At 48.3% G+C, this 115,343-nt stretch carries 108 protein-coding genes, 1 pseudogene and 2 riboswitches (1 of these 111 running past the window's edge); of the genes and pseudogenes, 86 read left to right on the top strand and 23 right to left on the bottom strand.

Going from position 1 to position 115,343, the window contains the following annotated elements; all coding sequences use genetic code 11:
• Positions 1–952 carry the 5' portion of a glycine-rich domain-containing protein gene (locus tag KJS63_RS20445; RefSeq protein ID WP_213620816.1) on the bottom strand. Its footprint begins 86 nt before the window's first position, so 952 of the gene's 1,038 nt are visible here — the first part of the coding sequence; the start codon lies at positions 950–952; its stop codon lies off the left edge, out of view.
• A 238-nt stretch (positions 953–1,190) separates the two neighbouring features.
• Between KJS63_RS20445 and KJS63_RS20440 the strand changes: the two genes are divergently transcribed.
• The 8 genes from KJS63_RS20440 to rbsB all read left to right on the top strand — a co-directional run bounded on the left by KJS63_RS20440 (position 1,191) and on the right by rbsB (position 7,896).
• Positions 1,191–1,391 carry a DUF4177 domain-containing protein gene (locus tag KJS63_RS20440; protein ID WP_068622320.1) on the top strand — a complete coding sequence of 67 codons (201 nt, stop codon included), beginning with the start codon at positions 1,191–1,193 and terminating at the stop codon, positions 1,389–1,391.
• Positions 1,392–1,581: 190 nt separating this feature from the next.
• The gene (locus tag KJS63_RS20435) at positions 1,582–1,863 is read left to right on the top strand and encodes a hypothetical protein (protein WP_213620815.1); all 282 of its coding nucleotides are present in this window, start codon (positions 1,582–1,584) and stop codon (positions 1,861–1,863) included.
• Between the two features lie 369 nt (positions 1,864–2,232).
• Positions 2,233–3,213 (top strand): LacI family DNA-binding transcriptional regulator, encoded by a 981-nt coding sequence (locus KJS63_RS20430; RefSeq protein WP_213620814.1) that lies wholly within the window; start codon positions 2,233–2,235, stop codon positions 3,211–3,213.
• A 2-nt stretch (positions 3,214–3,215) separates the two neighbouring features.
• The gene (gene rbsK / locus KJS63_RS20425; RefSeq protein ID WP_213620813.1) at positions 3,216–4,094 is read left to right on the top strand and encodes a ribokinase; all 879 of its coding nucleotides are present in this window, start codon (positions 3,216–3,218) and stop codon (positions 4,092–4,094) included.
• Between the two features lie 2 nt (positions 4,095–4,096).
• Complete coding sequence (gene rbsD / locus KJS63_RS20420; protein ID WP_213620812.1) at positions 4,097–4,495, top strand: D-ribose pyranase; 399 nt, start codon at positions 4,097–4,099, stop codon at positions 4,493–4,495.
• Between the two features lie 13 nt (positions 4,496–4,508).
• Entirely contained in the window at positions 4,509–5,990 is a 1,482-nt protein-coding gene (locus KJS63_RS20415; protein WP_213620811.1) for a sugar ABC transporter ATP-binding protein, read from the top strand.
• A gap of 1 nt (position 5,991) precedes the next feature.
• Entirely contained in the window at positions 5,992–6,966 is a 975-nt protein-coding gene (rbsC, locus tag KJS63_RS20410; RefSeq protein ID WP_374706302.1) for a ribose ABC transporter permease RbsC, read from the top strand.
• Between the two features lie 15 nt (positions 6,967–6,981).
• Positions 6,982–7,896 carry a ribose ABC transporter substrate-binding protein RbsB gene (gene rbsB / locus KJS63_RS20405; RefSeq protein WP_068618641.1) on the top strand — a complete coding sequence of 305 codons (915 nt, stop codon included), beginning with the start codon at positions 6,982–6,984 and terminating at the stop codon, positions 7,894–7,896.
• A gap of 237 nt (positions 7,897–8,133) precedes the next feature.
• Here rbsB and KJS63_RS20400 read toward each other — a convergent pair whose 3' ends face one another.
• Positions 8,134–8,364, bottom strand: coding sequence for a hypothetical protein (locus KJS63_RS20400; RefSeq protein ID WP_068618639.1), 231 nt, complete (start codon positions 8,362–8,364; stop codon positions 8,134–8,136).
• 290 nt (positions 8,365–8,654) lie between these two features.
• Between KJS63_RS20400 and KJS63_RS20395 the strand changes: the two genes are divergently transcribed.
• Complete coding sequence (locus tag KJS63_RS20395; RefSeq protein WP_213620810.1) at positions 8,655–9,551, top strand: copper amine oxidase N-terminal domain-containing protein; 897 nt, start codon at positions 8,655–8,657, stop codon at positions 9,549–9,551.
• A gap of 114 nt (positions 9,552–9,665) precedes the next feature.
• Here the strand turns inward: KJS63_RS20395 and KJS63_RS20390 are convergent, their stop codons facing one another.
• Both KJS63_RS20390 and KJS63_RS20385 read right to left on the bottom strand, forming a co-directional pair.
• Complete coding sequence (locus KJS63_RS20390) at positions 9,666–10,016, bottom strand: ArsR/SmtB family transcription factor (RefSeq protein ID WP_374706301.1); 351 nt, start codon at positions 10,014–10,016, stop codon at positions 9,666–9,668.
• Positions 10,003–10,404 (bottom strand): SRPBCC family protein, encoded by a 402-nt coding sequence (locus KJS63_RS20385; protein ID WP_213620809.1) that lies wholly within the window; start codon positions 10,402–10,404, stop codon positions 10,003–10,005. The genes KJS63_RS20390 and KJS63_RS20385 overlap by 14 nt, the downstream gene beginning before the upstream one ends.
• A gap of 356 nt (positions 10,405–10,760) precedes the next feature.
• Between KJS63_RS20385 and KJS63_RS20380 the strand changes: the two genes are divergently transcribed.
• The 16 genes and pseudogenes from KJS63_RS20380 to KJS63_RS20305 all read left to right on the top strand — a co-directional run bounded on the left by KJS63_RS20380 (position 10,761) and on the right by KJS63_RS20305 (position 24,639).
• On the top strand, positions 10,761–10,904 hold the full coding sequence (locus KJS63_RS20380) for a hypothetical protein (RefSeq protein ID WP_213620808.1): 144 nt from the start codon (positions 10,761–10,763) through the stop codon (positions 10,902–10,904).
• Between the two features lie 333 nt (positions 10,905–11,237).
• Positions 11,238–12,137, top strand: coding sequence for a copper amine oxidase N-terminal domain-containing protein (locus KJS63_RS20375; protein WP_213620807.1), 900 nt, complete (start codon positions 11,238–11,240; stop codon positions 12,135–12,137).
• Between the two features lie 203 nt (positions 12,138–12,340).
• Positions 12,341–12,760, top strand: a complete 420-nt coding sequence (locus tag KJS63_RS20370) for a hypothetical protein (RefSeq protein ID WP_213620806.1) — start codon at positions 12,341–12,343, stop codon at positions 12,758–12,760.
• Positions 12,750–14,039 (top strand): ammonium transporter, encoded by a 1,290-nt coding sequence (locus tag KJS63_RS20365; RefSeq protein ID WP_213620805.1) that lies wholly within the window; start codon positions 12,750–12,752, stop codon positions 14,037–14,039. The genes KJS63_RS20370 and KJS63_RS20365 overlap by 11 nt, the downstream gene beginning before the upstream one ends.
• Positions 14,040–14,231: 192 nt before the next feature.
• Positions 14,232–15,149: a hypothetical protein gene (locus KJS63_RS20360; RefSeq protein ID WP_213620804.1), complete on the top strand. Its 918-nt coding sequence runs from the start codon at positions 14,232–14,234 to the stop codon at positions 15,147–15,149.
• Between the two features lie 77 nt (positions 15,150–15,226).
• Entirely contained in the window at positions 15,227–15,970 is a 744-nt protein-coding gene (locus tag KJS63_RS20355; protein WP_213620803.1) for an ABC transporter ATP-binding protein, read from the top strand.
• On the top strand, positions 15,963–16,709 hold the full coding sequence (locus KJS63_RS20350) for an ABC transporter permease subunit (protein WP_213620802.1): 747 nt from the start codon (positions 15,963–15,965) through the stop codon (positions 16,707–16,709). Before KJS63_RS20355 ends, KJS63_RS20350 begins: the two co-directional genes overlap by 8 nt.
• Before the next feature lie 17 nt (positions 16,710–16,726).
• Positions 16,727–18,205, top strand: coding sequence for a sensor histidine kinase (locus KJS63_RS20345; protein WP_213620801.1), 1,479 nt, complete (start codon positions 16,727–16,729; stop codon positions 18,203–18,205).
• Positions 18,202–18,890: pseudogene (locus tag KJS63_RS20340) on the top strand (response regulator transcription factor). Before KJS63_RS20345 ends, KJS63_RS20340 begins: the two are co-directional and overlap by 4 nt.
• 303 nt (positions 18,891–19,193) lie before the next feature.
• The gene (locus tag KJS63_RS20335; RefSeq protein WP_213620800.1) at positions 19,194–20,087 is read left to right on the top strand and encodes a hypothetical protein; all 894 of its coding nucleotides are present in this window, start codon (positions 19,194–19,196) and stop codon (positions 20,085–20,087) included.
• A gap of 119 nt (positions 20,088–20,206) precedes the next feature.
• Complete coding sequence (locus tag KJS63_RS20330) at positions 20,207–20,632, top strand: VOC family protein (protein ID WP_306432920.1); 426 nt, start codon at positions 20,207–20,209, stop codon at positions 20,630–20,632.
• Between the two features lie 138 nt (positions 20,633–20,770).
• The gene (locus tag KJS63_RS20325; RefSeq protein ID WP_213620799.1) at positions 20,771–22,057 is read left to right on the top strand and encodes an MFS transporter; all 1,287 of its coding nucleotides are present in this window, start codon (positions 20,771–20,773) and stop codon (positions 22,055–22,057) included.
• Between the two features lie 5 nt (positions 22,058–22,062).
• Positions 22,063–22,974: a polysaccharide deacetylase family protein gene (locus KJS63_RS20320; protein ID WP_213620798.1), complete on the top strand. Its 912-nt coding sequence runs from the start codon at positions 22,063–22,065 to the stop codon at positions 22,972–22,974.
• 179 nt (positions 22,975–23,153) lie between these two features.
• Entirely contained in the window at positions 23,154–23,465 is a 312-nt protein-coding gene (locus tag KJS63_RS20315) for a hypothetical protein (protein WP_213620797.1), read from the top strand.
• A gap of 64 nt (positions 23,466–23,529) precedes the next feature.
• Positions 23,530–24,156 (top strand): SGNH/GDSL hydrolase family protein, encoded by a 627-nt coding sequence (locus KJS63_RS20310; protein WP_213620796.1) that lies wholly within the window; start codon positions 23,530–23,532, stop codon positions 24,154–24,156.
• A 180-nt stretch (positions 24,157–24,336) separates the two neighbouring features.
• Complete coding sequence (locus KJS63_RS20305) at positions 24,337–24,639, top strand: four-helix bundle copper-binding protein (RefSeq protein WP_244862703.1); 303 nt, start codon at positions 24,337–24,339, stop codon at positions 24,637–24,639.
• A gap of 87 nt (positions 24,640–24,726) precedes the next feature.
• Here KJS63_RS20305 and KJS63_RS20300 read toward each other — a convergent pair whose 3' ends face one another.
• Positions 24,727–25,329, bottom strand: a complete 603-nt coding sequence (locus KJS63_RS20300) for a hypothetical protein (protein WP_213620795.1) — start codon at positions 25,327–25,329, stop codon at positions 24,727–24,729.
• Between the two features lie 474 nt (positions 25,330–25,803).
• On the opposite strand from KJS63_RS20300, the gene KJS63_RS20295 reads away from it, so the two are divergent.
• Together KJS63_RS20295 and KJS63_RS20290 are read left to right on the top strand one after the other, a co-directional pair.
• The gene (locus tag KJS63_RS20295) at positions 25,804–26,601 is read left to right on the top strand and encodes a helix-turn-helix domain-containing protein (RefSeq protein WP_213620794.1); all 798 of its coding nucleotides are present in this window, start codon (positions 25,804–25,806) and stop codon (positions 26,599–26,601) included.
• A gap of 95 nt (positions 26,602–26,696) precedes the next feature.
• Positions 26,697–27,263, top strand: coding sequence for a dihydrofolate reductase family protein (locus KJS63_RS20290; RefSeq protein ID WP_213620793.1), 567 nt, complete (start codon positions 26,697–26,699; stop codon positions 27,261–27,263).
• A 78-nt stretch (positions 27,264–27,341) separates the two neighbouring features.
• Here the strand turns inward: KJS63_RS20290 and KJS63_RS20285 are convergent, their stop codons facing one another.
• The gene (locus KJS63_RS20285) at positions 27,342–29,360 is read right to left on the bottom strand and encodes an S-layer homology domain-containing protein (protein ID WP_213620792.1); all 2,019 of its coding nucleotides are present in this window, start codon (positions 29,358–29,360) and stop codon (positions 27,342–27,344) included.
• A 223-nt stretch (positions 29,361–29,583) separates the two neighbouring features.
• Between KJS63_RS20285 and KJS63_RS20280 the strand changes: the two genes are divergently transcribed.
• From KJS63_RS20280 to aspA, 3 genes are all read left to right on the top strand, one after another.
• Positions 29,584–30,186 (top strand): TetR/AcrR family transcriptional regulator, encoded by a 603-nt coding sequence (locus KJS63_RS20280; protein ID WP_213620791.1) that lies wholly within the window; start codon positions 29,584–29,586, stop codon positions 30,184–30,186.
• A gap of 1 nt (position 30,187) precedes the next feature.
• Positions 30,188–31,225: a flavin-containing monooxygenase gene (locus tag KJS63_RS20275; protein WP_213620790.1), complete on the top strand. Its 1,038-nt coding sequence runs from the start codon at positions 30,188–30,190 to the stop codon at positions 31,223–31,225.
• Positions 31,226–31,545: 320 nt separating this feature from the next.
• Entirely contained in the window at positions 31,546–32,982 is a 1,437-nt protein-coding gene (aspA, locus tag KJS63_RS20270) for an aspartate ammonia-lyase (RefSeq protein ID WP_213620789.1), read from the top strand.
• Positions 32,983–33,115: 133 nt separating this feature from the next.
• Here aspA and KJS63_RS20265 read toward each other — a convergent pair whose 3' ends face one another.
• Positions 33,116–33,805, bottom strand: a complete 690-nt coding sequence (locus KJS63_RS20265) for a CAP domain-containing protein (protein ID WP_244862702.1) — start codon at positions 33,803–33,805, stop codon at positions 33,116–33,118.
• 6 nt (positions 33,806–33,811) lie between these two features.
• Positions 33,812–33,948, bottom strand: a riboswitch (cyclic di-AMP (ydaO/yuaA leader).
• A gap of 201 nt (positions 33,949–34,149) precedes the next feature.
• Here KJS63_RS20265 and KJS63_RS20260 point away from each other — a divergent pair.
• The 3 genes from KJS63_RS20260 to KJS63_RS20250 all read left to right on the top strand — a co-directional run bounded on the left by KJS63_RS20260 (position 34,150) and on the right by KJS63_RS20250 (position 37,889).
• A complete protein-coding gene (locus KJS63_RS20260; protein WP_213620788.1) occupies positions 34,150–35,160 on the top strand; it encodes a BMP family lipoprotein in 1,011 nt (336 codons plus the stop codon).
• Between the two features lie 29 nt (positions 35,161–35,189).
• The gene (locus KJS63_RS20255) at positions 35,190–36,848 is read left to right on the top strand and encodes a methyl-accepting chemotaxis protein (RefSeq protein WP_213620787.1); all 1,659 of its coding nucleotides are present in this window, start codon (positions 35,190–35,192) and stop codon (positions 36,846–36,848) included.
• Between the two features lie 138 nt (positions 36,849–36,986).
• Entirely contained in the window at positions 36,987–37,889 is a 903-nt protein-coding gene (locus KJS63_RS20250) for a DMT family transporter (protein WP_213620786.1), read from the top strand.
• A gap of 236 nt (positions 37,890–38,125) precedes the next feature.
• Here the strand turns inward: KJS63_RS20250 and KJS63_RS20245 are convergent, their stop codons facing one another.
• The 5 genes from KJS63_RS20245 to KJS63_RS20225 form a co-directional block, all read right to left on the bottom strand.
• On the bottom strand, positions 38,126–38,911 hold the full coding sequence (locus tag KJS63_RS20245; RefSeq protein WP_068618585.1) for a glucose-1-dehydrogenase: 786 nt from the start codon (positions 38,909–38,911) through the stop codon (positions 38,126–38,128).
• 20 nt (positions 38,912–38,931) lie between these two features.
• On the bottom strand, positions 38,932–39,789 hold the full coding sequence (locus KJS63_RS20240) for a GRP family sugar transporter (protein WP_213620785.1): 858 nt from the start codon (positions 39,787–39,789) through the stop codon (positions 38,932–38,934).
• Between the two features lie 201 nt (positions 39,790–39,990).
• Entirely contained in the window at positions 39,991–41,004 is a 1,014-nt protein-coding gene (locus KJS63_RS20235; protein ID WP_213620784.1) for a FecCD family ABC transporter permease, read from the bottom strand.
• Positions 41,001–42,011 carry a FecCD family ABC transporter permease gene (locus KJS63_RS20230; RefSeq protein ID WP_213620783.1) on the bottom strand — a complete coding sequence of 337 codons (1,011 nt, stop codon included), beginning with the start codon at positions 42,009–42,011 and terminating at the stop codon, positions 41,001–41,003. Before KJS63_RS20230 ends, KJS63_RS20235 begins: the two co-directional genes overlap by 4 nt.
• A gap of 6 nt (positions 42,012–42,017) precedes the next feature.
• Complete coding sequence (locus KJS63_RS20225) at positions 42,018–42,941, bottom strand: iron-hydroxamate ABC transporter substrate-binding protein (RefSeq protein WP_213620938.1); 924 nt, start codon at positions 42,939–42,941, stop codon at positions 42,018–42,020.
• A gap of 252 nt (positions 42,942–43,193) precedes the next feature.
• On the opposite strand from KJS63_RS20225, the gene KJS63_RS20220 reads away from it, so the two are divergent.
• From KJS63_RS20220 to ypfJ, 3 genes are all read left to right on the top strand, one after another.
• Positions 43,194–44,414 (top strand): MFS transporter, encoded by a 1,221-nt coding sequence (locus KJS63_RS20220; protein ID WP_068618576.1) that lies wholly within the window; start codon positions 43,194–43,196, stop codon positions 44,412–44,414.
• A 109-nt stretch (positions 44,415–44,523) separates the two neighbouring features.
• Positions 44,524–45,120 carry a TetR/AcrR family transcriptional regulator gene (locus KJS63_RS20215; RefSeq protein WP_068618574.1) on the top strand — a complete coding sequence of 199 codons (597 nt, stop codon included), beginning with the start codon at positions 44,524–44,526 and terminating at the stop codon, positions 45,118–45,120.
• A gap of 183 nt (positions 45,121–45,303) precedes the next feature.
• Positions 45,304–46,146: a KPN_02809 family neutral zinc metallopeptidase gene (gene ypfJ / locus KJS63_RS20210; protein ID WP_213620782.1), complete on the top strand. Its 843-nt coding sequence runs from the start codon at positions 45,304–45,306 to the stop codon at positions 46,144–46,146.
• A 148-nt stretch (positions 46,147–46,294) separates the two neighbouring features.
• Here ypfJ and KJS63_RS20205 read toward each other — a convergent pair whose 3' ends face one another.
• Both KJS63_RS20205 and KJS63_RS20200 read right to left on the bottom strand, forming a co-directional pair.
• On the bottom strand, positions 46,295–47,005 hold the full coding sequence (locus KJS63_RS20205) for an MBL fold metallo-hydrolase (protein ID WP_244862701.1): 711 nt from the start codon (positions 47,003–47,005) through the stop codon (positions 46,295–46,297).
• Positions 47,006–47,361: 356 nt separating this feature from the next.
• Positions 47,362–47,529, bottom strand: coding sequence for a hypothetical protein (locus KJS63_RS20200; protein WP_213620780.1), 168 nt, complete (start codon positions 47,527–47,529; stop codon positions 47,362–47,364).
• A 100-nt stretch (positions 47,530–47,629) separates the two neighbouring features.
• On the opposite strand from KJS63_RS20200, the gene KJS63_RS20195 reads away from it, so the two are divergent.
• The 6 genes from KJS63_RS20195 (at position 47,630) to KJS63_RS20170 (ending at position 52,486) form a co-directional block, all read left to right on the top strand.
• On the top strand, positions 47,630–48,439 hold the full coding sequence (locus KJS63_RS20195; protein ID WP_244862700.1) for a sulfite exporter TauE/SafE family protein: 810 nt from the start codon (positions 47,630–47,632) through the stop codon (positions 48,437–48,439).
• Positions 48,440–48,546: 107 nt separating this feature from the next.
• Positions 48,547–48,858 (top strand): rhodanese-like domain-containing protein, encoded by a 312-nt coding sequence (locus KJS63_RS20190; protein WP_213620779.1) that lies wholly within the window; start codon positions 48,547–48,549, stop codon positions 48,856–48,858.
• A gap of 35 nt (positions 48,859–48,893) precedes the next feature.
• Entirely contained in the window at positions 48,894–49,259 is a 366-nt protein-coding gene (locus KJS63_RS20185) for a rhodanese-like domain-containing protein (RefSeq protein ID WP_213620778.1), read from the top strand.
• Positions 49,260–49,379: 120 nt separating this feature from the next.
• Complete coding sequence (locus KJS63_RS20180) at positions 49,380–49,943, top strand: TetR/AcrR family transcriptional regulator (RefSeq protein WP_213620777.1); 564 nt, start codon at positions 49,380–49,382, stop codon at positions 49,941–49,943.
• Between the two features lie 13 nt (positions 49,944–49,956).
• Positions 49,957–51,024, top strand: coding sequence for a DUF418 domain-containing protein (locus tag KJS63_RS20175; protein ID WP_213620776.1), 1,068 nt, complete (start codon positions 49,957–49,959; stop codon positions 51,022–51,024).
• Between the two features lie 193 nt (positions 51,025–51,217).
• The gene (locus KJS63_RS20170) at positions 51,218–52,486 is read left to right on the top strand and encodes an erythromycin esterase family protein (RefSeq protein ID WP_213620775.1); all 1,269 of its coding nucleotides are present in this window, start codon (positions 51,218–51,220) and stop codon (positions 52,484–52,486) included.
• A 95-nt stretch (positions 52,487–52,581) separates the two neighbouring features.
• On the opposite strand, the gene KJS63_RS20165 is transcribed toward KJS63_RS20170, so the two are convergent.
• The gene (locus tag KJS63_RS20165) at positions 52,582–53,322 is read right to left on the bottom strand and encodes a spermidine synthase (RefSeq protein ID WP_244862699.1); all 741 of its coding nucleotides are present in this window, start codon (positions 53,320–53,322) and stop codon (positions 52,582–52,584) included.
• A 95-nt stretch (positions 53,323–53,417) separates the two neighbouring features.
• On the bottom strand, positions 53,418–54,437 hold the full coding sequence (locus tag KJS63_RS20160; RefSeq protein ID WP_213620774.1) for an ABC transporter substrate-binding protein: 1,020 nt from the start codon (positions 54,435–54,437) through the stop codon (positions 53,418–53,420).
• A gap of 204 nt (positions 54,438–54,641) precedes the next feature.
• Between KJS63_RS20160 and KJS63_RS20155 the strand changes: the two genes are divergently transcribed.
• The 6 genes from KJS63_RS20155 to KJS63_RS20130 all read left to right on the top strand — a co-directional run bounded on the left by KJS63_RS20155 (position 54,642) and on the right by KJS63_RS20130 (position 60,441).
• A complete protein-coding gene (locus KJS63_RS20155; protein WP_213620773.1) occupies positions 54,642–55,622 on the top strand; it encodes a FecCD family ABC transporter permease in 981 nt (326 codons plus the stop codon).
• Positions 55,622–56,668 carry a FecCD family ABC transporter permease gene (locus tag KJS63_RS20150; RefSeq protein ID WP_213620935.1) on the top strand — a complete coding sequence of 349 codons (1,047 nt, stop codon included), beginning with the start codon at positions 55,622–55,624 and terminating at the stop codon, positions 56,666–56,668. Before KJS63_RS20155 ends, KJS63_RS20150 begins: the two co-directional genes overlap by 1 nt.
• 16 nt (positions 56,669–56,684) lie before the next feature.
• Positions 56,685–57,539, top strand: a complete 855-nt coding sequence (locus KJS63_RS20145) for an ABC transporter ATP-binding protein (RefSeq protein ID WP_213620772.1) — start codon at positions 56,685–56,687, stop codon at positions 57,537–57,539.
• A gap of 497 nt (positions 57,540–58,036) precedes the next feature.
• Positions 58,037–59,026 carry a cation diffusion facilitator family transporter gene (locus KJS63_RS20140; protein WP_213620771.1) on the top strand — a complete coding sequence of 330 codons (990 nt, stop codon included), beginning with the start codon at positions 58,037–58,039 and terminating at the stop codon, positions 59,024–59,026.
• Between the two features lie 157 nt (positions 59,027–59,183).
• A complete protein-coding gene (locus KJS63_RS20135; protein WP_213620770.1) occupies positions 59,184–59,930 on the top strand; it encodes a MerR family transcriptional regulator in 747 nt (248 codons plus the stop codon).
• Positions 59,931–59,982: 52 nt separating this feature from the next.
• Positions 59,983–60,441: a 2-thiouracil desulfurase family protein gene (locus KJS63_RS20130; protein ID WP_213620934.1), complete on the top strand. Its 459-nt coding sequence runs from the start codon at positions 59,983–59,985 to the stop codon at positions 60,439–60,441.
• A gap of 53 nt (positions 60,442–60,494) precedes the next feature.
• Here the strand turns inward: KJS63_RS20130 and KJS63_RS20125 are convergent, their stop codons facing one another.
• Positions 60,495–61,835 carry an amino acid permease gene (locus KJS63_RS20125; protein ID WP_213620769.1) on the bottom strand — a complete coding sequence of 447 codons (1,341 nt, stop codon included), beginning with the start codon at positions 61,833–61,835 and terminating at the stop codon, positions 60,495–60,497.
• Between the two features lie 201 nt (positions 61,836–62,036).
• On the opposite strand from KJS63_RS20125, the gene KJS63_RS20120 reads away from it, so the two are divergent.
• From KJS63_RS20120 to KJS63_RS20090, 7 genes are all read left to right on the top strand, one after another.
• Positions 62,037–63,005 carry an SIS domain-containing protein gene (locus tag KJS63_RS20120; RefSeq protein ID WP_213620768.1) on the top strand — a complete coding sequence of 323 codons (969 nt, stop codon included), beginning with the start codon at positions 62,037–62,039 and terminating at the stop codon, positions 63,003–63,005.
• A gap of 17 nt (positions 63,006–63,022) precedes the next feature.
• A complete protein-coding gene (locus KJS63_RS20115) occupies positions 63,023–63,838 on the top strand; it encodes a fructoselysine 6-kinase (RefSeq protein ID WP_213620767.1) in 816 nt (271 codons plus the stop codon).
• A 108-nt stretch (positions 63,839–63,946) separates the two neighbouring features.
• On the top strand, positions 63,947–64,660 hold the full coding sequence (locus KJS63_RS20110; protein WP_213620766.1) for a GntR family transcriptional regulator: 714 nt from the start codon (positions 63,947–63,949) through the stop codon (positions 64,658–64,660).
• A 377-nt stretch (positions 64,661–65,037) separates the two neighbouring features.
• Positions 65,038–66,606 (top strand): amidohydrolase, encoded by a 1,569-nt coding sequence (locus KJS63_RS20105; protein ID WP_213620765.1) that lies wholly within the window; start codon positions 65,038–65,040, stop codon positions 66,604–66,606.
• A gap of 85 nt (positions 66,607–66,691) precedes the next feature.
• Positions 66,692–68,122, top strand: a complete 1,431-nt coding sequence (locus tag KJS63_RS20100; protein ID WP_213620764.1) for a YfcC family protein — start codon at positions 66,692–66,694, stop codon at positions 68,120–68,122.
• Between the two features lie 226 nt (positions 68,123–68,348).
• A complete protein-coding gene (locus KJS63_RS20095) occupies positions 68,349–68,921 on the top strand; it encodes a DNA-3-methyladenine glycosylase family protein (protein ID WP_213620933.1) in 573 nt (190 codons plus the stop codon).
• A 24-nt stretch (positions 68,922–68,945) separates the two neighbouring features.
• Positions 68,946–69,350 (top strand): VOC family protein, encoded by a 405-nt coding sequence (locus tag KJS63_RS20090; RefSeq protein ID WP_213620763.1) that lies wholly within the window; start codon positions 68,946–68,948, stop codon positions 69,348–69,350.
• A gap of 68 nt (positions 69,351–69,418) precedes the next feature.
• Here the strand turns inward: KJS63_RS20090 and KJS63_RS20085 are convergent, their stop codons facing one another.
• Genes KJS63_RS20085 through KJS63_RS20070 form a run of 4 tightly spaced genes read right to left on the bottom strand, consistent with a single transcriptional unit; the run spans position 69,419 to position 73,389 of the window.
• Positions 69,419–70,513 carry a GerAB/ArcD/ProY family transporter gene (locus KJS63_RS20085; protein ID WP_213620762.1) on the bottom strand — a complete coding sequence of 365 codons (1,095 nt, stop codon included), beginning with the start codon at positions 70,511–70,513 and terminating at the stop codon, positions 69,419–69,421.
• Positions 70,514–70,555: 42 nt separating this feature from the next.
• The gene (locus KJS63_RS20080; RefSeq protein WP_213620761.1) at positions 70,556–70,744 is read right to left on the bottom strand and encodes a hypothetical protein; all 189 of its coding nucleotides are present in this window, start codon (positions 70,742–70,744) and stop codon (positions 70,556–70,558) included.
• A 42-nt stretch (positions 70,745–70,786) separates the two neighbouring features.
• Positions 70,787–71,938 carry a Ger(x)C family spore germination protein gene (locus KJS63_RS20075; RefSeq protein WP_213620760.1) on the bottom strand — a complete coding sequence of 384 codons (1,152 nt, stop codon included), beginning with the start codon at positions 71,936–71,938 and terminating at the stop codon, positions 70,787–70,789.
• The gene (locus tag KJS63_RS20070) at positions 71,935–73,389 is read right to left on the bottom strand and encodes a spore germination protein (RefSeq protein WP_213620759.1); all 1,455 of its coding nucleotides are present in this window, start codon (positions 73,387–73,389) and stop codon (positions 71,935–71,937) included. Before KJS63_RS20070 ends, KJS63_RS20075 begins: the two co-directional genes overlap by 4 nt.
• A 228-nt stretch (positions 73,390–73,617) precedes the next feature.
• On the opposite strand from KJS63_RS20070, the gene KJS63_RS20065 reads away from it, so the two are divergent.
• The 18 genes from KJS63_RS20065 to KJS63_RS19980 all read left to right on the top strand — a co-directional run bounded on the left by KJS63_RS20065 (position 73,618) and on the right by KJS63_RS19980 (position 98,833).
• Entirely contained in the window at positions 73,618–74,145 is a 528-nt protein-coding gene (locus KJS63_RS20065) for a CHASE3 domain-containing protein (RefSeq protein WP_213620758.1), read from the top strand.
• A 3-nt stretch (positions 74,146–74,148) separates the two neighbouring features.
• The gene (locus tag KJS63_RS20060; RefSeq protein ID WP_213620757.1) at positions 74,149–77,214 is read left to right on the top strand and encodes a response regulator; all 3,066 of its coding nucleotides are present in this window, start codon (positions 74,149–74,151) and stop codon (positions 77,212–77,214) included.
• A gap of 280 nt (positions 77,215–77,494) precedes the next feature.
• Positions 77,495–79,333: an assimilatory sulfite reductase (NADPH) flavoprotein subunit gene (locus tag KJS63_RS20055; protein WP_213620756.1), complete on the top strand. Its 1,839-nt coding sequence runs from the start codon at positions 77,495–77,497 to the stop codon at positions 79,331–79,333.
• A 41-nt stretch (positions 79,334–79,374) separates the two neighbouring features.
• Positions 79,375–81,096 carry an assimilatory sulfite reductase (NADPH) hemoprotein subunit gene (gene cysI / locus KJS63_RS20050; protein WP_213620755.1) on the top strand — a complete coding sequence of 574 codons (1,722 nt, stop codon included), beginning with the start codon at positions 79,375–79,377 and terminating at the stop codon, positions 81,094–81,096.
• 164 nt (positions 81,097–81,260) lie between these two features.
• A riboswitch (cyclic di-GMP riboswitch) is annotated at positions 81,261–81,341 on the top strand.
• Positions 81,342–81,355: 14 nt separating this feature from the next.
• Positions 81,356–82,165 (top strand): transglutaminase-like domain-containing protein, encoded by an 810-nt coding sequence (locus tag KJS63_RS20045; protein WP_213620754.1) that lies wholly within the window; start codon positions 81,356–81,358, stop codon positions 82,163–82,165.
• A 108-nt stretch (positions 82,166–82,273) separates the two neighbouring features.
• A complete protein-coding gene (locus KJS63_RS20040) occupies positions 82,274–83,416 on the top strand; it encodes a response regulator (protein ID WP_213620753.1) in 1,143 nt (380 codons plus the stop codon).
• A 130-nt stretch (positions 83,417–83,546) separates the two neighbouring features.
• Positions 83,547–84,035, top strand: coding sequence for a hypothetical protein (locus tag KJS63_RS20035; RefSeq protein ID WP_213620752.1), 489 nt, complete (start codon positions 83,547–83,549; stop codon positions 84,033–84,035).
• A 165-nt stretch (positions 84,036–84,200) separates the two neighbouring features.
• Positions 84,201–87,740 (top strand): LPXTG cell wall anchor domain-containing protein, encoded by a 3,540-nt coding sequence (locus KJS63_RS20030; RefSeq protein ID WP_213620751.1) that lies wholly within the window; start codon positions 84,201–84,203, stop codon positions 87,738–87,740.
• Between the two features lie 228 nt (positions 87,741–87,968).
• Complete coding sequence (locus KJS63_RS20025) at positions 87,969–88,634, top strand: class D sortase (RefSeq protein WP_213620750.1); 666 nt, start codon at positions 87,969–87,971, stop codon at positions 88,632–88,634.
• A gap of 188 nt (positions 88,635–88,822) precedes the next feature.
• On the top strand, positions 88,823–90,658 hold the full coding sequence (locus KJS63_RS20020; protein ID WP_213620749.1) for a sensor histidine kinase: 1,836 nt from the start codon (positions 88,823–88,825) through the stop codon (positions 90,656–90,658).
• Between the two features lie 52 nt (positions 90,659–90,710).
• Positions 90,711–93,761 carry a response regulator gene (locus KJS63_RS20015; RefSeq protein WP_244862698.1) on the top strand — a complete coding sequence of 1,017 codons (3,051 nt, stop codon included), beginning with the start codon at positions 90,711–90,713 and terminating at the stop codon, positions 93,759–93,761.
• A 66-nt stretch (positions 93,762–93,827) separates the two neighbouring features.
• Complete coding sequence (locus KJS63_RS20010) at positions 93,828–94,028, top strand: hypothetical protein (protein WP_213620748.1); 201 nt, start codon at positions 93,828–93,830, stop codon at positions 94,026–94,028.
• Between the two features lie 26 nt (positions 94,029–94,054).
• Positions 94,055–95,029, top strand: coding sequence for an ABC transporter permease (locus KJS63_RS20005; protein ID WP_213620747.1), 975 nt, complete (start codon positions 94,055–94,057; stop codon positions 95,027–95,029).
• Positions 95,030–95,191: 162 nt separating this feature from the next.
• On the top strand, positions 95,192–95,950 hold the full coding sequence (locus KJS63_RS20000) for a TrmB family transcriptional regulator (RefSeq protein ID WP_213620746.1): 759 nt from the start codon (positions 95,192–95,194) through the stop codon (positions 95,948–95,950).
• A gap of 177 nt (positions 95,951–96,127) precedes the next feature.
• Positions 96,128–97,321 carry an MFS transporter gene (locus KJS63_RS19995; RefSeq protein WP_213620745.1) on the top strand — a complete coding sequence of 398 codons (1,194 nt, stop codon included), beginning with the start codon at positions 96,128–96,130 and terminating at the stop codon, positions 97,319–97,321.
• Between the two features lie 45 nt (positions 97,322–97,366).
• On the top strand, positions 97,367–97,777 hold the full coding sequence (locus tag KJS63_RS19990; protein WP_213620744.1) for a hypothetical protein: 411 nt from the start codon (positions 97,367–97,369) through the stop codon (positions 97,775–97,777).
• A 125-nt stretch (positions 97,778–97,902) separates the two neighbouring features.
• Positions 97,903–98,358, top strand: coding sequence for a MarR family winged helix-turn-helix transcriptional regulator (locus KJS63_RS19985; protein ID WP_213620743.1), 456 nt, complete (start codon positions 97,903–97,905; stop codon positions 98,356–98,358).
• A 76-nt stretch (positions 98,359–98,434) separates the two neighbouring features.
• On the top strand, positions 98,435–98,833 hold the full coding sequence (locus KJS63_RS19980) for a DoxX family protein (protein ID WP_213620742.1): 399 nt from the start codon (positions 98,435–98,437) through the stop codon (positions 98,831–98,833).
• A 138-nt stretch (positions 98,834–98,971) separates the two neighbouring features.
• Here KJS63_RS19980 and KJS63_RS19975 read toward each other — a convergent pair whose 3' ends face one another.
• Positions 98,972–100,051, bottom strand: coding sequence for a permease (locus KJS63_RS19975; RefSeq protein ID WP_213620741.1), 1,080 nt, complete (start codon positions 100,049–100,051; stop codon positions 98,972–98,974).
• Positions 100,052–100,238: 187 nt separating this feature from the next.
• On the opposite strand from KJS63_RS19975, the gene selD reads away from it, so the two are divergent.
• The 8 genes from selD (at position 100,239) to KJS63_RS19935 (ending at position 108,134) form a co-directional block, all read left to right on the top strand.
• On the top strand, positions 100,239–101,288 hold the full coding sequence (gene selD / locus KJS63_RS19970; RefSeq protein WP_213620740.1) for a selenide, water dikinase SelD: 1,050 nt from the start codon (positions 100,239–100,241) through the stop codon (positions 101,286–101,288).
• 68 nt (positions 101,289–101,356) lie between these two features.
• Positions 101,357–102,418 (top strand): tRNA 2-selenouridine(34) synthase MnmH, encoded by a 1,062-nt coding sequence (gene mnmH / locus KJS63_RS19965; protein WP_213620739.1) that lies wholly within the window; start codon positions 101,357–101,359, stop codon positions 102,416–102,418.
• 241 nt (positions 102,419–102,659) lie between these two features.
• On the top strand, positions 102,660–102,911 hold the full coding sequence (locus KJS63_RS19960; protein WP_213620738.1) for a DUF2164 domain-containing protein: 252 nt from the start codon (positions 102,660–102,662) through the stop codon (positions 102,909–102,911).
• 96 nt (positions 102,912–103,007) lie between these two features.
• Positions 103,008–103,391, top strand: coding sequence for a nuclear transport factor 2 family protein (locus KJS63_RS19955; RefSeq protein ID WP_213620737.1), 384 nt, complete (start codon positions 103,008–103,010; stop codon positions 103,389–103,391).
• A 237-nt stretch (positions 103,392–103,628) separates the two neighbouring features.
• A complete protein-coding gene (locus tag KJS63_RS19950) occupies positions 103,629–104,327 on the top strand; it encodes a Crp/Fnr family transcriptional regulator (protein WP_213620736.1) in 699 nt (232 codons plus the stop codon).
• A gap of 43 nt (positions 104,328–104,370) precedes the next feature.
• Positions 104,371–104,772 (top strand): NUDIX hydrolase, encoded by a 402-nt coding sequence (locus tag KJS63_RS19945; protein WP_213620735.1) that lies wholly within the window; start codon positions 104,371–104,373, stop codon positions 104,770–104,772.
• A 125-nt stretch (positions 104,773–104,897) separates the two neighbouring features.
• Positions 104,898–106,175: an ArnT family glycosyltransferase gene (locus tag KJS63_RS19940; protein WP_213620734.1), complete on the top strand. Its 1,278-nt coding sequence runs from the start codon at positions 104,898–104,900 to the stop codon at positions 106,173–106,175.
• Between the two features lie 435 nt (positions 106,176–106,610).
• The gene (locus KJS63_RS19935; RefSeq protein ID WP_213620733.1) at positions 106,611–108,134 is read left to right on the top strand and encodes a polysaccharide lyase 6 family protein; all 1,524 of its coding nucleotides are present in this window, start codon (positions 106,611–106,613) and stop codon (positions 108,132–108,134) included.
• A 128-nt stretch (positions 108,135–108,262) separates the two neighbouring features.
• On the opposite strand, the gene KJS63_RS19930 is transcribed toward KJS63_RS19935, so the two are convergent.
• Complete coding sequence (locus KJS63_RS19930; protein WP_213620931.1) at positions 108,263–109,474, bottom strand: MFS transporter; 1,212 nt, start codon at positions 109,472–109,474, stop codon at positions 108,263–108,265.
• 289 nt (positions 109,475–109,763) lie between these two features.
• Between KJS63_RS19930 and KJS63_RS19925 the strand changes: the two genes are divergently transcribed.
• From KJS63_RS19925 to KJS63_RS19905, 5 genes are all read left to right on the top strand, one after another.
• Positions 109,764–110,345, top strand: coding sequence for a TetR/AcrR family transcriptional regulator (locus KJS63_RS19925; RefSeq protein WP_213620732.1), 582 nt, complete (start codon positions 109,764–109,766; stop codon positions 110,343–110,345).
• A gap of 127 nt (positions 110,346–110,472) precedes the next feature.
• Positions 110,473–111,726: a nitric oxide synthase oxygenase gene (locus KJS63_RS19920; protein WP_213620731.1), complete on the top strand. Its 1,254-nt coding sequence runs from the start codon at positions 110,473–110,475 to the stop codon at positions 111,724–111,726.
• A gap of 261 nt (positions 111,727–111,987) precedes the next feature.
• The gene (locus KJS63_RS19915) at positions 111,988–113,043 is read left to right on the top strand and encodes a FecCD family ABC transporter permease (RefSeq protein ID WP_213620730.1); all 1,056 of its coding nucleotides are present in this window, start codon (positions 111,988–111,990) and stop codon (positions 113,041–113,043) included.
• Positions 113,043–114,074, top strand: coding sequence for a FecCD family ABC transporter permease (locus KJS63_RS19910; RefSeq protein ID WP_213620729.1), 1,032 nt, complete (start codon positions 113,043–113,045; stop codon positions 114,072–114,074). Before KJS63_RS19915 ends, KJS63_RS19910 begins: the two co-directional genes overlap by 1 nt.
• Positions 114,075–114,167: 93 nt before the next feature.
• On the top strand, positions 114,168–115,208 hold the full coding sequence (locus KJS63_RS19905) for an NAD(P)/FAD-dependent oxidoreductase (protein ID WP_213620728.1): 1,041 nt from the start codon (positions 114,168–114,170) through the stop codon (positions 115,206–115,208).
• Positions 115,209–115,343 lie beyond the last annotated feature (135 nt).

The raw sequence follows: 115,343 nt of genomic DNA, 5'->3' as shown, positions 1-115,343 counted from the left end.
AGGATGACCCGCTGCTGCAGTTGCTTCCGGAGCAGCCGGAGTTGTTCGAATCATCTCCGCCTGAGCCGCAGGCAGAAGCAGAGGAACACCCGGAGCTATCTTTGCGGTGAGGATCTTCCTGCGGGACCATATGATCCACGAAATTATCCGGATCGTTCATGGAGAAGAATACCGCCGAGGCCAGCAGCAGATCGGTATTCTGGAAGTCCATGCGGTGGTCCGCCGCGAGCTTATCCCCAGCCATTCCAACACGGAAGCGGAGGCCATCCAACACGGCATCAATCGCTTTGCGTGCAGCCTCTGAATGCTCATAAGCCCAAGTGTTGAACCGGCTGTCCGAAGTTAAACTGGAGGCCGGGTCCCTGTAGTGTTCCAGTTCATCCTTTGGCAGGGGATTTCGGAAGAAAGGTCCCCAGATTAATGCGCTGTGAGGATTCCAGCCAAACAGCTCCACATAGATAAGATCGAACCAGGCCCGTTCCGCTGGCATGGGTTTTGAAGGTTCACCGTTTGGCATATGATGCAGCATTTGACCGAGAAAGCGGGTCGAGAACTGCTGGTACTCATAGGTATACATCAGCATCTCGTGCCATACCTCATCCACCGCATTGCTGAACATGGGAACCTGCTTGAGTACGGAGCACATCATGAAGAAGCGGCGGAGTTCCATCCATCGCCATTCATACTCGTGTTCCGTCATATTAGGATATTCCTTCAGAACCCTGTCCTTAAGAGACGAGGCCCAGGATTCGGGAATGGCTTCATTCAGCGTCAAGAACAAATCATAGGCAGGGCTCTCCGGCTCAGCAACAGGTGGGGCGGGCGGGGCCTTGCGGAGCTTTCTGGAGAGGGGTGAGAACTTCCGGTTATCCCTGTTCTTGACAATAAATCCGAAGAGAAATAACAAAATCGCAGTTAATAAGATAAGAACGATAATTGAATTTTGGCTCATTAGCATGCTCCCTCCAACAGAAGATATTCCCATTATCCCAGAAATAACAGATTATGCCTATAAATATATATGTATGAGCAGAAGAAACAGAGCAGGCAAGATCAGCATTTGGAAGGGCGGCCTCTATGAAACGGTTTCTTGTTCTACTTGGAAGCAGATTGGATTTAGAGTAGCAGCATCCGCTATAATTCAATGTAAGGATCTGCCAAATTCAGATAGATTGGAAGGAATGATTGTTTTGGAACAGTGGGAATATAGAACACTCAAATTCAAAACAGGCGGCTTTCTCGGCGGCAAAATCGACGAGGAAGAATTTGAATATGCCCTGAATACATACGGCCAAGAGGGCTGGGAACTGGTATCCTGCTTTGACACGAGCCAGTCACAAGGAGCCTCGCGGGATATTATCGTTGTTTTTAAGAGAAGGAGACAAGTGTAACTGAGCTATGGAATAGGGTTGGAGCTGTACGACGTATGGGACATCATTGATTGTGAGCTGGTTTATTAAGCCTTATCAGGTTCGTTAAGTTTTATGATTTAGGTAAGAATTCCGGAACGTTGTGCCGAGCTAAGCAGTTAGTGGCTTGGTGGTCACATCGGGATAATCAATCGGTTAAAGGAGCCTTGCCGTGTTCATTTTGAAGAGAATCACAACCTGGTGCCTGATCGGTTCTATCGCAATTTGTGTGCATCATAGTCTAGGTTACGATAGCAAAAGCCTGCTGTTATTTCTGACCTGCCCTGTTCTGCCAGGATTAAACGGATGGATAACCGACCTGAATATGAATCCGGCCTCGACTAGCTATGTGAAGCCGTTAGAGTATGTGATTCATATCAGTTTCTGGCTCGTGGCAGGGGTTTTGCTGGATATGGCTTTAACCAGATTTATGAAGGCTGTGCGCAGCAAATGAGAGTGCGGTGTGTCGGCACAATAAGCAGAATTGCAGGAACCTGTATGATTGCAGCTCATGACGGGCGTGGTGCAGCGCTTGTCCCTTTTTCAAATAAGCAGATTTGCAGAAACCTGTATGATTGCAGCTGTGAGTGTCGAGCCTGGCTCCCAAGGGAGGCCAAGCTCTTGTGCTCGTGAATCATCAGAAGCTTGCTCCGAATGGTAACGGGCAGGCTATAACAGAAACTCGACCGGGAATTCGCCAGAGGCTCAAATAGGTTATGGTTAAAATTACCTTGTAAGCGGTTAATTAAATCTGTTGTCAAAATGAAAAGCATGTGTTATCTTGAATGAGTAACCGGTTACACACATTAGAGGTGAACAGGAAATGAGCACAATTAAAGATGTTGCTGCCCATGCGGGAGTCTCGGTTGCCACTGTCTCCAGAGTCATTAACGAGACTGGTTATGTACATGAGAGCACCAGGCAGAAGGTGGAGCAAGCCATTAAACAATTAAACTACTCGCCCAATGAAGTGGCGCGTTCGTTATTTAAACGGAAATCGAAATTGATCGGGCTTCTGCTGCCTGATATTACGAACCCCTTCTTCCCGGAGCTTGCCCGTGGGGTAGAGGACCGGATGCAGGAGAGCGGGTACCGGTTGATTTTTGGAAATAGTGATGAAGATGAACATAAAGAGCAGGATTATATACAGACGTTTACGCAGAATAATGTGGTTGGAGTGATTTCCTCCACCAACGATCACACTGCGGATACTTACAGCAAGCTGAAGTTCCCTGTTGTGTTCCTGGACCGTACATCGGGAGACAAACCCTCCGTGTATGCGGACGGCAGAGAAGGCGGACGCATGGCTGCCCAGGAGATAATTTCCAGAGGGAGCCGGAACATAACGGTTCAGCAAGGTCCTAAGCATGTTAGACCCGCACAGGACCGGTTCGAAGGCGCAGTGGAGGTTCTGGAGAAGTCGGGGACAGCCTTTCAGGTTCAACTGACTGCTTCATTCTCATATGAAGAAGCCGGCTTGAAGGCCAAGGAGCTGTTTGCGGAGTATCCACGGACCGACGGCGTTATAGCCAGCAATGATATCGCCGCCGCTGCGGTGCTTCATGAAGCGCTGAGGCACGGGAGGAAGGTGCCGGAGGAGCTGCAAATTATCGGCTTCGACGATATCCCCGTAAGCAATCTGGTGTATCCTTCGTTATCCACGATTCACCAGCCGGCTTACGAGATGGGAAGAGCAGCCGCCGAGCTGCTAATTGAACTTGTAGAGCATGGACATGCTCATCAACATATTATTCAACTGCCCGTCAGCTTTGTTGAACGGGGCACGACAAGAAAGGCGGATTAAATATGGCGAAGATAGGTGTAATCGGAAGCTGTTCAATGGACTTGGTTGTTACCTCCAGCAAGCGGCCTGGCGCAGGCGAGACTGTGCTGGGGGAGAGCTTTAAGACAGTACCTGGCGGCAAGGGAGCGAATCAGGCTGTGGCGGCAGCCCGTCTTGGCGCTGAGGTGACGATGATTGGCCGGGTGGGTAACGATGGCTTTGGCCAAGAGATTTTAAATAATTTCAGAGTAAATGGTGTATCTGTAAGCAATGTGGAACCGGTTACAGATGCGGAAAGCGGTACGGCTCACATTGTATTGGCCGAAGGTGATAACAGCATTGTGGTTGTAAAGGGAGCGAATGACCGGGTGACTCCTGAATATGTGCAGATGAAGTCGGAGGTGCTGCGGGGGTTGGATATGGTGCTGATTCAGCAGGAAATTCCTGAAGAGACTGTGGTTCTTGTAAGTCAACTGTGCAGCAAATTCGGGGTTCCCCTGATGTTGAACCCGGCACCGGCCCGGGCTGTTCCATCGGAAGTCATTGAGAAGGCCGCCTATCTGACACCGAACCAGCATGAGGCTTCACTGCTGTTCCCGGATATGAGCATTCAGGAAGCGCTTCGCACGTATCCGAACAAACTGTTTATTACGGAAGGCTCACAAGGTGTCCGGTACTACGATGGGGAGAAAGAAGTGCTGGTTCCGACATATAAAGTGGAAGCCGTGGATACTACAGGTGCGGGAGATACCTTTAATGCAGCCTTTGCGGTAGCGCTGGCGGAAGGCAAGCCAGTATATGAAAGTGTTCAATTCGCGAACCGGGCTGCTTCGCTGTCGGTAACCAAATTCGGCGCACAAGGCGGAATGCCAACCCGCACGGAAGTGGAGGCGAGTCTTTAGTTATGAAGAAGCAAGGGATACTGAACAGTCACATTGCCAAAATCCTGGCAGATCTCGGACATACGGACCAAATTGTAATTGCGGATGTCGGTCTTCCGGTGCCGGAAGGGGTGCCCAAGATTGATCTGGCTCTTGCCTTCGGTCTTCCTGAATTCCAGCAGGTGGTTGATCTCATTGCCGAGGATATGGTCATTGAGAAGGTCATCATAGCAGAAGAGATATACAAGGATAATCGTAAGCAAGCCGAATATATAGAGAACAAATTTATGGACTGTGAGATTGAAGCTCACACGCATGACGAGTTCAAAAATCGGACGCGGCAGGCAAAAGTCGTGATTCGCACAGGAGAAGCGACACCATACGCCAACTGTATTCTGCAAGCGGGTGTTCATTTCGGTTAAGGAGGAAGTCATCATGCATATTCAAATGAACCATATTCATAAATCCTTCGGTACCAACCGGGTATTGACCGGCGTTGATTTCGAGCTCAGGGAGGGCGAAGTGCATGCCCTGATGGGGGAGAACGGAGCCGGGAAGTCCACGCTGATGAATATCCTTATTGGTCTTCATCAGCGTGATGAGGGCACGATTGTCATCGACGGGCAGGAGAAGTATTTCTCCTCGCCTAAAGAGGCGGAGGAATATGGAATCGCTTTTATTCACCAGGAGCTCAATGTTTGGCCGGATATGACAGTGCTTGAAAATTTGTTCATAGGCAAGGAAATCAGGAACAAAGCCGGATTTTTGAATACCAAACAAATGAAAACGCTCGCATTGAAGCAGTTCCGTAAACTATCGGTAACGATCCCTCTGCATCAGGAGGTTGGCGAGCTGTCCGTCGGTCAGCAGCAGATGATTGAGATCAGCAAGGCGCTGATGACAAACGCCAAGGTCATCGTCATGGACGAGCCGACAGCGGCTCTGACTGAACGGGAGATCCAGAAGCTGTTTGAAATTATCGCTTCATTAAAAAGCCAAGGTGTCTCCGTGGTCTACATCTCTCACCGGATGGAAGAAATCTTCGCCATCTGTGACCGGATTACGGTGATGCGGGACGGCAAGACCGTCGATACGAAGGAGATTCCGCACACCGATTTTGATGAAGTAGTCAAGAAAATGGTCGGCAGGGAATTGACCGAACGTTATCCCGCAAGAGAACCGAAGCCGGGTGAAGTTATTCTGGAGGTTAAACAGGCGGGAAGCAAGGGACGGTTCGAGAATGTCAGCTTTCAGGTAAGAGCCGGAGAAATCGTGGGTTTCTCAGGACTGATGGGAGCCGGCAGAACCGAGATTATGCGGGCCATCTTCGGCCTGGATTCGCTGGACAGCGGAGAGATTTGGGTGCGCGGACACAAAGTCAACATACGCAAGCCTGAAGATGCCGTGAAGCTGGGCATTGGCTTCATTACAGAAGACCGTAAGGATGAGGGTCTTGTGCTGGATTTCTCAATTCGCAAGAACATGGCCCTGCCAAGCTTGACGAGTTTTGCCTCCAAAGGCTTCATTTCCACCTCCAAGGAGCAGGAGTTCGTTGATATGCTGATCAAACGTTTGCAGATCAAGACCCAGTCTGGCGAGACTCCAGCCCGCAGCCTGTCCGGCGGTAATCAACAGAAGGTCGTTATTGCCAAGTGGCTGGGAATTGGGCCGCGACTGCTTATTCTCGATGAGCCGACACGTGGGGTTGATGTTGGGGCTAAGCGTGAAATTTACCAACTGATGAACGAACTGACGGACAGAGGGGTTGCCATCATCATGGTATCCTCGGAGCTTCCCGAGGTCCTTGGTATGAGTGACCGGATTATGGTCATCCACGAAGGTAAATTAAGCGGAGAATTGTCCCGTGAAGAAGCCACACAGGAAAAAATCATGACACTAGCAACGGGAGGCAAATAAAATGACAACTCTTAACGATGTCAACACAAACACCACCAAGAAATTCTCGCTGTCTCAAATGACGCAAAAGCTGGGCCCGCTGCTTGGACTAATCATCCTCATCTTGATTGTATCGGTGCTGAATCCTAGCTTTCTGGAGCCTTTGAATATACTCAATCTGCTCCGCCAGGTTTCAATTAATGCCTTGATTGCATTCGGCATGACGTTTGTTATTCTGACCGGAGGCATCGACTTGTCGGTCGGTTCAATTCTGGCGCTCTCGAGTGCGTTTGTCGCCAATATGATGGTATCCGGTTTTGACCCAATCATTGCGATAATTATCGGCTGTCTGGCTGGTGGAGTAATGGGTGCGGTTAACGGCCTGATGATTACTAAAGGTAAAATGGCACCGTTCATTGCCACGCTGGCTACGATGACAGTATTCAGAGGTCTGACCTTGGTGTATACGGATGGTAATCCGATCACAGGCCTTGGCAACAGCCTGGTATTCCAATTGTTTGGCCGTGGCTACCAGTTTGGCATTCCAGTTCCGGCAATCACGATGATTCTTACCTTTGCCGCGCTGTGGGCAATTCTGCACAAGACTCCATTTGGCCGCAAGACGTATGCGATCGGCGGTAATGAGAAAGCTTCTATTGTATCCGGTATCAAAGTGGATAAAGTAAAAATCATGATCTATTCCCTTGCAGGGCTGCTGTCAGCTCTGGCTGGCGCAATTCTTACCTCCCGTCTGAACTCGGCACAGCCAACTGCGGGAACCTCTTATGAGCTTGACGCCATTGCGGCTGTTGTTCTGGGTGGAACCAGCTTGTCCGGTGGACGCGGAAGAATTGTGGGAACGCTGATCGGTGCGCTGATCATCGGGACCTTGAATAACGGACTGAACCTGCTGGGCGTATCTTCCTTTTACCAAATGGTCGTTAAAGGGATTGTCATTGTCATCGCTGTGCTCATTGACCGTAAGAAATCCGCTTAGAAGGAGACGACTATTATGAAAAAAGTTACGTTAGTGCTGATATCTCTGATGCTTGTGTTGATGACAGGCTGTTCGCTGGAGCCTCCGGGCTGGGCCAAGCCCAAGGCAGTCAGTGACTTGAAGGAAGCTAAGATTGGCCTGTCGATTTCAACATTGAACAATCCGTTCTTCGTATCCCTGAAGGATGGGGTAGTGGCTGAAGCGGCAAAACTGGGGCTTAAAGTGATTGTGGTGGATGCGCAGAACGACTCCGCCAAGCAGAGTAATGATGTGGATGATCTGATCCAGCAAGGTGTTAATGCACTGCTGATTAACCCTACGGACTCGGCGTCGATCTCGACCGTGGTCCAATCGGCCAACAACCTTGGAATTCCGGTGATCACGCTGGACCGTTCAGCTGATAAGGGCGATGTGAAAGCCCTAGTAGCCTCGGACAATATTAAAGGCGGGCAGATGGCCGCCCAGTATATTGTGGATCAGCTTGGCAAGGATGCCAAGGTGATTGAGCTTGAAGGTGTTCCAGGTGCATCTGCAACCCGTGAACGGGGCAAAGGATTCCATGAAATTGCCGACAAGCAGTTGAAAGTTATTGCGAAGCAGGCCGCTGATTTTGACCGAACAAAAGGCCTGAACGTCATGGAGAACCTGCTGCAGGGGAACCCGGATGTGCAGGCGGTGTTCGCTCACAATGATGAGATGGCGCTTGGCGCGATTGAAGCGATCCAAAGCTCCGGCAAGAACATTCCGGTCATCGGCTTTGACGGCAATAAGGATGCGCTGGATTCCATCAAAGCTGGCAAACTTACAGCTACAATTGCCCAGCAGCCGGAGCTGATTGGACAGCTTGCGGTGAAGGCAGCGAAGGACGTTCTTCAAGGCAAGCAGGTTCAGAAGTCGATCCCGGCTCCGCTGAAGCTCGTAACGAAATAATGAAATAACGAAATAACGAAATTGCAGCAGGATGAGAAGTCGAACAAAAGGTCCGGGCTGAAATCAAAATACGGCTTAAATTTAGAACTGGTAGGTACGTAAAACACTATCGCCAAGCTTCTCAAGAAATCCATGTTTATTAAAAGAACCTCCAACCCGCTAATGCGGAGCTGGAGGTTCTTTGTGTGTGAACTCGTGCGGGTAACACGATAAACCTGAATAAGCATGCAGATCTGCTTATGATGCGCAGCCTGCACACTCGATGTAATTATCACCGACCGCCTTGCTAATGCTCAGAAGATCGCCCATTTGAATGTCGTCTTCTGTTGTGAACTCATAATCGTAGGCGGTTTCCAGCGCAAGCTTGGCCGCTTGCTCCTTGCTGTCCGCCAAGACGCTGATCTGCTCTTCCTTGCCGGTGGAGATCACAGTGTAGGCAAAGGTATAACGCAGGTTTTCTTGTTCCATTGCAGCACCTCCTAAGAAGACAGTATGGATTGCTCACTTCTCAAAAAGAAGCGTATGGACATTATACACTAACCTTTAGTTACTTGCATACTATAATAAATTAATAAACGGTTAGCCGTTTCTTTAACATGCACTCTACATCGTTAGGGAAAATTCACGTGATGAAATTGACACACTTGAATTAATGTAAAATTAAGAAACAATTGGAAGACCCTCTGCGTCTGATAATATGATCCGCCTAGAAATATAGTCGGTTAAGGAAGTTTGTAAGATGGGGGGGATGATGTGGAATGAAAAAATGGATGCCAATCATCATCACTGCAGCTCTGATGGCAGGCGTGGCTAGTCTGGGAAGCGCTATCCAGGCCAAGGCAGCTTCAAGTTCACGGGAACAGATATACATCAACGGTGCATTTCAAAAAGATGCGCTTATACAGAATGGAAGGGCGCTGGTCCCGCTTAGATCGCTTAACGACCCGGGTTGGCTGACTTACAGCTATGAACCCAAGATTCGTGAAGTGACTGTCAAGAGCAAAGACGGAGGAAAAGTGATCAAGCTGAAAGCCGGCTCGAAAACCGCTTTGGTGAATGGTAAATCAGTTAAACTGGACCAAAGTATTGTAAATCACAAGGGCAGAACCTACTTGCCTCTTCGCTTCGTAAGTGAAGCGCTGGGCGGGATCGCCTATTATAACGCTAAGGACAATAGGGCAATTGTTCGGACTCCAGCAGGACAAACCGATTATGAGACGCTGATGAAAGGCGATCTTACAGCAGCAAGAAATGTTGCGATTAATCTTCAGCGGGTTTATGATCCCGGATTATGGTATCCGCAGGGATATGGATATTATACCTATATTGTGTTTCCTGAAGGTCAAGCTCTGCAATTCTCAAGAAAGCACAGATCACTTACCGATTACCTAAAGGTAAATCGTGATGGTCTTTTGGAAGTAGTGTACGAGGAAAATGACATAGGTGGAACGAAGCCCAAAACGAGGGGGATTAAGCCCAAACGCAAAGGAAGTTTTGTTTATTTTTACTATGATTTAATGGGTGGTGGTCTTGATTATGGTAAGGGTAAATTTAATAGTGAAGAAACGAAGCTGGGCTTTATTGAAGACTCTAACGATCCGGGAAACAAATATCCAAGGGCGGTGCCCGTCGAAGGTGAGGTACGAACAGATTAAGGTACGGCAGTAATCCAATTAATCCCGGTTATTTATGTACAAGAGGGTGTCCAAAAGTCATCATGAATGACAGAGGGACACCCTCTTGTATGTACGAACAGGCGAAAAAAGTATTCAATTCTGCTCGGGATGATCCGACTCTACAAGATGCTTAAGCATCGAAAGCTTGTTTTCCCAGAATCGTTCATAGTAATTCAGCCAGCTTCTTACCTCGGACAGCGGCCCGGGATCCAGCCGGTAGCGGGTTTCGCGGCCGACTTTTCTTTCCTTTACGAGGCCGGCATCGGCAAGAATACGCAGATGCTTGGAGACCGCTGTCCTGCTGATCGGAAAATGCCCACTGATGACATTAACCGGCATCTCCTCTTCCACCAGCAGTTTCAGGAGCTTCCGCCGGGTAGGATCAGCAATAGCCTGGAACACATCATGCCTGGCTGAACTGCTGTTCAGATCAGGCCTCGACATATTTGCCGAGGCGTTGTCCGATTTCTCCCCAGCCGCGGCTCATATTCGTGTGAGGTCCTTTATCAGCCGCATCCCAGCCTGCATGGGTAAGGGTGAACTCCGTAGAGCCTCCAAGATCCCGCAATTCAAAGGTGATAACCCAGCTCTTGGCCCATTTGAAAGATAGGCGGTTCGGGGGATCAAGCTCGATCACTTTGCACAGATTCTTCCCCCATGGACCCGCATCCAGGTAGAATTCCGCACCTTCGACAGGCTGGAAATCGTTAGGCATGAACCAGGCTTCCATGCCTTCGGAAGTCGCGACTGCGTCCCAAACCTTTTGAATCGGGGCATTAAAAGTAAACGTATGACGAATGTCGGGCAGAGAGTTAGGTGTAGTTTGATCCATGTTGAAGTCCTCCAGTTAGTTAAAGTGTATTAAGATTTATTAGGCTGCATGCTCCTGATAGCTCGGGGCCCTACTTTCTCCACTATTATATGCAAAAAAACAGGCTTTTCATCGAGCCATATAAGTTGAACTAAAGAATTACCTATAGGCGAGTTGTGAAAACACTTCACGCGGCTGCTTTCCTAATTAATCACCTAGTCCAACTTAATCAGCAAGCATATGAAACCAAAAGGTTTCGCTTTTGCATTATATGACACCTAAAGGTTTCGCGTCAATCCCCCAACTTTGATCTAGGTACCCAGATATTGCATGAAATCTCCATAACAAGCTCATGTTAAAGCTTGGAGGTGATCGTGATGACGGGCAGAAATAATAAGCCTAAGAATGTGGGGCCATCCGCCACACCTTCCCGGCTGGACCAGTATGGACAGGAGATGGCTGAGGATATGGTTACGAAGGTAACCATTAAGCGGAATGGCTCCAAACGTGAAGAAAAGTAAAGCTGCAGCGGCCCAGAAGATTTATTCTGTGGTCGCTGTTTCTTTTTATTTCGATCTACAGCCGCCTTTTTGTAATGCTGGAACCTCAGGCTGACGCTGATTTTCCAGTTATCTCGCGCTTCGTAAATGATGGGTAACAATTGGGATAATTGGGGCAACAGAGGTTGGAGGAAATCTTCGTTTCGCAGCGTTCTTATAAAGGACTGTGGATTTCTTTACATAATTTCAATTTTCAAGAAAAATTTTGAAACTAAATAGGTGAAACTTACATCTAATTATATAGCTCAAAAAATAAGAGAACTAAGCCATAATAGCGTGAAAGGAAGATGTACAATGAAAAAGTGGATTCCATCCGCCATTGCAGCAGTTCTACTCACAGGTACAGTCGGTCTTGGAAACGTGGCTGCTGCCAAGTCATCTCCAAGTATCAAAGAACAGATATTTATTAACGGGGTAGTCCAAAGTGACGCCCTCGTCGAAAAAGGAAGAGCACTCATTCCTCTCAGATCCTTGAACGATCCGAACTGGCTGACTTACAATTATGATGCCAAGACCCATATGGTAACGGCCAAGAGCAAAGACGGCAGCAAGGTGATCCAGCTGAAAGCTGGTTCAAAAACCGCTTCGGTCAATGGCAAACAAGTCGCGCTCGACCTCAGTGTTATGAATAAAAGCGGTCGCACTTATGTGCCTCTTCGTTTTGTGAGCGAAGCGCTGGGTGGGACTGCCTACTATAATGCCAAAGATAAGCGGGCGATTGTCCGGACCCCAGCGGGACAGGCAGCGTTTAATACATTGATGAAAGGGAAGCTGGAGGATGCCCGTAAAGTGGCGCTTAAACTTACAATTGTGGAGGGACCGGACGCTTGGACTCCTCATGGGGAAGGCTTTACCACGACCTACCGATTCCCTGAAGGCCAAGCATTGCAATATTCCCAAACTTATAAGCTCCTGACCAATTACATCAAGATCAACAACGATGGAATTGCCGAAGTGATCGGCCAATTGGATGAGAATGAAGGAAAGTCGAAAACAAGAGGTATCAAGCCTGACTACAAAGACGGGTATGTCTATTTTTCTGACAACTGGATGGGTGATACCCTCCACTATGGAAAAGTAGATTCAGCCGGGAAAGACACAGAGCTGGGACAATTCAATTACACTCAGAATCCGGAATATAAGAACAGTTCAATTGTTCCTATTGAAGGGGAGACTCGGAAAGACGCAAAGTAAGTGATTCAAAGCTATAATTGTTCAACATATATAATTTATAAAGCGATTCAAAATAAGAGAGGCTGCCTGACTCCGTGCTCATTGCACGGGATCGTGGCAGCCTCTTACTTATAACACAGAATATCACATGTAATAATTGTTGACACTAAAGCGAAATGAAAATACAATCAGATAAAGTAACTTTGTGTGTGAGGAGAACTGACATGGATGTCTTAGATGATTTATACCACCGGACAGCTTTTCATATTTCCGCTGAGAAATTAATTCTTATCATACAATCATTGACCGCTAAAAAACAAGATGAGATTGAGTATTTTAAGGATAAAATCGCGAGGTATGAGCAAAAGCGCAGAAAGGAGGAGGCGGCATATCAGTCATTATCGCCTCTGCGCAGATTATTTATCGGTCGTCCTCCCAGCCATCATCAGGCGGTCGAATATATGGTTTATGTCAAGGAACCTTTCAAGAAGATTGAAAAAGTAAAGAGAGAGATCCAGGACTTGAAGCGGGTTCTTGAAAGAATTCAACAGAATCCGGCATCCCGGGAAATTGTCCTGTCCCATCGTCTGATTGATGAACTGGCTTCTTGGGTGGAAAGCGAGGAAATATCTAATGAATATTGAGACTTTACACACGGGACTTGACACCGTATGGGTCGTGCTTACAGCAGCCATGATTCTGCTCATGGAAGGCGGCTTCGCTTTGGTTGAGGCCGGCTTTGTCAGGTATAAGAACAATGTGAACATTATTATGAAGGTATTTGCTGATATAACGTTAGGAACGTTATGCTATTATGTTCTTGGTTTTGCGCTTATGTATGGCAAGGATGTGATGGGCCTCATCGGTTCCAGTGGATTTCTGCTGGGAGGCGACTTGTCCCATTTGAAATTCTCTATATCGATAGACACGTATTGGCTGTTTCAAGCAGCTTTCGCTATTGCCGTAATTTCTATAGTCTCAGGCGCTGTGGCTGAACGGATTAACTTCAGGGTATACCTTTTGTATATTGTGCTAATGACCGCGCTGATCTATCCGATTGCAGGCCACTGGGTATGGGGGAGCGGCTGGCTTGGCGCGCTGGGGATGCGCGACTTTGCAGGTTCGGCCGTCATTCATGCGCTTGGCGGCTTCTCCGCGCTGGCTGCTGCCATCGTCATTGGCCCGCGCAAAGGAAAGTTCACGGCCAAGGGCGCTAGTACAATAGCTCTGCCCAGCAACCTTCCGCTTGCTTCGGTCGGTGCGTTCCTGCTGTGGTTCGGCTGGTTCGGCTTCAATGCGGGAAGCACGCTTACGGCAACCGATGTTAGGATTGGCCATATTGCCATAGTCACGATGCTTTCCGCTGCGGCAGGGGGAGCCACCACTATGGTGTATACCTTAATCCGCTATAACCGCTCGGATGCGCCTTCCGTGATTAACGGATCGTTAGCTGGCCTGGTTGGAATTACAGCGGGCTGTGCATTTGTCAGCGATGGGGCAGCTATTGTGATTGGGGTGGTATCAGGACTGCTCATGATGGCCGCCACAAATTGGCTGGAGACAAGGAGGATCGATGATCCGGTCGGTGCCTTTCCCGTACATGCAGTGTCAGGGATGTGGGGGACTATTGCCACAGGATTATTTGCCCGAGATGAAGGATTATTCTATGGCTATGGATGGCATCTGCTTGGAATTCAAATTGTCGGTCTTCTCGTTCTGTGTGCTTGGGGCTTCCTGCTGACCTGGGCTGGACTCAAGTTGATCAACCGCTGGGTTCCCGTCCGCTCCACGGAAGAAGAGGAGGAGATTGGACTGGATATCAGCTATCATGGGATTATGGCGGCCCATCAGGCTCATGATTTCATTGATGATGAAGACCGGTATTTGAAGGATTTTATGAGGGGCAGAGATGACCGGGATTGACCTGGAAAACTCACGCTATGTTATGCCTCTCGGTAGAATTCATATAGAAAGAAGGAGTGCATCGGAGAATGCGCTCCTTTTCTTTTTTAATTAATAGGTTTTAAGAAAATTTTAATAATTGGTTCACGGCATGTTTACTATTTCTTTCTATCCTTAGTCATGTAGTTCAATACAATCTCTAAGGAGGACAATATGAACAAGAAATGGTTAACTATCGGAGGCGCGGTTGGACTAAGTGTTGCAGTGATGGCTGCTACCGGAATGAGCGCCATGGCAGGAGCTTCGGGCTATGAGGCTTACAAATCCGCACTGAAGAGCACGCACAGCATCCAGTCCGCAACGGTTCAGAGCGCCGCATACATTCAGGACAACGGCAGCGATCTTGCCAGCTTAAAAGGACAATTCCAGATTGATTTTACTAACGGGAATTCGAGCGGGAATGTAGAATTCAGTTCAGGCGGAACTCAGAAGAATCTCGGTGTCTACCGGCAGGATGGTCAGACTATCCTTAAACCGGCTGAGAGAGATACTTACTATGTGGCAGAGGGAGGCAAACATAAACACGCACCAAGACCTCACACGGCTGATCCTGAAACAGCAAAACAGGTCGAGTCGGTGATCGATACGCTTGTCGGGAATATGAAGGATTATGTGAATCTTGAGCCGAACTCAGACGGTTCGAAGCAAATTACAGTTCAACTGGATCATGCACAAATTCCATCCGTTGTTAACACGATCGCCCCGCTGGCCATCAAAGAGGCAAGCAAACACAGGGAAGATACCGGAAATTCCAAGCCGGGTACAGAACTGCCTCTAGCTGAGCTTAACCTTAAAAACTCCCTTCCCGAGCTGACCACTCAGATTCAAATTGAACAGGTAGTAGTGAAAGCTACAATTGATTCTTCGAATCATATCAAGCATCAGGAAGCCGATCTGGTGATATCTGGGGCGGATAATACCGGAGCCGGACATAAATTGAAGATTCATCTGCAGGCGGATCTCTCAGGCCTCAATAGCACCACCCCCAATAAAGTTGATCTGAGTGGTAAGAAGGTACAAAAGCTGAAGCAGGTAAGACATGGTGAGTCTGCCTTGACGGAGCAGCGTTAATTTCCAAGAACGAAGAGACAGACAGGTGCTTGCCCGCAAGGCCTGTCTGTCTTAAATCGCAATCTTAGGAGGATATTATGGGGAGTATTCTAAAGACAACCGAGCTTAGCAGGCAGTATGGTAAGGATAAGGGGATTCACGGGATTGACCTTGAGTTATATGAAGGTGATATCTATGGGCTGTTGGGTCCAAATGGGGCCGGGAAAACCACGTTTTTGAAGCTGATTACAGGATTGATTAAGGCGGACCGGGGGGAGATCAGCTTATTCGGGGTTCCAGGTGCAGATGGCCTGCAGAAAGGGATGCATCAGCTAGGGTGTATGATTGACTCCGCAGATTTTCATGATTATTTGACTGCGAGGCAGTACCTTTCTACTGTCGCGAGGTTCTATCCCCATGTAACGGGCATGCAGATCGACGGAATTCTGGAGAGAGTAGGCCTGCTGAATGTCAGGAATGTCAAGATCAAGAACTTTTCGACGGGTATGAAAATGAAGCTTGCCCTGGCAGCGGCCGTGCTGCCTTCGCCCCGGTTTGTCGTTCTGGATGAGCCGACTAACGGACTGGACGTTGAGGGAATCGTGATGTTTCGGGAGTTAATTCAAAGTATGAACAAGGAAATGCATAGCACCTTCCTGGTATCGAGTCATATGATCCATGAGCTTGAGCAGCTCTGCAACCGGGTGGGGATTGTACAGAAGGGGAGAATCGTGATGGAGGGGGAAGTGAAGGAGCTTCTTGGATCGGGGCAGACGTTAGAGTCCTTTTATCTGGGAGTCCTTCAGGGGAGTTCCAGGAACGTGGAGGTGCAGGATGTCTAATTGGAAATCAGCCTATGTCAATGAGTTGGTCTTGATGATGTACCGGAAAAAGGTGATTATCATCGCGGTGTTCTCCGGTATTCTGCCGGTGTTGGCCGCACTCCTGATGCGAAGTCTTCAGCCGCTCCTTGGTTTATTTGCGGTAAGCTCGTCGTTTCCGGTTGAAATGCTGGGCCTCTTTACAAGTGTTTGGCTGCCGCTAGTTATGTTAACCTTAACTGCAGATCTGTTCCCTCAGGAAGTGTCCGGGCGCACGCTTAAGCTGATCTTGATTCGTCCGGTGACCCGTTTGCAAGTATTTCTTGGCAAGGCTGCTGCTCTGGCTACAGTTATTGGTGCGCTCCTTGTGATTTCAGGTTTAGTCTCGTACTTATGCATGGCTGCGGCAGGAACCTCAGCCGGATTCAGCGAAGTTCTATTAACAGCGAAGGCATATCTGGCAGCGTATGGGGCCATGCTGGCCATACTGACCCTGTTTGTGTTCGTAGCCCAGTTTTTCAAAAGTGTCAGCGGGTATATCCTTGTCATGATCAGTTTGTATGCCGCGATCAAGCTGGCGCCCTTTTTGAACAGCTCGATTGCCGCTTTTTCTCCAGCTTCTTATACCGGATGGCACCTATTGTGGTTGAGTCCTTATGTCAGCGGGAGCAGACTCTTGACGGGGGCATTATTTCTGACAGCCAGCTGTGTGCTGTTCCTTAGCCTGGGTTATTACAAGTTCGATCGCAAAGATCTCTGAAGAGAAGGAAGATGCGTATGTCCATCCGGTTAAAATTAATCCTGTCCTATGCGGCGATGCTGGTCATTCCGCTGTTTATGATGATCTTTACAGCCATTCTGCTGACCTTAGTCTTCAGAGGAGACTTGCAGAACATTAAAGATCAATATGGCACACCAGATAGCAGTTATGAAGTCCATAATATTGACCGCATGCTGAAGGAGGTCCGGAGAACTGCGCAGAATAGTCCGTTATTATTTAAGGATTCGGCATATTTGAATGAAGTACAGATGGAGCTTAAATCGAACAGTGCGGATATACTTGTTCGAACCAAGGAAGAGTTAACTTATATTCCGTCCACTTTTCAATATAGAGACTTCTTGCGTCAGCTGCCGGGATTTAAGTGGACCGGTTATTCCGTTAAACGTGAACCGATACAGCTGGGCGCCAAGGCTGCTGAGCTGTCCCAGTATGATTTTTCATTTCCGGATGGACAGCAGGGAAGTGTATTTGTGATCACCAAGGTGAACCCCATTGTTAATTTTGCCCAAAAGTTCTTTCCGACGCTGTTTATTTCACTTATCCTTGTCCTGATACTCACACATACGCTGCTTACTTACTTTGTATCCCGCAGCATTATCAGGCCGCTGCGCGAGCTTAAGGATGCAACCAAACGGATTAAAGATGGAGACCTTGATTTCAACTTGAAGATTGCGAACAAAGATGAAATCGGCGAACTTAGCCAGGCCTTTGAGCAAATGCGTGTAAAACTAAGAGAGTCCATTCAGACTCAGCTGCAGTACGAGGAGAACCGTAAAGAACTGATATCTAATATTTCTCATGATTTGAGAACGCCGCTTACGGCGATCCGTGGATATATAGACGGAATTGGAGACGGTATCGCAGATACGCCTGACAAGGTGCAGAAGTATCTGGATATTATCTCATTGAAGGCCGGAGAGATGGATCAGATGATCGATGAGCTGTTTCTGTATTCCAAGCTGGATTTGAACCATCTGCCGTTTCACTATGAGAAGATCAATCTACTTTCATTTTTAACGGATTGGTCCGAAGAGCTGGAATTTGAATTGAATAAAAATGGAGTTAACTATGACGCTTATATTCGAATTGATCCCGGTACGGAGATTTCAATTGACCGTGACAAGCTCCGGCGTGTATTCTCGAATATTATCAGCAACTCCTTGAAATATATGACTAAAGATGAGAAAAGAATCACTCTGAACGCGAATGTAGCAGGCGGGGAGTTTGTCATGAAATTACATGATAATGGACAGGGGATTGACGCTGAGGCTCTACCGTTTATATTTGAAAGGTTCTACAGAGCTGACCCTTCCCGGAACAGTCACACAGGGGGGAGTGGACTTGGTCTTGCCATCTCCAAACAAATCATAGAGGGTCATGGAGGATCGATCAAGGCGGAAAGCATCAAAGGGGAGGGTACAGGCATCACGATTACACTTCCCCTTATTCCTAGTGAAACGGGTGAGCAGGCTTGAAGAATATTCTGATTGTTGAAGACGAACAGCTAATTGCCGAGCTGCAGAGAGATTATCTGGAGGTAAGCGGCGGATTTAGTGTGGATCTTCCGCAGACGGTGAGCGGGGTCTGAACCTGGCTCTAAGCGGACAGTATGACCTGATCATTCTGGATCTCATGCTTCCGGTGCTGAATGGCTTTGAGGTCTGCCGAAGAATCCGCAATGAGATGAACGTACCTATTCTTATGGTTACTGCCAAGAAGGAAGATATTGATGTAATCCGGGGACTTGGACTTGGCGCTGACGATTATATTACGAAGCCCTTTAAGCCCGGGGAGCTGGTGGCCCGGGTGAAGGCTCATCTGGCGAGGTACGACCGGCTCACAGGGAACAAGACAGGTTCCCCAGAAATACGTATACGCGATTTAATGATTGAACCGGACTCCAGGCGGGTGTATCTTCAAGGTCATGAGATTAGTCTGACAACCAAAGAGTTCGATCTGCTGCATTTCCTTGCAGTCAATCCGAACCGCGTATTCAGCAAGAACCACCTGTTTGACCGGGTATGGGGCATGGATGCCCTTGGCGATGCTCAAACGGTGACCGTTCATATCCGAAAGCTGAGGGAGAAGATAGAGACCAGTCCGTCCAAATCGGAATATATCGAGACCGTATGGGGAGCGGGGTACCGGTTCCGGTTATGAAGAAAGTCTGAGTAATCAGATGCCGAATGAGCACAGTCCCGGACTCACGGATTTGAACCGTTAATTAATGTGGTTGTTTGATGCAAATTGAATTGAAATTCTGAATTGAATCTTTGTAAAGACCTAGACCTTGCCAAGCAGGGTCTTTTTGCGCTGCTATTTTTCATGGGAAGAACGGCTGCTTTCAAGGGGAGAAAATGAACAGGAAAATTCTGCTTGTCAACAATCGAATTAAAACTTGTTAAGGTTATATAGATACCTGCACGACAATCAAGATAATACTTCAAGAGGTGATGAACGAAGATGGCTAGAAAGCAATGTCTGTTCTGTGACGGGATTGTTTCGATTGTAACGGAGGGGGAGTATGACCGGTTTGTCAGTTGTCACTGCTCTCCGACTGGAGATTACCTGTTGGAGCGGGGCAGCTATAATTCCATCCAGGCATTACCCTATCAGGACAAGAGACAGATTCTTCATGTGGTGTCCGCCTACATCAGGGAGATGTCCGGTGCCGGTAAAAAAGTGAGGATAACAGCGGAGGGCTTAAATGACATTATGAATTCGCCGGAAATCCCAGTCACGATTGAGGACAAGGCTGGCCGGCTGCTGTTGTATTTATACAAGAATTCTGGAGCCCCTGATGATCCGGTCGTGATCCGGCCCCTATCCCACAGCTTTAATCTGACCTACTCGCCCAATCTGCAGGAACTGGTGTTTATTATCGACCGGCTTGTCAGTGAAGGTTCCATTTCCAGGGAAGGGGGAACCTTCAAGTTAACCGCCAAAGGTTGGAAGGAAGCCGAAGCCAGGGCAGGCGGCAGGAAGCTGAAAAGCTGCTCCGTTATCATGCCTGAAGGCGGCCTTACGGTGGATTGGCAGGAGAAAGTGCTGCCCCGGCTGGAGCAGTGTGGCTACCAACCGCATATTTGGCGTGAGGAAGTAGACGCGAGTTTGGACATTTCCCCTGTTGAACTGATTCATGAGCGGCAGCTTGTCGTTGCCGATGTGACCAAGCCTTCACCTGACGTATATTATGCCGCAGGGATTGCGGCAGGAAGCAAGGTGCCGGTTATTTGGACAGCCAGACAATCAGAGTACGAGCCATTGCCGGCGCATGCGAACCATATTCGGCCGCTGGTTTACCAGTCTGCGGAAGATCTGGCTGAGAAGCTGCAGCAGAAGCTGTTATCCCTGTAATTTAATTCGGATTAAAGTCTCTCCATGATATTGAAATAACTATGACAAGAATTGTCGCTATTACAAGCTAGAATGAATTATGACAACAGATTGTCTATCCAATATTAAAGGAGAGGGATATGATGAATTTCCAATTAACCCCGTATCTTATGCTTAATGGTACAGCCAAGGAGGCCGTTCAATTCTATCAGAAGGTGTTGGGGGCCGAGGTCGTGTTCATTCAAACGTTCGGGGAAGGTCCAGAGGAGTTCGTAAACGGTCTGTCTTCCGAAGAAAAGGGGCGGATTGCCCACTCCGTTCTGAAGATTGGTGACTCCGCGCTCTATGTTGGTGATGTGGAGACTGGCATGGCCCCTGTAAGAGGTGGCCAGATTATGCTCTGCATAACTACGCGGGATGTTAAAGAATCACAGCGGCTTTATGAACTGCTCCAGAAGGATGGAGGGGTTGTGAATCAGCCGCTCCAGTCCACCTATTTCAGCCCATCCTACGGGGTAGTTACCGACCGTTTCGGCGTGACCTTTCAAGTGTTCACAAGAAAATAAGATAACGGTTCACCATCGTGGCTCTGATGTACAGGCTTCCTGTGCATCAGAGCCATTCTTTCTTTTAAGCCTCAATTCTCATAGAGAAGGGAGGAGGCACATATATTGTAGGAAAACTGGCTGAAGGGGCTGGGTTCTATGAAATCAAAGCTTCTAAATTCACCGTTCACCTATGCGCTCGGTATGCTGGCTATGATGATCCCGGTCCAGGCATTCAGTGCATATTACAGTTATTATTATGTAGAGAAGCTCGGCCTTGCAGTAGGTCTTGCCACTTTGGCGAGGACGATCTTCCTGATATGGGACGCGGTAGACCAGCCCATATTCGGCTATTTGTCTGACCGGACGCGAAGCCGCCTTGGAAGAAGGAGGCCGTGGCTGATCGCGGCCACACCGCTGTTTGTGATCAGCTTTGTGATGATTTTCGCAGTTCCTCAAGGGACAACCGGAATGGGGCTGTTCATCTGGTTTCTATCCGCGTTAATATTTTATGAAACCGTCTCCACGGTCTTATGGGTCAATTATGGGGCGTTGTTTCCGGAATTATTTCAAGGAGACCGTATTAGGGCCAAGGCATCTGCGGTCCAGCAGGTGTTTCAGATTGCCGCTCTGCTGATTGCCTCAGGCTTGACGTCCGTGCTGATCTCTCTTTATGGTTTTCCAGGGATGAGCATGGTGTTTGCACTAGTATTTGCTTGCTTAATGGCCTTATGCATCATTACGATCCGCGAGCGGACAGACGATGTGGCACAGGAGCCGTTGAAATTCAAAGAGGCGTTTCGTCTGACGCTCCGCAATAAGCCCTTTTGGATATTCAACATCGCTAATTCGTTCGCCCAGACGGTGAACGGCCTGCTTAGCTCGATTATCCCTTTTTACGCCAAATATGTGCTGCACATTCCTGAAGACCAGGTATCGCTGCTGCTGGCTTCTATCTTCGTATCCGTCATCCCACTTGTCGCCGTGTGGTACTGGCTTATCCGCAAGCTTGGAGGCACCGCCGGCTGGCGGCTGTCGCTGGCTTGTTACGCGCTGTCGGTTATTCCGCTCTGGTTCGCTTTTGACCTTGGCAGCGGGATTGGCGCCGGAATTGCGGCAGGCTTTGGACTCTCCGGCTTTCTGGTGACACCAGCCGTGATCAGCGGCCAGATTATTGACCAGGACGCAGAGGAGACGGGAGAGAGAAGAGAAGGCATCTATACGGCGGTGGCCGGCTTCATTACCCGTTCCAGCGGTCTGCTCTCCGCGCTGGCCTTCTGGATCGTGGGGGCTCTATTTGGGTATGTGAGCGGGGATCAACCGGGCTCTCACCCGGAAGCAGCTTTCAAGATCCTGGTCAGCGGTGTTCCCTTTCTTCTGCTGGTTATTGCTTTTCTGATCTCGCTTGGCTTTAAGCTTTCAAATACTGAACGGAAAGGGGACTAACGCTTGTGAGCAAATATTTAATCATCAATTGTGATGATTTCGGCCAAAGCAAGGCAGCGAATGAAGCGATAATCCAGCTGCTCGAAGAGGGGGTGGTCTCCTCGGCGACCATCATGCCGCCCGCCCCAGCCTTTGAGGAGGCGGCGGATTGGAGCCGGCGACACGGCAGAGGCAGGATCGGCCTTCATCTTACTTTTACCAGTGAATTTGCGGGTTATCGTTGGGGCAGCTTGACGGGAAGTGCTTCCCTTCGGGACGGGGAAGGATATCTGCCACTGACCGTTCATGAATTTGAAATTCAGGCTGCGCCGAAGGATGTCAAAGCGGAGATGCTGGCCCAGTTCACGGCTGTCCGCCGGGCTGGGATTGAAATCTCCCATGCGGATAACCATATGGGCAGTCTGTATGGGCTGGAGACGGGCCGGAGTTATCTGCCCATGGTGCTGTGGCAGTGCTCCCGCCGCAGAATTCCTTTTCGGCTGTGCCGCAACATATACGACAAAGACACGCTGCTCTCCGGTATACCTGGAGTGGAGGCAACGCTGGCCAAGATCGTACGGGTAGCAGATTTGATGGGGGTTCCCATCCCCGATTACCTGTTATCCCATCCGTATACCCTGCAGGAGGGCGAGACCTATGATACTTTCAAATCGAGCCTGATCCAAAAGCTGTATGAGCTTCCCTATGGGGTCAGTGAGACGTACATTCATCCGGCGGTTCACGATCCGCAAATGCTAAAGCTGATCCCTTCCTGGGAGAAGCGGGTGTGGGAGTACAGATTGATGCTGGACGGGGATTTCAGCCATGCGCTCAAGGATGCGCGGGTGGAGCTGACCGATTACCATTACGTGAAGACGAAGCTTAGAAGGTCTAGAGCGGTGGGCCTTAGCCGGTTTATTTTTCCCCGGTCGACTTGACGTGATATGATGGATTTATCGTAGTTGGTGAGAAAGGGACAGCTAAAACCTTGTCAGGCTTTCAAGCTCGGGTGATGAACTTAAAAGCGGGAGCAGTGTGTGCCGCAGCGGGTATTATATGTTTATAATCATGATATCCTATCCAGAGCCCGTATTTTTAATGAAAGGATGATAACGATATGCTGTCTACACAACAAAGACTCAGCTTGCTTGAAGAAAGGCTAACCAGCGACCATCACCGTGATCTGTATTTGCAGACCAAGCATCTCATGGACAGTCTGGATGCTTACGAAGAGAAGCACCGCAGGATCGTTAATATTCAGGCGATAGAGGGAGGGATCAAGCCGCAGCACGAGGTGGAGCAGGTTTTCTATTCCACGATCCGCGACTTCCGGGAACAGCTGCTTAGAACGTTGGAGAAGACTGCAGAGGACCTTGAGCACAAATATGATAAAAGCTATCATAAGCATTACCAGGACGGCGTTGATTAATATGCATCAGCTGTGAAGCTGTGTCTTTTCATGGGAGTCTAATCGGATAAGGGGATAGGGTCAAATGACATTCATTGGGGATAACGATATCGTTCTATTTCAAGGCGACAGTATTACGGACGCTGGACGTGATTATTATGATGAGCGCTCGCTCGGCACAGGTTACGCTTTAATGACCGCAGCTGAATTTGGGCGCAGATACCCACGGAAGCAGGTTCAATTCTTAAACCGGGGAATCAGCGGGAACCGTGTGGTGGATCTGCAGGGCCGATGGAGAGAGGACTGCCTGAAGCTTCGGCCTACATGGGTCTCCATTTATATTGGCATCAATGATACCTGGCGCAAATATGATTCGAATGATCCGACCACGGCCGAGTCGTTCTACAGAGGTTACCGTGATTTGATTGTTCAGACCAAAGAGGAGCTGAATGCGAATCTGATTCTGATGGAGCCGTTTGTTCTGCCTGTTCCAAAGGACCGGTCCGGATGGCGGGAGGATCTCGATCCCAAGATCCAAGCAGTGAGGGAACTGTCCAGGGAATTCAAGACGTTTTATGTTCCGCTGGACGGGTTGTTTAATGCCGCCAGTAGTCAGGTTTCTCCCGCATACTGGGCGGAAGACGGGGTTCACCCCACTCCCGCAGGCCATGCGTTAATCAGTCAAGCCTGGCTTCAAGCCGTGCAAGCTTGATTCGACAGTTTAGTCTTAACAATAAGCCAAAGCCAATCTGCTGCAGATTGGCTTTTTTATGTCTTTTTTGGGGAGGATCATAACTTTGCACTCATTCCGGGTAAATATAGATTGACGGTAACAACCAGGTCAATACGGAAAGGAGATATCCATATGACACATGAGCAAATGGAATAATGCATGGAGGAATGCATCCGCTGTATGGCAGCCTGCAACCAGTGTTACACTGCTTGTCTTCAGGAAGAGGATACGGGCATGATGAAGGAGTGCATACGCCTGGACCGCGAATGTGCGGACCTGTGTTCCTTTACGGCAAATGTGCTGTCGCTGGGCGGTTCCTATGCCAAGCAGCTGTGTGAAGTGTGCGCGCAGGTATGCGAGGCATGTGGTAACGAGTGCAAAAAGCACAAGGCAGAGCACTGCCAGCGCTGTGCTGAAGCGTGCTTCCGTTGTGCCGAGGCATGCAAGGCGATGGCTGCATGATGTGGGTTCAGGATAACCTCTTGCCTGATTAAAAGGAAAGGGGTTATTTTTCGTGGCAATAAAAAAGTGGATTTCGAATCGCTTAATTCATTTCTCAGTAATTTTTTTAAGCTCAAAAATAGATGCCTCAGATAACAAGATAAGCCTATCGTTATTAACAACAAAAAAGCTTACACTTACAGGTATGCTAAGCTTTGTAGAAGGGTCACTTATATCTATTGCTTTTACAACATCATTTATATTTAAATCTGGTATATCTATTTTGTATAATCTATAAAAAGAGTCAGAGTTATAGCATGTCGTTGTAATTTCATAAAATGGATTTTGTAGTTCATATTGATAATCATAATAGTTTTTAAGTCCTTTTGATGAAAAAAAGTCTTTTTTGATTATAATTTCATCTCCAATAAATTTTTGCCCTGTTGGATGTTCAGAAGCATCATTATATGAGTTTGCAAATCCTAAAAGCTTCTCAACTTTCCAAGTTCCATAGAAATATTTTTCAGTTTCACTATCCAAACTCATACGTTTTACAAGACACGATTCGGATTTGTTTTTTGGAATAATAGACTTATCCGTTTCAGGTTTAGACTCACTAGAAGTATTTGGATTTGATGTCATTTCAGCATTTTTACAAGCCGATGCTAACATCAACATTAGCATAATACAAACCAATATTATTTTTTTCAATCTGATTTCCCCTTTCATCTACCTGGCAGAAATTATATCAGAGCAATTGAAGCGATGAATGACATGAAATTAACAATATTTATGAATAAGATTAAGTTTATGTTATCTGAATCAGGAAACATATCTATTTGGGTCATCGTGGAAGAAGAAACAAACGGATCCAGGTAACGCAGAGCGGACATGATGTCTCCAGGTTTCCATTGATATAGCCTAGATCTTACTTTAATTTTGGCTCTATTAATGATAAAATATAAGAACGTTAGTTCTTATTCTGGGGAGTTGGTTGTAAAAAACACGGGTTCATTTCCCTTTATTAAGTAGGACGAACTCTCTTCACAAACAGTTGGATGGGGACATTGGTAACAAAGGCTAAAATATAAGCTAAGAATACAGAAGGTAATCCAAACAATTATCTTCCATAATATGGGTGATCATTAGCCTGAACTTTGCATGGGAAAGGGGAACAGTCTTAGCATGATCACAGACAGATATGCCGAGATCGATCATGTCCTGCACTATATCAGACAAAACCTTCATGAACCGGTGCATCTCTCCAAGCTTGCCAGCCACGCAGGCTACAGTCCATATCATTTCACCAGGGTATTTAAAGAAAGAACGGGGCTATCCCCGCTCTATTACGTCTCTTCGCTTAGGCTTCAGAAAGCCAAGGACCTGCTGCTTCACACCCATTTGAGCATTAGAGATATCGCTCTTGAAATAGGGCAGCAAAGTCTTGGCACGTTCACTTCGAGATTCACGAGCCGGGTTGGCTTAACCCCATCGCAATTCCGGAATTCTACAATAGATGCTGACTTGCATCTGAGATCCTTGCAGCAGGTTAGGGAATCGAGTCAAACCTTAACCCTCTCCACAGCGAATGGGGTAGTTGAAGGGACCGTTGTTACTGATCATCCTTTCCAAGGAATCATTCTGCTCGGATTGTTTGCGAAGCCTATTCCGGAAGGAGTTCCGCTGCATGGGACTCTTCTATTCTCACTCGGCCGATTCCGGTTAACCGGTGTCAGACCAGGCACTTATTATCTTATGGCGACCTCGGTATCCTGGGGGACGAAGGCCGTAGATGTGCTTCTGCCGCACCATACGCTCCGCACAAGATCCAGGGAGCCGGTTGTTGTCCGTCCCTATGAGCCGGTCCCTGAGCAGAAGGTCACCCTGTACCCGCCAAGATTTGATGATCCGCCCATTCTCATCTCACTTCCCCTATTGATGCAAAATTATTTGAGCAAGTCTATGAATTACAGCAATCGGTAAGAAATACAAAGTTTCTTCCTGTGCTAAACTAACAGAATCTTCCCTAGCCAACTATATCAAGATTGGCTGTTTATGCCGCGAAAGGAGGAGCTTTGATGGTTAAAATGATTTTGGATATGAGCATGTCGCTGGATGGATATATTTCCGGCCTGAGCGGGCAAAGCAGCGGCCTTCATGATTGGTTCTACCACCGTAACGATCTAAGAAACGCTCAGATTATAGATGAAATGGTGCTAGGTACCGGAGCGATCGTGATGGGAAGGAGAACCTATGAGCTTGGGGATCACATGGACGGGTTTGTACACAATCCCTTTAGAGTTCCTCACTTCGTACTGACCCACAGCACGCCGGAGCGCCCAGCCAAGGGAAATACCCGGTTTGTTTTTGTCACGGATGGCACCCATAGTGCTGCTGTACAGGCCAAGGAAGCCGCGGGTGGCAGGTCGGTCATCATCATGGGTGGAGCACATACAGCCCGGCAGTATATCGAAGCAGGGCTGATTGATGAGATTCACATACATATTGTTCCTGTACTGCTTGGAGGAGGAGTCCGCTTGTTTGAGTCCAACATAGGAGGAGATGGCGGATCTTATCCGCTCGAGGTGATTCAGGTAGTAGAGGCCCCCGGGGTTACCCATGTGAAGTACCGCGTAGTGAAGTAGAGCGGCACAAGAGTTAAGGGACTTATAAGGACACCAATCACCGCCAGGTCCAGGGACTGGCGGTGATTGATGTTTGTATTATTTTGCCGGGTCTTCAGGGAACTTGGCCGGGTCAAAATATTCATAAGCGAGGATAACTCCGTCCTTGTCCGTTTCAATAACGGTAAGTTTTTTTTCTGTAGCTTGGATTTCCGTACCGGAAGTTAACGCCCAAGCGTCAGCCCATTCAAAGCTTTCGCTTTTTTTCTTGCCGATCTCGGCATTCTTCATAGTATTTAAATAATAGTACACATGGCCTTCGGGTAATGATTCAAAACTCACTTTGTACATCCCAGGATGCTGTTGATTGTCAGAGAGTTCAATAGTTATCTCTTTCGAAAGGCCCTTTGAGCGCACGACTTGATCCTCACTAATCTTGAAGCTCTGATATCCGATGACTTCCTTGGTTGCTGTATTATAACTGATCACTGTGATGACATTACGGGAGTTCACAATAGAGATCGGATTGGCCTCGCTTAATATGTCTCCTTCCTCACCGGAATTCCATCCTAATGTACCGTTCTCATCCGAGTTGTAAGCCAGTCCTATTATAGCGGAAACGGGCTCGGCAGCGACCTGATATTTAAAGGCAGTCCCCTCAGGGTGCTCGCCAATTTTGGGCTGCGTCTTATTCCAGTTTCCTTCCTCGACACTCGGCTTTACAAAGCTGACGGTACTGTTCAGCCCCGGATTCTCCACCTCAACCTTCCGTACGATGGGGGAGATAACGTTGCCGGCAAGGTCGGTGACTCCGCTAACCTGAATTCCCGCATCTCCTGTAAAGAAGCTTGGCACAGAATACAGTCTGTTACCAATTGAGAATGTTTGTGGGAAGGTTAAAGTGACCTGCTTCTTATCGCCTGACAGAACAGCTGTAGATGCTTCTGGCAGGTTAGTGGAGCTAGCGGAATCCTTAACAAGCTTATAGGAAGACAGGTTAATGGCTGAAGTGTCACTTAGAGCTTCGGAAAAGCTTAAAAGTACGATGCTCTCACTACCTTTACGCTTAATTGAGAGCAGCTGGGGAGCCGTGGTGTCTGATGGTGGCGTATACCCGCCTCCACTGCTTGGGGGAGTATAGGTGCTTCCGGTACTTCCGGTATTGGAAGGAGGAACGACGGGCGGAGCCGGGAGCAGATTTCCTTTTTCAATAGTCACCGGTTTGTCGGTCTTCAATGTCTTCCCTGTTAAGGACTGCAGTCCATCTATAGAGACCGCGGGTTGATTGAGCAAATCCTGGCTGAGAGGCCCGTCGAAAATAATCGTAAGAACCTTCCCGTTTGTGGATAACCTGAACTGAGCCTTAATTTTATCGAGCGGTTTGCCGTTAATAAGGATCTTAGACAGGTCTACTTGGGAGGGCTGAAGGGAAGCGCTGAAGGTAAGGTTAAGCTCATGCTGTTCGGTTACAGAGGCGCTGAGAAGCTGGAGCGGATCGAGTTGAGTCTTGGTTTCATAACTTGACAGCACAAGATCATTACGATTGGCAGTTCCTGTCCAATTCATATTCGCCTGTTGTTTTAAAAGTTCCAGTCGCACTGCTAAGCCTACATAGCCTGCTGCCCAGTCACTAACCGTCCCTTTTATACTCAAATGTTCATTCTTAACGTCTAAGCCGAGGACGCGCACCAGGAATGCCGCAAGCTGCTCTTTGGTTACTGGGCCGCCCGGATTGAATGTATCAGCTTTGCCATCCCCATTCGTAATCCCCGCTTGCTTGAGCGCTTCGATATAGGGAAGAGCGTAGCCACTAGCAAAATCATCTGGCTTAACATCTTTAAAGCTGGAATTTTTAAGAGAAGTATCCACCTTCAAATTAAGGATAAGGGCTGCAACTTTGGCAAATTGCGCCCGGGTCATTGCATCGTTTAAGCCAAATCTGCTGTCCCCTAGCCCATCAAATATACCTGAACTGATCAAGGCATCAAATTTGGCTTTGGTCGCAGCATCCAGGTCTTTTAGATCCACGAAGTCCGCACTGGTCTTCGCATGAGTAAGCGAAGGGACTGACAAAGTAAGCAGAAGAGCAGCTGCTGCGGAATAGACAATCTTTTTCATTCAATCAACCTTTCTGTAAGTGATATTTCGTAATATTATAGTGGAATTTAAAAAAAAGTGGTATATGCCTTGTGATAAAAGTTATAGCACTAATCGATGGAATCATGTATATTGCCTCATTTCCTAGTTGTAACAATGGGTTGGATGTTGTATATTTAATGCAACTAATGCAAGCGAGCACTTGCTTGCATTAGTTATTTTTTCAGCATGGAGGTCGGTATTAATGGGTACACAACATATTCAAGGAGAACCGCGTGAGCGGATATTAAACGCAGCAGCTGAGCTGATTAGGCTCAGAGGTTTTAAAGCGGTAACAACTAAAGACTTGGCGAATTCAGCGCGGGTAAATGAAAGTACCATATTCCGCCAGTTTGGGAGCAAGATGAATGTGCTCAGCGCGTTAATCGAACGATTCTCTTATTATTCAGGGATGAAAGATGTCTACGAGCATCATATAACATGGAATTTGCGGGAAGACCTGTCCCGGTTCGCTACTGCTTACCAGCAGTTCATGCGGGAGAACAGCGCACTAGTTCTAATTGGCCTAAAAGAAGCAGGGGTGTTCCCTGAGTTGGATGAACGGATTGCCGGGGTTCCGAAGCAGACCAAAGAAATTCTTGCGTCATACTTAAACCAGATGTATGAGAAGGGCTATACTAAGCGGCTGGACTTTGAAGCGGTAGCCATGAGTTTTATTTGGTTGAATCTGGGGCATTTTCTTTCAAAATCTCTCTATGGAGATACAATCAGCCTGGTAACCGACGAGCAGTTTATTGGCTCCGGGGTGTGTGTTTTTGCGGATGGCCTGCAAAAGGGGGGAGAGTAACATGAAAATTGTTGACGTGATTATTGTCGGAGGTGGCCAGGCAGGCTTGGCTCTGGCCTATTACTTAAAGAAGAAAAACTTAAATTTTATCGTTCTGGAGGCCAATCCGGCTATTGGGGACAGCTGGAGAGACAGATACGACTCTCTGCGCTTGTTCACGCCAAGGAAATTCAGCAGTCTGCCGGGCCTAACCTTTCCAGGATCTCCTGGCGGCTGTCCAACCAAGGATGAGGCGGCCCGTTACCTAACGGATTATGCTGAATACTGGAACCTGCCAGTGAGAACTGGGATTAAGGTAGTGAAGATAGTGAAGGATAGTGAGGGATTTACCGTACATACCGATTCGGGGGATTTCTATTCACGTAATGTGGTAGCAGCAACTGGGCCGTTTCAGCAGCCCTATACACCAGCGTTCTCCAGCTGTCTTGATTCTGATGTTGTGCAGATCCATTCCTCCGGGTATAAGAATGAGACACAGCTTAAGCCGGGGAAAGTATTGATTGTGGGGGCTGGTAACTCGGGGGCACAGATCGCCGTGGAGTTGGCGGGAAGCCGGGAGGTCTATCTTTCTTATGGGGATAAGCTTTACTTCAAGCCATTGACCATCTTTCGCAAAAGCATATTCTGGTATTTTGACAAGCTTGGGTTAATTAAGGCCGGATTGAACACGAGAGTGGGCCGCTGGATGAAGAACCAGCCTGAAATTATATACGGGACTGAACTCAAATCACTGCTGCAGCAGAACAGGATTGTGTCAAAGGCGAGAGCAACAGAAGCCACAGGAACCACGATCGTATTCCAGGACAACAGCCAGCTTCAACCCGAAAATGTAATATGGGCAACCGGCTTTCGACTCAGCTATCCATGGCTGCAAATTCCAGGCGCTTTGGACGATCGGGGTTATCCGCTTCATGATCAGGGGATAAGCCCGGTCCCAGGACTTTATTTCCTCGGTCTTCCATGGCAGTCTTCCCGCGGTTCGGCGTTGATGGGCTGGGTTGGACGGGATGCCGCATATATTGCCAATCAGCTGTCCTAATGATTCGTGCTTGCAAGGATTAAGGGCTCTAGTCTGATTCTTGAGAAAGCGGTTTCTTTCTTATGTGAAGTATGTTATAAGAATAGCGTATGGACTTTTTTATAGAAATTCTAATCACACACAAATTTTTAACATCACTTTAGAGGAGATCAGGAAGTATTTCGAGACAAGCTGGAATACTATAAAGGATGAGGTGTGCACAGCTGCTGATATCAAATGGATTGTGAAGAGCGAGTCGTCCGCTGACAAACATGGACACCTATGCATGAGCATTTAAGCAAGCAGGAATTAACCACAATAGCACTCTGGGGGAATAAGCCATGTCAGAAATGAAATTTCGTACAGAGAAAGATTTTCTGGGAAGTAAAGAGGTTGAAATTCATGCCTACTATGGCATTCAAACACTGCGTGCAGTCGAGAATTTCCCGATTACCGGCTACGCGGTTCATCATGAGTTAATTAAGGCCATGGCCATTGTTAAGAAAGCAGCCGCTTTGGCCAACATGAAGATTGGCCGCTTGTATAAAGGCCATGGAGAGGTCATTGTTCAGGCTGCGGAGGAGATTATTCAAGGACAGTGGCTCGACCAGTTCATCGTTGATCCGATCCAAGGCGGGGCAGGGACTTCCCTGAACATGAATACAAACGAAGTGATTGCGAACCGGGCCCTGGAGTTGCTCGGCAGGGAGAAAGGGGATTATGCTTACCTAAGCCCCAATTCCCATGTGAACATGGCTCAGTCAACCAATGATGCTTTTCCAACCGCGATTCATATTGCGGTGCTGTCCTTGATGGAACAGCTTCTTGTGACAATGCGCAATATGCATCAGGTGTTCGTCAGCAAAGCCAATGAATTCGATCATGTGATTAAGATGGGACGGACCCATCTTCAGGATGCGGTACCTATCCGTCTCGGACAGGAATTTGAAGCTTATTACCGGGTACTGGAGCGCGATATTCTGCGGATTGAGAATTCAAGACAGCACCTGTATGAGGTGAACATGGGAGCCACGGCAGTCGGCACAGGTCTTAATGCTGATCCGAAGTACATCGAGCTGGTGGTTGAATATTTGGCTGACATTAGCGGATTTCCGCTTCAAACCGCGGTCCACCTGGTGGACGCGACACAGAATACGGACGCTTACACAGAGGTCTCCGCTGCCCTTAAGGTGTGCATGATGAATATGTCCAAAATCGCAAACGATCTGCGTCTGATGGCTTCGGGGCCGCGCGTCGGGTTCAACGAGATCTCCCTGCCTGCGAGGCAGCCTGGCTCCTCTATTATGCCAGGCAAGGTCAATCCAGTCATGGCCGAGGTCATTAACCAGGTTGCCTTCCAGGTTATCGGCAATGATCATACGATTTGTTTGGCTTCCTCTGCAGGGCAGCTTGAGCTTAACGTGATGGAGCCGGTACTGGTCTTTAATTTGATCCAATCCATCAGTATAATGAACAACTCCTTCCGCGTGTTCACCGAGTATTGCCTTGCTGGAATTGAGGCTAACAAGGAGAAGATGGCGGAGGATGTGGAGCGAAGCGTTGGCATTATCACCGCAGTGAACCCGCATCTGGGTTATGAGGTAGTATCGCGTATAGCGCGTGAGGCCATCCTTACCGGAGAATCTGTCCGGGCGCTGTGCATCAAATACAACGTGCTGACCGAGGAAGAATTGAATTTGATTCTTGATCCGTATGAGATGACCCATCCGGGAATCGCGGGCGCGGAAGTATTTTACCGGGATGAGCCGAGGAAATGACCACTAATGCTGTCGTGACAATATAAAGATTAAAGCAAAGAGACCCTTTATGCGGAATTCCGCATCAAAGGGTCTCTTTATTCGTTCCGGTTAAGTCCTTCGTGGTGTCATAAGCCGGAATTGCTGCTGCTGATTAATTAGCGATAAATTCCTGAACCCACTCACCGTTATAATAAGCCACACCAATCTTGGTATAGTTAGGGCTTAGAATATTCTGTTTGTGGCCCGGGCTGTTCATCCAGGCATTCATAACCTCTTGAGGTGTTTTTTGACCTTTTGCGATATTCTCGCCTGCATACGTATACTGGATTCCATACTGCTTCATCATATCGAACGGTGAGCCATAAGTAGGTGAAGTATGATCGAAGTAGCCTTTATTATACATGTCTTTCGCTTTATCCAGGGCCATGGAAGACAAAGCTTTATCCGCGGCAAGCGGCTTCACTCCGGCTTTGGCACGCTCTTGGTTGACCAGTGTGATGACCTGATTGGCATAAGCAGATTGGGAAGTTCCGCTGCTGGCCTGTCCGCTGGATGTATTTGTATTTGTCGTATTAGATGTGCCAGTTCCCGCTTGGCCAGACGTAGTTTTATTTGCTGAACCGCTATTAGTCTGATCTTTTGTGCCAGTGCCTGCTTGGTACTGTCTTGCCCACTGCTGAAGCAGGGCCTGCAGGGAGGCGTTCTGCTGAGTGCTGAACGTCCAGTACGTGGTGTTCTTGGTTGTGCCTGTGTCAGCGGCAGCTGATGCGGATGCTGCTCCAGCTCCCACAACCATGCTGAGTGCTAGTACTCCAGTGATCAGTTTTTTTCTAAAATGCATTCGTAAATCTCTCCTTTTCATAGCCTGCGAGGTTAGCTGTCGGATTAGGGTCAAAGAGGTAATCACCCTGCCAAAGAATAGTGGCTTCACCCCGGTAAATGGGTCCCCCGTGCTTGGTGTACAAGCTTCGGCTTAGTTAGATAGGGTCCATAATCCAGGCCATTAGGGCCTGCTATGAACCAGGTTCGATGAAATTGTAACATATTTGTTACTTTCGGTTCATTGCGCAAATGTTTCCACCTTATAATGAGCTATTTAATAAATTACATAAGATATTTCTAAATAAAATTTATCTTTCAACCGATATATTTTTGTTCGACAAATTTGAAAAAGGATGTAGAGAAATGAAACAAACCGTGCAGACCGTCTGGTTGCGGTGGCTAACGGCAATATCAGCCGTGATATTGCTGAACGCATGCTCATCGCAGCCGACACATCAGGCAGAACAAGATTTAAAGAAAACAAAAGTGGGGATCATGCTCTCGGATGTTGGGCTTGGGGATCAGAGCTTTAGTGATGCCGGATTCAATGGACTGGCCAAGGCCAGGGACGAGAAACGGATCATATTTGATTACAGGGAGCTTCAGGATACGAAGACTTATGAGGCCGGACTGGAGCAGCTCGTGCAAGAAGACAGCCAGCTTGTGATCGGGCTGGGATTTGCCATGAAGGAAAGCATGGAAAAAGTCGCAAAGAAGCACCCTGACCGCCAATTCCTTCTCGTTGACGAGAAGTCGGAGCTGCCGAACGTGGCATCCATGACCTTTAAAGAAGAAGAAGGAAGCTACCTCGCCGGAGTAGTTGCCGGACTTACCACACATACCGGAAATATCGGCTTTCTTGGTGGGGTGGACAATGCGCTTATACATAAATTTGAAGCCGGATTCCGTCAGGGGATTAAGGCGGTTAATCCGGAAGCTAACTTGACCACAACTTATGCCGGGGACTTCGGTAAGGCAGATCTAGGCATGAAGCTTGCGGATGAGATGATCGATAAGCATGATGTCGACATGATCTATACCGCCGCCGGATTTACCGGAGTTGGTGCGCTGCAGGAAGCGGAGAAGCGGAAGATTCACGGGATTGGGGTGGATACGGATCAGTTTTTTGTTGCGGAGAAAGCGGTGGTTACTTCCATGGTGAAGAACGTGGATGTGGCGCTGAACACAGCTGTGAAAGCTTTCGTGGACAATCAAGGTCATTTCAAAACAAAGGATATGGTGTTTGGCATCCAAGAGGGCGGTGTTGGCCTTGCCCAAATCAGGGCAATCCAGCTCAGTTCCGGGCAGATGGCAGCGATTGAAGAACAAAAACAGAAGCTGATCAAAGGCAGTATATCCGTCAAAACCAACTAAATTTGCGCACAGAAGGGGATTTACAGCATATGAAACTCCAAGGTAAATTGGTGCGCAATGCGATGATTTCACTTATCGCATCACTTGCACTAGTTGCTTATATTATTGTACAACTTCTCCGCATCAATGATCAGAATCAGGACCTTGTTCCCGCGATGCTGAATGTGGAGACTCTGAACGGGTATATGATCCAGGCAGGACAGGCAATTAACAACTATTCCACCTCCATGTCGGAGAGCAATAAGTCGGACGCGGTTAACCAGCTGAATCAGACAGCTAAGCTGCTGGCCACCCTTAATGCGGACATGTTGAAATCCGAAGAGGAGCAAGCGGTCTTGCATCGCATCAATGATAAATTCTCGAAGCTGAAGAAGGCTGCGGAGACGGCGATGAATACGAAGAACAGTGCCGATTCCAAGCGGGAATCGTTCCGGATTAAAGGGATTCAGAACGATGTGTATATGCTCAATCTTCAGACGAAGGCGAACTATGCCGCATATACCGACCAGTTAAGCCGGAGCATAAGACTAACCTGGCAGCTAGCCCTGGCTGGTGGTATTGTGCTGCTTATCGGTGTCGGGTTGTTCAATACAGTTGCGGCACGGCGGCTTGTTAAGCGGATTCGGGAGCTGAATGAAGCGGCAGGGCATATGGCTGAGGGCAATCTGACCATTAAGCTGCCAGAGAGCCAGGGCAAGGACGAGCTTAGTGAGCTGAATGCCTCCTTCCGGTTGATGATTGATAACCTTCGTTCTATTGTTATCTCTGTAGAGCGGGCTGGTGGGCAGGTTGTCCGGATGTCGAGGGATCTGGAGCAGAACAACCAGGTTATGCAGGAAGTGGTGGACCAGGTTGCCGTGTCAACCGAGGAGCTGGCCATAGGCAGTCAAAAAGTGGCCGAAGATCTCAGCGTAACCGTGTCGCTTGTGGATGAGATGCAAAGCAAATTCGAAGCAAATCTTGCTGATACGGCGCTCTCTGTTACGGACAGTCAAGAAGCGCTTGAAGTGATTGAGCAGGGAGGCAGCATCATGAAACAGCAGCTTCAGGTTGTTGCGGATAATCGTGCTGCTATTGCAAGGGTAGAGCATACCGTACAGGATCTTGAACAGCATACAGCGGAAATTACAAAGATGACCCACCTGGTATCGGAAATTTCAGCTCAGACAACATTATTGTCGCTTAACGCCTCCATTGAGGCAGCTAGGGCCGGCGAAGCTGGAAGAGGCTTCGCTGTAGTTGCTGGCGAGGTTAAGAAGCTGGCCGAGCAATCCGGTCAGGCCGTGCAGCAGATTTTCGCAGCTGTACAAGGAATTTCCTCCGCGATGGACAAGGTGAAAGATTCGGTCAGTCAGAGTCTCGAACTATCCAAGGACCAAGAATCTGCTGCTTCCCTAACTGGAGCTTCGTTCGAGGAGATAAGTGCTAAGGTCCAGCATATCGCTGCCCGGATAACAATTCTTGCCGAGGAGATGAATGCCTCACAGAAGATTACCGTGCAGGTACAGGACGCGACCCAGAACATCAGCGCCATTACAGAACAAGCGGCCGCGGGCAGTGAGGAAATTACGGCCTCAACGGTCGAACAGAAGCGTTCCTTCGAGCAGGCAGGAGAACAAGTCAGAAGAATGAGAGAGATTGGTGAAGAGCTTCAGGAGGAACTCAAAAAATTCAAAGTGGAGGCCTAAGCAGCGTCTGACTTCTTCCTACTGTAAGCAGAGGGATTCAGCCTCAGGTAACTGTACAGCGACCGGAAGAACAAGTAACATAAAGGGATGTCCGCTCCGGTGTCTTCAATATGAATGTTCAGAAAGAAGGTTGTTCCTTTGGCAAGGTCTTTATATTTTGCACTTATCCTGTTAAGCCTGATTTGGGGAGGTTCGTTCTTCTTCATTAAAAATCTGCTGAATGACTTCGGCCCTTGGGGAATCGCTTTTCTTCGATCCTCCTTCGGGTTCTTGCTCATTACAGCCGTGATGCTGATCATGCGGAAGCCTTTCGGCTTCCGCGATATCAGATGGCTGCCCACCTTTGCGGTGGCGATGGTCAATATGGCCGCCCCATGGACTCTCATTGGCTTCAGTGAGACCAGACTGGCGAGCAGTATGGCATCGGTCCTTAATGCAACAACTCCAATCTGGACGATGTTGGTCGGGCTCTTGTTCTTCGGGGCTGTCTTCCGGCGTATTCAATGGGCGGGCATGGGGGTAGCACTCGTTGGATTGATCATCCTGCTGGGTATCCGTCCCGGATCATTCATCAGCGTAGACCCTCTTGGGTTCGCCACCATGATTGCCGCAACCCTGTGTTATGCAGTTGGCACACAGCTGTCCAAGCGCTATCTTGGCGGACTAAGTATGTACCAGCTCACGTTTGGTACACTTCTTGGCGCTATGACTGGCAGCGGCATTCTGGCCTTTTCATTCGAAGGGGTGAACCTGGCCAGGGTCGCTGAGCCCGCGAACCTGTTCGGTCTATTGGGACTAGGCGTTTTCGGATCAGGTGTAGCTTATATTCTGTTCAACTATATGGTGCTCCGGGGCAGTCCAGAATTTGCAACATCGGTTACCTATCTGGTTCCCGCCACGGCAATGATTTGGGGCTACACGCTGCTTCATGAACCGATCGGCTGGAACCTGATCGCCGGGCTCGTGCTGATTCTGGCCGGAGTGTTCATTGCCAGCCGGAAGCCAGGCAGCCTGGGAAAACAGCTTCGTTCAGCGGAGTAAGGTTAACAAAAAAAGGGTAATCCAGGTCAGCTTCTCGATGCCTGGGTTACCCTTTTTTGTTCGTCCGATCATTTATCACAAATCAGTCAAATCCCGGATTGCCGATAGTCTAGTCTGCACGGATAGGCAAATTCATGATGGTGCTCAATCCTTGCTGAATTAGTCATTAATCTGACATTCAAGAATCGACGCTTCAATAGGAATTCCCTAACTGGGACATCCGTGATCTTCCCGGTTTACCCCCGTCCGCCCATGAAGCTCGGATATTTCGTCATGCCCCCATCGGCGAAGAGCGTTATCCCCGTTACATAGCTGGCTTCTTTAGACGCCAGCCAAGCGGCCACAGCTGCAATTTCCTCCGGCGCACCGATGTAGCCCATAGGAATCATGGAGACCACATCAGCCTTGGCTTTTGGGTCCGCAAATTTAGCGGCGTTAATGGGGGTGTTGATTGCGCCCGGACCGATCCCATTTACCCGGATTCCTTTGGGAGCGAACTCAAGGGCTAGCGTCTCGGTAAGCATTTTGATTCCACCTTTGCTTGCAGCGTAATGGACAAAATGCGGCCATGGAATTTGCTCATGGACACTGGACATGTTGATAATGGACCCTTTGATCCCTTTATCCAGCATGTAATGGATCGCTTCTCGGCTGCCTAGAAAGGCCCCCGTCAAGTTCACATTAATCACCTTGTTCCAGTCGTGAAGAGAGAGCTCGTCCGAGTCCACCTCGTTCTCCACACCGGCATTGTTTATATAGACGTCCAGGCTGCCAAATGATTTGTCAGCTGCCGCGACCAGCGCCTTCACATCCTCTTCCCGGGTAACGTCCCCTTGCACGGCGATGGCCTTGCCTCCGGCAGACTCAATATCTTGGACCAGTTGTTCCAAAGTCTTGTCTTCCCTGATGTAGTTAATGACCACATTGGCTTTCTCCTGGCCAAACCGAAGAGCCATAGCTTTGCCTATGCCTGTTGATGCGCCAGTGATGACTACCGTTTTTCCCTGAAGATCTGTGTACATGAATTATGCATCTCCTTCGGTTAACGTTTGGTGAAGCCCATCATAACTCCGCCTGCGATAATCAGGCAGCATCCTACAATTACAAACACCATCTGCCGCCTGGATTTCTTCTCCCCCAAGAAGAAGATCCCTCCAAGTGTTGAGATGATGATACCGGTCTGTGACAGGGAGAAGCTTGTTGCTTGTCCAATATGGGGAAGCGACAGCAGCAAGCCTAAATTGCCGATTCCCCACCATAGTCCCGTAATGATATTCCGCACCATATACTTATTAAACGGGCGATGCCTGTAAGTTAAGAGCAGGGTTCCTGCTGTAATTCCGATCCCTTGAGGGAGAACGGCTGACCAGCCGTTGATATCGTACCAACGAATGAGGCTCACGTAGACCAGATAGCCCAGCGTGGATAACAATAGTATTCCGGTACCATGGCCCATTGCGGCTTTCTTGTCGTTGCCCGGATTATCCTTATCACGAACAACGGTGAATACCGCACCGGCAATAATACAGATAATTGCGGCAGAGCCCAGTATAATGGTGAACATGGAGCTCCATTCATGGAATACCAGAACCCCAATTAACGCAGTGGCTACCAGCTGCATTCCCGTTGATAGAGGAACCGTCCGTGAGACGCCCAGATACTGAACGGCACGGAGCTGGTTGCTCTGACCTACCGACCAGAACAGACCGGAAACAATGCCTACAGTCCAGATTAAGGGGGACATGGGAGGACTCTTAAATACATAAAGAAGGACAGAGAAGATCAGTGCTCCGAAGCCGGTTCCCAGAACCTGGCTGTAAGCGTCTCCCCCGAGTTTGGAATTGAAAAAAACAATACTTCCCCAGCACACGGCCGGCAAAAGAGCCAGTAGCAAATACATGACCGGTTTCCTTTCTTCTAGGCAGGGTTTCAGTACAGAACTAATGTGTTACATCTCTTTGGAACTTATACCCTTAAATGAAGCGAATTTAACATTTGTAGTTATTTAGAACAAAATCACTTCCGAAATAACACCATTAACCACAAAAAAAAGCAGCACGCCGTGTACTATAGACACAGCGCGCTGCTTCAACAAATGATTCTACCGCTTTTTGATTAGCAAATACATAAAGTATGGGGCGCCAATCAGGGCTGCCATTATTCCTGCCGGAACCCCATCCGGGTCCGCTAGATTCCGGCCGATCGTATCCGCCATCACAAGCAGCCAGCCCCCGCTCAAGACCGCAACCGGGATGGACAATTGGTTGCGTGGGCCGACCAAAGCTCTGGCGATATGCGGAGCCATTAATCCGATGAAGGCAATCCCTCCGGTTACAGCCACTGCGGAAGAAGCTAAGGCAACAGCGGCTATCAGCAGAAGGATACGTTCCCTCTCTACAGGCACCCCTACACTGATGGATACTGGCTCGTCCAGGTTGAGGAGGTTAAGCTGGCCTGCTTTATACAGGGTGAAAGGCAGGAGGACAAGCAGCCATGGCAGCAAAGCCCAGATGAAAGGCCAGTCTGCCCCCCAAATGTTTCCTGCCAGCCATTTGGATATAAAGTCCACTTTCTGACGGTCGGCTGAGGAAATAATGACGATCATAACTCCAGAGAGGGCCATGGAGAAGCCGACACCGGTAAGCACCAGCCGGACAGGCTGAAGACCGGCGGATCTCCGGTAAGCCAGCCAGTAGATTAATGTGGCGGCTGCCAGGCCGCCGAGAAAGGCTGCAAAGGGAAGTACATAGGCCAGAGAGCCAACCTCTGTGGAAAAGAACAAAAAGAATACGGAAATCGCCACACCGGCGCCTGAATTAATTCCCACGATGCCGGGGTCTGCAAGATCATTGCGTGTAACTCCTTGGAGAATGGCTCCCGACAGGGCCAGTGCCATACCGGACAACAGGCAGATTATAATCCGGGGCAGGCGGACAGAGAACAACACAAAATCCTCAGCAAAAGTGCCCTGCCCAAACAGTGTGGGCAGAAGCCGGCTGAAGGAGAGGGAGGAGTAGCCAATTCCCATACCCGCAATGATGGTGGCTATAATCAGCACAAGCAGTCCGCCGATGACTTTAGCCTGTTTTTTATGTAGGTTTAGATTGGGATTCATTTCAGCACTTTGCCTCCTTTACGCACGATAATCAGGAAAAATGGCAGTCCCAGTATGGCTATAATGGCCGCCACCGGGGTTTCGTAAGGGGGGTGAAGCGTACGTCCGATCGTGTCTGCGGCGAGCATGAATGCCGCCCCCAGTATGGCGGATACCGGAATGATATGCCGGTAGTCCCTGCCAACAATAGACCGCACGATATGCGGAATCATCAGTCCTACAAAAGCCAGGTTGCCTACCAGAGCAACCGAGGCTCCAGCCAGGAGGATGATGATCACAAAGAGGATTCCCTTGATATAAACGGTTCTTTGTCCCAGCCCTGCGGCTACCTCCTCATTCAAGCTTAGAACGGTAAGCTGCTTGGATAGAACCATGGAAGCCAGTGTTCCGGCAAGAATAACGGGGGCAATCGCACCAACCTGCTCCCAAGTGGTCCCCATCAGCCCGCCGGCTGTCCACATGGAGACGTCCTTGGATATTTTGAACAGAAGGGCAACCCCTTCGCCAAGGGCGTATAGAAAGGCGGTGACCGCGGCTCCGGCAAGCACGATCCGCAATGGGGAGAAGCCTCCTTTCTGGGTGGCGGCAATCCCGAACACCATCAGGGCACCCGCCGCGGCTCCAATGAAACAAGCCGCCATAATGCCAAGATAGCCGGCCGAGGGCAAGAAAGCCAAGGTAAAGGCCAGAGCCGCATTTGCCCCTGTCGTCAGGCCGAGCAGACTCGGGTCGGCCAGCGGATTTCGGGTGATTCCCTGCATGATGGCTCCGGACACCGCGAGCGCAGCGCCGACCAGCATCCCGGCGACCTCGCGGGGCAGCCGAATCTCCCGGATCATCGAGAGTGTTTCAGTGACCTCTCTGGAGGTAAGCGCCATCCATACATCCTTCAAGGAGGTATCGGCAGCCCCTAACACGATAGCCAGAATAAACATACAGACAAAGATGGCAATGGAGCACAGAAGCTTTATGACGAATAATAGCGAACGTTTTTTCGAATGATTCATCTGCTGTTATCTCCCGAGAAATTTCGAGATGAAGAAGTTAAGCTGATAGTCCAGCGTCATTGCATCATTGAAATAAAATTGTTTGGCATTGGCTTCAAAGACCCGGTTATTTTTGACAGCAGGAATATTCTTGTAGGTGTTTGTATTCTGGAAGGAGGTATCTCCATCCGTGTTTTTGCTGAAAATAACATAGTCACCGGCATACTGCGGAAGCACCTCGGCAGAGAGCGCATAATAACCGTCCTTTAAAGCCATCTCCTTCACTTTGTCAGGCATCTTCAGCTTCATAGCCTGGTATATAATCTCAGTGCCGCGTCCCCAGTTGTCGCCAAAAACATACAGCTGCTTATCAAAATTCTCGATAACGGATACCGTTGAGTTCTCGCCAATCTTAGCCTTAATTTCTTTACCCGCCTCTTCGGCACGTTTCTTGAAGTCTTCCACCCAAGCCGCCGCTTCTTTCTCCTTGTTTAGGAGCTTGCCGATCTCGATGTATTGGGTAAGGTAGTCAACTTTACCGTAAGTATACGTAACGGTAGGCGCGATCTGCTTAAGCTTGTCTAGATTCTTACTGGTGGAGCTGCCGATAATCAGATCGGGCTTCAGCTCGATAATCTTCTCGAGGCTTTCATCCGAAACTTCCGGCACGTCCTTAAGTTTGTCAGCGAAGAGGGGATTCTGTTTGGACCAGGAATCCACACCGACCATGTTCACATTTAGAGTAAGCAGATCCCCGGTATAGGCAGTCAGAACCACAACACGCTGAGGATTTGCAGGCACCTGCACAGGACCGTTTTCGGATTGGTATGTAATAGTGGAAGCGGTGGCTTCCTTAGAGGTATCAGGAGTCTGAGCAGATCCGGACGTATTATTGCAAGCACTTATCACCAGCAGAACAATCAATAGAAGAGGGGCCGACCATTTTTTCATCATAAGAGTCTCCTTTAAAATAAAGTAATTGATATTCATTTAATGATAATGATTATCAGTATCAACAAATGATACTTTAAATCGATCTATGAGCAAAGTCAATATTTTTTTGCGGAAGCAGCTTAAGAAAAATGTTCTACTAAGCACTTGTCTGCTCGTTGTGCAAACACCATGGGTCGTGCTATAATACAGACCGAACGTTCAGTATTATTGTGAACTCTCTATTCTGATACTTGCTGGAGGCTTTTTAACATGTCATTGTTTACCAAAAACCGGGGTGCGCTGCTGCTGTTGATGCTTAATATTTTTCTTGTCTTTACCGGAATAGGCCTCGTTATTCCGATTATGCCTACGTATATGAACGAGCTGCATATAAACGGCAGCATGGTTGGACTGCTGGTGGCCGCTTTCTCGGCGACTCAGCTTATCTTCTCACCGCTTGCGGGCAGACTTTCGGATTCCTTGGGCCGGAAGAAAATGATCGTATCCGGAATGGTTATATTTGCTTGCTCCGAGCTGCTGTTTGGTGTGGTGAGTACATCACCGCTGCTGTTCCTGTCAAGGATGCTGGGAGGTATAGGTGCCGCATTTATCATGCCTGCTGTCATGGCTTATACGGCAGATATGACAACCTCAGAAGAACGTGCCAAGGGTATGGGCTTTATTAACGCGGCAATCACTACCGGATTCATTATAGGACCAGGAATCGGGGGTTTTATTGCGGAGTATGGGATTAGAGTACCGTTCTATGCCGCATTTGCGGCAGCAGGAATCGCTGCAGTGATCACACAGCTTGTGCTTCCTGAGTCTTTAACTTCCCAGATGAGAGAGGATGCCAAGGCTAAGAGCCTGGGCGTCAAGCAGAATTTGCTCGCACAGCTGGTTCAATCCGTACGGGAGCCCTACTTTTTGAGTCTGGTTATTGTGTTCGTCATGTCATTTGGACTCGCTAATTATGAAACGGTATTTGGTCTCTTTGTTGACCATAAATTTGGATTCACACCAAGTGATATCGCATTTATCATAACTTTCGGTTCCATCTCGGGCGCGGTGGTTCAGGCAACGGTCTTCGGCTGGATTCTCAATCGTTTCGGGGAAAAGCTTGTAATTTCAACCTGTTTGGTAACCTCATCTTTGTTCGTACTATTGACTTTATGGGTTCAGAGCTATTGGATGATTGTCGTTGTTACGTTTATTGTGTTCCTGTCCATTGATATTCTTCGTCCTGCTATCGGTACCCAAATGTCCAAGCTGGCTGAAGAGCAGCAGGGCTTTGTGGCCGGATTGAATTCGGCCTACACCAGTCTTGGCAACATTATAGGCCCGGTGGTCGCGGGTTATCTGTTTGATAAAGACATTAATTTTCCGTACATCTCGGCGGCATTGGTCCTTGCATTAAGCTTTGTTCTGTCTCTTCTTGCCGGCAGAGGCAAGAGATCGGCTGCTCATACTTCAACTTCATATTCCGATTAAGGAGAATTTATGGTTTAATTTAATCAAGTGTTAAAGAACTAAAGTTTAGACCCTTTGGATTGAATTTAACTGTATATGAGCTGACTACAAGTAATCGGAGATGAAGTTATTGAACAAGAAACAGCTGCAAAGTGAGAGTACCAAGAAGAAGGTCGCGGATTGCGCCCGGGCTCTGTTTGTCCGCAAAGGATATGCGGGAACATCCATTGAGGATATTGTATCCGAGACAGGCAGCAGTAAAGGAAATATTTATTATCACTTCAAGAGCAAGGAAGGGCTCTTTCTGTATCTGATTGATGAATGGGAAAGGGACTGGGATCAGAAGTGGCGGGAGAAAGAGGTTCATTACCACTCGATCAAGGAGAAGATGTACGGCTTCGCTGAGCACATGGTCCTTGAAGATTTGAACCACCCTTTAACCAAGGCGGCTCAGGAGTTTTTCAACAACGATCAGATGGAGCATGATATTGAAGAGCGCATTTCCAAGCTGCTTTCATGCCATGTTGAATTCAACAAGCAGCTGATTAAGGAAGTGCTCGGAGACACGCATCTAAGTGAAGATCAGATACATGGCCTTTCCGTAATTTTTGAAGGGTTGTTCATCGGCCTCAATCAGATGTCCAGGAAACTGAACGTGGATGAGGCACTGGCTCTTTATAAGCAGTCTATAGATGTCTTTCTTTATGGCATTGAGAACAGCAAATAAATGGAATGACACATTAGAGTCCTTGATGGCCGGATCGGCCTCCAAGGGCTTTTTTTGGCGTGAACAAATGATGGCGGGTGGCGGACCCAGTTAATGGAATGTGTGAAGCTCATTATGGAGGGTAATTGACTTATAAAGTTAAGTGCTAGTGTTTGGAGAGATGGTTATAGGGGAGGAAAACAAATGCAGTGGAAAGGGAGAAGAGAAAGCTCGAATGTTGAAGACCGCAGGGGGATGAGCGGCAAGACCATGCTGGGAGGCGGCATCGGCGGCATTATTATTGTACTTCTGGTTACGCTGCTTGGAGGGAATTCCGGAGATCTGCTGAATCAAATCACGGGGACGGTTACTGGAACGAATGCACCCTACGAAGCCACCCAGGAAGAGCAGGAGCTTAAGGAATTTGTATCCGTGGTCCTGGCAGACACCGAGGATGTATGGTCGGACATCTTTAAGCAAAGAGGCATGACATATGAAAATCCGACTCTTGTGATTTATAGCGGCAGCGTGCAGTCCGCTTGCGGAACAGCTGGTTCTTCCGTGGGTCCCTTCTACTGCCCGGGTGACCGCAAGCTGTATATTGATCTTAGCTTCTATGACGAGCTTAAGCAGAAATTTAAGGCACCGGGCGACTTCGCCATGGCCTATGTGGTTGCTCACGAAGTGGGTCATCATGTGCAGACTTTGCTGGGAACATCGGATAAAGTTATGCCGCAGAGGGAGAAAGTGAGTGAAGCGGAATACAACAAATATTCAGTCAGATTTGAGCTTCAAGCGGATTATTATGCGGGAGTATGGGCCAAGCACGATCAGGGTAAGGGCGTGCTTGAAGAGGGAGACATTGAAGAAGCACTGACAGCGGCAAGCGCGGTTGGGGACGATACACTGCAGAAGCAGGCCCAGGGCTATGTGGTGCCCGAGAGCTTCACCCACGGAACCTCAGAGCAGAGGAAGCGCTGGTTCTATAAAGGATATCAGAACGGAACTATTGAAGGCGGAGATACCTTCCATGCAGCGCAATTGTGATTGATGAACCAAGGGACTCATGGAGTCAAGTGTACAGAAGCCTGGTTGCGGTAATGAAATAGAGCCAAGGAACGGCCTGTGTTAATCAGGGCGGATTCCTTGGCTCTACTTTGCTAACTGTAAACAGCCTTGTTTACGAACGAAGAGTCTAATGGGAAGTTAGTTTCTTGATTTGCTTCTCGGCATTTGAGTCCAGAAGTCCCCCATGGTAACAAATCACTTTGCGCACGGGCAGCTCTGCGAATTTGCTTAGGGATTCCGTAGCCAGCTTCAAATCCGGTGTCATCTTCGGATTAGGGCCGTGCAGCTCCCCGTCTTGAAGAATCATGGCATCACCGGCAATGAGTGTCTGGCTTGGCTCATGGTACAGGCTGAGATGACCCGGGGTATGCCCGGGAGTATGAATAACCAGAAGCCCGCCTCCATAAGGGAGACGCTCGTTATCCTTAATCATTCTGCTAATCTTCGGACGGGTACTTGGCGAGAAAACCTGCTCAAATTGAATACGGTCTTCCTCGGTCAATGAGCTGAGCAGCGTTGCACGGCGTTCGGAGCTCACCTTAATCAGCGGCTTGATCCCTTCAATATATGGGGCATCCTCTTCATGGGCTAGGATCTCCAGATTTCCGGCAGAACCGATAAACTGCGGAAGACTGCCAATGTGATCAATATCCTGGTGAGTTAATATAATCGTGTCCAGGGCGTGTACATCGATTCCCTCGCTTGTCATCTGCTTAAGAATCATATCCCGGCTTCCAGGCATTCCCGTGTCAATCAGAACGGTGTGTTCACGGTCATAAATAACTACCGGGTGAATGGTCATGGTCGTGTCCCCTGCCGGGTAGACCAGATCCAGCATAGCAATACCTTCAGAAATTCTCATTATACACCAAGACTGGAAACAGCCTTGACTCACCTCCCTAATGCTTAAAATCCCTGCTGTTAGAAAAACGTGTGTTCATTATATGACTCCTGGGTTTTCGGTGTCAATTTTACCAAGTTGGCAGGGATTTGCCAAAGACGAAGTAGGGCTTGGCCAGAATAACGGGTCATCAGCCTACTGGCGTCAGGCGAAGAGCAAATGGAGATGGAGACAGGGCCTAACCGCTGCGCGGTGCATGATAACTAATTTAATCCAAAGCACTAATGAAATTATTTCAATTTTTACGTAGGGTAACTATAATAAATAAGCGAGCACGCTTCAGACGTGTTCGCTTATTTTGCCGGGTCATGTATAATTCTTACGCCCAAAGCAGCGTGGATCTCTTCCTTATAACTGCATGCCGGGCACGATTTACTGCTGCTTATGGAATCATAGGATGCGGTTAACGTTCCGCCGCACTTCGGACATTTATGTTCGAACAAAGATTTAAGTTTATTCAACAGGATTACCACCTATTTCTGATGAAATTACTTGGTTTTAATTATAACTTATTTTTTGTTTTTCGTACAGCAGAAAAATACAAAAGGAGGGAGGGTTACTGTGGATTTCTTTTTGAATTTGACCATGATTGGATTAGGGTTTTTTGGCTCCTTCTTCTCTGGTCTACTCGGGATTGGGGGAGCCATAATCAATTACCCTCTGCTCTTATTTATACCTGCCGGATTAGGGCTCGCACATTTTAACGCACAGGAAGTTTCTTCGATCAGCATGTTTCAGGTGTTCTTTGCTTCCCTTGCGGGTGTGATTACTTATTATGTGGGGAACAAGCTTGGCAGTAGAACTCAAGAAGCTAAGGTGCATACCGGGCTTGTGCTTTATATGGGAATCAGCATACTCATTGGCAGTCTTGCCGGCGCAGCCATCTCCAAGTATTTGAGCAGTGAATCCATTAACCTGATCTATGGGATACTAGCGGTCGTAGCCGTGGTTCTCATGCTTATTCCTGCTAGAGGCGTACCGGAATTATCAGAGGCGGGAACAATTCAATTCAACAAAATTATTGCGGCGTCCTCAGCACTTATCGTGGGCATTGTATCCGGAATCGTCGGAGCGGGTGGAGCTTTTATGCTCATCCCCATTATGCTCACAGTGCTTCGCATCCCAACCAAAACTACGATTGCTACTTCACTTGCGATTGTGCTCATCTCCGCGATCGGGGGGGTGGCAGGGAAGATCACAGCGGGGCATATTCTCCTATGGCCCACATTATTCACGATTGTGGGAAGCTTGATGGGGGCCCCTTTGGGTACAAGGGTAAGTGCAAGAATCAATGGCGCTTACCTCCGTTATGTATTGGTAGTGCTTATCTCTGCAACGGCAATTAAAATTTGGAGCTCTATTATCTTGTAATGACTATACGCATGTCAAATGTGCTTGCCGGCAAGCGGGATGTCTTTGTATAATACCTATACGGGTATTATGTATGATGATGTATTTTTACGAGGAGGAAATGATCCATGGGATTTAAAATTGATAAAGAAATATCGGCACAGGAACTATGGGAACGGTTGAAGAGGGGAGAAAAGCCTGTCATTGTAGATGTTCGTGAGCCAGCGGAGTGGGACGGGGGACATATCGAAGCAGCCAAGCATATTCCGCTTGGCGAACTGCTTGAGCGCACGGGTGAGCTTGATCCGAAACAGGAGACGATTCTGGTATGCCGAAGCGGCAACCGCAGTGGTCTGGCATATGAGATGCTGAAGGAAAAGGGCTTCAAGGTGGTTAATATGACCGGCGGCATGAACGCTTGGAATGGGGATCTGGCTTAAATAAAGTGAACCCATAGCTTGGAGGGAGGCTGGAGATGCTTGTTCTGATTATACTTGCTGCGGCTTCTACACTCTGGTATATCCGAGGCATATGGCCTGTTAAAGGGTTGTCTTATATCGATCCGGATACACTGCGCCAGGCAGATAGCAAAGGGGATCAGAAGCTGGTGGATGTGCGGGATGCCTATGATTTTCAGAAGTGCCACCTGCAGGGGGCTATTAATATTTCGATTGGTCGGCTGCCTTTTGTATGGAGGAAAGAGATTTCTTCCGGGGATTCGGTTGTCATTCTGGCTGATAGCCTTCGGAAGAGCAGGAAAGCAGCGAGAATCCTGAGAAAGAACGGGTTTGAAAATCTCAAAGCTCTGCGGGGCAGTTTATGTGATAATAGAACACCTTGAATTACACGTTAAAGCCGGTCCTTTAGGGACTGGCTTTTGTTGATTAATCAGGCTTGCGAAGCTGGATAGACATGGAATATAATTTACTTACCGGTCGGTAAGTGAAAAAGGAGTGGAAATATGCATACTTATGAGCAAATTTTACAAACAGCTTATATGCTTTTTGCGCGCAATGGTTACGAGAAAACGAGTTTGTCCATGATTGCCAAGGAAGTTGGAATATCCAAGCCGGCGATTTATTATCATTTTCCATCGAAGGAAGCGTTATTTACGGTTTTGCTTGATGCCGTTTGTGAGGAAATCCGGTTTGAGAAATATTTTAACCCGGCCGAGTTCACGGCGGATAACTTCACTGAGAAGCTGATCAGCTGTGGATTGAAGATGATTCAGGATCAGCGGGAGAACACAGAATACTCGCTTTTGATGAAGGAATTCATGATTCAGAGCACGCGGGATCATCAGATCCTGATCACGGTACAGGGTGTCATTGAATCCTACCTGAAGGGATTTGAGAATCTGCTGCGGTGGGGGGGGGCATTGGGTGTTCTAAGCGAAGAGGGAATTAGGACGAAGGCCGAAATGCTCACGCTTGCCATTGATCAGATGGATAACTACATGACATTGGGCATTCAGCTGGATTACGAGGCACTATGGCGACATTTGGTGAGTCAGATTAACCGCTAAGGAGAATGAACGAATGGGTGCTGAGAGAATTACAGGCCTGGATTTGGCCAGGGCACTGTCCATTTTCGGAATGATTATTGTGAATTTTAAGATTTCTATGATGGCGGATCAAGGGGGACCGAACTGGCTAATCGGTCTGGCAGGGCTATTCGAAGGAAGGGCATCTGCTGTGTTTGTTGTATTGGCTGGCTTCGGCTTCACCTTAATGACTCGAAGAGCAAGGGCAGGCGAGCAGAAGGAGCTGTCCGGCATTCGGCGTGTAATATGGAAGAGGTCGGTTTATCTTGCTCTGCTGGGCAGCCTGCTGCTGTGGTTTGGCTGGACTGCGGATATTCTGCACTACTATGCTGTGTTTTTGTTTATGGCTTCCTTTCTGATCCGGGCACAAAACTGGTTACTCGCGATGCTGGCAGGGGGGCTTGTGGTTGGCGGACAGCTGCTTCAATTCATGATGGATTACACCAGAGGGTGGGATGGAGTGTTTCATACGTATACGGAATTGTGGACGCTGCCAGGGTTTCTCCGTAATCTTGGATTTAATGGCTTTCACCCGGTGGTTCCATGGTTTGCTTTCTTCCTTATGGGGATGCTGCTTGGCCGCAGCCGCCTCTCCAATATGAAGATTAGGAGAACCTGGATGCTGGGATCTCTCGCTGCCCTGTGCGCAGTGGAAACTCTGTCTATATTCGCGATGAAGATAGGTGAAGGGTACATTGGCAGGGAAGCGGTGGTGTATTTGTTCCAGACGAAGCCGATGCCGCCTAATTTTTGTTATATGATCTCGTCGATGAGTTCGGCAATTGTCTTTATTCTGTTCTGTATGGCTGTAACTGAATTCAGCCCGGCCCGCCGCTTGGTTGGAGTTTTGATCCGCACGGGGCAGATGGCTCTGACCCATTATGTTATGCATATCATTATCGGACTGGGTATCCTTGAGTTATTGGGGATTCTCGAGAACGGATCACTTTCGTTTGCGGTCATTTATTCAGTAGGATATTTTATTGTGGTGGTCTTCCTCTCCGTATTCTGGGGAGCACGGTTCACTCGTGGGCCGCTTGAAGCTGTCATGAGAAAGTTATAAGCCCAATTCTCTCGAATTGGGTCAAGACGAGATTCAAGATCTGTTAAAGCCTGTGTTACCCGGCAAACGGATTAGAACTGCTCAATTGCTTTCCGGGAAACCAAGCAATGAATGCATAACTAAGTCCGCGCATGATTGGCCGTCCAATCGCACACACTTTGGTTGATACTACATGTGAGGAGTGTGCCTATCTATGACGAAGGATCAGGAGATACTGCAAAGTATACGTAAACTGGCCAAGCCTCTTCATAGCGGGGATTCGGTGAAGGGGCTCGTGGAGCGGGCTGGAAGGGCATCATTTGTGCTTCTGGGAGAAGCTTCTCACGGAACTTCCGAGTTCTATACCCAGCGTGCAGAGCTCACCAAGAAGCTGATTCAGGAGAAAGGTTTCCGGTTCATAGCAGTTGAGGGGGATTGGCCCGCCTGCTATACCTTAAATCGGTATGTGAAGGGGTATGTTGGTACCGAGACAGATATAGGGGAAGGGTTAAAGGACTTTAACCGTTGGCCCAGCTGGATGTGGGCGAACCGGGAGATCAGGGAGCTGGCCGGATGGCTGCGCGATTACAATCAGAACAAGGCGGACGAGGATAAGGTCGGTTTTTATGGAATTGATGTGTACAGCTTATGGGAATCTATGGATGAGATCCTGAGGTATTTGAGTGGGCGGGATTCCGCCGATCTGGAGGCGGCTAAAAAGGCTTTTGCCTGCTTTGAGCCCTTCAGCAGAGATGAACAGTCTTACGGCGTATCGGCATCTCTATATGGGGAGGGATGTGAGGACGAAGTCGTAGCGCTTCTTGGTAGACTTCAGGACCGATGGAAGGCTGCTCATCCCGAAGACCGTGAGAGTGCGCTGAGTTTAGAGCTTAACGCCATGGCGGTTAAGGGGGCGGAGGACTACTACCGGACCATGATCCGGCATGATTCGGAGTCTTGGAACATCCGGGACCGTCATATGGTCCAGGCGCTTGAGAAGCTGATGAAATTCCACGGGCCGGATTGTCGTGCAGTAGTGTGGGAGCACAATACACACATTGGTGATGCCCGCGCCACGGACATGGCTGGGGAAGGGATGGTGAACGTAGGTCAGCTTCTAAGGGAGAAGTACGGCGAGAAAGTCTACGCCGTCGGACTGGGAACCTATCAAGGGACTGTGATAGCAGGAAGTTCCTGGGGGGCTCCTTTGAAGGAAATGCGGGTTCCCGAGGCTATCCCGTCGAGCTGGGAAGAGCTGCTGCACCGGGATTCCGCGGAGGATAAGCTGCTTATGCTTGAGAAGGATGACCCTGTATTGAGCAGTGTTGAGGTGGGACATCGGGCAATTGGCGTCGTATATCATCCCGACTGGGAGCGTGGCAATTATGTACCTTCTCTCATTGCCAGGAGATATGATGCCTTTATCTATATCGACAGGACCAAAGCATTGTCCCCGTTAACCACAGACCGTGTGCAGGCCTAGGTGAGGCCATACAAGCGGCTGCATATAACGCTTGCGACCCAAACCACCAGCGGTAGACAGACCCGGCTTAGATCTCGTCATAGAAATCTGAAGGCTCAAGGATCCAGAAGGGTGTAACCCGGTCCAACCTCAAACTCCGTGAATCCAGCCATGCTGCGCGCTTGGAAATGGATTGGGGATTTGCTGCCAATAAGGAGAATGTTCTTGGCCTCACCAGCACTTTCCCCAGGAAGGATGAATGCAGCGGTATGCGAATATACCTCCTGGAGTGTGGTGTGAATAGCCTGAATAAGCCTGTCATTGCCGCTTCTGCCGAACAGATTCAACAGGACTGAGCCCCTGGAACCCAGCTTGGCTTGAGTAAGGTGGAAGAATTCGCGGGTCAGCAGGTGCAATGGGGTTCCTAGCTCTGTGAAGGCATCCACCAGGATGTAGTCCAGACTGTTATCTTGCTCCATCTTCAGCAGCAGCCGTCCATCACCAATAATTACATTATCGCCTGTGTAACCGAAGTAATCTCTGCTGATGTCGAGAATCATGGGGCTAAGCTCTGCAACCTTAAAGCGCTTGTCAGGAGAGTGCCCAGATATAGCACCGATTCCGTGACCGACCATGAACACATCCTCGTAATCCGGGTTGTTTATCTCCATAAGATGAAGCAGCGCTCTTGGATATTCAAAGACAAGCCGGCCTGGTTCGTCAAGATCAATGGCCCCCTGTACAGCCTGGTTGGCGAACTGCAGGATGCGGAAGCGGCCTTTGTCCCCGAACAACCGGTCCATGTCAGCAACGATGATTTCTTGATCTGGGCTCACGTCATGGAATAAAATGTTCACGTCTTGGTTCTCCCCTGTATTGATCTAGACAGTATAACATGAAGGACATAAATAAAGAGAGACCAGGGAGGTCTCTCTTTAGGTTTAACACTTATTTACTGCTGAATTCCATAAATCTTGTACAATTCATCAAGCATCAGATTCGCTGCTTTGATGCCTCCTGCGGTGTTCCAGATTGCATCGTCTACCTTATAAGCGTGACCGCTCTTCACAGCGCCAAGGTTCTTCCAGAGCGGATCATTAATCCATTCCTTCTCCGTTGCACTCGCCTTGCCATCCCCGGTATCATAGGTGAAATAGAACAACCGGTCCGCGTCAGCCTCAGGCAGCCGCTCTTTGGTAATCTCGTCAACAAATTTATCTTTAGCATTCTTAGTCATTTCTGTTCTGGCCAATCCGATTTGATCAAAAATAATGCCAGAGAAGGTGTCCGTGTGGTAGACCCGGGTCTTGCCAGCCATGAAGCGGACCACAGAAACCGTCTCCTTCAGTTTATCCCCAGCCTTGGCTTTGAAATCTTCAATCCGCTTGTCAAATGCGGCCATCAGCTCGTCACCTTTGGCAGTCTGACCCAGCGCTTCCGCATAGAGCTTGAAGTTCTTCTTCCAATCCCCGCGAAGGTCCTCTGCCATTACGGTAGGGGCGATTGCTTTAAGCTGGTCATAGACTTTCTCCTGGCGCATCTTATTGCCGATAATAAGGTCTGGCTGAAGCCCGGCAATCAGTTCCATGTTAGGCTGACTCTCTTCGCCGACTTCGGTAACGCCTTCCATATCAGCCTTGATATGATCATACCAAGGATTGCCCGTCCAGGACTTCACGGCGCCTACAGGTTTGACTCCGAGAGCCAGGAGCGCTTCAGTTCCTTCATTAGTAAGAACGACTACTTTTTGCGGAGTTCCTTTAATATCTGTTTCACCCATGGCATGCTTCACCTTGCGAACTTGATCGTTAGCCCCGGTAGAAGCCTCCGTGTTATTGGTCTGAGACTTCTCCGTGCCAGGATTATCTGATGCGTTCTTGGAGCCGCAACCTGACAGAATAACAAGCAGTGTAAGGGCAACTGTGCCTAACTTGGCTGCCCTGCTTAAGTAAGATGTACCTCTGGTAAACATTAAATTCTCCCCCTAAAACTTATGTAGTGTGTTGTCTGAGAATCATTATCATTAACAATATCAAACTATACCGGGAGAAGGAGGAGACTGTCAATAAAAATCTGAGAATGATTCTCATATTCATTGACAATGGGATACGGTTCTACTAAAATTCATACAGAGTTTACTAAATTACATATCTGAAGGAAAAGAAAGTGGACAAACATGAAAGTCATATATTTAAGCATCTTAATGGCTGCTCTTGCAGGGGTAGTGGTATGCAGTGTCGCCTTTGGAGTCACAAATATTCCATTTCATAACGTATTGGAATCATTCCTTCATTACAACGGGAGCAATGAACACCTGATTATCCAGACCACCCGGGTGCCAAGAGCCCTCATCGCCGCTTCGGTGGGCGCATGTCTGGCGGTAGCCGGTGCAGTGATGCAGGTCATGACCCGCAATCCAATTGCATCCCCAAGCACGCTTGGCGTCAATTCGGGTGCGACCTTCTTCATTATACTGTCGGCGTGGTGGCTGGGCCTATCCGGACAGCAGTCGTTCACTTGGGTTGCGCTGATTGGGGCCGCGCTCAGCGGAGGTTTGGTATTCTTTATGGGAAGCATCGGCAGGGACGGAATGACTCCGGTGAAGATCACTTTGGCGGGTGCGGCGATGACGGCTTTTTTTGCCTCATTGACTCAAGGTCTTATGCTTACGGACGGTAAAATGTTTGACCAGATTCTCGTCTGGCTGGTCGGTTCAGTAGCAGGCCGAGATATGGCGCAGCTGCAGGCGGTGTGGCCGTATATGACAGTTGGCATGTTAATTGCTCTGCTTCTGTCACGCCACCTCAATGTGCTGGCGATGGGGGATGACATGGCCCAGGGGCTGGGGCAGAGAACCGCTTATATCAAGCTGTCCGGGGCCGTTGCTGTGATCCTGCTTGCCGGCGGATCTGTTGCTGTTGCAGGTCCTATCGCATTTGTGGGAATCATTATTCCCCACATTGTACGTTACCTCGTCGGTTCGGATTACCGGTGGATTCTTCCATACAGCGCGGTGCTTGGGGCTATCCTGCTCGTGAGTGCGGATTTGGGATCACGGTATATCGCCATGCCCAAAGAGGTGCCCGTAGGTGTAATGACAGCGATTCTGGGAGTACCCTTCTTCGTATATATCGCTCGGAAAGGCAGACGAACATGATGAGCAAATACAAATCTCTCCGTTCGGAGCGTGCTGGATTTTCAGTCCTTGTTGAAAAGAAAACGGTATGGATCACCCTGATCCTGCTAATCCTGTGCGCAGCCGTAATGGTCATCAGTACCGGGTTAGGGAGCAAGTGGATCTCGCCGATGAGTGTGATTAAAGTGCTTATGGGTGAAGGGGAGCCCATGCATCAAGTAATTGTGGAGAAGCTTCGGCTGCCGAGAGTGATCACCGCCGTGCTGGTCGGCGCGTCTCTTGCAGTGGCGGGAGCTGTGCTGCAGGGAATTATTCGCAATCCCCTTGCTTCCCCGGATGTGGCGGGAATCACGGAAGGCGCTTCATTCGGCGCGGTCCTGTTCATCTTCCTCTTCGGTGGGACCGTTCCGATTCACTGGATGCCGCTTGCATCCATTCTGGGCGCTGTAGTGGTTACAGGACTTCTATATGTACTGAGCTGGAAGAAAGGTGTAGATCCGTTAAAGCTGGTTCTCATCGGAATTGGCTTGTCCGCTGCGATCAAATCGGTGTCCTATATGCTGATTATCGCGGGACCGATGCAGCTGGCAGAGCGTTCATTAACGTTCATGACCGGCAGCATCTATGGGGTAAGCATGGACAAAGATGTGCTCACGCTCCTGCCCTGGACAGCCGTTCTGCTTGGGCTTACCTGGCTGCAGGCGCGCAGCGTCAATATCCAAGCTTTGGGTGATGACGTCGCTCAAAGCGCCGGAGCCCGTGTCCAAAGGCAGCGTCTGGTTCTGATCGCCCTAAGCGTGGCTCTTGCGGGAGCGGCTGTGGCGATCGGCGGAGCCATTGCATTTATTGGCTTAATGGCGCCTCATATGGCCCGCAAGCTGGTAGGCTCCTCCTTCGGAAGTGTGCTTCCTGTGAGCGCTCTGCTGGGCGCGCTGATCCTGCTGCTGGCCGATTTGGCCGCACGGACCCTGTTCCTTCCGCGGGATGTTCCTGCGGGAGTGCTTACTGCCGCGATAGGCGCCCCTTTCTTCATGTATTTGTTGTACCGGAATCGGAATCGAAATTAGCTGTGGAGGGATTCAAATGAGCAGTCTTGAGGTACGGGAGCTCGGCCTGTCTTATGGTGACACGTATATCTTCGAAAATCTGAATTTAAGCATACCTAAAGGGAAAATTACGGTCTTCATCGGCAGCAACGGCTGCGGTAAATCCACGCTGCTCAGATCCATGGCCAGGCTTCTAAAGCCTCAGAAGGGCTCTGTGCTTCTGGACTCCAGAGAGATCACGTCCATGTCCACGAAGGAAGTGGCCCGGAAGATGGCCATTCTTCCGCAGGGGCCAACAACACCTGAAGGGCTGACTGTGCTTCAGCTTGTGAAGCAGGGTAGATATCCTTATCAGAGCTGGCTGAAGATGTGGTCCAAGGAAGACGAGGACATTGTACAGAAGGCGTTGGAGGCGACAGGTATGACGGATTTAGCGGAACGCACCGTCGATTCGCTTTCCGGAGGCCAACGTCAGCGTGCGTGGATTGCCATGACGCTGGCACAGGAAACACCGGTGATTCTGCTGGATGAGCCAACGACATACTTGGATCTCACTCACCAAATTGAGGTGCTCGACCTACTGTATGAGATGAATGTCCGTGACAACCGCACGATTGTCATGGTCCTGCATGACATCAATCTGGCTTGCAGATATGCTGATCATATAGTGGCGGTCCGGGAGGGACACATTGAAGCGCAGGGACAGCCGGAAGAGGTAGTTGATGCGGAGCTGATTGAGAGGGTGTTCCGCTTGAAATGCGAAATTATCCCGGATCCCTTGTATGGGACACCGTTATGTATCCCGCATGATAACAGCAGACTGAGAGCGGCCAAGGCCGCGGCTCGTGCCGATAAAGGGACTAAGCGGGCAGACGCTTTCGTCACCGTATAACCTCAAATCGAAGATTGTTCTTGGTGGCGTCCCGGGCTATAGTTGGAATTGTGCGGGCTCAAGCAACGGTTGACGTAAGACCGCATAGTAAACTCACCTAAAGGTGCTCATCAGCTATTATTGTGGCTAATGTGCACCTTTTTTAGAGGTTTCACCGAAGTTACCAGCAGTATTCAACAAGCGGACAGATATGCAGCCGGGTGATCGGGGGTATAAGAGATTTGAGTGAACTATTACGAAGCTCAGGTATAAGGAATCCGATCATCTGAAAAAAGAGAGTCAGCACAGGACGGCAGGCAGCTGTCATTTACATATGTTGGGAGGTTAGCAGAGTACAACTGCAATTGTAAGGTGCGAATACGGGGCACATGGTTAATAATATACAGATCGTACTTATGAAACTAAGTGAAACTAAAAAGGTCTAACTCACGTAAATAGTAGCTGAATGAATATGTATAACAATGAATATAATCATGATTTGGGAGGAAACATCCACAGTGAATGCAGACGAAAGTAAAACCAGCTTTAAGGAATTATTGAAGAAGGGGAATACCTCATCCGCGCTAGCGGCGATTGGAAACACAGGGGTCGCCATTGTAAAAGGAGTTGCAGCTGGATTCACCGGCAGTGGGGCTATGTTCGCTTCCGCCATGCACTCAACGGCAGATGCTGTGAATCAGGCTTTTGTATTTGCGGGGAGCGTGCTGTCAGAGAAGAAGCCGACCCGCCGATTTCCGACAGGCTTTGGCCGGGTCATAAATCTGTTCTGTATGGTAGCGGTTATTGTTGTAACCGTCATGGCTTACGAGACTATACGTGAGGGATTCCATCTACTATCCCACCCATCAGAATCGCACGGATTCTGGTTGAATCTAGCCATACTTCTATTATCGATCGCAGTGGATGGATTTGTTCTGATCAAAGCCATGAAGGAAATTGTGCATGAGGCCCGGGTGGAAGCCAAGGGGGCTGCGGTCATCCCAGCAGCGTTCCGCAATGTGGGCAGAGCCGCTCCACCAACCCGGCTGGTATTTTATGAAGATCTGGTGGCAACAACAGGTGCATTTCTGGCTCTGATCGCGGTCGTGGTGACTTCGTTAACGAGCTTCACCTTGTTGGACGGGATATCCACCATTCTAATTGGATTCTTGATGATTGCCGTTGCTTTCCGGGTAGGCTACGACAATATGGTTGGGTTGATCGGTGTGTCCGCCCCACCTGAGGTGGAGGAGAAGGTAGCTAAAATTATTTTCTCAAATGCTAATGTAACGGATATATACCAATTGCGTGTGATGCAGGAAGGCCGCTATTATCATGTGGATGGGTTAATTGAACTGAAGCCTGGATTAACGCTGGCGGATGCGGATGATATTAAATTCAAAGTTAGAGACAGCTTGCTGCAGGACCGGGATATTGCGGATGTGACCATCGGCATTATTGAGGATAACGGGGTTCGGGACTGGCATCCCTCCGAGGGTAAGCAATAAGCTATAGTGGCAAAGATTGGACTGTTCCCCGGGGAGCAGTCCTTTCGTACTTTTTAGGCCAACCAGAGATTCCGGGTCGGCCTATTCTTTTTTACGCTTGACTCTCCCCTAAGAGGAGCCCTTACACTGATTCTTGTCAGAAGGAGGTGAGCAGCAGATGTATACGGTAAAAGAGGTTTCGGAGATTTCCAAGGTTACGGTGAAGACTCTGCATCATTATCACAAGCTTGGACTATTGATACCGGGCAGGATCAGTGAGTCGGGTTACCGTCTTTATGGCACACCTGAGCTGGAGAGGCTGCAGCAGATTCTTTTTTATAAAGAGCTGGATTTCCCGCTAGCGGCCATTAAACAGCTCCTTGATGGGGAGCCGGACCGTCTTGAAGTCCTGCAGGAGCAGAGGACACAGCTTGTTGCAAAAGCACAACGATTAAACGAAGTTGTCCGGACACTGGACATCTCAATGATTTCAGCAATGAAAGGAGAAGCTATGAACCCAAAAGACATGTTCAGCGGATTAGCAGGAGAAGAGGAATGGAGAGAGGCGCTTGCGCAGCAGGAGCAGTACCTCAAAGACACATATAACTATGAAATGCTGGGTAGCGAGCCGATTGAGGTGGAGGAAATGAATGCCCAGGCGAAGGAAGCAGCTCACTTTATGAACAGCATGGCAGAATCGTTAAGAGGAAAGGTAAGGCACGATGACAGTCGGGTAACCGGGTTGATCCGCAATCACCTGGAGTTTCTGAGCCGGCATGGGCATTCCTTCAGTCCAGCTGATTTTGCGGAACAGACCCGTTTTTTTATGCAGGATGACTTTCACAGGGAGATGCTGGAGTCTCAGCAGACGGGGCTGGCTTATTACCTCGGAGCAGCGGCATCTGCATATGCGGATGGTGAATAGGTCATTCTGTGATAGAATTAGGCTATTCGAATGAGTGAAGAAGGTGTATAAATTGATTCTTGTAAGCTCTTGTCTCGCAGGCCTTGAAGTGAGATATAACGGAAGCGGCAGTTTGGATAGGCGAATAACGAGGTTAATTGAGGAAGGTCGAGCGGTAACCGTATGTCCTGAATTGCTCGGAGGGTTCTCTGTTCCAAGGGAGCCAGCGGAAATTCAGGGCGGTGATGGAAACGACGTGCTTGAGGGCAGGGCTAAGGTGGTCGAGCTCTCCGGCAGGGATGTGACAGAAATGTATGTGGCTGGAGCGTATAGGACCTTGGAGATTGCCCAAGAGATGGGCGCATCAACCGTTGTGTTGAAGGAGTACAGTCCATCCTGTGGAAGCGCGATGATCTATAACGGGGAATTCTCGAATATGAAGGTTGAAGGGATTGGCGTTACCACGGCGCTGCTGAGGAAGCATGGAATTCAAGTTGAATCAGAAATTTCCTGGCTTGGATCAGGGGAGTGATCAGAGCAATGAACAAACAGAGCCGTCTGCACTGCGCAGAGGCTCTGTTGGGTTTATGCTTTCTTTTTAAATTTGAATACCGACCAGATGGACAGGAAAATCACAAGTGCGATACATACGCTGATGCTGATACGGTTCTGAGCATCCACTACGAACAGTACGGCGATCACGGTTAACGCTGCTATGGTAAGCACGGTGATAAAGGGGAATCCCCATACCTTGAAGCCTGGCTCTTTCGGATATTGCTTTCTCAATTTGAGCTGGGACAGGCAGATGCAAATCCATACCAGAATTACGACAAACCCAGGCACGGCCATGAGCAGGCGGAACAATCCCTCCTGTGAAATGTAAGCCAGCATGGAGCCGACCAGCAGAACTACCGCACAGAAGATTAAGCTGTTCATGGGCACACCGGTTCGGGAAAGCTTGCGCAGCCCCGAGGGCGCTTCCCCATCGCTTGCCATAGAGTGAAGCATCCGGGTAGCTCCATAGATGCCTGAATTGGCAGCGGACAGGACGGCCGTTACCAGTATGAAGTTCATCAGATGAGCCGCTCCTTGCAGTCCGGTCGATGACAGCACCTGCACAAATGGACTTGTATTCCCGCTTAGCTGGTCCCATGGAATCAGTCCGCAGATAATCAGGATGGGCAGGGTATAGAACAGGATGACCCGCAGGATAAAGTTCTTGACCACTTTAGGCAGAATCTTATCCGCATTCTCAGCTTCAGTCAGCGTTAGGCCGATAAGCTCTGAACCTCCATAGGAGAACATAACCACCAGAAGGGCTGAGAAGATCGCGGTCCATCCATTAGGGAAGATGCCGCCATGCTCTGTGTAGTTCTTCAGTCCATGAACCTGGGGGTCGGGAATGATTCCGACAAGGATGCAGGCTCCCAGAACAATAAATACAATGATCATAAAAATTTTGATTCCGGCCAGCCAAAATTCCATCTCCCCGTAGCCACGGACATTCATCGTGTTGATCAGAATAATGAACGCGGCGCTCGCAAGGCTTAGCACCCATAGGGGAACCCCGGGCAGCCAGTATTGAAGAAAGCTTCCCGCGGCAATAACTTCTATAATACATACAGCCAGCCACATGAAACAGTACAGCCAGCCAACAACAAAGGAAAGTCTTTCGCCGAAAGCTTCACGGATAAACTCTTTCATATTCTTGTTTGTGTACACCGTGGCCATCTCGGCAATGGCCCCCATGACAACCAGTAGAAGCAGCCCGGCAAAAACATACGAAAAGATAACACCCGGGCCAGCGAGACTGATCGTTTCTGAACTTCCTTTAAATATTCCGGTTCCGATTACGCCGCCCATAGCCATGAAACTGATATGGCGCGGCCGCAATTTCTTCTGTAGTGAGTCTTCTGATGACTTCAATTCTGTCTGATCCCCCTTATGACTGACAGGTTGTCATAATTAATGTGATAAAGAAACTTAAATTTCATATTACAATAAATGTCCTATCTAGGATAGGCCATTGTCTGAAAAATAAAACTCTTGACGAGATAAATGAAAGCGGTTAATATAAAACACGTAGATAATACGTTATATAACGTTATATAAAAGGAGAGAAGAAAAATGAACGTACAAAAAGTTATCCAGACAATCAACAAGCAGACTGAGAATGGGATTTCAGAGGTATATTTAGTGGCTTGTGGAGGGTCTCTGGTCGACATGTATCCCTCTAAGTATTTTCTGGACAGTGAAGCACGTAAGATCGTAGGAGGGCTGTACACTGCCAATGAGTTCGTACACGCGCTTCCCAAGCGGCTAAATAAAGACTCGGTTGTTATTGTCTGCTCACATGGGGGGAATACGCCGGAATCCGTGGAAGCGGCCAAAACAGCTAAAGAACAAGGAGCACACACGATTGGCTTAACACATAACCGGGAAGCAGCCCTGTTGAAATATTCGGATCATTCCTTCATCTACGAATGGGGTGAGGAGAGTGACGTTAAGAACAATCCTATGGCGATTATTATGGAATTGACGGTGGAAATTCTAAACACAACCGAAGGTTATGCCGCATACGAAGCGTTCCAAAGTGGATTGAACAAAATAGGCGGAATTATAAATAGCGGCAAGCTGCTTGTTGCCGAGCGCGCCCAAGCTTTTGCCGACAAATATAAGAACGAGGATTTGTTCTACATTTTATCAAGCGGAGCATCTTACGGCCATGCATACGGCTTCGCAATTTGTTCCCTGATGGAGATGCAGTGGCTGAATGCATCCTCAATTCATTCTGGAGAGTATTTCCACGGTCCGTTCGAAGTAACAGATAAAGAGACTCCATTCATTCTGTTGATGAATGAAGGACGTACACGTGCTCTGGATGAACGTGCAAGAATCTTCCTTAACCAATACGCGGGGAAAGTGGAAATCGTGGATGCGAAGGAACTCGGAATTAATACCATTGCGGATGAAGTGGTTGAATTTTTCAATCCGGTATTATTCTATAGCATTCTATGTGTTTACCGTGAAACGTTAGCCGAAGTCCGGAATCATCCACTCGAAACACGCCGTTACATGGGCAAAGTGGCATACTAAATCGAGGTGAGAATAGCATGGAAGTGCTGGGGATCGGAGATAATGTCGTAGATAAATATGTTCACCTTAACCTAATGTACCCTGGTGGAAATGCAGTGAATTTTAGTGTCTTCTCAAAAAAATTAGGCGTCGATGCAGCTTTTATGGGGACGTTTGGCAATGATCAAGAGGCAAGGCATGTTGAGCAAGTGCTGCAAGAGCTCCAGATCGATGTATCCAGATGCCGTCATTTTGACGGCGAGAATGGATGCGCCCGTGTAACTTTGGAGAATGGGGATCGGGTATTCCTCGGAAGTAATGAAGGCGGAGTAACCCGCATGTATCCTCTCCAGCTGACCGAGGATGATAAGGCTTATATTCGCAACTTTGCGGTTATGCACACCGGTCTTTACAGTCATACAGGCCATTTGCTTCCAGAACTTACTCAACTCGGGGTTCCACTTTCTTTCGATTTCTCTGATGATTTCGAAGAAGAGCAGGTGGATAAGTATATAGGTTATGCGGATTTTGCGTTCTTCTCCTGTAGTCATTTGACCGATGAAGCGGCACAGGATTATATCAGGTCCAAATGGGCGGGTGGAAACCAATTAATCATTGCGACTCGTGGAAGCAGCCGCAGTATGGCTTACGATGGAACCCGTTTTTATTTCCAGGAGCCCATGGTTGTCGAAGCTGTAGATACGATGGGAGCAGGGGATTCCTACATTGCCGCCTTTCTCATCCATTACTTGAGAGAAAAGAACGTGCAGGCTGCCATGATCGAAGGCTCCCGCTTCGCAGCCGAGAGCTGTCTGGTAGAAGGGTCATTTGGCTACGGTGTCCCTTATAATTAAGGAGCGGTCACCCGCTTGTGTAATGGTACGGCGTTTGTTACTCTTTAAAGAGTAGTATGGATGGAATCATCTGTATCTATAACGTTATACGAACAGGCGAGGGTTAATATGTTAAATCCAGAGCAAGCTGAACCATTATATATTCAACTGAAAAAAGCAATTCATACGGCGATCACGAATGAGGAATTTAAGCATGGAGAGAAAATTCCCACAGAAATAGAGTTAAGCAACCGGTTTAATGTAAGCCGAATTACCGTTAGAAAAGCCGTTGAGGAACTGTGTCAGGAAGGGTACCTTGTGAAACGGCAGGGTAAAGGAACCTTCGTGAATCAAGCGAAGATAGGGCGGAAGATTGAGCATGTTATAGGTTTTACGGCGGCATGTGCAGCTAACGGAATATCATCGCATAGTGTTGTTACGCAAAAAGAGGTTATAAAACCCGATGCAGATGTGCAGCATAAGTTGGGCTTGGAGCCAGGGGAACCGGTAGTCTTTATTCAGCGGAAGAGATACGGAGGAGACAATCCGCTAATGCTGGAAAATAACTACTATCCATACAAACGGTTTGCATTTCTTCTTAACGAAAGCTTGGAGGGTTCATTGTACGAATTGTTACGGGAGAAATACGATATTGATCCTTGCCAGCCTGGCGAGACAACACTTGAAATTGTTCTGGCAGATGAACAGAAGGCCAAACTTCTGGATACGGCAATTGGCAAGCCATTATTTTATATGTACACGATGATCAATGATCAGAATGGACAGCCGGTTCATGTGGGCAAGCAATATATTATCGGTGACCGGTATCAATTTACACTTTAATGGAGCCGTTCTTTGGTGGTGGATATGGTTACTGCTTCTATACATAAGGGGAGCAGTCTGTATTCTCTAATCCATAACGTTGTAATACGTCATGTAATAGAACGGCTTTTTTTCAAATATATAAAATGAACTTTAGAATTTACCGATCTTAGCTTCGATCCCGAGTGATTCTGAAGAAGCGGAGCGTCCGCCTTTGTCTCCGAAATGCCCCATTGGAAATCTATTTCAAGGATTTCGGAGACAACAGGGGTCGTAAGAACACTCGGCATTGCAGCGCCCTAAAAGGGTAACCTTCATAAGTTCATTTTATATAATGGCTAATTCTTAAATTTGGCATTTAGGTAATAGGTTCTCAATCAGAGAAGGAGGCATGGCTTATGGTTAAGAACGCAGCCGATCTTGTTCTTGTATCCAAGGCTATATTTACCGGTGATGGTGATGTCCCTATGGAGGGATATGTTGCAGTTAAGAATGACCATATTGTTGCTGTTGGCCAGCCGGGGCAAGAGAGGGAATGGATCGGACCTGATACTAAAGTGTTTCAGCTTGGGGATCAATTGGTAATGCCGGGAATCCATGATAACCACGTGTTTTTTACGGGTTATATGTCGATGCACCGGGGGGTTGATCTTTCCAATACTCAATCTGCTTCTGAAGCTTTAGATTTAATGGTTAAATACTCAAGCACTCTTCCCCATGGAGAAAATGTATACGCTTACGGTTGGGACCTCAATATTTGGGGGGAGCTTCCGGATCAATCCATGTTGGATACGGCCTTTCTGGATCGTGCGGTTATCGCTATTAACCGAAGTAAGAACTGGTGCTGGATGAACCAGTTGGCTATAGATAAGTACCATTTCCAACCTGGAGAATGCAGTGCTGAGGCAAGAGCCCATCTACTGAAAGAAATGCTGGGAGATACAGACACGGTTAAGAGGGAATTCCTTGATTTTTGCAGTGTGCTGGCGGAGCGGGGGGTTACCTCCATTAAAGACATTGGATTTGATGATTACAGTGGCATGCTGCAGGTTCTGTCCTCACTCGAAGAGGAAGGGCGGCTGCCGCTACGGGTTCATTTCTCACTAGAACCAGTACTTGATGAGCTTGATACAGAGACCGGTCTGAAATATAAGGAGCTCTATTCCAGTGACCGTCTCAGGTTTCAAGGTTACAAAATCATGCTGGATGGCGTAGTGGCCGATCACACAGCGGACATGCTGGAGCCTTATGCGGACATGCCAGGCGTCACCAATCTGAGGCCGGTGGATTACGCAGCTATCGAAGAAGCTGTTCTGCGTGCTGACCGGGCTGGATTGAAGTGTTGTCTGACTGCTGAAGGTGATGCAGCAATCCGCAAAGCTGTAGACATGCTGGAGAAATGCAGACAAGTTCATGGAGAACGGGATGCTCGGCATTCCATAAGTGATCTGGAGTATCCACATCCTGATGATCTAAAAAGGATGGCATCAAACGGAATCTTTGCTGAAATCTATGCTCAAATACTGCTCCTTAACCCATCTCGCGAAGAATCCTACATGGCTGAGGTCGCAGGGGAGGAGAATGCATCCAAATTCTATGATTATCGCACTATGCTGGATTCCGGAGTGACTATAACCATTGGCACTGACCTCCCTCTGTTTATGACGAGTGTGCCAGATTCTATCTTTGCCGCAACGGTTAGACGGTTTCCTGAGGGTTCAGCCAGTACGGATTGGTATCCTGAGAAGGGACTGCCCTTGGCTGAGGTGTTAAAAGCCTGGACAATCCATGGAGCGAAGCACGCCTTTATGGAACATAAAGTGGGCACACTGAAGCCAGGCAAATATGCGGATATTGCAGTTTTTGACCGGAATCTGTTCACGACAAGACCAGAGCAGATTAGGGAAGCAAAAGCTGATCTTACAATTGCAAATGGAAAAATCGTACATGACAGAACGTCGGGGTAATGATGACAGATGGTTGGGAGGAGAACTAGACCATTATAAGTAAGACGTTCTATAACGATATTACTCTGGAACGAGGGATTCTTCAATGGAAGCGACAAATAAGAAGAAAAAATGGGCTTTACCTCATAGCTACACCCTCATCTTCTTTATTATTATTCTCATGGCAGCTTTAACGTGGATTATCCCAAGCGGCCAGTTCAAACGGGAAGAGACAACCGTAAACGGCATTACCAAAACCGTAATTGTTCCCGGCACCTATCATACCGTTCCGAAAAGCGGTGAGGCTGGAGATTTAAAACAGGGAATCCCCCAAATACTCAGCGCTCCGATGCAGGGGGTCATTAATGCTGTCGATGTGGTGTCTTTTGTCCTTATCGTGGGCGGAGCATTTGGAATTATCCTGAACACTGGAGCAATTGACAGGGCGCTGCTGGCCCTCGCCCGACGATTGAAGAATAGAGGAATTCTTGTCATTCCAATTTCTATGGTGATATTCAGCCTGGGTGGCTCAACTTTTGGGATGAGTGAAGAAATCATACCGTTATACACCATCTTTATATCTCTGATGTTTGCATTAGGCTTCGATTCTCTGACCGCTATTCTCATCTTGTTTTTGGGGACTCAAATCGGATATGTCGGTTCTACCACGAACCCATTCTCTGTGCTTATCGCTCAAGGCGTATCCGGCATTCAGGGCAATCCGCAATTATGGCTGCGTTCGATTGAATGGCTGGTATTCACAGGTGTATCGATCGGGTTTACGATGTGGTATGCACACCGGGTAAAGAAACATCCTGAGAAGTCGATTGTATTTAATAATGACCTTATCAATCGTCCGCTCTTTCTAAAAGAAGATACCGGAGAAGAGGTTCACTTCTCGTTGCGGGACAAGCTGATTATTATTGGCTTCGTCGTCACGTTGGGTCTGATTGTCTGGGGTATTCTTGCCAAGGGCTGGTATATGACTGAAATTGGTGCCTTGTTCCTTGCTCTCGGGTTATTCGCTGGAATTGTATCCCGAATGAGCCAGAAACAAATGGCAGAGAATTTTGTTAAAGGCTGTTCCGAATTTGTATATGCGGCAGTCATTATTGGACTGGCACGCGGAATCCTCGTTATTGCCGAGAATGGAATGATCATTGATTCAATCCTGAATTATTTGTCCGGCTTGCTGAGGGGACTGCCCAGCTATTTATTTACAACCATCATGCTTCTTGTTCATAATCTGATCACCTTTTTCGTCCCGTCTTCTTCGGGAGAAGCTGCATTGACTATGCCTGTACTCGCTCCATTAGGCGATCTTATAGGCATCAATAGAGAAGCAATCGTTACGTCGTATCAATTCGGGAATGGACTGACAAATCTGATTTCGCCAACGGGCGGAGTTCTATTGGCAGGGCTGGCCATTGCACGGATTAATTTTGGACAGTGGCTGAAAGTAATAATGAAACTCTTCCCCGTTCTCTGGATCATCGCTGCCATTTTTGCTGCTCTATCAGCATATGTAGGTATGTAATCCTTCTTGAATCATTACATGGCAGAACCCTTGGTTAAATCGAACCGGGGGTTATTTTTTATGGAAATCAGGGTGCCGGGTCTCCTAGGAATGAAACAGCAAGATAGTGAAGGCTTGATCCAGAAATATGTGCTATAACTAGGATAACAAAAAACCACAACCCAGTAATAAACATGGAGGGAGAAGCTTGTCACATACGAACATATTTGAATACGGGCAAGAAGAGATGGAATATCTCTCTCAAGCTGATCCCATACTTGGGCAGGCTATTACGCGGCTTGGGAAATTGGAGCGTAAAGTCATGCCGGATATGTTCTCGGCTCTTGTTTATGCCGTAATCGGACAGCTCATCTCGGCCAAGGCGGCGGGTACGGTATGGGGCCGTATGCAGAGGGAACTTGGGGAGATCACTTCCGGAAATTTGTCTGGGTATACTGCAGAGCAGATCCAGAGCTGCGGTATTACAAGGAGAAAAGCTATTAATATTAGACAAATTGCCCGGACTATTGAACAGGGGGAGCTCTCTCTTGACGAGCTTCATTCACTTCCAGATGAGGAGGTAATCGCAAGGCTGACCAGCTTGCCGGGTGTTGGCAGATGGACTGCTGAAATGCTGCTGCTTCATGCCCTTCAGCGGCCTGATGTCGTCAGCTGGGGAGACATAGCGATAAGGAGGGGAATGAAGAAGCTGTATCAGCTGGACCAGCTGGACAAGGCACAGTTTAATCGTTACTGCGAGAAATACGCACCCGTGGGGTCCGTGGCTTCTATTTATTTGTGGGTGATTTCGTTTGAATAATATGATAAAAGAGAGGGATTGCAAATGAGTTCTAAATTGAATGACCAATCAGTTGGCCAAAGCCCGCTGAAGAACAAGATTGGAAGCGTGTTTCTTCCCGTTCGGGATATCGGGCAAGCAAGGGAGTGGTACAGCCGGATACTCGGCTTCAACCCGGCGGACGCTGAGATCATCGCTGGACACCTGTGCCCGCTGCCCATGGAGGGAACAGGTCTGATTCTGGACACTATGCCGATGTGGGGAGGCGCGGAGGAGGGAGGTGCACCGAACATCAGCACTCCAGCGTTCATGTTTCTCACGGACGATCTTGAAGCATCCTACAAGTTCATGCAGGAGAATGACGTCACCTTGGTCACAGAAATCATGTATGAGCAATGGTTTGTTATTGAAGATCCGGATGGCAACAAGTTAATGGTTGCAAAAGAATAACAATGAAAGCCGCTGCGAAGCGGCTTTTATCATCAGAATTCACTAGGTGCTAATGATCATCTTGTATCCTAGGAAATCTTCTTCTTGCGAAACTGCCCGCGAACCAATGCCAGCAGCACATAGTAGATAGGAATCCCGTTAATGACCACCCAGTAAATGGAGTAGCCAAATTGTGAAACGTCACTCTGGAACAAAGATATATTCCGGTTGTATTGGAAGGCTGCCACCACTGAGGTTCCAGCAAGCAGGATGATTAACGGTACCTTCTCCTTAAATTTAAGCAGATGTGACAGGCAGGTTGCCCCCACATAGAGCAATAATGCGTCATGTACGATCATGGATGTGCCCCATAAGCCGATAAACACCGGATCGGCATTGCCCACCAGACCTGTAAAGGAGGTGCCCCTGATGAGTTCGAGGACAGGGTACTTCACCATGCTGCCAAAATGCGGGCCTAAATTAAGGAGCACCAGCATCCAAGTGATCAGAACGGTGGAGACCACCACCACATTTCCCAACAGTAAGTTACGCAGTGTTGTTTTCTTGAAAACGAGATGGGGGGTAATAAACAGGAAGACAAACCATTCGCCGATCCAGGAAATTACATTGAGCACATCCTTAGCAAGAATTTTGGTGTCAAAATGGGTGAGCAGCGCACTCAGCATTTGATAATCCGCATCCCCGGCAAGGATGTACAGGATAAATAGAGTCGCCAGAACAAGAATAATAAAGGAGGCATCCCCGATATATATCAGCGTTGAGAACCCCCATCTTGCTGTAATCATAGTAATTAGCCCAATGAAGAGGTTGAGGAACCAGGACGGAGTCTCTCTCATATAGACAGTACCATAAAATAAAGTGAACTGTTCAATATCAAGGGAGACATAATATATGCTCCAAAGTACGAGCAAGAGAAGCACAATCCGGTGCCCCCATTTGCCTGCGATCTTCTCACCTGCCTCGGTCCAGGATTGACTCCCCGTAAAAATACCTAATTTGTACGTGCAGAATATAAGCACCATATTGATGGCACCACCGATCAATATAGGAATCCATCCTTGATAACCAGACGTAGTTATCAGGGGCGGAATCATAAAGGCAAGCGGGATCGTAAGCATATAAATGGTCGCGAACCGAAACATTTGAAACGAAGTTGTACGCATGTTACATATCCCCCCCTCATACTGAGAATTGCCTGATTCCGGTCAGAGCCAACCTGTTACAAACAGGAGAATCCGGTTTGGGTTAGGCCACCACGGCAAAAAATTGCCTGCTGTGTTCCATACAAGCAGAATGGACAAGACCCACCAGAAGACCCGCTTATCATGTGGGCTTGGGCTCTTGACCCTAACCCACTCATAGATTGCGATACCTGCAAACAATATGGCCAGCATAGGGCCTCATCCTTTCCATAGTATGTCATCCGCCGGGAACCCTTATGGCTTATTGGTCAAGTATCTAACATTCATGGTAGTCTTGACCTCGATCTCCACCTGATTCTTGTAATAATCCGTCCAATCCTCCCGTATCCGTTCCCATAGACCGGGATACTTCCATTCGAGCAATAAGCCCAGCCCCAGTGCATCCGACCCCAATTGCCGGGTCTGAAGAAGCGCCCGTTCTAAATCTAGTTTTACTTTTGCATTTAGCTGAGTTGTGATAATGGAGTTCAGTTCTGTTTCGTCTCGCTGTTTAGAATTTTTCTTATAAAGGAGATCCCCAGATCCTGTAAGCGAAATCGTATATTTTGGGGTTCCATCGGATAGGGTTACTTTTTTTGTTGCCTTAAGATCAGTAAACAGCACGCTTGCCCGGCTATCCCCCTTGTCCCAATAGACCGTATAGGCCAGCCTGTCGAGCCTGCCGGTAGCCCAGGCTAGGGCACGAGCCTCTTCTGCTTGCAGCGTACCTTTAAACTTGTCGTGTTGATAAAGGGCCGCGCCCTGGACTCCTACCCACTCATCCAATTTCCCATTCTCACTTGGCATTTGTTGAGTGCCAACCATCATGTTATTTGTGACAAAGCCAACCTTCGAGCTGTGCGCAATTAAACAGTCCTTCACGGTGGTGCTGAACATTACATGCTGCAAATTCATTTTACGGAGCACCTCGGCAGGCATCTGTTCGTACAGAGGAGTTAAATCTGCCACCTCCCGGGCCTTCCCGGGAGCTGTGCCAAGGAAGCTGCTGATATGAAATGCGGGTTCCATCCTGATCCAGTCGAGCAAGTCCCCGATTCCCTCTTCAGCATAATCCCGTCCCACGATAATTTCACGTGTATGCCCAAAGTTCAAACGACGTGTTAGATCTTTCTGTAAATCCATAAATGCATCCGGAATAGTATCTGCTGTTTTGGAGATTATCGCATAAGGCTTGCCGCCGCCGCTTCCGCCACTTCCAGCCTGCTGACCGGACATCATCCGGTTAGGCAGAGGACTGCTGATTGTAAGTTTTACTGTCCCCGGCTTATCCCCTTTATCAACATAAATGGCAAAGACAAAGATTTGCTCATCGATCTCCACCTTGGACCAGCAGCCGGTAAGAAGAAGGAAAGGCAGAAGGAGGATCAAGCGTCTTACAGTACTCATTTGGAATTCTGTCTCCTTGGATTACGTGAAGTGTAAGCACTCGACCTTGACTTCATGATCGGAGATGGCACACGAACGAATACATCCTTCCAGTCCTTTAAGATCAGCGGTGCAACCGGCTGCATGTAGGGTGTGCCGAACGATTTGAGGTTGACAAGGTGCCCGAATACGACAAAGGTGCCGATAAATACGCCTATTAAGCCAGTAGTTCCTCCCAATATAAGCAGCGGGAACCTAAGCAGCCTAAGGGCAAGCCCGAGTTCATAATGGGGAATAATATAGGAGGCGATTCCGGTAATGGAGACGACAATGACCATCGGTGTGGATACAATGCCGGCCTGTACGGCAGCTTGTCCAATTACAATGGCCCCAATAATGGAGATGGTCTGTCCTACGGGCTTGGGAATCCGGGTGCCCGCCTCACGCAATCCTTCAAACGTAAGCTCCATGATCAGGGCTTCGGTTAAGGCGGAGAAGGGAATATTCTCCCGGGCTGCAGCAAACGTAAGCAGCAGATCGGTCGGAATCATCTCCGGCTGGAAGGTAGTGATGGCTACATAAAGGGATGGGAGCAGCATGGAGATGACGGCAAAGAGCAGCCTGACCATACGGATCCAGGAGGCGGACATAAAGCTCTGATAATAATCTTCGGAGGACTGCATCAGTGAGAAAAAGGTAACGGGGACGAGCAGCGCCGAGGGAGTCCCGTCCTGTAAAATTCCGACCCGGCCTTCCAGCAATGAGGCTGCAACGGAATCCGGGCGCTCGGTGTACTGGAATTGGGGGAAAGGGGTGCGGTTTCCTTTTTTCGTCTGCTCAGCGGTATAACTGATCCCCAGTACTCCATCGAGATCCATATTGCGCATTTCCTGATCCAGGTCCCTAACGATTTCGGGCTCGCATAACCCTTCGATATAGACAATATAAATGACTGTTTTGGTGTATTTACCAGCCTCATAACGGATTGTTTTCAAATCAGGATGTTTGATCTTATGCCTTAACAGGGACAGATTGCTGTTAATGTCCTCAATAAACGCTTCCTGGGGACCGATCACGACGAGTTCATTTTTCGATTCGGAAACGGCTCTCTTCTTGTATTTTACAAGGTTGAACATGAAGATCTTGTCGGATTCACTTAAATACAGGAGAACCTCCCCCCTAACCAAGTGATCAACGGCATCCTCAGCAGACTTGGCTACTGTGGAGGGCATGGGAATTAACATGCCCTTATTTAGCATGCTGACGATGTTGTCTTCGCTGGATTCCGAAGCCGCGGCTTCCTTAATCAGAACATCAGCGATTCTCTGATGCAGGGTCTGCATATTAATGATGGATTCTATGTAAATAAGCACACAGGTGTGGCCATGGATGACAAAGCTCATCTTGTTAACATCTTCAATGGCTGCAAGCAGCTCATTAATTTGTTCAAGCTGGGTTCCTTCTGTGTCCATCGACTGCACCTCCTGTCATTTCAAGAATTGGGTTTAATTAGAATGCCAATCATGAAGCCAACTTATACAGATTCAGGAAGGATTTACATTGCTTTGTGTGAATTACTGTGTTAATTTGCTGATTCTTCTGCCTGCTTGCTTTATAATGATAGGGTTGGGACAAAATTCCTGATGTTCTATGTAAATTATCTCATACATAACAAAATGGGGAATGGGGAGAAGTGTCTGATGTTTAGAAGCCGGAGATTCAGTATACGTCTCAAAATCATATTAGGTTATTTCCTTATTGTATTATGCCTTGGTGCATCGATTGTGCTCTTGAACAGCCGGATTACAGCCATGGAGCGGGAAATTGATTTCATTACGGATCACGATATGGAGGTCCATAATCTGGCGAATCGGATTGAGAAACATGTGCTGGATATGGAAACGGGGCAGCGCGGCTTTATGATTACCAAGGACGATAGTTACTTGGAGCCGTATAGAAGCGGCAAAACCGAGTGGGTATCTGATTTTAACAAGCTGTATCAGCTAGTTGGGGACAATCCCGCCCAGCAGCGGAACCTTGAGGCAATCAAGGTGAACATCCAGCAGTGGATTAACGTAGCTGGGGACCGAACCATAGATTTAAAAAGGAACAACAATACGGCCGAGATCATCCGTTTCTTCAAAGAAGATCCGGGAAAGGAAATGATAGATGAGCTCCGGGGGCAATTGGGACTGTTCAGGGATACAGAGAGCAAGTTAACAAGCTAGCGCGTGGATGATCTGGATCAGAAGAATGCTGATTTTAAAACCGGGTTATACCTGCTGCTTGCTTTTGTCACTGCTGTATCTATTCTTGCGGCACTGCTTATTTCAAGGACAATTGTGAGGTCCATTGAGCAGGTAACCAAGGCGATCGATGAGATTGCCTTATCGGAGAATAGGATAAGCCAGCAGCGGATAGAGATTCGGACTCGTGATGAAATTCGTGATCTTGGTGAGGCGACCAATCGGTTGCTGGATAAGCATGAGCAGGAAAATTGGCTCCAAACCGGGATTGCTGAGCTGGCTACATCGTCTCAGGGATTCTCTCTTATCTCCGAGCTTGCTCAGGCGTTTGTAGCAAAAGCAGCTTTGCTGCTACACGCTTCTTATGGTGTGTTCTACCGCCGGACAGGGGACACTCTGCATAAAGAAGCCGCTTTTGCCGGGCAGGCTGGAGGCTCGCCAGCGGATTCCTTCAAAATGGGTGAAGGGCTGGTTGGGCAGAGCGCACTTGAGCAGCGCAGCTTTCTGCTGGGTACCGTTCCCGATCATCATGTGAGGATTACAACAGGATTGGGAGAATCCCTGCCAAGCAGCATCCTGATTGTGCCCGTAGTATTTGAAGGCAAGGTCGAAGGGGTTATCGAGCTTGCCTCAGTAGATACATTCACTTCACTTGAACAGGAGCTGCTTGAAGAAGCATGCAGAACATTAGGTACGGCACTGAACAGCGTGGCAGCACAAATGGAGGTGAAGCGGCTTCTTGAAGAATCCCAGGCGATGTCCGAGGAACTTCAAGCCCAGACGGAGGAGCTGCAGCAGCAGACAGAGGAATTGCAGGCCCAGTCCGAAGAGCTGGTCTCCCAGCAGGACGAGCTTGAACAGATTAATCAGGAATTGGAAGCCCGGTCAGTTGAACTGGAGAACCAAATGCGTCAGACGGAAACGATTAAAGAGCAGGTAGAAGAGCAGAACAGAAAGCTGGAGCAGCAAGCGGTAGAATTAAAGACCGCCTCCCGGTATAAGTCTGAATTCCTTGCCAATATGTCTCATGAGCTTCGTACCCCACTTAACAGCCTTCTTATCCTGTCACAACTGCTTGCGGATAATAAGGAAGGCAATCTTCAGCAGAAGCAGGTGGATTATGCTAGAACGATTCATACTTCGGGAAGTGATCTTCTGAGGTTAATCGATGAGATTCTAGATTTGTCCAAGGTAGAAGCGGGTCAAATGAAAGTGGAGAAGGAGACGTTGTGTCTGGAAGAGTTGAAAGAGGCACTACAGCGTAATTTCGAGCCTGTGGCCTCGAAGAAGGGAATTGGATTTACGATAGAAGCGGAAGATGGGGTGCCTGAGACGGTATATACCGATGGGCATCGTCTCCAGCAAATCTTAAAGAATCTGCTGTCAAATGCTATTAAATTTACGGACAAGGGCAGAGTATCTCTGAAAATAACTACGACACCTCGTTCAGGCGAGGTAACGCCGCAAGAACCCGAGAGTTATCTTGCTTTTGCTGTAACAGATACAGGCATTGGTATTGCCAAGGATAAAATGGACCTGGTATTCGAGGCGTTCCAACAGGCCGATGGCACGACCAGCAGAAAGTATGGCGGCACTGGACTTGGCCTGACAATCAGCCGTGAGCTTGCCGGCTTAATCGGAGGCCATATTGAAATTGAGAGTGAAGAGGGCCACGGCAGCACATTCACTCTTTATATTCCGAATATTGAATCCGGCCCATTCCTAGCAAACTGGGATGAACCCATTCAAAGTGACGGTGTGAATCCAGTGCATACCCCATTGAGGAATGAGGTGCTCATCCCGGATGTTGAGCTTACGAATCCGAGTCTGCTCGTCTCTTCAGAGATCGAGGATGACCGGGAGCAGATCAAGCCGGGGGATAAGGTGCTGCTGATCATTGAGGATGACATCCATTTTGCTAAGATCATGCTCGATATTGCTCGTTCGCGGGGCTTCAAGGTGTTAGTTGCGCTTCAGGGAGATAAGGGTTTAGCCTTGGTACATGCATTTAAGCCGGACGCGATCATGCTGGATATCCAGCTGCCGGTCATCGACGGCTGGTCGATCCTGGAACGTCTAAAGCAGAATCCTGAGACACGCCACATTCCAGTCCATGTTATATCTGTGGTTGATGAGCAGCAGCAGGGGCTTACCATGGGGGCGATGGCCTACCTGAAGAAGCCGGTGAATAAAGAGAATATTGAGAATGCCCTGTCCCGGATTGAATCTTTCATGAACCGTGAGATGAAGCGGCTGCTGATTGTGGAGGACGACCTTGTGCTTAGGGACAGCATGGTTGAATTGATTGGTCACGATGATGTACTCATCACGGCGGTATCAACTGGGGAAGAGGCTTTAAGAACCTTGCAGGTTGAGCATTATGACTGCATGGTGATGGACCTTGGCTTATCCGATATCTCCGGATTTGAGCTGCTTGACCGGATTCGGCACACAGAACAGCTTCACGAGCTTCCTATTATCATTTATACCGGGCAAGAGCTGGACATGCGGGAAGAGATGGAGCTGAAGAAGTACGCGGAGAGCATCATTGTGAAGAATGTAAGGTCACAGGAAAGGCTGTTTGACGAGACCGCACTTTTCCTTCATCGGGTGGAGGCGAATCTTCCGGAAGACCGCCGTGAAATGCTGAATAAGCTGCATAACAGTGAAGACGCATTTGACGGCAAGCGAATTCTGCTGGTTGAGGACGATATCCGGAACGTTTTTGCACTGTCCAATGTCCTGGAATCGCACAACCTGGAGGTTGTTTTTGCCGAGAACGGCCGTGAGGCGCTGGAACTGCTTGAGAAAGATACCAACTTCAACCTGATTCTGATGGATATTATGATGCCTGAAATGGACGGGTATGAAACGATGAGAGCGATTCGGGCGATGCCGCAATTCCAGCATCTCCCGATCATTGCCCTAACCGCCAAAGCGATGAAAGAAGACCGGCAGCTATGCTTAGATGCAGGAGCATCGGACTACATCAGCAAGCCGATTGATACCGTAAGGCTGATCTCCATGCTGAAAGTCTGGTTGTACGGATAAGAAGAAGTTAGCAGGCTTAGAAGGGGATTACCTGAGTTATATGGAATAAAGATCGGGAATAGAGTCTTAAGTGATGCAGATTTGTTGATCGGGCCGCGTATACACGCGGCTCTTTTTTTGTGCTAAGGCGCATTTATCAGATTAACTAATGGAACCTATAAGATCATTCAAATTGACCCGTCCTCGTTGATGTGATACCGTTCAACTTAGTAGATTTTGATTAAGTCGATCTAAATTCTAGGAATTAAAAAATCATGCAAGCTACGTGAGGTGGATATTGTTGGAACTCCAAGTTACAAACAGTCCTTTCAGCCAGGAACAGGCAGAGCTTCTTAACCGCCTGATCCCTACATTAACAGAACATCAGCGCATCTGGCTGACAGGTTACATTGCGGGACTTCAAGGCCCTGCACAGGTGCAGTTGTCCGTGCCGGCCGGTATTCCTGTACATTCTGATTCTACTACCCCTGTTCAGGCGCCAGCAGCTTCCAAAGAGGTTACCGTTCTGTTCGGCTCTCAGACCGGGAACAGTGACGGACTGGCGAAGAAGCTGTCCAAGAAGCTTGAAGGCCTTGGGTTTGAGGTAACCGTCTCTTCTATGGGAAACTTCAAGACCGCCAATTTGAAGAAAATTGAGAATTTGCTCATTGTGGTCAGCACCCAGGGCGAGGGAGAGCCGCCGGATAATGCGATTCCTTTCTACGAGTTCCTTCACAGTAAGAGAGCGCCAAAGCTTGAGAGTTTGCGATATTCGGTTCTTGGGCTTGGAGATACTTCCTATGAATTCTTCTGCCAGACGGGGAAGGACTTCGACAAGCGCTTGGAAGAACTAGGCGGGAAACGCTTGGCTGACCGGGTGGACTGCGATGTGGATTTCGAGGAGTCGGCGCAGGCCTGGATGAGCCAGGTTGCTGAGGCGCTGGGGCAAGGGGCAGCTGGTCAGACCACAGCGGTTAGTGCAAGTTCGGAAGGGGTAACTGTGCAGGAATCGGAGTATTCGAGAAGCCATCCTTTCCATGCGGAAGTTCTTGAGAACTTGAACCTGAACGGCCGGGGATCGGACCGCGAGACCCGACATATCGAAATTTCTCTTGAGGGATCGAATCTTCAGTATGAACCTGGCGACAGCTTGGGCATCTATCCGGAGAACCATCCGCAGCTGGTGGCAGAGCTGATCACAGCGATGGGCTGGAACCCGGATGAGCTTGTGCCGGTAAACAAGAACGGGGAGCAGAAGCCGCTGCAGGAGGCGCTTCTTCGTCATTATGAGATCACGGTATTAACGAAACCTCTGCTGACTCAAGTGGCAGAGCTTACTTCTAATTCGGGTCTAACGAAGCTGCTTGCAGCTGGACACGAACAGGAGCTCCGAAGCTATCTTGCCGGGCGCGATCTGCTGGACCTGGTGACGGATTATTCGCTGCAGGGAGCTCCGGCACGTGAATTTGTGGCTCTTCTCCGCAAAATCCCGGCAAGGCTGTACTCCATTGCCAGCAGTTTAAAAGCAAACCCGGACGAGGTGCACGTAACGGTACGTACCGTTAGATATGAGAACCACGGGAGAAATAGATATGGGGTCTGCTCGGTTCAGCTGGCTGAACGAATTCAGCCGGGCGACAGCCTGCCGGTATTTATCCAGCATAACCCGAACTTCAAGCTGCCGGACAATCCGGATACTCCTGTGATCATGATTGGGCCCGGAACAGGAGTTGCACCTTTCCGCGCATTCCTCGGGGAACGTGAAGAGACAGGGGCATCAGGAAAGACGTGGCTGTTCTACGGTGACCAGCATTTCTCTACAGACTTCCTGTACCAAGTGGAGTGGCAGCGCTGGCTCAAGGATGGCGTGCTTACCCGTATGGATGTTGCCTTCTCAAGAGATACCGACAAGAAAGTCTATGTTCAGCACCGGATGCTGGAGAAGAGCAAGGAATTGTACCAGTGGCTTCAAGAAGGCGCTGCGTTATATGTGTGCGGAGATGAGAAGAAGATGGCTCATGATGTGCATGCGGCACTCGCAACTATCCTTGAGCAAGAGGGCGGGCTGAGCCCTGAGGAAGCCGCTGTTTATTTGACAGACCTGCAGCAGCAGAAACGTTATCAGCGGGATGTCTATTAATTCTGGGGACATGCCAAAGATCACGAGAGGAGATATAAACAATGTCTGAAAATAACCTGTTGTCCAAGAACAGCGCTCCGCACAGTGATGTGGAGGACATTAAACGCAGAAGTAATTACTTGCGCGGCAGCCTGGTAGAGACTCTCCTAGACCCGATTACCGGGTCCATTCCCGAAGATGACAACCGGCTGATGAAGCATCATGGAAGCTACATGCAGGATGACCGTGACCTGCGGAACGAACGGGCCAAGCAGAAGCTGGAGCCGGCCTATCAGTTCATGCTTCGGGTACGAGCCGCCGGTGGAGTCGTAACTCCGGAGCAATGGCTGATGATGGACCGTGTGGCACACAAGTATGCAAACGGAACGATCCGGCTGACGACTCGGCAGTCGTTCCAACTCCATGGCGTACTCAAGTGGAACTTGAAGAATACGATCCGCGAAGTGAATGACGCCATGCTGAGCACACTTGCTGCCTGCGGTGACGTGAACCGGAATGTGATGTGCAACCCGAATCCTTACCAGTCCGAAATTCATTCGGAGGTATACGAATGGGCCAGCAAGGTAAGCGCTCATCTTGACCCCCGCAGCCGGGCCTACCATGAAATTTGGCTGGATGGGGAGAAAATTGTGGACAGCCGTGAGGGCGTGGAGCAGGAACCGATCTACGGACCGGTCTATCTCCCGCGTAAATTCAAGATCGGCATAGCTGTTCCTCCATCGAACGATGTAGATGTGTTCTCTCAGGATCTTGGCCTCATTGCTATTACCGAGAACGGCCGTCTGAAAGGCTTCAACGTTTCCGTTGGCGGGGGTATGGGAATGACTCACGGTGATCCGAAAACCTACCCTCAGGTGTCCAAAGTCATCGGATTCTGTACACCGGAGCAGCTGATCGAGGTGGCGGAGAAGACGGTCACGATTCAAAGAGATTATGGCGACCGGTCTGTGCGGAAGCATGCCCGCTTCAAGTATACGATTGATGACCGCGGCCTTGATTGGTTCGTAAACGAGCTGACCCTGCGCCTGGGGTGGAAGCTTGAGGAGGCACGTCCTTTCCAATTTGACCACAATGGTGACCGTTATGGCTGGGTTAAGGGCAGCAATGGGAAATGGCATTTTACCCTCTTCATCCAGAATGGCCGTGTGAAGGACGAGGAAGGTTATCCTCTTATGACAGGCCTCAGAGAGATTGCCAAGGTGCATACCGGGGATTTTCGCCTGACACCAAACCAGAATTTGATTATCGCAAATGTAAGCACTCAGAAAAAGAAAAAGATTGAGTCCATGATTCAGCAGTTCAACCTTACAGACGGCAAGCATTATTCTGCCCTGCGCCGGAATTCGATGGCGTGTGTGGCGCTGCCGACTTGCGGGCTTGCGATGGCCGAATCCGAGCGTTATCTTCCTTCACTGATGGATAAAATTGAGCCTATGCTGTCCCAGCATGGCCTTCAAGACGAGGAGATCGTCATCCGCATGACCGGTTGTCCCAATGGCTGCGCACGGCCTGCCCTCGCGGAACTCGCGTTTATCGGCAAAGCTCCGGGACGTTACAATATGTATCTGGGCGGAGGGTTTTCAGGCAACCGTCTGAACAAGCTGTTTAAGGAGAATATTAACGAAGCTGAAATTCTGGAATCCTTGGAGCCAATCCTTGCACAGTATGCGAAGGACCGGCATCCTGGTGAGCATTTTGGGGATTACGTGATCCGCGTTGGCATCGTGCCCGAAGTGACCGACGGACAGAATTTTCATGCGTAAGCAGTAACTGAATCTAAGATTAAATATCTCTTCCGGTTTGCGTGGATGTGACCGGTGGAGATATTTTTTTAATAAAATTCGACAAAAAGTCTTGTTTTGAATTAAAGATATGGTACGATAATTTCATCCAGACAAGCTCAGCTGTCTGTTGCAAATAGAACTTTACACGATAATGGCAAACCTGTCGAAAGGCAGGGACGCAAAGCTATAGGGCCTTCTAACAAGATGGCAGCCTAGCCACCGAAGGGAGTTTTATAAGATGAAGCGTAGTGTTGTTTTTTTGTTGTCTTTTTTTCTGTTGTTGTGTACGGTTATGAATGGTGGGACTGCAGTTAGGGCCGAGAGCGGGACCTGGCTGAATGATACCAAAGTGGACAAAGGTGTTATTGGAATCAAATACACGGTGAAGTCTGGTGTCAAGACGAAAGTGCTAATAGCCAAAGGCAATGAGAAATATACATACAGCCTACTGCCAGGTGTCACTGAGGAGAATTTTCCACTTCAGCTGGGAGACGGAGAATATGCAATCAGTGTTCTTGAACAAAAGAGCAACGGCAAATATCAGGTTATTTATGAAGCTTCCGTTAACGTGGAGCTTGAGGAGCCAACCGCGGTATACCTTAATTCCATTCAGAATGTGAAATGGGCACAGGCGGGCGCCGCAGTTGCCAAGGCCAAGGCATTAACGAAAAACTTAACAACGGATGAGCAGAAGGTCAAAGCGATTTATAACTTTGTGGTGAGCAATATCAAATACGATAAGAAGTTGGCCTTGAATATTCCGGCTGATTACATACCGCAAATTGACCGCACGTTGACAGTGGGCAAGGATACCTGCTACGGTTATTCCGCTTTGTTCGCCGCCATGCTGCGAAGTGTAAACATTCCGACGAAGCTTGACATGGGCAAGACAGCTTATGTAACTACATACCATGCCTGGAATGAAGTGTATATGAATAACAAGTGGGTCGTTATCGATACTACAGTTGATGCGGGCTGGAAGGGAACCACAACTAAATATCAGATGATCAAAGACGCAGCCAAATATACTGCGGATAGACAATATTAAAGGACAAGAAGCCCTGGGTGCATACTCAGGGCTTCTTTGCAGAAACAGATTATGTTATTCTAGGCTCGTTGGGAGAAGTACTGATTATGATGTCTAAGGAGTAAGAATATGAAAGTGATCCTGGTGGATGATGAGCAGTTGGCCTTAGATTACCTGGAACGGCAGCTGAAGAAGCTGATTCAAGTTGAGGTTGTGGGAGCTTATACCGACCCTTATACGGCCAAGGAAGAGATTCTAAAGAGGGATGTACAGGTTGTTTTTCTGGACATCAGCCTTCCAGAAATCAGCGGATTGGAACTGGCAGAGCAGCTGCTGGAGAGCAAGCCAGACATACATATTGTGTTCGTTACAGCATATAACGAATATGCAGTTAAAGCTTTTGAAATCAATGCGCTTGATTATATTGTTAAACCCGTTCGTGCCGAGCGTTTATCCAAGACATTGGCCAGAATCGACGGGCTTTTGAAATCGAAGCCGGATGTGACCAGTCACTCCGATTCCAATACACCGCTAAAATTAAACCTTCTTCGGCAGGTATCTATTGAAGTGCAGCCGGGTCAACCTGCACTGCTTCATTGGCGGACCACCAAAGCCCAGGAGCTGTTTCTATATTTAATTCAGCACCGGGGTCAGCTGGTCAGGAAATCAACTCTGATTGATCTGCTGTGGCCGGAATACGATCCGGACAAGGTGTATGCCCAGCTGTATACGGCTGTTTACCATATCCGCAAAACGTTAGAGCCTTACGGCACCTGCTTTCAAATCTCCAATACAACCGAGGGTTACCTGCTCACACTAAGTCAGGTTATGATTGATGTGGAAGAATGGGAGAACAGGCTGCAGGAGAGCACTCCACCTAGCGCGGATACAATTGATGATCATATTGAAATCTTAAAACTGTATACAGGGGATTACTTGCAGCAGTATGATTACTGGTGGGCGGAAAGTGAGCGGCAGAGATACAAATCTTTATGGCTCTCGGCTTCTTATGCTCTGGCTGAATGGTACAGTTCGCAAGGGGACACGGGCAAGGCAGTGGGGCTTTACACGGAGATTTGCGGCCTGCACCCTCAAGAGGAGAAGGCTCATTTTGCGCTGATGCGGCTGTATGCGGAAATGGAGAATGCCTTGATGGTACGCAGACAATATGAAACTTTAGAGACGATATTAGCGGAAGAATTGAATGAACAACCGGGGCAGTCCATTCAGAACTGGTACCGGGAATGGGAAGCGGATCTTTTACGGTCATAATAGCGTTTTACATATACAGTTAGCCACCGGATAACCGGTGGTTTTTTTGCTTTGTCCAGAAATTGTATAGATTCTCTCTTTATAATCCTTACGGTGGGAGAACGAGTAGGGTATACCGGAGGGATAAACGTTGAGAATTATAAGAAATTTTCGGATTTCACCCCCTTTCGGATTCAAGGGGCTGGAACTCGCTTCACTTCGTGAAATCAATATTGCCAAAGAACCGGATGTTCAATATCAGAGAGGATTTTATATTAACTTTCAGGGGAATATGCTGGGGGTTGTGGCGACACCTGAGGGACCGGCATTCTTTTTCAATTCTGATACTTACCTGCTTGCGGGAGATAACTATCAGTTTCGCTTAAAGCACAAGCAGGATGAGAGCATATTCTACTTCGACTGGAATGGGGCCAGTGTGCTGCAAATCAAATATTACCGCATGCTGGGGGGACGGGCTGAAGAAGATCTGGACCGGAATATGCATGAGTTCCTCAATTGGCTCATTAAGGCTGCCAAACGCAAGAAATTTAAGTCATTCTATACTGTGGATGACGATTCCCCATCTACCTCTCACGCCAGGGAAGTTGATCCGGTTCGTATAGGGGAGCGGGTGCAATAGCCGCCAAGCTGTCTAAGGCTGGCCCGGTTTCCGGATGATTGTAGAGAAATTGTTAAGTTGCTTGTTCTACTATTGTAGTTGTCGATTTTGTATCTAATTGCTGGAGGTGAAAGAGCTTTTAAAATTAACAACAAATTAATAGATAGGGAGAAATGGTAAAAAAGCATGAAAAAAAGAATATCTGTAGTCATTTTTGCATTAATCCTCCTGATACATAGCCTGTTTGGGCCGGCTGTTGCTTCAGTCAGCGCAGATGCGGCAGCACTTCCAGAGAATATAACAGCAGCAGGAGATCAGGGGACTGGAACAACCGGGACAGCTGCTCCGGATGCTGTGGTGGATTCTACGGCTGACAAACCGGATGCGGTGGATTCAACCGCTGACAAGCCGGACGTGGCGGAAAAGGCTAACATTCTCACTAAAGTTGTACTGAAGGATAAAGAGGGTACGGTGATTGACGCCGTATACAATCCTGACCGGGAAGGCCGTACGGAAGTCGGCTCTGCCGTGACCATCGAGTACAACTGGGCATTAGAGAATAATCATGGTTATAAGAATGGGGATACCTTCGAGTTCACCATTCCGAAGGAGTTCAAGCTCTATAATGACATCTCAGGCAGCTTGGACGAGGCAGGAACGTTTCATGTTGATTCTAAAACGAACAAAGTCACAGTTACTTTCAATGATTTCGTCGAGGGAAACTCCAATGTCAGCGGCACATTGAAAATTGCCACGGAGTTCAACAAAGACACCATCACTGAAGACACCGAGGTGAAGATTCCTTTCCCGATCAAGGGCGGGGATCAGGTTGCCATTGTCTTCTTCAAACCGGTAGGCGGCAAGGTGCTTGATAAGAAGGGTCAGCCAGAGGGTTCGAAGAAGATTAACTGGACAGTCAATGTGAATACCGTGCTTAACAAAATCGACAATGCGGTGATTACTGACAAGACTCCGGACGGACTTAAGCTGGATGCGGCATCACTTAAGGTTTATAACCTTAAGGTGAACATGGATGGCAGCTCCACACTTGGCGATCTTGTTGATCCGGCCAGCTATATCTTTGAACCTGAGAATGACGGTTCTTCGTTTAAGCTGAGCTTTAAATCGGGTTCAATTAAATCAGCCTATCAGCTCCAATATGCGACAGATGTTGTAGGGGAGACCGAAACTAACTTTACAAACACAGTCGTCTTGAATGATAAGGAGCAGGCATCAGCAAGTGTGAATATTCCACGTGAGAAGCCTTTGACGAAGGAAGCTTCCTATGATAAAGAGAGTCAGACTATCACTTGGACAATCAACTACAACTTTAACGAGAAGAAAATTGCGCAAGCGGATGCCAAACTCGTTGACCGGTATGACAGTGTTGTGGAATTTGTTCCTGGTTCCTTGGAAGTTAAAGAAAGAAATTCCGGTAACGTCCTTAAAGAGAATGATGACTATAAATTAACTCCAGTCGACGAGAAGGATAACAAAGCCGGATTCGATCTTGAATTCACCAAGGATGTAAATGTGGGCTACGTGATTACCTACAAAACCAAAGCCAAGGATCGGGTGTATGAAAATACTCCGGTAACCAACAATGTCACTACAGTGGGTAACACTTCAGCCACGGGTAAGGAAACCTTGGTGAGCCTTATCGGCAAGAAGTGGAACAGCGGTGTCGATTACAAGGCTCAAACCGCCAAATGGACGATTGTAGTGAATGAAGATAAAGCGGCGATGACCGGGTTAACCATTACCGATTCATTCCCGAATGGCGGGTTGGAATTTGTTCCGGGTTCCTTGAAGATTAAATCTTCAGATGGGAATGATTATCCAGCAGATAATTATACCGTTAATGCAGATAAGCCAACGGAAGGCTTTGCACTTACATTCAAGGACAAGGTTGCCGACAAGCTGACCATTACCTATGAGACCAAGTACAGCAGTGATTGGTTTGCTGCAGGCAAGAATGTGTACCGCAACCAGGCTCTGATCAATTGGGTAGAAAGTACCCTCAAGGATCCTGTCACTGTGATTGCTGATTTCAAGCCAAATGCTCAGACGACCAATAATGGTTCCAAGAGCGGTTCTTATGATGCCAGCAAAAAAGAAATTACTTGGGATATTACAGCGAACTACAATCGTAAAGACTTGAAGAACGCGGTAATTTCAGACAAACTGCTTCAAGGACAAACTATCGTTAAAGATTCCGTGAAGGTCTATGAATTGACCGTTAATGCAAACGGAAGCATCACAAAGGGCAGCGAAGTCGACAGCAGCAAATATAAGGTTATAGCTCCAACGTCTGAAAATGACAATGAGCTGAAAGTGGAATTGGGAGATATCGATTCAGCTTACTTGGTCACTTTCAAAACAACCTTTGATGCTGCACGCCTAGACCGTGAAATCAGCAATGAGGCTGATCTTACCAGCGATGGGGTTCCGGCTTACAAGTGGGGAGCTAAGGTGAATATTCCTCAAGGCGGCGTGTATGTAAGTAAGACTGGTGCTCAGGACGGAAGCAAGATCAACTGGCAAATCAAAATCAATGAAGGCCAATCTTATGTTACGAATGCCAGAATCATTGATACACCAAGCGCCAATCAAATTTTGGATGAGGCCTCCTTCAAGCTTTATGCTACCAAGGTTGCGCCAAACGGGGCACTGACCCGTTCGGATGAACTGAAAAAAGACGTGGACTACACTCTTGTAATTACAACCGATGCCAAGGACCAGCAGTCGTTTGTCCTGGCATTTAAGAAAGAGATCTCAACAGCTTACATTTTGGAATATTCGTCCCAGATTGCGGTTTCCGCTGACCGGGAGAAGGTTCAGAATACCGTAAGCTTTGAGGGCGACGGGTTCAAGGTTGAATCCAACAAGACCAGCAAGGAGATTGAGGTTCGTACATCTTCCGGCTCCGGCTCCGGTGTCGGGGAGAGAGGAAGCATTGAAATCACCAAGGTGGACAAGAATGATCCAACCAAAGTGCTGGAAGGCGCCAAATTCGTTCTGTATGATGCCGCCAAGAAAAGACCGGAGATCATCAAAACAACGGATGCCGAAGGTAAAATCCTGTTCAGTAAGCTCTTGTACGATGATTATGTATTAGAAGAGCTGGAAGCACCTGCCGGATATGTCGCGGACCAAGCCAAACTTAATATTAAGATTGACTCCACGATCAAGCAGGAGGCTAACGTTAAGAAGATTACGGTTACGAACAGCAAAAAGCCAGTAACACCACCGGTGACACCTCCAGTAACACCGCCAGTAACGCCAGTGGACCCACCGGTAACACCACCAGTAACACCACCAGTAACACCACCAGTAACACCACCGGTAACTCCTCCGGTAACGCCGCCGGTGACTCCACCAGTGACACCGCCGGTAACGCCACCAGTAACTCCGCCAATCATCACCGGACCTGGAGTCGAAGTGCCAGACAAGCCATCGACTACAACACCGGGTGGCAAGAAGCCAACCAAGCCGCAGCCGGGTAAGAAGGATCCTAAAGAAGTGGATCTGGATGAGAACGGCAATCCGCTTGGAGGTGTTAATGGTGACAAAGCCAAGGATAAATCCAAAGGCAACCCTAACCATTCCAATGCGCCTATGCTCCCGAAAACGGGTGAAGAAAGTGATTGGCCGGTTTATATGGCCGGACTATCACTCGTATTAATCGGTTTGTGGATGCGTTTAAAGCGCGCTGACAAGTTTTAACTGACAAAGACCTGAGAAAGAGACCTTTCTCGGGTCTTTTTTTGCTAGAATGAGGAAGGAGTTAAAGTGTATTAAGAAAGAAGTCGAGAATTTGTTTAGATACAAGTTGTATTTTAATACATATAAGTTGAACTAAAGAAAGATCAGGGGATTGGCGGGTGTTTTCATCCGTACAATCAGGTTTGTTCAATTTACACAGCAAATGATTCATGAAGGAGCTATTTAATTATGCGAAAGTTATCATATGTTGTTATTCTGCTGGGGATTGTCATTCTCTTGACTCCCAAAATCATAGAATGGCGGGCGGATATGGAACAGGATGAACTGCTTAAGCGGGCTGAGAGCCAGGAATACAACAAGGAGCATCGGCCAGCCGTATTGAAGACAAGCAAAGCCAGCAGTTTGGAAAAGGTCTCACGCTTATTAAATGAAGGGGAGAATGGACAGGGCAGTGACCAGTCTGCAGGGCAATCGGATGATTCATCTTACAGTGAAGACGAACACCTAATTGGAACGATCACGATAGATTCTATTGATGTTAAGCTCCCTATTCTTGAAGGGGCTACCAAAGAGAATATGAGCCATGCCGCCGTACATTTACCGGAAACCTCCTGGTTCGGAGAGACCGGCAACGCCGCTATTGCCGCTCATCGGGCGCACAAGGCCGGCCGCCTGTTCAACCGTCTTAATGAGGTGAGCAAAGGGGATAAGATCGTAATCAAGTCTGGTGGCAAAGTCTTTACATACACGGTGTATAAAAAATGGATCGTGCTGCCCACGGAAGTCTCCGTGCTTGACCCGGTGGGACAAGAGAAGCTGCTTACTCTGATTACATGTGACCCGCTCATTAATCCTACTCACCGCCTCATTGTCCAGGCGAAGGAGGATGAATAGGTCATTCTAATAATAATTTCGTGTTCTTCAAAGGAATTTACTAAATTTTGTCGAAACTGAAGAACATGATTATTAAACGCAAACTAATTTTTATCACCTTTATATTTCTTTTTGTACTAACAGGACTAAGGCTGATTTGGTTTGAGATGAATGAGCCGCCTGCCCATCCTAGTATGGAGAGAGGGAGCTTGGATCTCAGAGGGTGGAGCCTGCCGGATAACAAATCTATCCCTCTTGATGGGGAGTGGGATTTCTATCCCGGCAAGTGGATACAGCCCGGGGGCACAGAAGGCGGGACCGAGGTCAAGCCGTCCCCTGGCTACATTTCCGTACCTACCCCGTGGAACAAGTCCGTTCGCTCCACATCATCTTACGGCTATGCTACCTACCGGATGAAAGTGTGGGTAAGCCGTATTCATGAGCCTTATTCGCTGAAGATCAACAGCATTCAGACCGCGGCCCGGATATATGTAAATGGAGAGTTTCTGAAAGAAGCAGGACATCCAGCTAGTGAGCCTTCGGAGAGCCTACCCCGGAATTATCCCTATACGGTAAGCTTTATCCCTGACCAGCAGCAGATTGAAATTATAGTTCAGGTATCCAATTTTGATTACCCGGCCAGTGGGGGGATTGTGGAGTCTGTCCGGTTTGGCACCGAATCTGCAGTAAAGCATGAACAACAATTCTATGCGAGAATGCAGATTGCGGTATACACCATACTCATTCTTCATGTCCTTTATGCCGGAATCCTAAGCTTAATTGGTATGCGCAGCCAGACTCATCTGTTCATATCCCTGGCCATTCTTTCCCTGGTGTTGTCTGATCTGGTCGATGGCAGCAGGTGGCTGCTTATTTGGATGCCCCTAACCCCGGAGTGGTCATTAAAGCTGAGTATGATGGCTTACTTGAGCGGCACGGCTTTCCTAGGAATAGGATTCAAACAGCTGCTGTCCGCTGCAGCGCAGGCCAGCGTATGGAAGTGGGTTATCTATATAAGCGTGGCTGCTGTTATTCTGATACCTTTCCTGCCTCTTGAGGTATTCCTGTGGCTCGCTAATTTCTTTAGGCTGCTTATGGTCATTAATGTCATCCGTGTCATTTATCTAATCTTTCAATTCGTCAGCAGACAGAAGGATGCCGGGGTGTTCCTACTGCTCACAGCTGTGAGCATAGCTTCCTTCATCTTTTGGACGGTTGTAAAATATGTGCTCTGGCATCAAATGCCTTATTATCCTTTTGACATTATTTTTGCTTATCTCGGTTTTGCAGGATTCTGGTTTATCCGCTTTTTCCAGGCTCATGAACAGACTCAAAGCTGGGCTCAGCAGCTGAGAGAGGCGGATAAGCAAAAGGACGATTATCTTACCATTACTTCCTTAGAGCTTCAGGCCCCGCTGCAGGGGATGATCGGAATGGCCGGGTCCGTTCTTGAGGAACGGGGGGCAGCGATGAGTGCAAGAAGCCGGGGAGATCTGGAGCTGATTATTCAGGTAGGACAGCGCATGTCCTTAATGCTCGGTGATCTGCTGGATATCAAGCGGCTCAATGCCCAAGAAGTTCGTCTCAGCCGGAAAAGCTTGTCTCTTTCCCCAGTCGTGACCAGTGTATTTGATATGCTCAGGTTTATGAACGAGGGTAAGAAGGTGGAGCTTGTTCAAGGGATTCCTCAAGACTTTCCTCATGTGGATGCTGATGAGAACAGAGTGGTCCAAATTTTGTTCAATTTGGTACACAATGCCCTTAAATATACAAATGAAGGACTGATTATGGTCTACGCGGACGTGCAGGACAGCATGGCTCGGATTCATGTTGAAGACTCAGGTATAGGCATAGATGAGGATATCCAACAGATTATATTTCTTCCTTATGAGCAAGGAGATTCAACTAGTACTGCGGCTCTAGGAGGCTTGGGACTTGGGCTCAGCATTTGCAGACAGCTGGTTCACCTTCATGGTGGGGAAATTACCGTGAGATCCAGTCTCGGTAAAGGCTCAGTGTTTACATTTACCCTGCCTCTTGGATAGAAGTTCGCTTACTTCAAGGCGTTTTCTCATAATATAAAAGGATGGTTCCAGATTGCTGACTTCAACTAAATTGCTTCCCAAAAGAAAATTAATTCTGCTCACTGCTGTATTTCTTCTTATACTGACGGGAATCCGGCTGCTGTGGAATTATGAGCTGAGGGTTCCTGATCACCCAGAGCCCTTGGCAGGTGTTGTCGACCTGCGCGGCTGGCAGTTCGACGATAGTAAGACCATCACCTTGAATGGGGAATGGGAGTTCTATCCGAATACATTTCTTACGCCGGGAACTCATCAGCATAAGCCCAAGCCGATTACAGCGGTTGTGCCAGGGATTTGGGATCATGTTACAGGTACGGGCAGTTCTATTGGCTTCGGAACCTACCGGCTTACCGTTCTTCTTGATCCTTCGGATCAGATGTACGGAATACGAGTCCCAAGCATTCAAACAGCTTCCAGATTGTACGTGAACGGACAAGAGCTTGGGGTTATGGGCCGTCCTTCAGTAACCAAAGAAGAGAGCAAGGCCAGAAATGTGCCCTACTCCGTCTTCTTTCGCAGTGATAAACCTGAAGTTGAGATTCTGATCCATGTCTCCAATTTTGACCTTCCTACTACAGGAGGGATTATTCAGTCTCTTAGATTTGGTACCGATACAGCGGTAACTCGGGAAGCTTTTTTCTCGGAAAATCTACAATTCATTGTATGTATCGTAATTGCCTTACATGGCGTTTATGCGGCTATTTTGTATTATCTTGGAGTACGGGGTAGGGAGTTGTTCTACTTCGTAGGTATCGTGGTTACGGTGCTGCTTGCGGTTCTGACGGATGATGATAAGCTTCTGCTGCAGTGGGTTCCGATTGGACTGGAATGGTCTACAAGACTTAGAGTGCTAGCCTACATGGCGTGCGGTGTATCGTTGTTTTTCTGGGTTAAGACATTTACAGGCACGAGAACCAGCTGGTTCACACGCGGATACGCCTGGGCAAATGTGTTATTCACCATCGTAATTGTTCTGGTTCCAATGGAATGGATCAAACAAACGGCTTCTTTTATTTTGGTGAGCGTTATGATTGTCACGGTCATTACGGAACTTAGGCTGATGGTTACGGCTATTTACCGGAGAGAGATTACCGCGGTCTTTCTGCTGTTATCTGTGGCTGCTGTTTCCGCCAACAGGGTATGGGGCACACTCAAAGGCAGATTTTGGCCGGATTTGCTGTTCTATCCATTTGATCTGATCATTGCCTTCCTGGGTCTTGCCAGCTTCTGGTTTGTGCGCTTTGCCCAAATGAACAAGCAGGCGGAGCAGCTGGCGGAACAGCTGCAGAAGGCGGACAAGATCAAGGACGATTTCCTTGCCAACACCTCCCATGAGCTTCGCAATCCGCTTCACGGGATGCTGAATATGGCACATGCCGTCCGGAGTGAGGCTCATAGTGAGCTCGGCCCGGAACATAAGAATCGAATGGACCTGCTGATCCAGGTCGGACAGAGAATGTCACTTCAGCTGGATGATCTGCTGGATGCCGCGCGGCTCAAAGAGCAAGAGCTTCATCTTGTTAAGAAAAGTGTCAGTTTCTCGGCTGCGGCCTCGGGAGTTATAGATATGCTCCGGGTCGCCAATAACAGTAGCCAGGCCGATGTGCAGCTTCACATACCGGATCGGTTTCCTTATGTAATCGCAGATGAGAACCGGTTGGTTCAGATTATTTTCAATCTGCTTCAGGAAGCTTTGAGAGTTACACAACAAGGAGCTATAGTGCTGGAGGGCAGCCTTCGTGAGGGAATGGCCGCGTTTAGAATTTATTCACCCACCGTGGATTGGGAGGAAGTAAAGTGCTCTGACGAGGCGGAATTAAACAACGATCTGCAGCTCAGAATGAACATTTGCCGCCAACTAATCGAACTTCACGGCGGCACATTTAAGGTGATTACCGGGGAGGCGGATGCATGTGAAATTGCCTTTTCCCTGCGTGCGGATTTCAGCCGATTTGAGAACCGGCTGGGGTCAGATGTGAGTATAGATTCCGAGTTCGAGCCATGGGATTCAGATGAAGGGGAAATAGGCGCGGTTCTGGCTGAGCAAGAAGCCGCCGTTACAGCGGAGACGAGAGCTCGTCACCGGATTCTGGCGGTTGATGATGACCCGATTAACCTGAAGGTGCTGGGCAGTATTTTAGGTGGAGAGGATTATCAGCTTGTTACGGCCACCAGCGGCAAAGAAGCCTTGGATCATCTCGAACAAGGAGAATGGGACCTGGTAATCTCTGATGTGATGATGCCTCAGATGTCAGGGTATGAGTTGACCCGGACTATTCGCCGTCAATTTTCTCTCTCCGAGCTTCCTGTTCTTCTATTAACCGCACGAAGCCGGCAGGAGGACATACAGGCCGGATTTCTATCAGGGGCGAATGATTACCTGACCAAGCCTGTTGGCGGGATTGAATTGAAATCCAGGGTTAAGGCTTTGATTGATCTTAAAGAATCGATCAGCGAAAGACTGCGCATGGAAGCGGCATGGCTGCAGGCCCAGATTCAACCGCACTTCTTGTTTAACACTCTAAATTCTATCGCCTCTTTAAGTGAGACAGATACGTCAAGAATGGTGATTCTTCTGGAAGAGTTCGGAAATTACCTTAGAACCAGCTTTGATGCGAGGAACCTGCAGCGCCTGGTTCCCATCTCGCATGAACTGCAGCTGCTTCGGTCATACCTGTATATTGAGCAGGAACGTTTCGGCAACAGGCTGAAAGTGGTCTGGGAAGTGCCTGAGCCGCTCAGCGTGGAGATCCCGCCGCTTTCTATCCAGCCGCTTGCAGAAAATGCGGTGCGTCATGGAATATTACAACGTGCCCGTGGGGGGACGCTGACGATACGGATTACTGAGCATCCTCAGGAAGTTGCCATTGTGATTAAAGATGATGGGGTTGGGATGGATCAGGCTACTCTTCTGTCGGTTAGAGGGGACGGTTCAACGTCGCAGAGACGCGGAGTAGGAGTCCAAAATACGGACCGCAGATTGAAACGTCTTTATGGACGGGGGCTTGAGATCAGCAGTATACCGGATCAAGGGACTACGGTGGCATTTTCAGTTCCCAAATAAATTACTATTCTACAAACAAATCACGAGGGGGTGATTGTCATAAGCCGGAATATAAAGACAGCGTATATGATCTCAGTTATTCTAATTCTGTTCCCATTCGTGATGGCAGGAATAGCTCTCGCCACCTCGATGAACACGACCACAGGATTTGCACATGATCTGCTGCTGCTGGCTCCAATGGGAATGTGGATCGGTGTGATTATGCTGATCATTACTTTAATCGTGCACAGAAGCAAGATCAGGAAAGCTGAAGAGGAACTGGAATAATCATCAAATTCAGGAGGGAAGGACTTATGTGGATTTATATAGTTCGAAGAACCTTTCAATCGATAGTGGTGTTGTTGTTAGTCTCTCTTCTATGCTTTACGCTTATGCATATGATGCCGGGCAACCCTTGGACGTTCGTGGGTATGAAGCTGGCAGACCATATATATGCGGAGGAACAGATCCGGTTGCATAGCCTTGATCAACCTATATATATACAATATATCCTTTGGCTGAAGGGGCTATCTACCGGTTATTTGGGCCAGGATTATAATGGCAATGCGATTGATCAATACATATGGAGTTATGTTAAGAACAGCTTAATCTTGGTGGGGACTGCATGGCTGCTCTCGATCATGATCGCTGTACCCTGGGGGATTTACAACAGCAGGAAGCCATATGGTTTGTCCGACCGGACAGCCCTGCTCTTGAGCCTGACGGGGCTCTGCATTCCCGGTTTTGTGCTCGGATATTTGCTACAGCAGATCTTTGCCATGGACTTGTTTAACATGGACTTGTTATGGCTGCCTCCCAGCGGTATGCACACTCCTTCCAAGGAAGGCGAGGTGGGGGATTTGTTAATCCACATGATACTGCCTGTCCTCACACTTACCATAGGGAATCTGGCATATTATTTAAGGTTTGTCCGCAACAATATGATAGAGGTGCTCCCGTCTGAGTTTCTATTGACGGCCCGGGCTAAAGGGGCTTCGGAGAAACGGATTATTTATAGGCATGCCTTTAAGAACGCGGCTATTCCGATGGTGACCATGCTGGCTATGGATATTCCGGTCATGGTAGGCGGCTCGGCCGTGATTGAGAACGTCTTCAATTGGCAAGGGATTGGTTTGCTGCTGGTTTGGACCGCTCAGAACAGAGATCTTCCGGTGCTCCTCGCGATTATTATGATCGTATCCCTGGTGGTTATCATCGCAAATTGGATCGCAGACATTCTGTATACATGGATCGATCCGAGGGTTCGTCTCACAAGAAGCTCACGCTGATGGGGCAAGTTACGTGAAGTCAGATTTTTGTTAATCCAGAAGCAGGCTGGTTATTCGCCCCAAGCTAAACATCGTTCAGCGGTATAGACTATCCGGGGTGAATAGTACGCGGCAATCGTTTTGTGGTACAGTAATAAAAAATCATGGAACGAGGTCAAGGCAATGCTGCAAAAGTTCGGATTCTCTCAATATGAGAGTAAAGTATATGAGGCGCTGGCCTCCAGTTCACAACCGCTTGATGCGAGTATGATTGTTAAATATTCGGGTGTGCCGAAGGCGAAGATTTATGAAGTTATCTCTAGAATGGTAGAGAAAGGGATGGTTCTAGAGACCATTTCTGAGAAAAAGAAGCTGTATGCTTCCCTGCCGCTCCATCTGGTGGTTGAGAAGCTGACTGCCGAGTTTCAGACAGATATCGAGCAGCTGGAGCAGCACAAAATCAAAAAAGAACTGGTGGACGACCATGTGTGGAGTCTGAAAGCCGATACTTCCATTGAGACTCAATTGAAGCAGGCGATGATGGAAGCCGGAAAGTCTATCCGTTTCTCTGCCTGGAAAGATGACTTCCAGAAGTATCTGCCTCTGTTGGAAGAAAAGGAAAGCCAAGGGGTTTTAGTGGAAGCGCTCGTGGTCGGAGATTTGAAATGCGGCCTCTCAAACCTTGTCACCATGCAGCCTAATGAGGAACATACTTTGCTTGAGAGATTCAGGCTTCTTATTGTGGACGATCTGGAAGTCATCTTTGCCGGAGTTGAGGATGAGGCCTGGCAGGCGATTAAGACGAGATCCCAGCCGTTTGTTCGTGTTTTTACAGACTATTTCTATCATGATGTGCTGCTCACCAAGATTACAACCGAGTACAAGGATGTTCTGTCCAAGGACAAGGAAATCATGGCCCAGCTGCTGCAATTAAGATATTAGCGGATAGCGCAGTTGGATTTTTATAAAATATGGATAGATTTACAAGGCGGATAGATCAGCTCTATCCGCCTTTTTGTGCCTGCTCAAAATAGGCTTGCCGACAAACGGGAAATAGGTTACTATTTCGGTAGTAACCAAGTGACGGATGATCGCAACTATGAGAGGAGCATAAGCAATATGAATTTCAAGATTTACATTCTTGCCCTGGCTTGTTTTGTAACTGGCACCGTGGAGCTAATCGTAGGAGGCATCTTAGATTTGATCGCAAATGATCTGAGCATCTCCTTAAGCACAGCGGGCCAATTAATTACCTTATACTCGGTTATATTCGCGATATCGGGGCCTTTGCTGCTGGCAGCCACTTCTAAGATAGAGCGTAAGAAGTTGTATCAAATGGCGCTGCTTGTTTTTATTATCGGAAATGTTCTATCCACTCTGAGTCCCAATTTTATAGTCATGTTGGCAGCTAGAGTTCTCTCGGCGGCCAGTAGTTCGCTGATTGTGGTCTTATCCATAACCATGGCATCGCAGATGGCTGAACCCAGCCATAGAGCCAGAGCTATCGGCATTATTTATATGGGGGTAAGCGGATCGCTGGTGCTTGGAGTTCCGCTGGGCATGATGCTGGGGAACACGTTTGGCTGGCGTGCGCCTTTCCTGATGATTTCAATCCTGTCCGCATTGTCGATGGTGGCTATTCAAGCTTTCATAACCAAAACGCCGCCGGAAGCTACAGTTCCACTTAAGGAGCAGCTGAAATCACTGAAGAGTGGAAAAATCATTTTCGGGCAGCTGATCTCTGTACTGATGCTTACCGGGCATTTGACGTTATATGCTTATTTAACCCCGTTTCTTCAGGAGACCTTACACATCAATGCTTCACTACTGAGTCTTTTCTATTTCATATTCGGAATCGCTGCGGTATTGGGCGGGGGAATTGGCGGATGGGTTACCGATAAATTTGGAGCGGAAAAGAGTATTCTGGCTATCGTAAGCATCTTCGCTGTAGTTATGTTTCTAATGCCATTATCCACGGTATCTATGTATGTTTGTATGCTGGTTATGATGATTTGGAGCATGCTCAGCTGGTCAATCTCTCCATCCTTGCAAAGTTATCTGATTAAGTCGGCACCGGAATCGGCTAATATCCAGTTGAGTCTGAACAGCTCCGCCTTGCATATCGGGATTGCTCTAGGTTCTGCAGTCGGAGGTATTGTAATTGAGAAGTCCACGGTGTATTACAATGCCTGGATTGGAGTGGGATTTGTGCTGTTAGCCCTTGCTGCAGCTGTACTGTCCATTAAGTCACCGGCAAGACCAGAGCCGAGAGCTGCAGTTAGCAGCTCATCCGGAATTAATCAATCAGTTTGAATGGAGGGGAATCCCGCAGCCGAGGGATTCGGTTGCAGGGCTCAAATGAATGAACTGTACCACGATGAGAGCGCTAAATGTATGGCCTTGACTCTGCTTATGATGCCGGGGCCTAATCCCGGTTCCATATCCAGCCCAATGGACACAGAGGATAGTGCTCTGGCCGGCTTCTATCGCCAGCTTGACAGCTTGAGAGAAGATTCCTGTGTCCATGAGCTCCTGATCCACGGAAATTTTGATTTGCTTGCACCTGAGGATGCCCAAATCTTCGCTTATGAGCGTTGCCTGAAAGGGAAAAGGCTGTCCCTGATCGCTAATTGGAGCTCAGAACCTGTAACGTGCAGGATAACAACCGATTTGGCGGACGGTGTGGTTCTGGCTGCTGTCTATTCCGATACCCATCCTTCCGAGACGATGCTGCTCCGTCCTTATGAGGCTTTTGCAGTCCTAAAATAATCCGACGAAGCCGCGTGAAACAGCACGCGGCTGTTTTTATGAAAATGGGTATTGACAAAAGAAGAAATCCATATTATCTTTAATTCAAGATATTCGTTGCAGTGAATAATATTGTGAGGAGGTGAATGGACGTGGCTTTTGAAATCGGAGATGAAGAGAGCATATCATTGAAGACCTTCGTAGTGCTCTCGAAGGCGTATAAAGCGGTCATGGACCGGGCGGTGAAGGATATGAAGAAGTACGGCTTGTCTCCTTCTGAATTTACGATTCTGGAAGTGCTGTACACGAAGGGCAGAATTCCACTTCAGCAGATTGCAGAGAAGATTCTGATTACCAGCGGTACGATTACTTATAACATTGATAAGCTGGAGAAGAAGAAGTATATCCGCAGGGTTCCTTGTGAAGAGGACCGCAGAGTTATCTTTGCTGAACTTACAGCGGAGGGCAATGAGCTGTTTGACCGGATTTTCCCTGAGCACGCCTCAACGATTCATGCTTTAACCGAAGGACTGTCTGCAGATGAGAAGCAGGAAGCGATCCGTTTGCTTAAGAAGCTGGGTAGAGGGGCGGAGAAACGTTAGTTGAACTAACGGATTTTCTCTGTCATAAATCTTTAATTAAAGATTATTAATTTAAAAATATTGGAGGATGATTAAGATGATGGCATTAGGAATATTGGTGATTCGTATAGTAGTAGGATTGTTGTTTGTGGGGCACGGGGCACAGAAGCTGTTCGGTTGGTTTGGCGGTTATGGTATTAAAGGAACAGCCGGCTGGATGGAGTCGATCGGCATGAAACCAGGTGTAGCGATGGCTGTCCTCGGCGGGCTTATGGAGCTCATCGGAGGAGTTCTGCTTGCAGCAGGCTTATTTACTCCTGTGGCAGCTGTTCTGATTGTATTGACCATGCTCGGGGCTATTGCTAAGGTTCACGGCAAAAACGGGATTTGGGCGACCGCGAACGGTTACGAATACCCGTTGGTGCTGATCGCTGTAGTGATAGGAATCGCGCTAACCGGTGCAGGGGATTACTCGCTGGACGCTTTGATCAAATAAAACGAGCCAACTGCTTGTCATTGAATCTGGGAAACCTCTTACGCGGGGGTTCCTATTACGCTTGGTTCTAATCGTGTCGGGCTATATCAAAGAAGGCTCCTTTCACCCATGGGTGAGGAGCCTTTTTACATGTTGAAATTATAAGATAACTGCGCTTATAGCTCCGCAGAGCAGGCCTAACACGATAACGGAACCGGTGACAAACCAAACCACCCTGCGGGGAAATGACCGATAGACCATCAGCAGGGACGGAAGACTGACGGACGGGAGAGTAATCAGCAAGGCCCCGGCTACGCCAGTACCGAAGCCGAATGACAAGAACGTGCCGATAATCGGAATTTCAGCGGCAGTCGGGATGACGAATAAGGTACCGGCAATGGCAAAGATGACGATGGCCAGAACTGTGTTCATCCCATGCGCTCCAAGAGCCGGGAACATCCACGCCCGCGCTGCACCGAGCACAAGAACGGTGATCAGGTAAGCGGGCACGATCGTCAGGAGCAGCGTCCCCACACTTCTAAGCCAGAGGGTCAGGAATGAGCCTGATGGCTCTTCCGGCTGGTCAACCGCCTCCTGAACTTGTTCAGGAATGGGGGCTTGTCCCGCAAGCCTGCCGGCGAAATAGCTTACTGCGAAAGTAAGGATTAAACCAAATCCAATCCGCATCAATGTGAATTTCCATGACAGCACAAAGGTCATGAAGATTAAGGTTGCCGGATTAAGTACCGGGTTGCCGAGCCAGAAGGCCAGGGCCGCGCCGACAGACACATTCTTCTTGCGAAGGCCTACTGCAATCGGAGCTGCACAGCAGGTGCACATCATGGCTGGGAGCGAGGCGATTCCGCCAAGGGCCGTGCTTTTGAAGCCAGCTTTGCCAAGTGCTTTGAGCAGCCATTTTGCGGGTAGCAGGACTTGAACCAAGGACCCGAGCAGGATTCCGAGCACGGCAGCCTTCCATACGGATTTGAAATAGTCCACGGCATAATCCCAGGCGGATTGAAACGAAGGAGCCGGTGCGGCTGCCTGATCTCCCGTAAGAATGGATGAGCCGATGGAGTGCTCGGCCGCAGCTTTAAGGGCCTTGAAATAGTAAGGCCACCATTTAACATAAGTAAGTCCTGCAATGGCAATGATGACGAATAGCATCGTAAACCATACCTTTTTGGAACCGGACGGGCGTTTGTCTTTAAGTAATGAGTTGTCAGCATGGGATGACATAACGCGAAATAACCTCCGTTTATAGTGAATTTCAAGATTCAAATTATAGCATGTGGAAATTAATAAAGTAACTTATTTTTTGTGCCAATTGTTGAATTGGTGTAAAATTAATCGTACTGCATGATTCGTGAGTCTGCGTTATGATGTAGGATGATGACCTATTCTAACTTTAAGGAGCTGAGTCAACATGTCTCAAGCTGGAAATATAAAATTGACTTCACTATCCTCCAAAGGGGGATGCGGTTGCAAAATCGGTCCGGCCGATTTAATGCAGGTTCTGCGTACATTGCCACCTGCGATACATGATCCCAACCTCCTGGTCGGAACGGACACGAGTGATGATGCCGGAGTATACCGTCTTACGGATGACATTGCCCTCGTTCAGACACTGGACTTTTTTACACCGATTGTGGACGACCCTTATTCGTTCGGACAGATCGCAGCGGCTAATGCGCTCAGTGATATTTATGCTATGGGCGGCAAACCGCTGACAGTTCTTAATATTGTAGCCTTCCCTATTTCCGTGCTGGACAAAAGCATCCTGGCGGATATTCTGCGCGGCGCAGGCGACAAAGTGAAGGAAGCAGGCGCTACGCTTGTCGGCGGCCACTCGATTGATGACAAGGAGCCTAAATTCGGCTTATCGGTAACGGGTACGGTTCATCCGGACAAGGTTCGAACCAATGCGGCCGCCCAGGCGGGCGATCATTTGATTCTCACTAAGCCGATTGGCGTCGGCATCCTGACAACTTCCATTAAGAAGGACCAGCTGACCGAAGAAGAAACAGCTCGTGTGGTATCCGTCATGTCAACCTTGAATAAGACCGCTGCCGAGATCATGGAGCCTTATGAGGTTCATGCCTGCACGGATGTGACGGGCTTCGGCCTGCTCGGACATGCTTCCGAGATGGCTAAAGGCAGCGGGCTAGGTCTGGTTATTCGCAAGAATGATGTTCCCGTGCTGCCAAGAGTACGGGAGCTGGCTGAGAATGGATTCGTCCCTGGCGGAACGAAGAATAATTTTGCCCATTTGGAAGGCAGCATCCTGTTCCCTGAGCAGATGGATCAGATTGACCGGTATATTCTTTGTGATGCGGTAACCTCAGGCGGGCTTCTGATTTCTGTTGCTCCGCATCAGAGCAGCCAACTGCTGGATGAACTGCGCGGGGCAGGGGTGGAGGCCGCTGTGATTGGCGAGGTCACGGAGGAGCATCCGGGACAAATTCAGGTTACATAGCGAATCTGTAAGGTTGTGCCCAGAGTTTGGGTGGAACAGGCAGTTAACAACAAGAGGTGGGATTAGCGTTGTTTCAAGATATTACGTTAGAAGAGTTAAGAGAGCTGAAGCAGAAGAAGAAGCTGACGGTCATCGATGTTCGTTCTCCTTCTGAATACGAGGACTCCACGCTCCCGGGCAGTCTGAATATTCCCCTGTTTAATGATGAAGAGCGGGCGGCGGTTGGCACGCTGTACAAGCAGACCAGTGTTCAGGCAGCCAAGGAGAAGGGGCTTGAGATCGTCTCTGCCAAGCTGCCGGCTTTTATCCGGGAGTTCGGAGCGATTGAAGGGGATAAAGCGGTGTTCTGCTGGAGAGGCGGCATGAGAAGCAGGACCACTGCGACCGTGCTTTCCTTGATGGACATTCACGCCTACAGGCTGGTTGGCGGTTACAAGGCCTACCGTAAATGGGTGCTTGAAGAGCTGGAGAACTTTACGTTTAAACCCAAGTCTTTGGTTATCCATGGGAATACAGGAACTGGGAAAACTAACCTGCTGCACCGTCTTAAGAGCAAAGGTTATCCTGTGCTTGATCTGGAGGGCATGGCAGGTCACCGCGGCTCTATCTTTGGTCATATTGGGCTTAAGGCCAACAATCAGAAGACCTTTGACAGCCTGCTTCTTGAAGAACTGAAGAGACTAGAGGACGCTCCGTACGTTCTGTATGAAGCCGAGAGCAAGCGGATCGGTAAGGTAGTCATGCCTGGATTCCTGGCCGAGCAGAAAGAAAACGGCACCCAGCTGTGGATTGAAATGCCCCTTGAAGCCAGAGTGGACATTATTCTGGAGGACTACCAGCCAGAGCGGTACAAGGAGCAGTATATTGCTGCTTTCCGGCGAATCAAGTCCCGGATTCATGTTCCTATCGCCGCCGAGATCGATCGCTGCCTGCAGGCGGATAGGTTCAGGGAAGCCGTTAGGCTAATGCTGGAGTATTATTATGACCCGAAATACGACTACACTTCCCAGCAGTACGATGGGGAGGAGAAGGTAGTTTTTAAAGTGAATAACCTTGATGAGGCTGAAGCTGCAGTGATTTCATTTCTGTCCAGCCGGCCGAAAGGAGTCTCAAGTACTATATCCGGGTAGACTCTATCTAAAAATGGTACAAGACTACGTTGTTTAAATAAGCTTCTTCCTGCTGTTGGCCGGGGGAAGCTTATTTTTTATATTGGCCTGTCTTGATGCTTGTTTGGAATCCAACCGTGAAGAGTTATGGCATCTTCTAAAAGAGGGTGGTATCCTTATTATAGAAGGACACATTAGAGCGGTACAAAGATTATAGATCAGTCCTATGGTCATATCACATGAATAACATTGGAGGAGCCAAATGCTGCAGATTAAACTGCCTAAGGAAGACAAGGATGTCATCATTCGAAGTGTTCAAACCTATTTTGAAGAAGAACGTGGGGAGAGCATTGGGGAATTAGCAGCCGAACAGCTCATTGATTTTATGATCGGGGAGCTGGGGCCTGCTGTTTATAATAAGGCAATTGAAGATGCCAGAAAGGTAATCTACGAGAAGAATAGTCAAGTAGATGACGAACTGTACGCTCTGCAAAAACCGGTTCAGCGAAGATGACGGGTATCACACGGCTGAATCTTACAATGGGTGCCTAGTTCATTTTTTAAAAGCTTGCTACATACTAAATTTAAAATAGCGAGGAGTCTGACGGGAATGAATAAACCTACGAATCGGGAAATCATTGAGCAGTACATAAGCGCCTACAACTCGTTTGATGTGGAAGGTATGATTGGCTTGATGAGTGAAGATTGTGTATTCAGGAACATTGCTGGCGGTGAGATGGACACGGAAACCAAGGGAATTCAAGAGTTCAAACAACTTGCCGAACAGTCTGCGGGTGTATTCTCAAGCCGGTGTCAGACGGTAACAAGCTATCTGGAGTCGGAGAGCGGGGCAGAGGTTGAGATCGACTATAAGGGGAAATTAGCAGTAGATCTGCCTAATGGTTTAAAGGCTGGTGACCAGATCCAGTTAAAGGGCAGGTCCAAATTTGAATTGTTGGATGGTAAGCTGGTTCTAATTGAAGATTACAGCTAGGGTTTCCAACTTGTGAATAGAGATCTGGTCAAATGGTGTTAAAAATCCGCGTAAAGCGGATTTTTTAATGTGTCCCTGTAAGCCGCCTACTTGGGACATATGTCCTTCCTCAAAACTTAGAATTGTCTTTTAATTAGGGCAACCTGATACGAGGAGTGCGAACATCATTGGGATGTTGATTGCAGGTGTCATCTTGATGAAGCTGTGGGACTATGATGTGAAGCTGGGGGGGCGGCAATGAAGGTAATTCAAGACCTGGAACAAGTAAAAGCTTATCTAAGGGATCACTGTATTGAGCACATATTTAATGAGGGGTTGGTCTCCCACGTTTCCTTATACTGTTTCGATCAGGGCGAGATGATTTGCTCGCAGGGCGAGGCATTTGAGCATCTGTATGTGCTGGTCAAGGGGAAAGTTAAAATTTATACTACCTCCCCCAGTGGGAAGACACTGATCCTTTCCTTTAAAATACCTGTAGATGTTGTGGGTGACATCGAATATGTCCAGGATATCCCTATGATCAATACGGTTGAGGCTGTAACTCCGGTCTGCATGATTGGGATTCATCGGCGGCCTTTATATAATTACGGCAAAGAGTATGCTCCGCTGCTTCATTTTTTGCTGCAGATTGTCACCCGGAAGTTTCACGTTAAATCCGATTTTCTAAGCTTCAACTTGATGCATCCGGTGGAGGTCAGGCTGGCAAGCTACCTTCTGTCTGTTACCTCCGATGAGTCGGGTACTCAGTCGGGCGGCCGGCTGAACACGTTAAGTTTGACGGATACCGCAAATCTAATCGGCACAAGTTATCGGCACCTGAACCGCGTTATCCGCAAGATGTCTGAAGACGGGCTGATTGAACGGAGCAAGGGTTTCATTCTGGTCAACGATCGGGAAAGGCTTTGCGAGCTCGCTGGTCGGAATATTTATGAATAAACAATATTCATTAGTTCAACATATATTACTAGGAGGGCGAAGAATGACTACAACAATTGATAAAATCGCATGGCTGCATCTTGTAGAGGGTCAGATCCTTGGGGCCCGCTCCAAAGGCAAAGACACCTATTACATTCCAGGAGGAAAAAGAGACCCGGGAGAGTCGGATGCCGACACCTTAATCCGGGAAATTAGAGAGGAGCTTTCGGTCCGGATCAAACCGGATACGATCTCACACTTTGGCACATTTGAGGCGGACGCTCATGGCAAATCAGAGGGTATACGGGTGAAGATGGCCTGCTATCAAGCGGATTTTGAGGGTAGTGTTAGCGCAGCTTCGGAAATCGAGGAGCTTAAGTGGCTTGGATATAAGGATCGCGATAAGGTGTCTCCGGTGAGCCAGATCATTTTTGACCGGCTGCATGAACTGAAGCTGCTGAAGTAGCCAGATAGAAGTTCAACTTATACAGTGTCTTTTTGCTGCGAAAAAAGCTAATATAGTTAATGGATATAATAAGATGATCGGAACTTACCATTACGGAGTTAGATCAGTAACGAAAGAGAGAGACAATGGGGAATAAGCGGGATAGGTTCCTGATGTGGACCTGCTTGATTGTGTTTGTGTTAAGTCTGCTGGTTATGATTATCCATGGAAATTCACTGCTGTTAGGAAGCTTAAATAAGCTGGATAATGATGATGTGCGTTATATTCGAAGCGGCCGGTATCTGCTGGAGACCGGACATTTGATTTATTATAATCCGGTAACGACTCCTTCCGCATTTATTATGCCTGGGCTGCCGCTGCTTCTTGCCGGGGTAATGAGCATCTTTGGCACGGGCGAAGCGGGCATTTATGCTTTCCGGGTTCTTCAAGCCCTCATGACGGTTGCGACCGTGGCCGTGTTATACAGCTGTTCATTGAAACTGTTTAATAGGCAGGCCGCTAGAATTGCTGCCGTAGCTGCTGCTGCTTATGTGCCCTTGTATTATGCGGGGAATTTGGTGCTGACGGAAACGGCCTTCACGCTGACTTCCGTATTGATTCTGTACTGTTTCATTGTGGCCTTAGACAAGGGGAGAATCCGTGATTATATCCTGCTGGGATTATCTATTGCAGCAGCCATTTATTTCAGACCGACCGCAGCTCTGCTTCCGCTGGCTATAGGAGCAGTCTGGCTGCTGAAGAAGTACAAATTCAAGACGATGCTCAAGCATACGGTAGTTCTTTCCTTGACGATTGGAGTCTGTCTGGCTCCTTGGTGGATCAGAAATTATCAGGTCTTTCATCAGTTTATTCCGTTAACGAACTCGTCAGCGAATCCTCTGCTGCTCGGTATGCTCATCAACGGTAATGAGCCAGCGGATTTTATCCGGGATCATCCTCAGATCTATAATACGTACCGTCACGGCAGTGAGCAGCAGCAGAAGGAATTGGCCTGGATGATATTTAGATATCAGCTGACACATCATCCGTTTATTTATGGAGCGTGGCTGTTGTTCGGGAAGCTGATCCGGCTCATCATTCTCCCGTTCTACTGGGCGCCCGTGATGGGAGTCCCTTTCTGGCTGACCGGCTTGCAGCACTTAGGCTATTTGGCTCTAGCCATTGTTGGGCTGTGGAGGATGTTTAAGCTGAGCGCTCAAAGGTTTATAAGCTTATTTGCGGTTACAGCTTATTTCATTATTATCTACCTGCCGTTTATTACGATGGAGCGTTATTTCTACCCGACCATGCTTCTAATGATGATTCCGTTGGCTTATGCAGTTCAGAGCATGATTGAGAACCGTCAGAATAAGCAGAAGGGGCGGGCTGGTTCATCCAGCTATGATGTGAACCTGGGCGCATAGTTATAAGCCAACATTTACTTGGATATAAGTGCTTACTCTTGGGAGAAGGCGCTTGTATCCTTTTTTATTTAGATGAAATCTAATTAAAATGAAGGCAGGGTGTTCCAATTCTGCTGAGTTACCTTAAGAATCTTGTTATATAAAATGAACTTATGAAGGTTACCCTTTAGGGGCGCTGCGATGCCGAGTGTTCTTTAAGGCCACTGTTGTCTCCGAAATGCTTGAACTAGAATCCAAGTAGGGGCATTTCGGAGACAAAGGCGGACGCTCCGCTTCTTCAGAATCACTCGGGATCGAAGCTGAGACCGGGAAATTCTAAAGTTCATTTTATATTAGGTAGAAATATTTTTATCAAAACGTAACCTTTTCTGACTTTGGATAGTCTAATGTGATGGGAAAAACTAGTTCGATCACTTACATAAAGGATGTGCGATTATGAATGTTCGTCAGCGGTTTATTTCAAAAGTGGTTTGTCTAGGGATGGTTATCATGCTGCTGCCCATTCACGGCTATGCCGCCGAATCAGTGGCTCCATTAGAACTTAGGAATAAGGAGGAATCTATCCCTTGGAAGGAAGCGAATAATGGTCTAGTACAGGTATCCAATTCTCAAGAGCTGCTTTCTGCTTTAAAGAGTGCCAAGCCTGGTCAGACCATTGTGCTGGCTAACGGGAGTTATACGGCTAAGGAATTTGAGCTTATTAATGTTAAAGGAACCGAGAACCAGCCGGTGTTAATTAAGGCGGCGAATCTAGGAAAGGCAGTTATTACAGGTAAAACATCATTTGAGATTAGGAACTCTTCCTATGTCACGATTGAAGGATTAAAGTTTACGAATTCTGCTTCTAAGGGAGTGCTGCTGGACGGATCAAATCACATTCGAATCACCCGTAATCAGTTTGCCTTGGCAGCAACCGGTTCCGAAAGCACATGGCTGCAGGTAAGCGGGTTGAACAGTCATCATAATCGTATTGACCATAATGATTTCGGGCACAAGTCAGACAAGAATCCTCTGATCGGGTATGAAGGGGATGGGAAAGGGAACATTTCACAGCACGATGTGATTGAATATAACTACTTCCATGATATCGGGCCATGGGTCTCGAACGGAAAAGAAACGATTCGTCTGGGCTTATCCAAAATCTCACTGTCTCACGGATACAACACAATTCAATACAATTTGTTTGAGAATGCGGACGGCGAGCCGGAGATGGTCTCCGTCAAGAGCAGCAGCAACACGGTCCGGTATAATACGTTTAAGACATCAAAGGGTGGCTTGACCTCTAGACATGGGCATAATAACAGCTTCTACGGGAACTTCTTCCTAGGGGATGGCAAGGAACCGGAACAAGCGGGTATCCGGGTATACGGTAATGATCATAAGATTTATAACAACTATATGGAGAAGTTGACCGACTACTCTATTATCCTCGACAGCGGTGATTTTGATGGGGGCTCCAAGGGTAATCCGGCAAATCCAAGTAAGGATGATCTGAAAGCCCAATGGAAAGTTTACCGGGCAATGGTGGTTAACAACACGATTGTTAACAGTGCTTCCGGGATTACAATCGGATCAGGTAAGGAGTACGATCCTCAGGATAGCATAGTAGCCAATAATATTGTAATGAAATCAGGCAGTGTCTTGTTTAACGAGGCAGCTACAACAAATACCCGGTTTGAGGGAAACATCGGTTATGGGGGGAAACTGACCAACAAGGATCGAAAGAAAGATGAAATCTGGAATACGAATCCCCAATTCATGACGATAAACGGGCTTCAAAAGATAAGCTCATCCAGCCCGGCTGTTGATTATGCCAAAGGCAGTTATGTATTTGTAAAAGAAGACTTGGACGGTGAATTGAGAAATAAGAATGATGCGGGTGCTGATGAATATTCGAACGCCTCATCTTTTGTGAACCATCCGTTAACCACCAAAGAGGTAGGTCCAAGCGCTCCATAACATGTACCCGTAAAATATCCTTAACCTAAAGGCTGGCACGAAATGTGCCAGCCTTTTGTTGTTCATTCATTCACCGCACAGATGATGATGTTGTGGCTTCATAGTATTAGGCATCTGATATATATGAGTCATCTCTTGCGCGTTAGCGCCCAGAACAAGAGGGCAAGCAGGCTGACCATGGCTCCCAGCCCACATACTCCATACCACCCGTTGCTGGCATAAATATGGGTAGATGCGATGGACCCAACTGCACTGCCGAGGGAATAGAAGATCATATACCCAGCTGTAAGCCTGCTTCGGGCTTCCGGACGTGTGGCCAGAATCAAGGTTTGATTCGTAACATGTACCGCCTGTACAGCGAAATCGAGCAGGATGATCCCTAGGACCAGCACAAACAAAGATTGGTGCACGAGGCTGATGGGGAACCAGGAAACCAGCAGCAGGGCCAAGGCGAAGCCGGTAGTGCGCTGCCCTAATCCCCGGTCCGCCAGCCGTCCTGCTCTAGAAGCGCCAAGTGCTCCAGCGGCTCCTGCCAGCCCGAATGCTCCAATGCCACTATGGGATAGAGAGAGCGGCGGGCTGCTTAAAGGAAGGACGAGTGAAGTCCACAAGATGCTGAAAGCGGCAAAGATCAGCAGAGCGAGCACGGCCCGGATTCGTAAAATCGGCTCTTCCAAGAAAAGCTTAAGCACAGAGCGAAGCAGTTGGAGATAAGAGATTCTCTTGGCTGTGGCGGCTGGCTTAGGAAGCAGTAAGCTTAGTACACCAGCTAGAATCAAAGTTAGACAGGCTGAGGCAAGATAGACAGATCTCCAGCCGGCCAGGTCAGTCAAGGTTCCCGCAAAGGTTCTTGCCAGCAGGATGCCGATCACAACACCACTTGTGACCATTCCAACGATCCTGCCCCGTTCGGCCGGCTTTGCGAGATCCGCTGCAAAGGCAACGAGAGTTTGGGTTACCACGGCAAGCAGGCCGATGACAGCCATCCCGGCAAACAGCATACTCTCAGTGCGGGCAAGCCCGACAATCAATAGGGCTACCACAGAGATCAGCATTTGCAGGGGGATGAGCCGATGACGGTTAAGCAGGTCACCCAGCGGAACGAGAAGCAGGAGTCCAGCTGCATAACAGAGCTGTGTAACTGTAATCACTGATCCAACCCAAGCGGGCTCCATACCGAATTCCAGGGCCATCGCGTCCAGCAGCGGCTGGGCGAAATAAATATTGGCTACGGCAAGTCCGGCGGCCACGGCAAACAGCAGCGCCAACCGGGGAGACAAATAGCCGACCGGAGCGGATAAAGCGGATAAAGAGGTGTGATCTCTTAAATCTTCATGGATGCCAGATCTTAAATCGCCGGTGTATCGATCGGATCTTCCGCTTTCTTTTTGATTTTCGTTTAGATTGTGAGTGTGCAATCTTCTCCCTCCCAGTCACAAATTGTACTGATGAGTATATTATACTGGTCAGTACAATTTAATTTTAGCTAACTATAAAATGTCAGAAGGTTATTTGTCAATCCTAACTTTTCAAGATGGATTCCAATGTTCACTTCATTGACAATTGACAAGGAAGAGCGGCAATGCCTACACTCATTACATACCGTTCGATATGAAAAGAGGGTTCGAAATGGTGAGAAAGCGTGAATTTGATGAGGAGCAAGCCTTGGACGCGGCAATGCGGCTCTTTTGGGAGAAGGGATACGAGGCTTCTTCTTTAAGTGATTTAACGGCCGCCATGGGGATTCAACGGCCGAGTCTATATCTTGCTTTTGGTGATAAACAAGGACTCTATGAAAAAGCGTTAAACAGATATACCACGGCTCATGAGGAGACAGTCCGCGGTGTGCTTGAGAAGGGGGCCTCTGTACGTGAAGCGTTTCGGGCTTTGTTCGAAGAGACCATCCGTACGGGGGATGAAGATGAAGCCATACGTGGCTGCTTTTGCATTAATACGATCGTAGAGCTTGCCCCGCATAATGTCAGATTTGAACAAATGTCCCTTGAGCATCAGCTTCGGCTTGCTTCAATCTTTGAGGAGACGCTGCAGAGGGGAATACAATCGGGTGAACTCGATTCAGCTATGGACATCTCTACTACAGCGCGCTCTTTGCTGATCTCGTTCATTGGCTTGACCGTTCTAATGAAGTCCAGTCCTGACCCGGCATTTATGAAGAGTGCCCTAGATGGCATACTTTCTTTAATCCGGTAACTAAGCTTAGCAAGCTTAATTGAGCTATGAATTAAATCACAGCAGAGTATAGGGGAAGAATGTACTGTGAGTTGGATGAACAGCCCGAAGCAGATTTTAACTAGATTGGTTGAAAGCAGGGAAAGCAATGTTACCACCGAGGGACAATACGATGTGGCAAGAAGCTGAACAATTTATCCGAATTTGTTACCAGGAGCTGGGGAAATCCTCCCTAGAGACGGAGAACAGGCTGACTATAATAAAACAGGACCTACAAAGGCATGGCTCATACACACATACCTATGAAGAATTGGTCCACGGCGCCAAGATGGCTTGGCGCAACAGTGCCAAATGTGTTGGACGGTTATTCTGGCCTTCTCTTGAAGTGTTGGATAGAAGGGAAGTATCTACTGAAGCAGGGGTAGCTGAAGCGCTGCTTCAGCACATGGAATGGGCGACCAATCAAGGGCGGCTCCGGCCTTTGATGACTCTGTTTGCGCCTTTGCATGAGGGGAAGGCACCGGTCCGAATCTGGAATCATCAGCTAATCCGCTACGCTGGATATGAGACAGAGCATGGAGTTATCGGAGATCCCGCTTCGATCGCATTGACGAAGGAATGCCTGAAGCTGGGCTGGCGGGGAGAAGGCACACCATTTGATGTGCTGCCGCTTGTGATTCAGTTGGGTGATCGGAAGCCCCAATGGTTTCCTATTCCTGAGTCATATATTTTGGAGGTTCCTTTGGTGCATCCCGAGATAGCGGCATTTGCAGAGCTGGGACTACGTTGGTATGCCGTGCCCATGATATCGGATATGAAGCTGGAGATTGGGGGCATAACCTACCCGGCTGCGCCTTTCAATGGCTGGTACATGGAGACAGAGATCGGTGCAAGGAATCTGGCCGATGTTCACAGGTACAACATGCTGCCGGCTGTGGCCGAGGTGTTCGGTCTGGATATGACCACGAATACATCCCTGTGGAAGGATCGGGCGCTCGTCGAATTGAATCGGGCCGTGCTGCATTCCTTCAAGCAGCAAGGAGTCAGTATCGTGGATCATCATACGGCTTCGGATCAGTTCATCCGTTTTGCGAAGCAGGAGGAAGAGGCCGGAAGGACTGTATCAGGACGTTGGTCTTGGCTGATTCCCCCGATGTCCCCGGCCGCAACTCAGATCTGGCATAACTCTTATACGGATCTGAATGAGAAACCCAGTCTGGAGTATCAGACAGCTCCTTATTTGATAGGGCCGGCGTATCACGCGGAGCAGCCAGAGAAGCCAGAGCACCCTAAGCGCCTGGGACAGGATAATGGTGCTGCTGATTTCTCAAGCCAGAAGAACTCCGGAGCACCTTCTGTAGAAGCCGGTGCAGCCCTACGCTGCCCATTTCACAAGGAGTAGGGAGATTAGCCCCGAGAGAATGACTAGCCGTTCATATTTTACATAAGGAACCTTCTTGTTTATACACCTCATGGCGTCTGCCGTGGGGTGTTTTTTTCACATTCTTATGAGAGTGCAAGCCCCAATCGGGAGAGCCATATGGGAAAAGTACAAAGATTGAGCTTGGTTTTGTCCATTGCCATGTAGAGGATGATCAATTTAATATTGATAATGAGAATCAATATCATACAATGATCTCAATTGTAATAAAAGGTGGAGGCTATGGCTCGGACGGCGGATTATCTATATAAGCAAGAAGCAAAAGGTAGGGCCAAGCTGCGGACACGCCCTTGGGCGGCAGTTGTAATTCTGATTGGAGGATTGGCTGCCCTTGTATTCGGTATCGCGCTGTCTGTTTCATTCGGAGCAGCAGATATCAAGTTCAGCTTTGTATGGGATGCGGTTTTTCATTATAATCCCGATCTGGTCCAGCATCAGATCATTATGGAATTGCGTCTGCCGCGTGTGCTGGGTGGGGCGATGATAGGAGCCAGCTTTGCGGTGGCAGGGGCAATCATGCAGGGCATGACCCGCAACCCGCTGGCGGATTCCGGGCTGCTCGGGCTTAATGCAGGCTCGGGGTTCATGCTGGCGGTTTGTTTTGCTTTTTTCCCCGGACTGCCATTTATGTATTTGATTCTGTTCTCATTTCTGGGAGCGGGCATTGGCGCCGGCCTGGTATATGGAATAGGTTCCATGTCCAGAGGCGGTTTGAGCCCGGTACGTCTGGTATTGGCGGGCGCGGCGCTAAGCGCGTTAATGTCCGCGTTAAGTGAAGGCATTGCCCTGTATTTCCGGATCGGGCAGGACTTGGCGTTCTGGTATGCCGGAGGTGTGGCAGGAACCAAATGGGATCAACTTGAAATTATGTTTCCCTGGATCGCTGCTGCGCTCGCGGGCGCTGTTATACTGTCCCGGTCTATTACCATGTTAAGTCTGGGTGAGGACATTTCCCGGGGGCTGGGTCAGCGGACCGTACTGGTTAAGCTGGCCGGAACGATTATCGTATGGATCCTCGCCGGGGCGGCCGTGTCGGTTGTCGGCGCTGTGGGTTTTGTCGGACTGCTTATTCCGCATATCACCCGCTATTTGGTAGGAGTTGATTACCGCTGGATTATCCCATGCTCCGCCGTGTTGGGCAGCTTGCTGGTGATTATGGCCGATCTGGCGGCCAGGATGGTCAACCCGCCCTATGAAACACCACTGGGAGCTGTGATTGCCCTCTTGGGTGTTCCATTCTTCCTTTACCTGGCGCGTAAGGAAAGGAGGGAACTGTAATGGGGAGTTCCTCTGGACTTATTAGGGAGAGGCAGGCTGGAAGAAGGAATATTAAGGTAGTCCTTATACTAGGAATGCTTATCATTGCCGCATTTATCATTAGCATGAATACCGGGTATATTCGTTTATCACCCCTAGAATTGATGTATACCCTACTAGGCCAGGGAACGCAGAAACAGTCTTTGATTCTATTTGATTTTCGTCTGCCGCGGATTGTCATTTCTGTGTTGATTGGAGCCGGTCTGGCAGTATCCGGTTGTATTATGCAGGGCGTCTCACGCAATGCTTTGGCTGATCCCGGGATCTTGGGCATTAATTCAGGTGCGGGGCTTGCTGTTCTGCTATTTATTTCGTTCTATCCGAGCACGTCCTCTGCACCGGTATTTCTGCTGCCGGTTCTTGCGCTTCTAGGAGCGGGAATGACGGCAGCGCTAATTTATGGACTTGCCTATAAGCGGCATCGTGGATTGCTGCCAACAAGTCTGCTTCTGACAGGAATTGCGGTTGCGGCTGGAACCAGCGCAGCGACGATTGTGCTTACTTTAAGGCTTAACCCTGAGAAATACCAGTTTGTAGCCACCTGGATGGCAGGCAGTATCTGGGGCAGCAATTGGAAGTTTGTGCTTGCGCTGCTGCCTTGGATACTGCTGATAATTCCGTATGTTATTTATAAGTCGCGTGTATTGAATGTGTTGAACCTGGGAGATATGACCGCAGCCGGTCTTGGGGCACCTGTAGAGAAGGAAAGACTGAGACTGCTTGGTGCAGCTGTGGCTCTGGCGGGAGCATGTGTCTCCGTCAGCGGTGGAATTGGATTCGTTGGTCTGCTCGGCCCGCACTTGGCCAGACGGCTTGTCGGGACGAAGCATCAGATTCTCATTCCTGTCTCTGCACTGGCAGGCTCATTGCTTGTGGTGATGTCGGATACCATCGCACGAATTATTCTTCAGCCTATTGAGGTCCCTACAGGTATAGTGGTTGCGGTAGTAGGCACCCCTTATTTCCTATATTTGTTGTCCAAAACAAGATAACCAGCTTACCGCGCATTGCGGTTGCTGTAAGATACCGATTATTCAAGAAACAGGATAATAATTTCAGTCGATTACAAGCCGGGAGGGAACAGGATGACAAGTTCTTTGGAATTATACGATGTGACCATTATTGGCGGGGGACCTGCGGGAATGTATGCCGCCTTTTATAGTGGAATGAGGGATATGAAGACCAAGCTGATCGAAGCTAAGGATGAGCTTGGCGGGCGTATGCGCATTTACCCCGAGAAAATGATTTGGGATGTCGGCGGTTTTGCGCCAATCCAGTGTGAACAATTGATCAGACAGCTGGAGCAGCAGACTATGGTGTTTGATCCGACATTGGTGTTCGGGCAACAAATCACCGGGCTGGAAAGGCAGGAGGACGGGACCTACCTGCTTATCACCGAGTCTGGGGAAAAACACTGGACGCGTACTGTCATCCTTGCTGTAGGACGTGGTATTCTCAAGTTGGCTAAGCTGGAGATTGAAGGGGCGGAACGCTTTGAAGTGACTAATCTTCATTATACGGTTCAGGAGATTGAGGCTTTTCGCGGGAAAAGGGTACTGATCTCCGGAGGTGGAAATTCCGCAGTAGATTGGGCCAACGAGCTAGAGCCTATTGCGGCTAAGGTTACTGTGGTGCATCGTCAGGACCGCTTTGGCGGCCATGAGAAAAATATCGTGCGCATGAAGGAGTCCACGGTGGATGTTCGTACCCGTCATGTGGTAGCAAATCTGCACAGCAGTGATGGCAGAACTATTGAGAAAGTTAGTATCCGCCATGTGGACCATGAGGAGACCGAACAGCTGGAGGTTGATGCTGTTATCGTCAATCACGGGCTGAAAGCAGATTTTGGCGGAATTACCAGCTGGGGATTGAACATGAATGATTGGAATGTGTTCACTAGCAGCAAGCTTGCCACGAACCTGCCGGGTATATTTGCCGCTGGTGACTTTGCGGCTTATGACAGTAAAGTGAACCTGATTGCCGGGGCTTTCCCGGATGCGGTTCTTGCGGTCAATAGCGCCAAGCTGTATATGGACCCTGCGGCACCTGAGGTTGCCTATGTATCCTCGCATAATAACCGGTTTGATGAGAAGAACCGGGAGCTTGAGACAGTGGAACAGAAGTAAGTTAAGGTTGGATCGTCTACACTTAGTTGGACAGAAAAAATAAGGGCTTGTAGAATAAACCTATCATGCTAAGGAGCGGATCTCTACAATGCCAAAACAACAACGACGAACCTTCACCTCTGAATTTAAAAAGAA

It is taken from the genome of Paenibacillus sp. J22TS3 (assembly GCF_018403205.1).
In the GTDB taxonomy this organism is placed as follows: Bacteria; Bacillota; Bacilli; order Paenibacillales; family Paenibacillaceae; genus Fontibacillus; species Fontibacillus tuaregi.
Note: the sequence above shows the minus strand (reverse complement) of the source record. Positions and strands in the feature narration are given on the sequence as shown.

Bases quoted from the DNA above. Each gene is read 5' to 3' on its own strand.
- KJS63_RS20430 (WP_213620814.1), top strand. From the start codon at position 2,233: ATGAGCACAATTAAAGATGTTGCTGCCCATGCGGGAGTCTCGGTTGCC.
- rbsK (WP_213620813.1), top strand. From the start codon at position 3,216: ATGGCGAAGATAGGTGTAATCGGAAGCTGTTCAATGGACTTGGTTGTT.
- rbsD (WP_213620812.1), top strand. From the start codon at position 4,097: ATGAAGAAGCAAGGGATACTGAACAGTCACATTGCCAAAATCCTGGCA.
- KJS63_RS20415 (WP_213620811.1), top strand. From the start codon at position 4,509: ATGCATATTCAAATGAACCATATTCATAAATCCTTCGGTACCAACCGG.
- rbsC (WP_374706302.1), top strand. From the start codon at position 5,992: ATGACAACTCTTAACGATGTCAACACAAACACCACCAAGAAATTCTCG.
- rbsB (WP_068618641.1), top strand. From the start codon at position 6,982: ATGAAAAAAGTTACGTTAGTGCTGATATCTCTGATGCTTGTGTTGATG.
- KJS63_RS20400 (WP_068618639.1), bottom strand. From the start codon at position 8,364: ATGGAACAAGAAAACCTGCGTTATACCTTTGCCTACACTGTGATCTCC.
- KJS63_RS20395 (WP_213620810.1), top strand. From the start codon at position 8,655: ATGAAAAAATGGATGCCAATCATCATCACTGCAGCTCTGATGGCAGGC.
- KJS63_RS20390 (WP_374706301.1), bottom strand. From the start codon at position 10,016: ATGTCGAGGCCTGATCTGAACAGCAGTTCAGCCAGGCATGATGTGTTC.
- KJS63_RS20385 (WP_213620809.1), bottom strand. From the start codon at position 10,404: ATGGATCAAACTACACCTAACTCTCTGCCCGACATTCGTCATACGTTT.
- KJS63_RS20380 (WP_213620808.1), top strand. From the start codon at position 10,761: ATGACGGGCAGAAATAATAAGCCTAAGAATGTGGGGCCATCCGCCACA.
- KJS63_RS20375 (WP_213620807.1), top strand. From the start codon at position 11,238: ATGAAAAAGTGGATTCCATCCGCCATTGCAGCAGTTCTACTCACAGGT.
- KJS63_RS20370 (WP_213620806.1), top strand. From the start codon at position 12,341: ATGGATGTCTTAGATGATTTATACCACCGGACAGCTTTTCATATTTCC.
- KJS63_RS20365 (WP_213620805.1), top strand. From the start codon at position 12,750: ATGAATATTGAGACTTTACACACGGGACTTGACACCGTATGGGTCGTG.
- KJS63_RS20360 (WP_213620804.1), top strand. From the start codon at position 14,232: ATGAACAAGAAATGGTTAACTATCGGAGGCGCGGTTGGACTAAGTGTT.
- KJS63_RS20355 (WP_213620803.1), top strand. From the start codon at position 15,227: ATGGGGAGTATTCTAAAGACAACCGAGCTTAGCAGGCAGTATGGTAAG.
- KJS63_RS20350 (WP_213620802.1), top strand. From the start codon at position 15,963: ATGTCTAATTGGAAATCAGCCTATGTCAATGAGTTGGTCTTGATGATG.
- KJS63_RS20345 (WP_213620801.1), top strand. From the start codon at position 16,727: ATGTCCATCCGGTTAAAATTAATCCTGTCCTATGCGGCGATGCTGGTC.
- KJS63_RS20335 (WP_213620800.1), top strand. From the start codon at position 19,194: ATGGCTAGAAAGCAATGTCTGTTCTGTGACGGGATTGTTTCGATTGTA.
- KJS63_RS20330 (WP_306432920.1), top strand. From the start codon at position 20,207: ATGATGAATTTCCAATTAACCCCGTATCTTATGCTTAATGGTACAGCC.
- KJS63_RS20325 (WP_213620799.1), top strand. From the start codon at position 20,771: ATGAAATCAAAGCTTCTAAATTCACCGTTCACCTATGCGCTCGGTATG.
- KJS63_RS20315 (WP_213620797.1), top strand. From the start codon at position 23,154: ATGCTGTCTACACAACAAAGACTCAGCTTGCTTGAAGAAAGGCTAACC.
- KJS63_RS20310 (WP_213620796.1), top strand. From the start codon at position 23,530: ATGACATTCATTGGGGATAACGATATCGTTCTATTTCAAGGCGACAGT.
- KJS63_RS20305 (WP_244862703.1), top strand. From the start codon at position 24,337: ATGGAGGAATGCATCCGCTGTATGGCAGCCTGCAACCAGTGTTACACT.
- KJS63_RS20295 (WP_213620794.1), top strand. From the start codon at position 25,804: ATGATCACAGACAGATATGCCGAGATCGATCATGTCCTGCACTATATC.
- KJS63_RS20290 (WP_213620793.1), top strand. From the start codon at position 26,697: ATGGTTAAAATGATTTTGGATATGAGCATGTCGCTGGATGGATATATT.
- KJS63_RS20285 (WP_213620792.1), bottom strand. From the start codon at position 29,360: ATGAAAAAGATTGTCTATTCCGCAGCAGCTGCTCTTCTGCTTACTTTG.
- KJS63_RS20280 (WP_213620791.1), top strand. From the start codon at position 29,584: ATGGGTACACAACATATTCAAGGAGAACCGCGTGAGCGGATATTAAAC.
- KJS63_RS20275 (WP_213620790.1), top strand. From the start codon at position 30,188: ATGAAAATTGTTGACGTGATTATTGTCGGAGGTGGCCAGGCAGGCTTG.
- aspA (WP_213620789.1), top strand. From the start codon at position 31,546: ATGTCAGAAATGAAATTTCGTACAGAGAAAGATTTTCTGGGAAGTAAA.
- KJS63_RS20265 (WP_244862702.1), bottom strand. From the start codon at position 33,805: ATGCATTTTAGAAAAAAACTGATCACTGGAGTACTAGCACTCAGCATG.
- KJS63_RS20260 (WP_213620788.1), top strand. From the start codon at position 34,150: ATGAAACAAACCGTGCAGACCGTCTGGTTGCGGTGGCTAACGGCAATA.
- KJS63_RS20255 (WP_213620787.1), top strand. From the start codon at position 35,190: ATGAAACTCCAAGGTAAATTGGTGCGCAATGCGATGATTTCACTTATC.
- KJS63_RS20245 (WP_068618585.1), bottom strand. From the start codon at position 38,911: ATGTACACAGATCTTCAGGGAAAAACGGTAGTCATCACTGGCGCATCA.
- KJS63_RS20240 (WP_213620785.1), bottom strand. From the start codon at position 39,789: ATGTATTTGCTACTGGCTCTTTTGCCGGCCGTGTGCTGGGGAAGTATT.
- KJS63_RS20235 (WP_213620784.1), bottom strand. From the start codon at position 41,004: ATGAATCCCAATCTAAACCTACATAAAAAACAGGCTAAAGTCATCGGC.
- KJS63_RS20230 (WP_213620783.1), bottom strand. From the start codon at position 42,011: ATGAATCATTCGAAAAAACGTTCGCTATTATTCGTCATAAAGCTTCTG.
- KJS63_RS20225 (WP_213620938.1), bottom strand. From the start codon at position 42,941: ATGAAAAAATGGTCGGCCCCTCTTCTATTGATTGTTCTGCTGGTGATA.
- KJS63_RS20220 (WP_068618576.1), top strand. From the start codon at position 43,194: ATGTCATTGTTTACCAAAAACCGGGGTGCGCTGCTGCTGTTGATGCTT.
- ypfJ (WP_213620782.1), top strand. From the start codon at position 45,304: ATGCAGTGGAAAGGGAGAAGAGAAAGCTCGAATGTTGAAGACCGCAGG.
- KJS63_RS20205 (WP_244862701.1), bottom strand. From the start codon at position 47,005: ATGCTGGATCTGGTCTACCCGGCAGGGGACACGACCATGACCATTCAC.
- KJS63_RS20190 (WP_213620779.1), top strand. From the start codon at position 48,547: ATGGGATTTAAAATTGATAAAGAAATATCGGCACAGGAACTATGGGAA.
- KJS63_RS20185 (WP_213620778.1), top strand. From the start codon at position 48,894: ATGCTTGTTCTGATTATACTTGCTGCGGCTTCTACACTCTGGTATATC.
- KJS63_RS20180 (WP_213620777.1), top strand. From the start codon at position 49,380: ATGCATACTTATGAGCAAATTTTACAAACAGCTTATATGCTTTTTGCG.
- KJS63_RS20175 (WP_213620776.1), top strand. From the start codon at position 49,957: ATGGGTGCTGAGAGAATTACAGGCCTGGATTTGGCCAGGGCACTGTCC.
- KJS63_RS20170 (WP_213620775.1), top strand. From the start codon at position 51,218: ATGACGAAGGATCAGGAGATACTGCAAAGTATACGTAAACTGGCCAAG.
- KJS63_RS20160 (WP_213620774.1), bottom strand. From the start codon at position 54,437: ATGTTTACCAGAGGTACATCTTACTTAAGCAGGGCAGCCAAGTTAGGC.
- KJS63_RS20155 (WP_213620773.1), top strand. From the start codon at position 54,642: ATGAAAGTCATATATTTAAGCATCTTAATGGCTGCTCTTGCAGGGGTA.
- KJS63_RS20150 (WP_213620935.1), top strand. From the start codon at position 55,622: ATGAGCAAATACAAATCTCTCCGTTCGGAGCGTGCTGGATTTTCAGTC.
- KJS63_RS20145 (WP_213620772.1), top strand. From the start codon at position 56,685: ATGAGCAGTCTTGAGGTACGGGAGCTCGGCCTGTCTTATGGTGACACG.
- KJS63_RS20135 (WP_213620770.1), top strand. From the start codon at position 59,184: ATGTATACGGTAAAAGAGGTTTCGGAGATTTCCAAGGTTACGGTGAAG.
- KJS63_RS20120 (WP_213620768.1), top strand. From the start codon at position 62,037: ATGAACGTACAAAAAGTTATCCAGACAATCAACAAGCAGACTGAGAAT.
- KJS63_RS20115 (WP_213620767.1), top strand. From the start codon at position 63,023: ATGGAAGTGCTGGGGATCGGAGATAATGTCGTAGATAAATATGTTCAC.
- KJS63_RS20110 (WP_213620766.1), top strand. From the start codon at position 63,947: ATGTTAAATCCAGAGCAAGCTGAACCATTATATATTCAACTGAAAAAA.
- KJS63_RS20105 (WP_213620765.1), top strand. From the start codon at position 65,038: ATGGTTAAGAACGCAGCCGATCTTGTTCTTGTATCCAAGGCTATATTT.
- KJS63_RS20100 (WP_213620764.1), top strand. From the start codon at position 66,692: ATGGAAGCGACAAATAAGAAGAAAAAATGGGCTTTACCTCATAGCTAC.
- KJS63_RS20095 (WP_213620933.1), top strand. From the start codon at position 68,349: ATGGAATATCTCTCTCAAGCTGATCCCATACTTGGGCAGGCTATTACG.
- KJS63_RS20090 (WP_213620763.1), top strand. From the start codon at position 68,946: ATGAGTTCTAAATTGAATGACCAATCAGTTGGCCAAAGCCCGCTGAAG.
- KJS63_RS20085 (WP_213620762.1), bottom strand. From the start codon at position 70,513: ATGCGTACAACTTCGTTTCAAATGTTTCGGTTCGCGACCATTTATATG.
- KJS63_RS20080 (WP_213620761.1), bottom strand. From the start codon at position 70,744: ATGCTGGCCATATTGTTTGCAGGTATCGCAATCTATGAGTGGGTTAGG.
- KJS63_RS20075 (WP_213620760.1), bottom strand. From the start codon at position 71,938: ATGAGTACTGTAAGACGCTTGATCCTCCTTCTGCCTTTCCTTCTTCTT.
- KJS63_RS20070 (WP_213620759.1), bottom strand. From the start codon at position 73,389: ATGGACACAGAAGGAACCCAGCTTGAACAAATTAATGAGCTGCTTGCA.
- KJS63_RS20065 (WP_213620758.1), top strand. From the start codon at position 73,618: ATGTTTAGAAGCCGGAGATTCAGTATACGTCTCAAAATCATATTAGGT.
- cysI (WP_213620755.1), top strand. From the start codon at position 79,375: ATGTCTGAAAATAACCTGTTGTCCAAGAACAGCGCTCCGCACAGTGAT.
- KJS63_RS20045 (WP_213620754.1), top strand. From the start codon at position 81,356: ATGAAGCGTAGTGTTGTTTTTTTGTTGTCTTTTTTTCTGTTGTTGTGT.
- KJS63_RS20040 (WP_213620753.1), top strand. From the start codon at position 82,274: ATGAAAGTGATCCTGGTGGATGATGAGCAGTTGGCCTTAGATTACCTG.
- KJS63_RS20030 (WP_213620751.1), top strand. From the start codon at position 84,201: ATGAAAAAAAGAATATCTGTAGTCATTTTTGCATTAATCCTCCTGATA.
- KJS63_RS20025 (WP_213620750.1), top strand. From the start codon at position 87,969: ATGCGAAAGTTATCATATGTTGTTATTCTGCTGGGGATTGTCATTCTC.
- KJS63_RS20010 (WP_213620748.1), top strand. From the start codon at position 93,828: ATGATCTCAGTTATTCTAATTCTGTTCCCATTCGTGATGGCAGGAATA.
- KJS63_RS20005 (WP_213620747.1), top strand. From the start codon at position 94,055: ATGTGGATTTATATAGTTCGAAGAACCTTTCAATCGATAGTGGTGTTG.
- KJS63_RS20000 (WP_213620746.1), top strand. From the start codon at position 95,192: ATGCTGCAAAAGTTCGGATTCTCTCAATATGAGAGTAAAGTATATGAG.
- KJS63_RS19995 (WP_213620745.1), top strand. From the start codon at position 96,128: ATGAATTTCAAGATTTACATTCTTGCCCTGGCTTGTTTTGTAACTGGC.
- KJS63_RS19990 (WP_213620744.1), top strand. From the start codon at position 97,367: ATGAATGAACTGTACCACGATGAGAGCGCTAAATGTATGGCCTTGACT.
- KJS63_RS19985 (WP_213620743.1), top strand. From the start codon at position 97,903: ATGGACGTGGCTTTTGAAATCGGAGATGAAGAGAGCATATCATTGAAG.
- KJS63_RS19980 (WP_213620742.1), top strand. From the start codon at position 98,435: ATGATGGCATTAGGAATATTGGTGATTCGTATAGTAGTAGGATTGTTG.
- KJS63_RS19975 (WP_213620741.1), bottom strand. From the start codon at position 100,051: ATGTCATCCCATGCTGACAACTCATTACTTAAAGACAAACGCCCGTCC.
- selD (WP_213620740.1), top strand. From the start codon at position 100,239: ATGTCTCAAGCTGGAAATATAAAATTGACTTCACTATCCTCCAAAGGG.
- KJS63_RS19960 (WP_213620738.1), top strand. From the start codon at position 102,660: ATGCTGCAGATTAAACTGCCTAAGGAAGACAAGGATGTCATCATTCGA.
- KJS63_RS19955 (WP_213620737.1), top strand. From the start codon at position 103,008: ATGAATAAACCTACGAATCGGGAAATCATTGAGCAGTACATAAGCGCC.
- KJS63_RS19950 (WP_213620736.1), top strand. From the start codon at position 103,629: ATGAAGGTAATTCAAGACCTGGAACAAGTAAAAGCTTATCTAAGGGAT.
- KJS63_RS19945 (WP_213620735.1), top strand. From the start codon at position 104,371: ATGACTACAACAATTGATAAAATCGCATGGCTGCATCTTGTAGAGGGT.
- KJS63_RS19940 (WP_213620734.1), top strand. From the start codon at position 104,898: ATGGGGAATAAGCGGGATAGGTTCCTGATGTGGACCTGCTTGATTGTG.
- KJS63_RS19935 (WP_213620733.1), top strand. From the start codon at position 106,611: ATGAATGTTCGTCAGCGGTTTATTTCAAAAGTGGTTTGTCTAGGGATG.
- KJS63_RS19925 (WP_213620732.1), top strand. From the start codon at position 109,764: ATGGTGAGAAAGCGTGAATTTGATGAGGAGCAAGCCTTGGACGCGGCA.
- KJS63_RS19920 (WP_213620731.1), top strand. From the start codon at position 110,473: ATGTTACCACCGAGGGACAATACGATGTGGCAAGAAGCTGAACAATTT.
- KJS63_RS19915 (WP_213620730.1), top strand. From the start codon at position 111,988: ATGGCTCGGACGGCGGATTATCTATATAAGCAAGAAGCAAAAGGTAGG.
- KJS63_RS19910 (WP_213620729.1), top strand. From the start codon at position 113,043: ATGGGGAGTTCCTCTGGACTTATTAGGGAGAGGCAGGCTGGAAGAAGG.
- KJS63_RS19905 (WP_213620728.1), top strand. From the start codon at position 114,168: ATGACAAGTTCTTTGGAATTATACGATGTGACCATTATTGGCGGGGGA.